The following is a 115,343-nucleotide window of genomic DNA, read 5'->3' on the forward strand; positions in this document are numbered from 1 at the left end:
AACGACCCAGCTGGTAATGGCTACCACAATGAAAGCTGGTATACCGTTGGTAAAACAACGCCAGTAAACCTATGCGCCTGGTCGGAAGCCTACATAGATCCAATCACTCAAATTCCCATGGTTACTTGTACCATTCCGATGAAGGAAAACAATAACTTCACTGGGGTTTCAACAGTTGACATGATGTTAGACGGTGTTACTGAGTCACTTGAGGGATATGGTGAAGACAATCAGGGGTACGTGTTTGCTATTGACCATATAGGTCAAATAATCAGCTTCCCTAAAGACAAAGTGAATCTCGTCAAATCCGATGGCAGCATGCTAACCAGCCAAGAACTTGGAGAAAAGCTTCCATGGCTTAAGCCTGTTTTGATTGAAGCAAAAGACGAAAATACCATCATATCTTTGGATCATGATGATTTTTTAGGTGGTCCGGCTTATGTAAACCTTATGCGTCATCCAGAAACAGGTTGGACCATTGGTTTGGTAGTACCTAAAGATCGTATGACCGAAATAGCACAAAGTATGGGCCTGTTTCTAATGCTCACTATTGGCGCATTATTAATCGTTGTTGGCCTTATTGCCGCAGGTTTCTTCCGCAGCTTACTTAATAAAATCACTCAAACTCGCGATCAAATTCAAGAGTTAACAGACGGCGGCAGTAGCCAGGCTCTTGCCGTTGGCAAACTGAATGAATTAGGAGAGTTGCGTCTTGCAGTCAATGCCTATGGTGACAAGCTCAAACAGTTGCTAAGCCAAATTCATAACGAGTCTGCTAAGTTAGTAGATGACGCTGGCAGCCTAAATGAATTCAGCAATAACTTCCTTGCAAAAGCCAACAGTCTCAGTGATGAAAACACCACCCTTGCCGCCGCAACCGAAGAGCTGGGGGCAACCTCTCACGATGTGGCCATGTACGCTAACGAAACAAAGGAAACAGTGGAACGAATTCATAAGGACATCCTCAGTAGCGGACAAGAAATGGATACCGTCATTTCCACTATGCGTAGCTTAATGTCTGCCATGACTAACGCGCAAACCAGCATTCTCAAATTAGATGAAGACAGTCGTCAAGCCAATGGCATGTTAAGTGTTATCAGGGACATTGCTGAACAAACTAATTTGCTGGCGTTAAACGCTGCCATAGAAGCCGCACGAGCAGGAGAGACAGGACGAGGCTTTGCCGTGGTTGCTGATGAAGTACGTAATCTTGCTGCGAAAAGTGAAAGCTCAGCAGTGGAAATTGAACAAGTGCTTAATCGTCTGCAAATAGCTTCAAAAGAATCGGTCGATTCCATGCAGCTTGGATACAGTGAAACAGAAAGAGCAGTCTCCACCGCCGAATCAACCGCAACACATTTGCAAGGCGTAGTAACGGCTTTCTCACAAATTACAGATCAAGCAACCCAAATCTCTGTAGCGGCCAGTGAACAGCAGAAAGTATCGCAAGAATTGAGTATGTTTGTGGCTCGCTTACAAGAGTTAACCGGTAGTAATGCCAGCGACTCCAACCAACTTAGCAACATGAGCCAGGAGATTGACGCCATAGCCCAACGCTTGAATGCCCTGAGGTAAAACCTACAAATATCTTAAACATTAGCGCCATTGGTTTCACAATCAGTGGCGCATTGTTTAAGGTATGTTCACCTTTAAAAATAGGGCCAAAATCGCTCTATTAATTGGTGAATTTTTCCCTTATAAGGTGGCGTAATTAACACCAATCCATTCCACCCTGATTTTCTTAATACCGCTTTTTGATGAGAAAAAGTACGAAAACCTTCCTCTGCATGATAAGCCCCTAAGCCCGAATCCCCTATGCCACCAAATGGCAAATCTGGTTGCGCCACATGAATTAAGGCATGATTAATAACCAAACCACCACTGACAACTTGCTGCTCACAAACAGTGTCATCGGCGGTATTTTGTGTAAACAAGTACATGGCTAACGGACGCGGTCTTTGCTTTATAAATTGGTATGCTTCAGACAATTTAAGGTAGGTTTTAATGGGTAAAATTGGACCGAAAATTTCGTCTTGCATCACCTCAAGGTCATCTTCCATCTGATGTAAAACATGCATGGCTAACTTGCCGTCAAGTGTTTCAGGTCCCTGCGGCATAACATTCTCACAGTCAGCACCTGCTTTTTTCGCTTGTTCTAAATAGCCTTGAAGACGTGCAAGCTGTCGCTCGTTGATGATGCTAGTGTAATCCGGGCTAGCAATGCCTTGAGGGTATAATCGTTTTACTGCCAATTTAATTTGTTCAATTAATTTTTCCTTTTGCGCTTCATGACACAACACATAGTCTGGAGCAACACAGGTTTGACCAGCGTTTAACAATTTAGCAAACACCAGCTTGTTAGCAGCATCTTCAATGTCAGCGGAAGGCGTCATTAACAACGGCGATTTCCCGCCCAGTTCTAGTGTCACTGGGGTTAAATTTTCGGCAGCATTTTTCATCACCATGCGCCCCACATTGGTTGAACCAGTGAAAAGCAAATGATCAAAGGCAAGCTGACTAAATTTATTGGCTACTTCAGCTTCCCCTTCTATCACTTGTACCCAGTCATTATCAAATGCGGATGTTAAGATTTTGGTGAGCACCTCATTCGTCGCTGGACAGAATTCCGATACCTTCAACATTACTCTGTTACCAGCGGCGATGGCGCCTACAATAGGCCCCAAAGACAAGAATACCGGATAATTCCAAGGAGAAATCACACCAACCAGACCTTTCGGTTGATACACCACCTTAGCCCGTGCAGGCAAACTCGTGATGTGAACGGAACGCCTACTTGGTCGCATCCATTTTGACAGATGCTTCAACGCATGCTTGATTTCGCCAAACAATGGCACCAACTCAATCAATCGCGATTCCGCTGGCGATCTAGAGCCAAAATCTTGCTGCAACGCCGCTAACAAAGGCAATTCAAAATCTCGAATACTGCGTTTTAAATTTTCCAATAATTGACGACGTAAGGTTTCAGACGGATAAGGCGACTGTCGACTTAACTCTTTTAAGCGCTCAAAACTAACTTGCATGTCTGGCTTGGAGGAATTTTGTTTGGCGGAAGATGCACTGCTCACTAAGTTTGCCTCTTTTAGTATTTATTATTATTTTATTCATTATCTGTCGACGAAAGATTTTTTCGTGATTTTTTTATTATTTGGCTTGGCTTGACTACACTTTAGAACATCAAGCATAGAAGCAAGGAGCACATTATGGCAACAATACTTTGTTATGGTGATTCTCTCACATGGGGAAGTGTACCCAGCGGTGGACGTTTCCCGCCTCATTTAAGATGGCCAAATATTTTAAATAAACTTCTTGGTTCTGAGCATCACGTCATTAATTTCGGTTTACCCGGCCGGACGACAATTTGGAACGATCCCTTTTTAGAAGGGCGTAATGGATTAACCTATTTACAAGCCGCATTGGAAACCTTTGGCCCGGTAGATTGGCTGATCATTATGCTAGGTACAAATGATTTGAAGCGACATTTTAATGTGGGCGCGTTCGAAGCGGCCAAAGGTGTTGAAAAGCTGATTGAAAAGTCCAAAATGCCCAATGGACAAGGGTTTGCCAATCCACAATTGCTCATCATTGCACCACCTAATATTTTATCCCCAACCGGAGCTATGGCAGAAAGCTTTAATGGTGCAACAGAAAAATCGCAATACTTTCATCAACATTATCAAGATATCACCACTCAAAACCACTGCCTCTTTTTAAATTCCGCAGGGATATTACAACCCAGTGAGGTTGATGGGGTTCATCTTGACACCAAAGCAAATGAGCAATTAGCAGACGCTGTTTATCAACTATTAGCAGTACATCTATAATACTAAATCAATGTTTTTATTATCTTTTTGTTTTTTCTCTACTGAGAAATGTCATCCCCTTGAGTCAGTTTAGATACTGACTCAACTTACTCACTGCTCATGGCTCACTTTCAAGATCTAAAATATCAACTTACTCCTTTCAATTACCTAAAGTAAATCTGTCTAAAACTCTGTCTGTAATTAAAAAGATCATTTCAATCAAAACTTTCCCGTCCCGCGCACCAATTTAGTTCACAAAGTTATCCACAGGTGGTTGTGAGTGGCAGGTGGGTAGTTTTTTATCTCTCACTAACATTCAATCATCACTGTATGACAGAATTTGTTGTCAAGTGTGTCTCACATTTTCTAACCTAAGCCTTAATATAATCATTCATTCAAATCACTTAGGAACGCCAAAATATGAAAGTAAGCTTTATCGGACTCGGCACCATGGGTTATCCAATGGCAGGTCATCTTAGCCAAGCAGGACATTCCGTGGTGGTTTATAACCGTTCTACAGAGAAAGCACGTAAGTGGTGCGAAACCTATGCGGGCCAGTATGAAAAAACACCAGCCAAAGCAGCGGCGGAATCAGACATAGTATTCACCTGTGTGGGCAATGATGATGATCTTAGGTCAGTTTATTTAGGCCCACATGGTGCTTTTGCAAAGGCACGTCAAGGAACGCTTTTTATCGATCACACGACAGCATCAGCAGAAGTTGCCAAGGAATTACATAAAGCCGCTCAAGATAAAGGCTTTGATTTTATGGATGCTCCCGTCTCTGGAGGACAAGCAGGTGCAGAAAAGGGCGTCTTAACCATCATGCTAGGTGGTAACGAAGACTTACTGGCCAAAGCTAAGCCAGTGTTAGATTGCTATGCGCAAGCCACCAGCTTAATGGGCGCAGTAGGGCAAGGACAGATCACCAAAATGGTCAATCAAATATTAATTGGCGGTGTTTTATCAGGCTTATCAGAAGGCATTCGCTTTGCTCAACAAGCCAACTTGGACATCACCAAATTGGTCGATACATTGAAATACGGTGCCGCAGGATCGTGGCAATTAGAAAATCGCGGTGAAACTATGGCCAAAGACCAATTTGATTTTGGTTTTGCCATTGAGTGGATGCATAAAGACTTAAGCTTATGCCTCGCACAAGCGGAAAAAATGGGCCTGAGCTTACCACTGACTCAGCAAGTCGATGAAAAATATCAGCAGCTAATAAAGGCTGGTCGTGGTCGCCAAGATACCTCCGTTTTGATTAAGGCAATGGAAAAATAATCCTCGAACGGCCAGCAAAGTCTTTCTAAGAGTGATTTGTTGGCCGTATCCAAAGCTTATTTCTTATGGTTTTTTTATCCACTTTCAACTTCTCAGCCAACATACTTGCACTTTTTTTGCCACTTCCCTGATCATAACCACCCCTATAAATTTTAACTAATTCAATAACTTATAATCATATAGAGAATTTGTATTCATTACGCGTATAGGTCATATCGTTATTTCGATTGGTCATTTAGTTAGTCTTAAGTACTCTTCAATGACGCTGTTATGGCTGTCTACTCATTGGATACGTCAGATGGCGCAAAGGGGGCTCATGGATGAGACAGAACAACCCCATTCAAACTTGGAGTTTGGATGGGGTTTGTTTTCTTATGAAAGGGTCTTCTCCCTCCGCAATCACAAAAGTAACGAATACCTTAATTCGACTTCCCACGTGCAGGTCACGAATATAATTATGTTAATGGAGAGTTCAAATGAAAAAAGGGCTAGCAAAACTAACGCTCGCGCTGATGACAGCAGGCGCAATTAGTGCAACTGCTCAAGCAGCAACCACTTTAGTTTACTGCTCAGAAGGCAGTCCTGAAGGTTTTAATCCAGCTTTTTACACTTCTGGTACCACGTTTGATGCCAGTTCTAAAAACATGTTTAACCGCTTGATGGAATTCAAACTGGGCACCACAGAAACGGAGCCAGGCTTAGCCACAAGTTACGATGTGTCTGCTGACGGTTTGGAGTACACTTTCTATTTGCGTAAAGGCGTTAAATTCCATTCGTCTAAATCTTTCAAGCCGACTCGCGACTTCAACGCGGACGATGTTGTCTTCACCTTTGACCGCCAATGGAACAAAAACAACCCATATCACACCGTTTCTAATGGTTCTTATGAGTACTTCAACGGCATGGGCATGGGCGACCTAATTAAAGACATAGTGAAGGTCGACGACTACACAGTGAAGTTTATACTAAACCAACCTGAAGCCCCTTTTATTGCCAACCTAGCCATGGACTTTGCCTCTATCTTTTCTAAAGAACAGGCAGATTATCTGATGGAAAAAGGGACGCCTGAACAACTGGATATTGATCCTGTCGGCACGGGTCCATTCCAAAAAGTACAATATCAAAAAGACTCTTTGATTCGTTACACAGCCTTTCAAGACTACTGGAAAGGCAAGGCCAAAATTGATCGTCTTGTTTTCGCTATCACGCCAGACGCTTCCGTACGTTACGCTAAGTTAAAAGCTGGCGAATGTGATGTGATGCCTTACCCAAATCCTGCAGATTTGGAGCAAATGAACCAAGATCCAAACATTAACCTGATGAGTCAGGAAGGCTTAAACGTAGGTTATTTGGCTTTCAACACGAAGAAAAAGCCATTTGATAATGTAAAAGTTCGTCAGGCATTGAACCTAGCAACCGACAAGAGCGCTATCATTGATGCAGTCTTCCAAGGTGCAGGTAAAGTGGCGAAGAACCCAATCCCACCCACTATGTGGTCTTACAATAACAACGTAGTGGATTACCCTTACGACCCAGTAAAAGCCAAACAGCTATTAGCAGAAGCAGGCTATCCAGATGGTTTCTCAACCAATATCTGGGCCATGCCAGTACAACGCCCATACAACCCAAATGCACGTCGTATGGCGGAGATTATTCAAGAAGACTGGTCAAAAGTAGGCGTGAAAGCGGAAATCGTTTCTTACGAATGGGGTGAATATTTAAACCGTTCTAAGAAAGGTGAGCACGAAACCCTATTACTAGGATGGACTGGGGATAATGGCGACCCAGACAACTTCCTTTACGTTTTATTAGGTTGTGACGGTGTAGGCGGCTCAAACCGTGCCCAATGGTGTAACAAAGAATTCAACGACTTGTTGTTGGCTGCGAAACGTACTTCAGACAAAGCTGAACGTACTAAGGACTATGAGCAAGCTCAAGTGGTATTCAAACGTGAAGCGCCTTGGATAACAGTAGCCCACTCAGTTGTGTATGAGCCCATCCGTAAAGAAGTAAAAGGCTACAAGATAGACCCTCTCGGTGGTCACTACTTCTACAATGTAAGTAAATAAGTTGTCCTAATTTGGACACAAACCCTACCTGCTTGCTGGGACGCAAGCAGGTATTTTATTGAGCCAGTGAGTCCTTGTTCAATAAAAAAACATGAGAGCCAGCCCTACTATGTTCCAGTTTATTTTTCGTCGTTTAAGTTTGGTAATACCTACCTTTATCGGTATTACTCTACTGACGTTTACTCTGATCCGTCTTATTCCGGGTGACCCTATCGAGGTCATGGCCGGTGAACGTGGCGTGAGTGCAGAACGCCATGCCGAATTAAGCGCCCAACTGGGTTTTGATAAACCTTTGTACATCCAATATTTTCGTTATGTGGGCGGCGTATTACAGGGCGACCTTGGTAACTCCTTAATTACCAAAGAACCTGTTATGAAAGAATTTTTAACCCTGTTTCCAGCCACTATTGAACTGGCTTTTTGTGCCGCTATCTTTGCCATATTTGTAGGCTTGCCTGCCGGCATCATTGCGGCCGTGAAACGTGGCACCTTATTTGACCACTCCGTGATGACGGTTTCCCTTACAGGCTACTCTATGCCAATTTTTTGGTGGGCTTTACTGCTCATGTTGGTATTCTCCGTGACCCTAGGTTGGACACCAGTATCAGGGCGGGTGGACGTTATTTATTGGATCGACGATGTGACCGGTTTTATGTTGATCGATTCCCTATTATCTGATGAAACAGGGGCTTTTGCCTCTGCAGTCTCTCATTTGATTTTACCAAGCATTGTATTAGGCACCATTCCTATGGCAGTAATTGCTCGTATGACACGTTCTTCCATGTTGGAAGTACTCAGTGAAGACTACATTCGTACCGCACGAGCCAAGGGCATTGCACCTTGGCGTGTGATCATTATTCACGCGTTACGCAACGCTTTAATTCCCGTTATTACTGTCATTGGTTTACAAGTGGGTATCTTGTTATCTGGTGCCATTCTCACTGAAACGATTTTCGCTTGGCCCGGTATCGGTAAATGGTTAATCGAGTCTATTGGGCGTCGAGATTATCCTGTTGTACAAGGTGGTATTTTGATCGTAGCTTGTATCATCATTGCCGTGAACCTGCTGGTCGACATTGCCTACGGCATTGTCAATCCACGTATTCGACACAGTAAATAAAAGGGCGCCGCTATGTCTTCTCAAACTCTAAGTGCGCCAGCACCAAAAACACCATTACAAGAATTTTGGTATTACTTCAGTAGTAACAAAGGAGCCGTTACTGGATTTGTCGTTATACTGATTATTTGCTTCATGGCCATTTTTGCTGACTGGATAGCGCCCCATTCACCGTCCCAACAATATCGTGACGCCTTGTTACTGCCTCCAGCTTGGTTAGAAGGCGGGAACTGGTCATATATTCTAGGCACCGATGATGTGGGTCGTGACATGCTATCACGTCTTATTTACGGTTCTCGTTTGTCCATTTCTGTTGGCATTGTGGCCGTGACCGCCTCATTAATCATGGGAATTCTATTAGGTTTAGTCGCTGGCTACTGCAGGGGCGTGGTGGATACCATGATAATGCGTATTGTTGACATCATGCTGGCCATGCCAAGCCTGTTATTGGCCATTGCCATCGTCGCCATTTTAGGCCCCAGCATAGTCAATGCCGCCTTGGCTATTTCCATAGTTTCTTTACCGCATTATGTACGTTTGACTCGCGCTGCGACCATGACGGAAATGTCAAAAGACTATGTCACTTCATCACGTGTCATTGGTGCTGGTCCATTGCGGCTAATGTTTATCTGCATTCTGCCAAATTGTTTGGCACCTTTGATTGTGCAAGCCACGCTCGGTTTTTCCACCGCGATTCTCGATATGGCAGCCTTGGGTTTCCTCGGTTTGGGCGCACAACCTCCAACCCCTGAATGGGGATCTATGTTGTCCGATGCCTTGCAGTTTGTGCAACGCGCATGGTGGGTAGTGACCTTCCCAGGGTTAATGATTCTGATCACTGTATTGGCGTTCAACTTAATGGGTGACGGCTTACGTGATGCTCTTGACCCTAAGTTAAAGCAGTAGGAGAAGCCAAATGTCATTACTAGAACTCAATAACTTAAGCGTTAAATTTGGCCAGTTCCAAGCCGTTGATAACATCAGTTACCAGGTCGAGGAAGGCGAAGTATTAGGGATTGTTGGCGAATCTGGCTCGGGGAAAAGTGTCAGTTCTCTGTCCATCATGGGACTAATTGATTACCCAGGAAAAGTGCAAGCTGAGCAACTCAGCTTTAATGGCGAAAATTTATTAGACATGCCAGAAAAGCAACGTCGTAAGCTAACCGGCTCGGATATTGCAATGATTTTCCAAGACCCAATGACCAGTTTAAATCCTTGTTTTACCGTTGGATATCAAATTATTGAAGCTCTTAAAACCCACCAAGGTGGCAGTAAAAAAGAGCTCAAGGCACGCGCCATTGAATTGTTAACGCAAGTGGGCATTCCAGCACCAGAGTCTCGCTTGAACAACTACCCTCATCAGTTGTCTGGCGGTATGAGTCAAAGGGTGATGATCGCCATCGCTATTGCATGTAATCCAAAGCTGTTGATCGCCGATGAGCCGACAACCGCACTGGATGTCACCATTCAAGCACAGATCATAGATTTATTGATTGAATTGCAGCGTAAACAACAAATGGGCTTAGTGCTGATCACACATGATCTTGCTTTAGTGGCAGAAGTGGCTGATCGTGTCATCGTCATGTACGCAGGTCAAATTGTCGAATCCGGCCCTGCAAGCGAAGTATTTGTCACACCAAAACACCCTTATACACAAGCCTTGCTGGCTTCCTTACCAGAATCCGCTGCTGGTAAAGCTCGTTTGGATGCATTATCTGGTGTTGTACCCGGTCAATACGATAGACCGCAAGGCTGTTTGTTAAGCCCTCGCTGTCCTTATGCCAACGAACACTGCCAGCAAGTGGAACCGGCCAGCCAAGGCGATTTATCTCGCCAAGTGAAATGCCACACGCCACTAGACACAGAAGGGAGACCTGCCGCATGAATCAACAAGAATACATTCTTGATGCGCAAGCACTCAAACAGCACTATCAAGTCAAACAAGGCATATTCAAACCCAATGCGGTAGTAAAAGCGGTTGATGGTATCAGCTTCCAATTAGCAAAAGGCAAAACTCTGGCCATTGTCGGTGAATCCGGTTGCGGAAAATCCACCCTAGGTCGTATGCTGACCATGATAGAAACGCCAACGTCCGGACGTTTGAAACATCTAGGTGAAGACCTATTAAGTTTAAGCAAAGCCGCGCAAGCCAAACTCAGACAAAAAATTCAGATCATCTTCCAAAACCCCTATGGATCTCTCAATCCGCGTAAAAAAATTGGTCGCATTCTGGAAGAGCCCTTGGTTATCAATACCAATATGTCTCAGACTGAGCGCAAGCAAAAGGCCTTAGACATCATGAGCAAGGTCGGCTTGAAAACGGAACATTATGATCGTTACCCGCATATGTTTTCTGGAGGTCAACGCCAGCGTATTGCCATTGCTCGAGGTCTTATGCTTGATCCGAGTATCATAGTCGCTGACGAACCCGTTTCAGCGTTGGACGTCTCAGTACAAGCGCAAGTGCTGAATTTGATGATGGATCTACAACAAGAACTGAACTTGAGTTATGTGTTTATTTCCCATGATTTGTCTGTGGTTGAACACATAGCGGATGAGGTCATGGTGATGTACTTGGGTAAAGTGGTTGAACAGGGCAGCAAAGCGGATTTATTTCAAAATCCTATGCACCCATACACTTTGGCACTCTTATCCAGTACACCACAGTTGTCACCAGACAAACGTCGTCAGAGAATTAAATTGCAAGGTGAATTGCCATCACCACTTAACCCCCCTTCAGGTTGTGCCTTTCACGGACGCTGCGAATACGCAAATGACCGCTGTCGAAAGGAGGTGCCTGAACTTAAAGAAGCAACATCCGGTCACCTTATCGCTTGTCACGGTATCGCAGAACAACGTATTGCCATTCCCAGTAGGTGAAGGAAGGGACAAATACGCCTTCTAAACATCCACCTTAATAGAGAAACGGAAACTCCCGTCGAATATTTTGCGCCCAAATGGGCGCTTTTTTTATATAAAGTTTGGTTTTTTAAACTTTTTCGAGGTATAAAAGAGAGGTGATCGAATCAGGACGATTCGACTTAATAAAGCCAAAGGAAAGGCACTATGCGAACCCAACCTGTTCGACCTAAGACACCTACTAGATTACTGCCCATTGTCATTGTAGTGGCACGTGCCTTATCAGATTTCATTAGTGCGTTTAATACCATAGTGCTGGCCGCTTTTATTTTTTTATCGCAGAAAAACGCTTATGAACTGAGTATTTTCTTTGCCACCGCCGTCATAGGAGGAAGTGTTGCCAGCTTAATAGGTGAACGACTAAGTAAGCGAATACCTATGACTTTTAGCATAATTGGCTTAAACGGCATTAGAAGCTTGCTATTACTCGGCTTAATTCTAACGCCTTCTCATTCAATGATTTTTATCCTGCCAATCATAGGCTTCCTCGGTGGTTTATCCAACGCCTTGTTTATCATTTTATTTAATAGTCGTTTGCCTTATTGGATTAGAGCCCAAAAGCGTACCAAGATGAATGCTGCAATCACCGCTTGTTCGGCTATAGGAGCCATTCTAGCCGGTATGAGCTCAGGTCTACTGGTACAATACCTAGATTATAAAGGAGTGCTAATATTAAATGCTTCGCTATATTGTTTGGTTGCAGGACTATTTTATCTTGTACATCAACTTTCAACACAAACTGTCTTTACTGACCCACAAGTTCAAGCAAAAAAAGCATCTTTTTCTGCTGATTTGGCAAAACCTACTTCGTCGAAACACTTTATGATTGGAATATTAATCATGGTATTTCTCATCAGTTTTGCCAATGCATTTCACCAACTTGGGTTTCCTGATTTAGCTAAGTTATTATCGCCTGAAAATCTCAGCCAAAGCTTAGGTTACTTAATGTCTGCATGGGGAATAGGTAAATTTTTAGGCGCGTTTTCCTTAACTCGAACTTTAAAAATCCAAAGTAACAACGCCCTTCTTGTGATGTTTTTTGTGTGTGTGCTAGTAATGTCAAACGGGTTTATTCTCACCTTTCAGCAAAGTACGCTAAATTGGGCACTGCTATGTATCTTTATCGCTGGAATGGGTGAAAGTGGTGTGGAAGTCAGTCAAATATCCTTTATTCAAAGACAAGTGCAACAGCGCCATACATTACTGTTTAGTTACTTATCTTTTGCAAAAATGATTGCAGGAGCCTTAGGGGCTATTCTTGCTGGTCAATGCTATCGCTTTTACTCTTTTCCCTTAGTCATCTTCATATTACAAATTTGGATCCTAATCACCTTAATCATTACTGTCGTCTCGCTAAACTTGCTTCCAAAGCAATCCTCTTTTTTTGCGACAAAATTTTTTCCAAAGAACTTAAAACAAAAGATGAATATCACTCGCTATTATAAACAGTGAAAATACTTTTCTAAACGTGACGCCAAGACAAGAAGGTGATTATTGACCCCGCTCTTATGCAAAGCTAACCTCCTATTTTTTTAAAGGGCGGTAAGTAGGTGAGACATACCATACTTACCTTAGCCCAAAAAAATCATTCAACCGAACTATAAAGCCAGTAAGCTTTCGAGATAACTTTCATTAATCTCGTAGAGCTTGCTCAATATTTCGCCAATCAACTATTTTGAAATTTTGCTTTTGCGCTCGATATTCCGCATCCAAGTTATACCAATCTTGCGCTAAGAATAAACCGTGAGGATAGTCCTCTCCTAGGTTGGCGGTCACCGCGTGAATACCATCTGTATCACTGCTGCCATCTACCCCTTTCTCGTCATCGCCTATGATGGCAAAACTCGCAAGATAGCGGTTATCATTATCCAAATCATAAATGGCGTAAGTATTGTTACCTTGGCTTGAAGCAATCAGGTAATTCTCTTTACCATTTTGATACAAGGTCAAACCTTCAATATCATCTACTAGGTGTTTACCATCTACTGCGGCAAATAAACTGGCTTTAGTACTGGCATTTTCATCAGCTTGAAATGTCCAAATTGCCACATCTTCTTCACCCACATACAAAATGCCAGTAGCATCGTCTGCCACACAACCTTCGGGTTGAGAATCAACTTGCAAACGGCGAACTACTTCTCCTTCGATACCCGCTTTGGTCGCAGTAAGACGCCATTGTTCAATAACACCGTTCTTGCCATTCATAAAGGCATACACTTGTCCGCTTTTCGCCTTGTACATGCATAAGCCATATACTTCATCAACACCTGAAACGAACTCGGCAGCTTCCTCATGACGCTGTTTACCAATCGCCTTCAGTGGCTGAATAGGTTCTTTACCAGCTTGAATCTTATACAGAGCCAAGGTGTTTAAATCTCGATTGGAAGCAGTTGCCAAAGCAAATTCCGACCCATCCCAATCGGTAATGGTGCGAATATCCACGTTATTTGGTTCACCTTCTTCCAAAAACTGTACTTCGCGACCTTGAAGGTCATAAGCCATTAAGCCGCCTTTTTTATTGGTCGCTATAATCAAACTTTGTGAGGCATCTACTGGGTTCAGCCAAAAAGCAGGATCATCCGCTGCATCACCGTCTTCACTCACTTCCTGTGTTTCACCTGTTGCGGCAACTAACTTAACCCCTTCGAGCGAAAGTTGACGATGACTTTGTACCTCATTCAAATCAAGGCCTTTAAGCTGGCGTTGCAGCTCAGACAGAGGTAAAAACTCGTACACTGGTTCATCCGCTTCAGTATTACCAATCCATAATCCACTTGGCGATGCGGTAATAATTTTGGCCTCTTCCACCCCTTCTACATCAAAAGAGGCTTGTAAAGCTTGCTCAGCATCACGGTCATACATGAGAAAGCCAGCGCCTTCATCGGCGATCAAGAGGTAGCCCTTACCGTCTGCTTGATAAAGCATATCCATGCTTTCAATTTCTTCTAAATGACCAAGAGGCTGCGCCACGTCCACCAAACGACGGTCTTTCACATTTTCAGCGTCCGCACCGTATGCCCAAATTCCGACATTCTGTTCTGCAACGTATAAAGTGCCCGTTTCATCATCGGCCACGCAGGCACTCAGCTCACCACCCACTTGCGTCTCTCGCACGGCAATAGGCTTGCCTTGTTTATCTACTACGGCACTGACAATCTGACCGGCGCGATTGCGGATTTTGTATTGCACGATTTGGCCATCGTCTGACAGACCCGTAACCGTGGTTTCTCCTGTGGTAACGTTTTTATAAAGACACACAGCTTCAGGAGCAATATGAGTGTCAATACGGCCAACCGCTTGCAAAATAGGCGTTGCTTGTGGATCAATGCGATAAAACGCAAAGGCTTCTTCTTCTGGTAATCCCACCGCCAATACATCAAGACTATTCTTATCATCTTTTAGCCCATAGCGAATATCAGCTCCTAACACTTCTTGCGAAGCATCAGTGAGCAGTATACGACCAGTGCGATCAAATACTGCTAAGCCATCACCTTCTAGTGTGCTAATCAGCAGATCTTCATTGGCATTATTGGGACTAACCCAAACCGCAGCATCGGCAATGTCTTCATAGCTAACCTGTGTTTTGGTTTGGCTGGCAGTAATGCTATTCGCGTTTGCCGATAAGCAAGTCGCACTCACCATGATGGCGAGTAGAGTGGGAGTGAACTTCATGTGAACCTTCCTCTATTAATCAATATGGCTAACAAATACAAAGTTTGCTCACCTTAGTAACAGCTCATGACACTTCCATGACAGCCTTTATGACGGATGGTCAAAATACTCTCAGAAATAAGAAAATTGCCTTGATTGATCTCCTTGCTGAGCCATTAGAATTATCCGAAAAAGACAAAAAAACCATTTAAATCATAGTGTTAATTTTACAGGCAAGGATCCAATTCTGTTTTTTTAGCTAATACAAACATCTCATATGAGCTAATCGGACTGACTGTCCTAAATTTGTAATATTGCGGTCACATAATAGAAGCATTCCATTTTAGTAGACAGGAGAGCGGTATGGGTGACTGGTTGCACCGCTGGCAATACATATTTATTAGCAATTCACAGAAAATACTACGCCATAAAGCATGGCTCGCCACCCTGTTTACGATTTTCATTGTTTTGTTATTACTAAACTTAATGCAAGGTCAGGTGAAACCTCATCAGCAGTGGGTTTGGATAGACATCATAGGAGAAGGCGCCGCCGCTTTCAGTATTGTCGTTTGGTTGTTATTAGTTTTATCCATGCGACAACCCGGCCCTGTCACTAACTGGTTTGCCATTGGTTTTATTGGTATTTTTGCGGCCAACTTTCAAGACTTGCTCGATGAATGGATACACCTGCCCTTAGGTTATGAATGGGACAGTTGGGTAGAGTCACTGCCGTTAGGTTTGTTCGCACTTACCGTTGCTTTTTGGCTAAAACGCAAAGAACAACACCAGATAGACCGTTATTTGGAGAAGCGTAAAGCCATTTACCAAGACACGGGGGCATTAGACGACACCACCAGTTTACCGAAATCCGGCTTTCTCAGTAGCCAGTTAGAACAAGCCTTTGCAAAAGGCCATGCCAGCTGGCAACAACACGCCTTATTGTTATTGGATGTGGTGCCGTTTGCTGACATCAATTACCGCTACGGTGGCAAAGAAGCCGATCGCTTTCTCATCATTGTCAGTGAACTCATTAGTCTGACACTTAAATCAGAGGACAGCCTTTGTCACTTGGCTGGAGGACGTTTTGCTCTGGTTTTACATGATGTGGATTTACCCAAAGCAAAACAAATTGCCTACGAATTAGAACAGCTTTTACATCAGTTTCATTATCGCGCCCAAGGCGTCGACCAGAGCATTCGTTTAGGCGTTTCTATGGTCATGGTGATGGCAAAAGACGAACAAGAAACACCTGAACATTTATTACAACGAGCCTACCATGCTCTTGCAGTGCAGAATCAATCTGCTTTGCAGAAAGCCTAAGAGTAATAAAATGCAGAAGTGCTGGCTGGAACGTCATGATGCTTACCTTTTTGCTCATCAGCAAGCCGTGATTCTCATGGATTTGCTGATTTCTCGTGGTGTTGAAGCGAACTATTTTTTGCGTAAAACAGGTTTGTTTTATGACGATGTCACACAAGGTAAGCGTATCTTAAGCCCACAGCAATTGGCGCAGCTTTTTGACAATGCCAGCCAACCGCCATTCTTAGAGGATATCTCCTTTATATTTGGACAACGCATGCTACCTGGCTATTTCGATAGTCTTTCCCACTGTCTACAAAACTCACCCACCACATTGGATGCATTAGAACGACTGTGTGAGTTCGCCTGTTTGTTTTTTCCCTTATTAACGCCAAGATTACGTCAGACACCTAGCCATGTGTTTATTGAATTTCAACAAGCATTCGGCGCGATTTCTCCAAGCTTATTATCTAGCGAGCAGAGCCGAGCCACACGTTTTGTCAAAGAGATGACAATTACGGCTTTAGTGTCATACAGTAATTGGTTAGCGAATACTCACCTACCTTGGTCCATTTCATTAGATTATGCTCAACCGGATCATCAAGCAGAATATGAGGTGTATCTGGGAAGAGATCGTCGCTTCAATGGCAAACGTTTGTCCATGAGCATTGCCAAACAAGATTTAATTAAAGCCAACCCTATGTCTTCACCAAGCATGTATAAAATGTCGCTCACTGAGTCACGTCGAGCTTTGCAACAATTGGACGCTCCTCATAGTTTGCTATCACTGATACATTCTATTCTACATAAAGAAGTACGTAACTTACCCAGTTTAGAAGACGTGGCTAGACGCCTAAACATGAGCCCTGCCACTTTCAAACGCAAATTAAAGCGGCACCATACTCATTATCAAAAACTCTGTGATCAAGTACGCAAAGAAGTTGCCATGCAACTAATGGATGAGCTTGGCTATGATGAAGGCCAAGTGGCAAACTATTTCAACTTCTATGATGTAAGCAACTTTCGACGCTCATGTCGTCGCTGGTTTGCTTACTAGATCAGTCTGTATCCATTTAACTATCTTAAAAAGATACAAATGAAATTACTTTTTCTTCATCTGACGCGCATGATAAACAGCAAAACCTTTATCCCTTAGCAAGCGAGTGTGTGAACCTAACGCTGCGTCCAGTAATGGCGGGTATCGTAAGAAGTCATTCGCGACCACAAAGAGTTCACCATTTAAGGTTAAATGACTTTTAACCCCTATAAAAAAGCTTTCTGCGATACTGTAGTCTGTGCTCACACCCGTGTGAAAAGGCGGATTGGTAACCACATAATTGAAGCGCCCTTTTACTTCATTTAGGCCATTTGAGGCTAATAGAGTTAAAGCTTCATCGGCTTGATTGGCTGTAAACGTCAGTTGGGTAGCCTTTAAAGCCAATGCACTGTCATCCAGAGCCGTGATCTGTGCCTGAGTATGGCGATGCAACCACAAAGCGATAATGCCGTCACCACAACCAAAGTCCAGTATACGGGCTTGTGCAACCTCGCTCATGAAACGATGGGATTGTAGTTGTTCTAACAGTAATACCGTGCCTTTATCGAGTTTGCCGTGGCCAAAGACCCCAGGCAAACTGCACAGGGTCATTTGCTGCCCTGCTACCTCCACTTGCCATGGAGTGACCCAATCTGCAAATACAAACGGCTTAGCTGAAGCCTGTTTATAGCCTGTAAACAACAAACAATGTTTGGCACTGTCAACTTTACCAATATCCTCTAAATGTGGCTCCAAGCGCTTCATAGAGGACTTAACACCACTTTTGTTATCACCAACCAACCAAATTTGTCCACCTTCTTTTAAATGAGGCAGTACATTGGCAAGCAAATAGTCCAATAATTCTTTCGCTTTGGGTTGATATATCACCACATGATCAAATTCTACTGGCAATGACCATTGCTCTGAAAATAACAATTTATCCTCAGCAAAACCCACTTTAAGTAAAGCATCATAACGCGTCTTAGATTGGCACCAAGCATACACATTGGCATGAGCAGCCAAGCTTTGAGGATAAGTGTCTTCTGGATTAGCAAATAGCAGGGTGCCTTGCAATTGCTCCTCATTACGGATCAATAACTGGCTGGTGGGATTAAAGTTCATAACTGACAGAAAGCTCTCGTTCAGACAAATTGGTAACAGTTGCTATTAATTGATTTAATGGTTGAGTGGATAAATCAGCTTGTACTCTAGGATATCTGGGTACTAAGCGATCATTTAAAGTAGGCTGATGCCAACCTTGTGTGAGTAGTAAAAAATCATTCGCAAAGGTTTTGCTGTGTTCCAAGCACCCCGCCAAAATCACATCTACATAACTCAATGCAATAGGGCAATGTGAATCTGGTGGTACCACTTGATGAGTATGATAAATCCAGTAGGTGCCTTGTGGTAAAGCTTCATCCTGATAAGGAGTGAGAGATTGTGGGGCAATTTGGCTACGCTGATAACCACGCTCTCGCTCGTCAAATAAAGTAAACTGGTCATACGCGACTTCCACCAAGACACCATTACAATAAGCATCTGTTTGAGCCACAACCGCTACCGAGCTCATACCAAATTCTGTCGACATTACAGACCAATGACGTGCATAGCCTTGAAGTTTGACTGGCCAAACGTTACCTGTTTCACCCGTTTTGGCTCGGCTGTCGGCATTTATCAGACTGCCATAACCCAAAATAAAGTGTCGTCCACTGGTACTCAAATTGACTCTCCACCATCGACTAGCATTAAAGCACGCATAATAACGCGTGCTCCGGCGAGTCGCCAGCCTAAAGCCATAAACAAAAGGATCAAGCTGACTGTTTAGGAGTGCCTTTTAGTAACAGAACAAGCGGTAATGCTGCCAAGGTCACCCACATCATGAAGCGAAAATCCTGCAAGTAGGCTAGTATTGTTGCTTGCTCATTTACCAAAGCATTCAAATTGGCTAAGCCTGTTACATGAGTAATGTCATAAACACCTGCTTGTTGCGCAACATCCAAACCAAGATTAAACGGATTAATATAATCTGCAAAAGCAGCGTGATTAATCTGTATACGCTGAGCCAAATAGGTGGTCACTATAGAAATGCCAATGCTGCTACCAATGTTACGCAATAAGCTAAACATGGACGTGCCTTCATCACGATATTTCGCATCCAATGTAGCAAAACTGATGGTCGATAGGGGTACGAAAACAAAACCTAAACCCACGCCTTGAACCATTCCCGAACGAATAATGTCCCAAGCGCTCACTTCAGCAGTAAATAAGGTCATTTCCCACATGGAAAACGTAATAAATAACAGTCCTAATGTAATAAATGCCCGTGGATCCACCTTGTTAGATAGTCGTCCCACTATGATCATGGCCACCATGGTACCAAAGCCACGTGGTGCTAGAATCGTTCCTATGTCTACCACTGGATAACCCATCAGAGAACTCATGAAAGGTGGTAATAGTGTCATTGAGGCTAACAAAATGACACCTACAATGAAGATAAACACCATGCCAACACTAAAGTTGCGGTCTTTAAACATGGCAGGGTCAATGAAGGGATTGCTGTGAGTAAAGATATGGACTAAAAACATATAACCACATAATAACACCAATAGGGCTTCCACCATGATTTCTGTGCTGTTAAACCAGTTTTGTAACTCGCCACGATCCAGCATCATTTGTAGACTGCCAATAGCCACTCCAAGCAAGACAAAGCCATACATATCAAAACGACGCGCCTTATCCAACTTGCTCTCCGATAAGAAACCAGCTAACCCTAACCAGGCCAAAATACCGAAAGGTACGTTAATGTAAAACACCCAACGCCAGCTGTAATACTCTGTTAGTAAGCCACCAAGATAAGGCCCTAGAATCGGTCCCACCATGACACCAACTCCCCACATTGCCATGGCCGGACCATGTTTTTCTTTTGGGTACGAGTCAAGTAATACCGATTGCGACAAAGGTACTAAGCTGGCGCCAAATATCCCTTGTAACAAACGAAACAAGACAATTTGATTTAATGATTGAGCGGCACCACATAAAATAGAAGAGACAGTAAAACCCACAATCGACCACATAAACAGACGCTTTCGCCCTATCTTGGCCGATAATACACCGGTTAATGGCATACAGATCGCGGCGGCCACGATATAAGAGGTCAGCACCCATGAGATTTGATCCTGCGTCGTGCCCATAGTGCCTTTCATATAAGGCAGGGCCACATTCGCAATGGTGGTGTCCAAAGCCTGCATTATGGTCGCCAGCATCACAGAAACGGTGATCATGATGCGACGCGTCTGATCACTTTTCAACGAACTGGTTGAGGTTAAAGCTGCCATGAGAATGCGTTACCACGAAAGTCCAAACAATTGACGATGATGCTCTGTATCTATTTTGACTACCGAGCTAAAACCTGTACGCAATTCTGGCAAATTTTGATTCTCGTCCAACACTACTTTCACCGCCAGACGTTGGGCAATTTTCACCCAATTACCTGTGGCATTTTCAGCTGGAATAACGGAAAACTCTGAGCCCGTGGCAGGACTAATGCTTTCCACATGACCAACAAAGGTTCGATCTGGATAAGCATCCACTTTTACTTCTACTGATTGTCCTTTTTTAACATAGGTTAGGTCTTTCTCTGTAAAGTTGGCTTCAATCCATTTGTTTTGATCAGCAACCACCACCATTGCCGTAGCACCTGCGGTCAGATATTCCCCTTGATGAGGCACTTTCGCTACTACACCGGATACTGGAGAGCGCACATCAATATGGCTTAAATCCGTTTTCGCTTGGTTCAATGCGGCTAATGCCGCTTGATAACTAGGGTGTTCTTGAAGCGGAGCAGTAGGGTTTCCTCCTAAGGCTTCTTTTAGTCGATCCAAATCTTTTTTCAAAGTCGCGACATTCAAACGACTGACTTCCGCGGCTTGTTTAGCTTGATCAAATTGAGTGTCAGAAATGAATTTTTGTTTTAATAAATTGGCCTGGCGCTGCTCTTCGCGTTGATTGAAATCATAAGTATTTTGCGCCTGCGTTATCTCTGCCACTTTCTCTTGATAGGCTGCTTTCTGTTCAAGGATATTCAAACGTACTTGCTGTAATTCTGCTGCTGCTTTGGCTTCGGCTAATTTAAAGGGTGTCGCATCTAACTCCAGCAACAGTTGCCCCGCCTTTACCGGTTGATTATCTTTCACTATAAGACGCTGAATAGACCCCGACACTTCAGCATTAATACTGGTGATATCGGATTTAACATAAGCGTTGTCCGTTTCCACATAACGCCCCCCTGTTAAATACACACCTGCTGCGACAACAATGGCCAATACAGGTACAGCGATCAATAACACGCGACGCAATGAGCGTTTCGCAACTTGCTTTGGCACTGAAGAATTTGTTTCATGTTCACTCATTAGCCTAAATCTCCGAAGCTTAGGTATCAGGTAGAGAATCATTGGCAAGGTTTTCATGCATTTTGTTCATCACTTCCATCGCAGCTTGTATTTGCTCTTCACTTAAGCCTTGTAATGCTTTGCTGCGCACACGCTGGATTTCTTTGTCTATTTCAATCAACCAAGTTGTCGCTTGTTTGGTTAAAAACAAAGCATTAGCACGCCTATCCTTAGGATCTGCCTTTCGTTCAACCAAGCCGTCAGAGACAAGTTGATCAATTAACCGAGCTAAGGTAATAGGCTGAATATCCAATAATTCCGCAAGTGCTACCTGTCTGATGCCTTCATTTCGTGACACATATACCAGAGCGCGAGCCTGCATAGGCGTCATCCCTAAGTCACTTTTGCGGTATTCGCGACGCATAAGACGCAATATATCCGTGATCAAAAAGTTGATGTTTTTAGATTGCATTAAAACCACCGATTTAATATTTATTAATTATTATATACATTACTTACTATTCTCAATCTACTGCCTCGAATGTATCAAATACTTCCTCAATAACAGACTTTCCTCCTCCTTGATTCCTTTTTTACATGGATTTCATCCAATAACTTCTGGCTTAATGTGACCATGAAATGGACAACACAAGGAACAACTCATGAGTAACCCAATCCTGCTTATCACTGGAGCCAGTCGAGGCATAGGTGCTGCCACGGCCAAGTTAGCCGCTCAACATGGCTATCATGTAATCGTTAATTATCGAACAGAAGCGCAACTGGCAGAAAAATTGGTAAACGAGATTCGCCAACATGGTGGTCAAGCAAACGCCATGCAGGCAGATATGAGAGATGAAGCGAGCATAGTGGCGCTATTTGATCAGATTCTTGAAAACTGGGGGCCAGTTTGTGGCTTAGTCAATAATGCTGGTATTTTAGAGACACAAAAGAGCTTCTCTGAACTGTCATTGGAACGTTGGCAACGAATTTTTTCAACAAATGTTTTTGGGCCTATGTTGTGTTGCCAGCAAGCCATCAAACACATGCGACAACATCAATTAAAAGGCAGCATAGTGAATGTATCCTCTTTAGCTTCAGTTGTGGGTGCACCACATGAATACGTGGATTACGCAGCCAGTAAAGGAGCGTTAGACACCATGAGCAAAGGCTTAGCGAAAGAATTAGCCGCAGAAGGAATTCGCGTTAATACGGTTCGTCCAGGCTTTATTTATACTGAAATGCATGCAGATGGCGGAGAAGCCAATAGAGTGGATCGCCTCGCGCCAATCATTCCTATGCAGCGAGGTGGACAAGCCACTGAAGTTGCCGAAGCTATCCTTTGGTTATTAAGTGATAAAGCCAGCTACAGCACAGGAAGTTTTATTGACGTAGCAGGGGGACGCTAGTCTTGTAATAAGCAATTTAACGTGGCACCACGCAACGAAAAGAAGACGCGGATTTCATATCTCCTTGCCAATATTCAGCATAACTAGGGTAAGGACATAAAGGACGGGTTAATCCTGCCATTCTTGAACTCAATTCGGGATTATCTATGCGTGTCGCAGCGATTACTTGCTGTGGCTGAGCCTGACGCTCTACCCATTGTACTAAGGGCTGCAACATATCGAACTGATCAGTAGACAAGCCACCTTGTTGATGTGGCATACCGGGGATACGATAAAAACGCACAAACTCACGCGCTTTTCCCACTAAAGTAAAATCCAAGAAGTCATACCAGCGTGTCGTGTCTTTCACAGAAAACACTGGGTCACTATTGCCCTGAAACACTATCATCTTTCCACCAGCTTGTTTGAATTCAGTAAGCTTAGGTTTTGCCGCATCGGGTGGTGTCATCATAGTCATGGGCGAGACATCAAATTCTTTTGATACAGCATAGATCTTTTTCGCATCACGATTAAAATCAAATGAGGCTAAATAATCACTTAACGCATAAATATCGCCTTCACTCTTAGTTGGCGGCACAGTATAAAGGTTGGCCAAAGCACTCGCCCCCAACACCAATCCCGCAGGCATATTGTCCCAAGCGTCGACTTTGCTGCTGATTTTCCAACCACGCCAATTATTGGATTGCATTCCTGTATCATAAAACCAACTGCTGTAAAGTGATTGGTTTTTATCATTATGCGGCCCTTTGTGCATCTTCACTAAAGCGCCTATTTTTTCAGTGGATAGACAATCACGGTCAAACTCACTCTTACACACCAGTGAAGTTGGTTTGAATACTGTTTGACAGGCGTCTGTAGCAAAAATCAAATCATCACTAATGCCATCTAAGGTATCGCACTGACGGATCAATTCGCGAGAAATAAACTCCAAGTCCCGAACGGTTAATGAAGTGCGAATATCGTCATTGATTTGACGTAATATTTGATAATCCCAAGCATGCTGTAATACGGCTTTAGGCGCATTAAAACCAGGTGAGGCGACTAGTAAACCATCAAACATATTAGGAAAACGAGTCGCAGCCACCATAGCAGTTCTTCCACCATTGGCTTGACCTATTCCGTATTTATACTGCACAGGCGCCGCATAATATTGTTCAGCAAGTTTAATGGCAACAGGCATCACCTGAGCCATAGCTTGATAAGCAAAATCTTTACGTGCTGTGGCATCGTGACCAAACAAAAAAGATTGTGAAAGGCGACCAGATAAGGCGGAAAAGGCACTGTTGTCGTGCCCCTCATTGGAAGACACAACAGCGAAGCCTTGGTTGATGGCATATTGGTTGTTGGTTAAACCGGTGATTTTACCCAATGCAGGCGCTATTTCACCACCGAAGGCCGTATTAAACTGATAAGCCAATCGACCTTGCCAACGCGAAGGCAAACGCAACTCAAAGCGGGTGTTGTAAAACACGCCTTCTTTACCAATACGACGGGAGACGACGCCCGTCACCTGACAATAAGGAGAACTTACTTGACCATTCGGTAATAACATAGTGGTCTGTAATTCAAGCTTATCTGAGGCTTGCGACATGAGCCCTTGGCACTGCACTGTATTAGCCCACATCTGACTCGACATTAAGATGATGAGCAGTACCGTTGAACTGGTGAACAACCTCTTCATTTCTCTTCCTTATATGGAATCTACGCCTTAATGGCTATTCAAAATAACCAATAATCAGAGAAATGGGAAGAAGTCTTAAAATAGAAGAGGGAAATAAAAACGGGCTCATCATGAGCCCGTTTTAAAAATCACTTCAGTGTGCCGATAAGACTAACAAATTTGGTGAGACTTCATTGAAATCAATCGCCATAGTAACACTGAGAGCTGTAACCGTAATGATGGAAAAGAAGAACACTTGACGTGCCCAACCATTCAAATCAATATCCGCACGATAACCTCGTAGTGCCATTGCTAACCACCATAGACTGGTCGATAGAGCCACCACCATAAAACCAATGCCAACATAGCCAGCTAAAGGTAAAAGGGCTGCGACGACTGCAAAGGCGGCAATATGCAGAATAATATGACGTTTTGCCTTAGCAATACCTTGCGAGACGGGCAATACTGGAATGCCTGCCGCTTTGTAATCATCAAATCGAAAAATCGCGATTGCATAAGAATGTGGCATTTGCCAAATGCTGAACATAGTCAACAAAATGGCAGCACCAGCATCAAATTGGCCGGCTGCAGCACAATAGCCTACAACAGGTGGCACAGCACCAGAAAGGCTTCCAATAAAAGTGCCGTAAACAGACTTGCGCTTAAAGTACAAGGTGTACAGACCAACGTAAACCACATAACCAAAAACAGCAAAAGCCACTGCTACCCAGTTAGTGAAATACCCCAGCAAGGCAAAACCAATCACGCCTAATACCACACCATGAAAAAAGGCAGCTTTTCCAGACATTTCACCATTTACCGTTACGCGATTACGCGTACGCTTCATTTTGGCATCAATGTCTCGGTCGATGTAGTTGTTAATGGCACAACCGGATGCTACCACCAAAGACAGCCCAATCACTGTCATCAGCATTAACATCCAATCGATATTGCCGCGAGCGGCTAGAAAATAACCACCCGCAACAGAGATGAGGTTGCCCATAATGATGCCAGGCTTAGTCACCTGTAAATAACGCTTAAACATCTTCAGGGTACCCAAATGCATTAATCATAAATTCACTCTGCATTTACATCATCATGGCGTTGGATGCGTAGATAATCCACACAGACAAACCAACCACCATGATTATAATAACAGCAGAAAAAATAAATGAATAAGTGTCCAGCTTGCCTTGTTCAGAAAAGTCCAAGTGAAGGAAGTACTTCAAATGAACAAAAATCTGAATAATGGCCAACACAACTATAGCGATATAGGTTGGACCTTTATCAAAGGCTTCTGTCATTACCATCCAGAAAGGAATGCCAGTCAAAATAACAGACCAGACGAAACCAATCACATAGGACTTCACGCTACCGTGTGAATGTGCTTCAGAAGAATGATCGCTCATTAGACCGCCCCCATCAGATAAACAACGGTGAAAACACAAATCCAAACAACGTCTAGGAAGTGCCAGAACAAGCTTAGACAACCAATGCGGGTAAGCGCACGATTAGTCAGCCCCGTCTTCGCTACTTCGATCATTAAGATCACCATCCAAATCATACCAGCACTAACGTGCAAGCCGTGTGTACCCACAAGGGTAAAGAAGGCAGACAAGAAAGCACTTGCTTGAGGACCGTGACCATTTGCAATCAAGTGATGGAACTCGTAGATCTCTAACGCGATAAAGCAGGCACCAAATAGGAAAGTTACCGCTAACCATCCCAAAGTACCGGCTTTATTTTTACGATGCGCGCTGATCATAGCAAAGCCATAGGTGATACTTGAAAAAAGTAACGCCGCTGTACCAGCCAGAATCAACTCAAGATCAAAAATATCTTTGCCAGAAACACCACCTGCTGTGTTCATAAAGAGCACAGCGTAGGTAGCAAAGATAGATGCGAACAACAAACAGTCCGTCATCAAGTATAACCAGAAACCAAATATGGTGTTGCCACCAGTATCATGGTGTTCGTCGTGGTGTGCACCCGCTTCGTGAGCATCGTGCGTATTCACTGCAGTACTCATGATTACCCCTTAGCCACGTTGTCTAGGTGCTCATTTTCAATACGAGCAATTTCATCAGGTTGAACGTAATAATCCACATCTTTCGTATAAGCACGTACGATGAAAGTCACAACCGTTCCCAATAAGCTAGCAATTGCCAACCACCAAATATGCCAGATCATTGCGAAACCAAACGCCGTCAATAGACCACCCATAATGATGCCTGCAGGTGTGTTCTTAGGCATGTGGATAGGCGCATAACTGTCTTTACGCTGGTAAGCCGTACCTTTTTCTTTCATATCGGTGAACGCATCGATATCAGAAACCACTGGTAGTTCAGCAAAGTTGTAGTACTGTGGTGGAGATGCTGTTGACCACTCAAGCGTATGACCGTCCCATGGATCACCTGTTGTATCTAGGTTCTGCTTACGATCACGGAAGCTGACGTACAACTGTAGGAACTGACAGATAATACCTGCAAAGATCACAAAGGCTCCACATAAAGCAATGTACAACCAGATGTTGAAATCTGGGTTATCTGTATAGTTCAGACGACGTGTCATACCTAGGAAGCCAAGAACGTACAATGGCATAAAGGCTAGGAAGAAGCCGACTAACCAGCACCAGAACGCCGCTTTGCCCAGTTTTGCATTCAAATGGAAGCCCATAGCTTTCGGGAACCAGAAAGTGAAGCCTGCTAGGTAACCGAATACCGCACCACCGATAATGGTGTTGTGGAAGTGGGCAATCAAGAACAAACTGTTATGCAGTACATAGTCCGCTCCAGGTACAGCAAGCAATACACCTGTCATACCACCAATTGTGAATGTCACCATGAAGCCCAATGTCCATAGGATAGGCACAGAAATGCGCAGACGACCACGGTACATAGTGAACAGCCAGTTAAACAATTTCACACCGGTAGGTACGGCGATGATCATGGTCATAACACCGAAGAAGGCGTTTACGTTGGCACTTGAGCCCATGGTAAAGAAGTGGTGCAACCATACAACGAAACCAAGAATGGAAATCGAAGCTGTCGCCCAAACCATAGATTTATAACCAAACAAACGCTTACCGGTAAAGGTAGAGACAATCTCAGAGAAGATACCGAACGCTGGTAGTACTAGGATGTACACCTCAGGGTGACCCCACGCCCAGAACAGGTTGATATACATCATTGAGTTACCACCACCATCATTGGTGAAGAAGTGGAAATCTAGGTAACGATCTAGCGTCAACAATGCCAACACAACAGTCAGTATTGGGAAAGAGGCAGCGATCAAGATGTTGGCCCAAGTGCAGGTCCAAGTAAAGATCGGCATTTGCATCAACTTCATTCCTGGCGTACGCATCTTAAAGACAGTTACCAAGAAGTTAACCGCGGTCAAGGTTGTCCCTATACCGGATATCTGCAGTGCCCATATGTAGTAGTCCACCCCGACGCCCGGACTGTATTCCAAGCCAGCCAAAGGAGGATAAGCAACCCAACCAGTTTTCGCGAACTCACCTAAACCTAGGGAAATGTTCACTAGAATAGCACCAGAAGCTGCCAGCCAGAAACTCAGGTTGTTCAGGAATGGGAAAGCAACATCACGGGCACCAATCTGTAGCGGTACAACAATGTTCATCAAACCAATCATAAATGGCATAGCCATAAAGATGATCATGATGACACCATGTGCCGTAAAGATTTGGTCGTAGTGGTGAGGCGGTAAGTAGCCAGGGTCACCATTGGTCGCTAGAGCCAACTGAAGACGCATCATGATGGCATCCGCAAAACCACGAATCAACATGATGAAAGCCAGTACAATGTACATGATACCTAGCTTTTTATGGTCAACTGAAGTCAACCAGTCACGCCATAGGACGCCCAGTAGATTATTTTTTAATACCAAGAATGCAATAACGGCGCCGGCCACGGCCACCACACATAGAGTAGTGATGACAATAGGGTCATACGGAAGTGCATCCCAGGTTAGTTTGCCTAAGAAACCAGACATTATTTATCAGCCTCCATATCGCCATGATTCATTTGACTATGGTCCATTTTGCTGTGGTCCATCTCGCTATGATCCATTTCAGCATGGTTCATATCACCGTGATGGTGATCACCTTGCTTCATTTGACGCATCATAGGAGTATCGAAGACTGTGCCTTCCAAAATATCAACCGTGCCGTAGTCTTTCATGAACTTCATTACATTATCGTGGAAGATACCTGGCTTAATAGAGCCAAAGTATTCTACAGGATGGTTTTCGGTAGGTTGCGCAAGTTCGTCGTAGCTCGCCTGATCAAGTACATTGCCTGACTCTTTCACTTGAGCGACCCATTCATCGAACTCCGCTTCTGTTGGTGTAGCAATGGCATTAAATTTCATACCAGAGAAACCTGCACCGCTGTAGTTAGAAGAGAAACCTTTAAAAGTTCCTGGTTCGTTTGCGATTAAGTGCAGTTTTGTCACCATTCCAGCCATAGAGTAAATTTGACTACCCAGTTGTGGAATGAAGAAAGAGTTCATGGTTCCTTCAGAGGAAATTCTGAATGCCACAGGAACATCAGCAGGGAAGACCAATTCGTTTACCGTAGCAATACCCTGTTCTGGATAAATGAAAACCCATTTCCAGTTCATGGATACTACTTGAACCGTAATATGATCTTTCTCATGTTCCAACGGTTTATAAGGATCTAGAGCGTGTGTAGATTTCCAGGTAATCACACCAAGAACGATGATGATAACAACTGGAATTGCCCATACAACAGTTTCAATTTTCGTGGAGTGTGACCACTTAGGCTCATAGATTTCATCACGACCTTCACGATATTTCCAAGCGAAATACAATGTCATGAAGATCACAGGAATCACGACAAGTAGCATTAATAGAGTGGCAACAATAATTAGTTGCTTCTCTTCAATACCAACCTGACCCTTTGGATCGAGCACACCACCCTGACAACCGGCGAGCAAGCCCACCATTAGCGCCAAAGCGACTTTACTTAGGATACGAGTTAACAAGAGAATCATCCTCTAACCCCGAGGTTCACAAAACTGCCACTTAACTATCAAATGACAGAACGAAAATCCGGCAATGCCGGGTATTTCAGTAAAGATCACCACACTGTAAACAGCATAAAAATCAATACTGTGTCATTCAGAAATAACGCAATAATGATTTTTTTGGATCACCTAAATCTGAAAAAAGTGCTCAGCATTTGCATTGTGAACCAAGTCGCAACTTGATTAACGGCTTCCCACAAGCAATCACAATGTTCTCAAATGGCCATCAAAGGCGAGCAAGGTTGATATGGGTCAATACGGCCCTATATCTAACCTTTAATAATACATCTAGACGACACTCTTAGTTGGCTCTTGTCGCTAACAGGAACGATGGCGTAATCTAATATTGAAAATACCATAAACAATTAATTTCATTATGGTTTTATTTTGATTGAACGCCGCCGACAAAACCCTTTCTTAGTGTTCGCCGACCCACTCGCAGATCCTGTACTGACCCTGTACTGACAAAGTCTCTGCGGGCGAGTTTAAATTCAGGTGTGCGGAATATATCAAAATCCAACCAATCACACAAAGTCTAGTTTAGCCTTTGTTGACCTTTGCTTCACCGCATTTTTACAAAATTCACATTCTGAGCTGACTCAATAGTCATCGAGCCAAATCTTGCCATCCATTACTTGCTCCATGCTTGTAACACAGCCTTCATTTTAGACAAGATATGTTGCATTTGCGCTTCTTGTAATCCACTGAAACCCAATACAAAACCTTGTCGAGACTTGTTACCATCAGAGTAATGCATAGATAATGGACTTAAAATGACATTATCTTGTCGTAACCTCTGACAAAATTGCCTATCAAATATGTCACTATTATTAACCAAAGCTAAACACTCTGGTTTGCACTCGATTAATACATGCAAACCACCGCGAGGCTTTTTCCAGTAGAACCAGGGCGATAAATAGTCATTCAAAAGTGACAGCAGCATATCTCGTTTCAATCTATAGTGGCGACGCATGCGATTTAAATGTCGCTCAAAATTGCCTTGGATCAAAAAATCCGCAACTACGGGTTGCATGGGCAGCGAAGCTGATATACCGATTTGCTTCTGACTCTGCTTAATAAGCGCCACCCGTTCCAATGGCGCAACAATAAACCCCAAGCGTAACCCGCGAAATAACACCTTCGAAAAACTGCCCACATAAAAGATATTACGACAGGCCTCTTTACAAGATCGAGCCGTTTGCATCAAAGGGACTTCTGCACGGCCTTGATAGATAAATTCATTGTCGTAGTCATCCTCAATGAGCCACATAGTGCTCGTGTTCGAATCCAATGCTTTAATCCATTGTTGACGACGTTGTGAGCTGATACTGGTGCCCAAAGGATATTGTCGATTAGGCGTCATAATAAAAGCATGTTGCTTGTCAGCGTTTGTATCACAAAGATTACTCATGTTTGGCAAGCGAGGGCCTTCAGAATCCAATTCAATGTGACCAAGGCTAACTTGTTTATTCAATGCTTCGCTGATGGGGGGATAGGTTATCTCTTCAAGCCACCACTTAAGTTGATTCTGAGTGGTCTTAGACAGAGCGTGATCCAATAGCTGTAATGAATCGCGATTGCCTGCGGTGATAATGATTTGTTCGGCGCAACACTCCAAACCTCGCAACCGATACAAATAATTGACCAAGGCTTTTTTCAATGGTGGAAATCCAGTCAAATACTCACCCCGCATGACTTTATCATCGGGTTGCAGCCAACTTCGGCGCATACTAGCAGCCCATTCCTTAGAAGGGAAAACCGACACATCAACGCCCGCATCAAAGGCATACAATGTCTGCTCCTCTTCCGGTGACTCATGACAGGATACAATTTCTTTTGAAACAAGCTGTTGCCCAGTTAATTGACCTTTTGCTTGATAAGCAGCAACAAATACCCCGCGCTTTTCTTCGCTCAACAACCAACCTTCTGCGATGAGCTGCTCATAAGCCCTAGTAGTGGTACTACGAGATACACCTAAGGCTGACGCCAGAGACCGTGAAGACGGCAATTTATCACTTACCTCAAGTTCTCCCTGACGAATACCCTGTTGAATCTGTTGCATCAACTGTAAATAAAGGGGTGCCCCCGTTTCATCTAAAGAAAATCGCAAACTGCCAATACTATGTTTCATATTTCTGGCCTGCTAAATATTGTCAAAACTGGCTATTTTTTTCCAATCCAGATGTTTCTAAACTTCTTTTATACCAATCACGCCATGACAAGCAAGGAGAAAGCAATGGGCACAACACTTGAAACTTCCCTAAGCAAAGTCAAAAGAGGACCAAACCGAGCCTCTTATGATAAACAACACGCCCTCGACATTATTGATGGCGCCCTGATGTGTCATCTGGGACAAACCAAGGATGGCCAAGTTTTCGTTACACCAACCTGTCATTGGCGCGATGGCGACTATCTTTATTGGCATGGTCACAGCAAAGCCCGCAACGTCAAAGGACCTGTCGATGATATGGAAAAAGTTTGTATAAACATCAGTCTGCTAGATGGTTTGGTTATGGCAAGGTCAGCGTTTCATCATTCGGTAAATTATCGCTCGGTAACCTTGTTTGGCGTTCCAGAGAGGATTGACGATGCACAAGAAAAGCAGCGTCAGTTTGAAATTTTTCTCGAAAAAGTCAGTCCTGGTCGTTGGTCTCAACTTAGACCTATTACCGACACTGAAATCAAAGCCACTGGATTGGTGCGCATTAAAATTGAAGAGGCATCGGTCAAATTGCGTGACGCGCCACCCATTGATGACCCCGAAGATCATGATTGGTCAGTTTGGGCGGGCGTCATTCCATTAGAAAGACAATGGGGAGAAGGGCAAACCGATCCTATTCAACAGATCGAATACCCTCCTGCCACAACACCAAAGGCGTTTTAAACAGCACTCTAAAACTTACAAAAAGCACGCTCGTAGCGTGCTTTTTAAGTTCACCCTTTTACATTCAATCAGCCTTTTAAATTCAATTAGACTTATATTTTTTTCGCTAACCAAGCGCTGAGTTTTTGAATTTCAGGTGCGAATAAGAAAGAAATCGCAGCGGCTGCAGGCCAAGCCATACCCCATGCTGTCATCCAATCGCCAACAAATCCAACATGCCAACCAAGATTGACATAGGTGATCCAACCCGACATAAGAAATGACAATACACATGACATTATTAACGCAAAATAAAGACGAAACTTCATACCCTCTCCTCGCAAAGTGCTTTTTCATGCTACGAATCCCACTTTGCTCTTATTTGACTTTGAACTTAGTCTATCAAACAACTATATTTGCAAATATAGTCATTTCTAAAAACCTAAATTGCATATTTGTAAAATGCTAGACGATCTTAAAATATTCATTGCTGCAGCAAATAAAAACAGTCTTACTCAGGCCGCAAAAAGCCTCAATATGACCATTGCCACAGTATCACGACGTATCAGTGCGCTAGAACAAGCTTTAGGATGTGAACTACTGCATCGCTCCACCAAAGGACTGAAACTGACTCCCATGGGCGAGGATTATTACCAAGAGTGCGCCGAATTCATCGACGCTCTGGATCAGCGTATTTCCAATCTTGATAAAACACTCCACAGCCTGAGTGGAGAAGTGAAAATTCTGGCACCAACCAATTTAGGAGGTGGTCCACTAGACCCTTTTTGGCAGCAATTCATTAGCCAATACCCGCAAATTAGTCTCAACATTGAGTTGAGCAATCGTTTTCAAGACATGCGAGAAACACGTGCCGACCTTGCCATTCGTTCTGGCAAAATGCCTAACTCATCCCTAATCCAGACCTCATTAGGCTATATCAAACCGATTTTGGTAGCCGCCAAACACACCTCTTTCGCCTTACCAAACCATATTAATGAACTGATGCATTGTCCTAGCATAGTGTCTGATCTATTTGTGGACTGGCAACTGGTTCACAAAAATGGTGAAATGCGCGCCATTAATAAGCAGCATCAACACCTTAGCAATGACATGAATGTGAGTATTAATCTGGTAAAAGCCGGCGCAGGTATCACCTTGGTGCCTGAAAGTATGGTGTATAAAGCCATTCAATTAGGTGAATTAGTACAAGTACTGCCTGAGTGGCATGGCCAAAAACGTGAAATACATTTGGTTTGGCCAGACCGACGCAGCTTATCAGCACGTGCCCAATTGTTAAGGGACGAACTGACACAGTTTCTACACCAGCAAGATTGGTTTGAAAAACCTCACTAACAATTTCGATTTAACGTACAAACATAAGGGAAACTCATGGCGGATTTACTCTGGTGGCAATACACACTGATTGCTGTCATTTTTGTGTGGAGTGGCTTTGTGCGCAGTGGCTTAGGGTTTGGTGGTGCCGTCCTGGCCTTGCCTTTTTTGCTGCTGGTAGAAAATGATCCTCTGCTGTTCTTGCCCATCATATCCATCCATTTGCTCATCTTTTCAAGTTGGATTGCTTTGCAAGGTGCTAAAACCAATAAAAAGCAGCACAATCTGGAGCAAGATCTCCAGAAGGGTAACAGTGGCAATATAGCTTGGGGGTATTTAAAGAAAGCCTTGGGCATCATGATAGTGCCCAAACTGATCGGCGTGTTTGGTTTGTTGACACTACCGGGTGATATCGTCACCGGAGTCATCTTCCTGATTGTTGCTGTCTTTGCCATTTCTTATATAGTGAATAAGCCTTTTTACACCAACAACAAAATACTCGATACCTTATTTCTCATGCTTGGCGGTTACGTCAGTGGCACGTCATTAATCGGAGCGCCGTTAATCGTTTCCGTGTTTGCCACCAAAGTTCCGCGCCATCAATTACGCGATACACTGTTTGTACTCTGGTTCATTCTCGTCACCATTAAAATGGCTTCTTTCATCCTAGCTGGTGTCGACCTGCAACTGATTCATCAATTATGGTTACTGCCTTGTGCTTTACTTGGCCATGTATTTGGTCAGAAGCTGCATAACCGCATCCAAAAAGCCGAAACACCCGTGTTTTTTCAATTCATTGGTTGGGCGCTGCTGATCGTCTGTGGCTTTGGGCTTTATTCAACCTTTATGTTGTAAGACATTAATTCGAAAACCAAACACCCTTGCGTAGGTTTTCTCGGTAACACCAGTAAAGGGTTAGGGCACGGGCAATGAAGAGGGCGGCTTGGCTCAGCCAAAGCCCATGATTGTCCAGCCCTTGGCTGAGGTACCAAACTGGGAAGAAGACCCCAAAAACGCAGAGAATCATGGTATTTTGCATCTGTTTCACACTGGTGGTGCCAATAAAGATCCCATCCAACATAAAAGACCAAATACCCAACAGAGGGAAGGTTATAAGCCAAGGTAGGTACAGTTGAGCTTGGTCTCGAACTGTCTCCACATTGGTTAATAGATAAATAATTTGCTGACCAAATAGCCAAAACACCAGCACCAGAAAACAAGCGGCCATTAAAGCCCAATAGGTCGACAAACGAATCACCTTTTTAAAATTTGCCTTATCCTTACGACCATAAAACTCACCACATAAGGCTTCCACTGAAAAGGCAAAGCCATCCAAGGCATTGGAAATAATCATCAAGAAGGTTAATAAAACAGCATTGGCGGCTAGGATTGCATCACCTTGTCTGGCCCCTTGTGAGGTAAAAAACAACATCACCATTAACAATAAAATGGTACGAACAAATAAATATCGATTTACTTGTACCAGTGCAATGTATTCACGCCATTTTAAGAGCGCTTGTAAAGGCACATGGCCAGAGAAGCCTTGCAACTTACGCCACGCCAAATACAAACCGAATATCACACCAAGATACTGTGCAATTACGGTTGCCCAAGCGACACCATCACTGGCCATACCTAAGCCATACACGGCGAGATAATCCAACACCATGTTAACCAGATTAATGACCAGCAACATCCATAATGGGCCTTTTGAATATTGCACACCAAAGAACCATCCCATTAAAGCATAACCTGCTAATACCGCAGGCGCACTGTAGATGCGTATTTCACTGTAGCTTTTGGCCCAAGGGGTCACTTCCTCACTGGCCGACATCAAGTACAAAGCGAACTCAAGAATGGGAGTGCGAAAAGCGATCAAGACAAGACCAATCGAGACCCCCATCAGCACAGATTGCCATAGTAGCTCGCGAACACGGCGATCATCTTCTTGTCCCAAGGCCTGTGCCGTTAAACCAGTGGAACCCATGCGCAAGAAGCCAAACGCCCAAAACAAAAAACTGAAAATGCTGGCGCCAATGGCCACGGCACCAAGATAAGTTGCGGTACCTAAATGTCCGACCACGGCCGTATCGACTAAACCTAACAAAGGGGTGGTAATATTCGACACCATGGGTGGCCACGCCATACGCCAAATGCGCCTATTAAGCACCATATTAAGGCGCCAAATGGACAGTAATGTGGCAATAGAAAATTGAGACAAAGGATTCTCGCATGTAAAAAAGGGATTCTGTGGATAAAAATCAACCAATCCAGATCAATTTGATTCCAAAAAACTGTGGAAAATCATAGCAGTTATTCACACAAGCTGTCATTAATTGGCTTTTTTACTCTTTTCTTGAACAAATTGGCCTATTTTTTGCCCATTGCCTCCACTTTTTATTGACTTGTCCACATATCCCCTACAAACCAAACCTCTTTATTAAACACTCTAAAAAATTGGATAACTGGTGCTTTTTTCCACAATTCAAGCTACAAGTGCGTGGAATTTTGCTAAACTGGCGCCAACTTTTTATCTCTATTTTATCTATCAGGAGAGCCAATATGATGGCGAAAAAACTTAGACCTTATATTGAAGGATTGGCAGTGGGCTGTGTCTTTGTCAGTATCACCATGTTGTTTCAAATCCCTTTCTATATGAGTTTAATCATTGGTGCATTAGCGGCCGTTGGTGGCTATCGCAACTCCATCAAAATGGATCAGGAAAAAGCAGCAAAACAGGCTCCTAAATCTACAGATGACGAATAAGCCATGAGCAATCAGACATTACCAAGCTATGGTGAGGGAGATGCCACCTTTCAAGCGGTTGGAGGGTTAAATGGTTTAAGAAAACTAGTTGAAAGCTTTTACCGCATTATGGAAAACACACCAGCATATCGCCCTTTGTTTGACATGCACCCTGCTGATACACAGCTGAGTATCGACAAACTGGTAGCATTTTTATCCGGTTGGATGGGCGGCGAACGCTTGTATTCAAAAACCTATGGCAAGATTCATCTGCCCCAAGCACATGCCCATTTAGTGGTCACAGACAAAGAGAAAGCCATGTGGTTAAACTGCATGGCAGAGGCACTAAACGAGCAAGATTACCCTGACGCGCTGAAGCGCTATTTGATAGAGAAGCTCGAATTCCCCGCAGAACGCATCCGACAAGTCAGCCAGATTCAACACCAAGAATAGGATTAATCTTCCTGCTTAAACGGCAACAGAGCATGAATGCCCATTGTATTCCTGCTCTGCCTAACTAAAACTTACGACGAATGCTCAAGCAGCAACGCTTGGTCATCTTGTTCGACTTTAACAAATGCGGGGCGGGACACAATACGTTCAATATAAGCGTCCACCTGCGGATTCGTCGTAATGAGTCCAAACATACGACACCACTTCAGACTGATCCCCCAAAGAACATCCACAGCTGAGAAATGTTCTCCTCATAAATAGGGACCTTTGGCAATTTGGCCATATATCGTATCCAGCATTTTATCGTAACGACCATAAGGCGACTGAGAAGGATCAATGACAGGACGATTAAAAGCTTTATCAATTACGGCCGGTTCAAAACTGCTCCCTTGATAAGCCATCCAGCGTAAATACGCACCACGATTAGGATCATCCAATGCGGGCGCTAATCCCTTTTCGGGATACAAATCAGCTAAATACAGATAACAGGCAACTTGCTCAGTAACAACGATGCCATTATGAACAAGTGTTGGAAATTTGCCTAAAGGGTTAATCGCCAAGAAATCTGGCTGCTGATTTTCTCCTGCTTTGAAATTAAGCACATTCATTTCGTAAGGAACGCCCAACTCTTCCAGCAGCACTCTAACGCCAGTGCCTCGTGTTTCTGGAGCATGATAAAACGTAATACTGCCTTTGTTATGGATACCATTCATCTTGATTACCTCAAACTATGTTAAGTGAAATAGTGGTGACTGAATGAACCATATTAGAGATGAAACCTGACATCCTTTGTCAGGTATTTAATTTATACTGATAAATAAACACCACGCTTCATTAGCATCTTACAGGAGCATCCCATGAGAGCCAGTCGTATACTAAAGCTGTTAATGACTTTGCAGACCCATGACAAAGTGACCGCTCGCACTTTAGCCGATATTTGTGAAACTTCTGTTCGCACCATATATCGAGATATAGAAGCATTAAGCGCGATTGGGGTGCCGGTTTACAGCGAACAAGGCATACAGGGCGGCTATCGACTTTTACACGGTTATCGAACGTATTTTAACGGACTATCAGAAAAAGAAGCAGAGACTCTCTTTTTAGCAGGGTTAACAGGCCCAGTTCAGAAAATGGGCTTGGAAGCGACGCTGGAAAATGCGCAATTAAAGCTCAAAGCAGCCTTACCTGATACCTTTAGAAGTCAGGCAGAACGTCTGCAAAGCCGATTTTTACTGGACACCCCAAGTTGGTTTTCGGATGACGAGAAAGCCGAGCTACTTCCTCAACTGATGACTGCTGTATTAGAACAACACCAGATTGCTATAAGTTATGAGAGTTGGAAAGGGAAGCGTGAACGCATAGCGAATCCTTTAGGCATCGTTCTGAAAGGAGGACAATGGTATTTGATCGCGCAAGTTGAACAGGATATTCGAACCTATCGAGTATCCCGCATTGATACATTAACACTATCCACCGACACATTTGAACGGCCAGAAGGCTTCAACTTAATGGCATTCTGGCAAACCAGTTTACGGCGTGTGGAAGCCCTTCAGTTTCCTATAATGGCTGAGGTTCGTATCACCCCCCTTGGCTTAAAAATGATGGACTTTATTTGTGTATCCTACGTGATCAATAACGCTAAGATAGAACCCGAAGATGAATCAGGCTGGCATCGTGCTTACCTTCCTGTTGGGGAAAACTCATATGGTTGTTATGAACTATTGCGCTTCGGCTCTGAATTGGAAGTCATTAATCCCCCAGAGCTGCGCGCAGAAATGGAGAAGATAGTGTCATCTTTGGCTGTGCTGTATCACCAAAATACAGCGCTGAGTTAAGCAGAAAAATTGAGGTATTATCGCTTTAGGCCTGCTCCCTTTAAGTTTCATCCCGCCAATACAAGATAAAATACAAAACCAATGACACCTTTTGGACTGAAAGTCCGATTAAGAGACCTTTTGGTTACTTTTGCGGCTCTGGGTAAAAGTTACCCGCTCAGCAGAGCGGAAAAAGCTAATAAATACAAATCGTTTGAAAAGAACTTGTAAGCTAATAAAGCGTCGAACTTTAACTCTCTTTAAACGGCAACAACCCATTGGTATCCCGATGATACTCCCGCACGGCTTGCGCTTCTTCTTCACAAAAACGAGCGATGGCGTCACGAAAGCCTTCATGAGCTATGTGGTGAATACTGTGGCTGTACACTGGTTCAAATCCGCGGGCAATTTTGTGTTCCCCTTGTGTGCCAGGGTCAAAATGTTGTAACCCTTTTTCCAAACAAAACTCGATGCCTTGGTAATAACAAGCCTCAAAATGCAGGCAATCGACTTCTTCCACACAGCCCCAATAACGGCCATACAAAGAGTGATCGTCGAAAAAGCACCAAGACGCCGCAATAGGTTCTTCATTACGAAAGGCCTGTACCAACAAGATTTTCTCGCCCATCTCTGCTGCTAATTGGCCGAAGAAATCCCGTGTGAGATAACCTTGTTGGCCTCGCTTAGCGTAAGTGGATTGATAACACAGGTAAAAGAAATCAATGTCAGCTGAGCTTAATTCAGAGCCTAATTTACGCTTTAAAGTAACACCTTGTGCCGCAACTTTTTCCCTTTCTTTGCGTGCAGATTTTCGCTTGCGACTGGCAAAATGGGAAAAATAATCCGTCATGTCATGGTAATTACGGTTAAACCAATGAAACTGACAAGAAATTCGTTCTAAATACGCTTCGTCTTGCTTTAACAAGGCCGCATGTTCAGGCTTAACAAAGAGCAGGTGCCAACTGGAAAATTCTCTCTGTTGATTCGCTTGGGTCAAGACATCCGCAACTGTTCGATACAGATGCATAAAAGCCACATCCTCTCCTTTTGGGTCCAGATGGGAGAAAAGCCGAATTCCAGTTACAGGTGAGAAAGGCACGGCCCAAACTCGTTTTGGGTAATAGCGGAAACCATAACGCTGAAACGCATCGGCCCACGCCCAATCAAACACAAATTCCCCTTGCGAATGGGTTTTTAAATAGGTGGGGGCAATAGCAAGCGGAGTATCATCCTCATCCATGATCAACAGATACTCTGGATACCAGCCTGTACCATCACCAATACTCTGGCTGTCTTCCAAGGCTTGATGAAACGCAAACTGTGCAAAAGGGTATTGAGTCTCTCCGATGGCTTTATCCCAAAGGTCTTTGCCTATCTCCTCTACAGAAGTAAACCACTGCGCTTTCATCGATTAGTCCGCCATTTGTTTTCGTAAACGTGCCACTAGAGAGGCGGTATCAGGGCGTATTTGTCGCCATAGATAAAAGGCTTCTGCCGCCTGACCAACCAACATGCCTAAACCATCTGCACCTGCCGCACCCAGTTCATGGGCCCATTGCAAAAAGACAGTACGCTGTTTGCCATACATCATGTCGTAACACCAAGTTTGCTCGTCCACCAGCTCGTCTTTCAGTGGCGGTAACTGTCCAGACAAACTCGCTGACGTGCCGTTAATAATGATGTCGAACGAGCCTTCAAGGGCCTCGAAAGAAGACGCGAAACAATCAAAATGATCCGCCAGTTGTTGCGCTTTCGTGACGGTTCTATTGGCAATGGTTATCGAGTCTGGCTGTTCATCCAATACCGGTTCCAAGACACCACGAACGGCACCACCGGCACCCAAAATCAGTATGCGTTTGTCCTTCAGACTCTGTTGATGATTGATTGTAATGTCACGAACCATACCAATTCCATCGGTATTATCGCCGAACAGGTCGCCATTTTTCGCCATCAATAAGGTGTTTACCGCACCCGCCTGTTTTGCCCTTTGGCTCAGAACGTCACACATGGCAAAAGCACGCTCTTTGAAAGGGACGGTCACATTTAAACCTTTTCCACCTTGCTGGAAAAAAGCACGCACTTGTTGCTCAAAATGCTCTTCTTCACCAAGCAAGGTGGTGTATTGCATGTTTTGCTTTGTTTGTAAGGCAAATTCAGTATGAATCGCAGGTGATTTACTGTGTGCAATTGGGTTGCCAACCACGGCGTATTGATCCACAACACTTCCTCTAGTCAATGAAGGAGGTTAACTGACTTTTCTCGTTCTTCTATAGATCTTCCAGCCAGTTTCTCGACGTTAAATAATATTCTGTTAATTTGGCTTCAGGGCTATTTGGCCGTACCTGATACTCATAAGTCCAACGCACTTCCGGTGGTAAAGACATCAATATGGACTCCGTACGCCCCAAACCACTTTGCAGACCAAAATGGGTGCCTCGGTCGAATACCAAATTGAATTCAACATAACGTCCACGACGATGCAGCTGAAAATCCCGTTGTTGTTCTGTGTAAGGCAAGTCTTTTCGGCGCGACAAAATGGGTAAATAGGCTTGGCTGTATACATCCCCAACAGAACGCATCATGGCAAAACAATCAGCAAAACTGCCTTCATTGAAGTCATCATAAAACAAACCGCCGATACCACGAGGCTCAGCACGATGCTTTAGATAAAAATAGTCGTCACACCAGCTTTTGAATCTTTGATAATAACCTTCACCAAAAGGTTCCACCGCTTGCTGAGCCATCTGATGCCAATGGATACAGTCTTCATCAAAACCATAATAAGGTGTCAGATCAAACCCTCCACCAAACCACCAAAAAGGTGCCATGCCTTCTTTATAAACGACAAATAAACGCACATTGGCGTGAGAAGTAGGCGCCATTGGATTCTTCGGGTGAATCACTAGAGAAACGCCCATGGCTTCAAATCGACCACCCGCTAATTCAGGACGCTCTTCCGTTGCAGAAGGAGGAAGTTTATCCCCCATCACATGGGAGAAATTCACACCGCCTTTCTCGATAACATCGCCATGAGCAATCACTCGAGTTCGACCACCTCCGCCGTTGGGTCTGTCCCAAGCATCTTGCTGAAAGCGCGTATTGGGTTCCAAAGCTTCCAGCTCACTACATATCCTATCTTGTAACGACATAAGATATTCTTTCACTGCCGCAATATCTTGCTCTGTAACGCTTGCCATGTGGTGCTCAGACATAATTACTCCCTAACATCATTTCCCCAAGCGCGACGACCAGTCTTGTTTACCAATGCCTCTTCTTGGTTAGTACAAACGCGCCCCGTCAGGACGCGTGCGCAATAAATTCAACACCCACATGTATTGCTCAGGATGCGCTGAAATAAGTTCTTCTAAGGTTTGGTTCATACGCTCTGCGTCAGCTCTTTCATCACCCGTAGGAAAGTTTTCTAACGCCGGTAATATATGCAAATGATACTTTTTACTTTGCGTATCATAAGCTGGCAGCATGGGTACTACCATGGCATTAGACAAGTTTGCCAGCTTGCCTAAGCCTTTCATAGTAGCTTTTTCTGTGGCAAAAAAAGGCGCGAAAACCGAGTTTTGCGGACCTAAGTCTTCATCCGGTAGGTAATAACCTAAATAACCTTGTTTAATGGATTTTAAATAAGGCTTAATGCCCGCATCGCGGTGATAGACTCGGGCCCCATATTGAATACGCTGTAAGTGAATCAACCAGTCGGTGATAGGGTTTTTCTGATCTCGAATCATGGCAACTGTTTTAAAACCATGAGCGGTTAACAATACACCTGCATAATCAATTGCCCAGCAATGTGGTACTAAGGCAATCACCTTTTGCTGAGCTTGTAAGTGAGGAAACAGATGCTCTTCACCATGAATCACACATCGCAGTTGATTATGACGCTTACTGCGGACCAAGAGCTCACCGTATGCCAGAAAAAACTGAGCAGCCACTTGAAAATTCTGTTTCAGTAAGGCTTCTCGCTCCGCTAAAGTTTTGTCTGGGAAACATTCTGCTAGGTTTATTCGCGCTCGTTTTAATGCACCGCTTTTGGTATTTAGCAAGCGTCCAGCAATCCAACTGGCCAACGCATCTCGCCAAACTACAGGAACAAATGCCAGTATTAAAACCAAACCAACACCCAGCCAAGTGGGCCAAAAACGGGGGAGAAGGAAACGCCACTGAAAGGTTGGATTATACAGCTTGTTGTCTACTTTCTGGTGTGAGGTCATCAAACTCTTCGCTTCTCATTGAATGCTCGTATGATACATGAAGAGAGACACTTAACGCCATGCAGACACCACTTGTTCAAAACAGTCTTCTTTGCCAGTGGCCTGCACCAAAACCGAAGCACCATGCAAACAAGCTAACAAACGTACAGCGGCTGTTTTCGGTTCATCCGCTGAGAGAGTCGGCAAACGTGACAACACCTGCTGCAACCACTGCAACTTCACCTCATAAAAAACTGCCAAGCTTTCTCTGACTTCCTCAGGTAAGGCTTCTTTGTCTGCCGTCAACATAGTACATAGACTCATGTGTTTTTGATCGATCACCTTGGCTTTAAAACCATCAATAAAGCCATTTATCATAGCGTGAGGTTCAAACTCCGAAGTCATAGGGTCGGGCAGTTGTGATGCAAACTCTTTGGTGTAACGTTTCATCACGGCACTTGCCAAGTCCCCCTTGGTACGGAAATGATAGTGAACACTTGCACTCTTGATACCTATTTGCTCAGCGATATCTCGAAAACTAAAAGCACCATAGCCACCGGCGATGATGTATTGTTCCGCCAAATCCATAATTTTGCTTTTGGTATCCACTTTTTCAGCTGTCATTTCATTCACTCAAACTTTATCTATCAACTGATAGGTATTTTATTGACCTAGCGTAAATCCTCAAGCTATATTCTATCTATCTACTGATAGGTATATTAGGATAAATTCCCATGAATACGGATACTATGACATTTGATTTACTAGTATTGGGCAGTGGCCCTGGCGGTTATGCGGCTGCATTTCGAGCTGCTGATTTGGGCTTAAAGGTTGCCATGATAGAACGTCATGCCACACTTGGCGGAGTCTGTTTAAACGTTGGATGCATTCCTTCCAAAGCCTTGCTACATGTGGCCGGTAAAATTCGTATGGCCGATGAAGACGCCCACGGTGTGACTTATGCCAAACCTCAAATCGACTTAGACGCCATTCGCCACCATAGGCAAAACACTGTTAATACCCTGACAGGCAATCTCGCTTTGATGGCAAAAGGTCGTAAGGTTGAGATTTTTCATGGTGAAGGACATTTTTTATCCACTAACCAAGTTCAAATAACAAAACAAGATGAAACACATAGCGGTTCCACGCAGGTTTTGAGCTTCAAACACGCCATTATTGCGGTAGGCTCAAGAGCCATTCGTTTACCTTTTGTACCTTATGACGATCCGCGTATTTTGGATGCCACCAGTGCCTTACAACTTGAGCGTATTCCCAAGCACATGTTGGTATTAGGCGGCGGCATTATTGGTTTAGAGATGGCCACTGTGTACCAAGCTTTAGGCGCTAAAATCACGGTAGCGGAACTAGGTGATCAGATCATGGCAGGGGCTGACAAAGACCTTGTGCGAGTATTCGAGCAAAGCAACAAAGACCGCATGACTTTCCTCACGAACTCCCAAGTGACTGATATACAAGCGACACCTGAATCCTTGCTGGTAAAACTGAAAGACCAAGCGGGTGAGCAACAACTGGAAGTGGATGCTGTGCTTGTCGCAGTGGGTCGTTCTCCCAATGGCAAAAACGCCGGAATTGCTGACATAGGCGTGGAGATCGACGATAGAGGATTTGTTATCACTAACAATCAATGCAGAACATCTGTACCCAATATCTTCGCCATTGGCGATGTGACTCATGGCCCTATGCTGGCCCATAAAGCTTCTCATCAAGGTCATATTGCAGCGGAAGTCATTGCCGGGCACAAGGTGGATTTTCAACCTTTGGCAATTCCATCCATTGCTTATACCTTCCCTGAAGTGGCTTGGGTAGGGTTAACCGAAACGTCAGCGAAAGCACAAAATATCCCAGTAAAAAGTGCCGTTTTCCCATGGAGTGCCAGTGGTCGCGCCATTGCTTCAGGCATCACTCAAGGCAAAACCAAACTCATTTACGATGAGGTAACAAAGCGAGTATTGGGCGCAGGCATAGTCGGCGCGCATGCTGGAGAATTACTCGGTGAACTGACTCTCGCGATTGAATTTGGTGCCACCTTAGAAGACATTGCATTGACCATTCACGCTCACCCAAGCCTGCATGAATCCGTTGGCTTAGCCGCTGAACTGGGCGCTGGCACCATTACCGATTTGCCAAATAGGAAACTTTAAACTCATGTTTAAGACATGGCTAGTTGCTCAATAAAGCAGCTATAATCCAAAATATGAATCACAAGGATGTGAGAATTATATGAGCCCCGCGATTTACAGAGAAAACGGTTTTAAGTTTTTCTTTTTCTCCAATGAAGAAGAAAGAATGCATGTTCATATTGTTGGGCATGATGGCGAAGCTAAGTTTTGGATAGCTCCTGAAATTGCCCTTGCAAAAAGCTACAATCTTTCCGTTAAAGAGCTTTCTAAATTAGAAAAGAGCGTTGAGGAGCACAAAGATGAAATCATCGCCGCTTGGCAAAAACACTTCGGTTGAAGTTATAGGGTTAACGCCTAACGGCCTTTGGCTATTAGCTCAAGGTGAAGAATATTTCTTAAGCTATGAAGAATTTCCTTGGTTTGAAAATGCGCCCGTTAAAGCTGTTTTTAATGTCGAAAAACAAGGGGAAAGCGGATTCTGCTGGCCTGACCTAGATGTGGACTTATCTCTCGATGGCATCAAGCACCCAGAGAAATATCCGCTGAAGGCAAAGTACTAATAAGAGAAGAGTAAACATGGAAGAACGTGATTTTGAGTACTATAAATAAAGAGCTAGCTGATTCCGTAATAACAAGGATATTTAGGACAATCATATTACAACTAAATTTTTCATTTTTGAGGAGCAACTACGAAACATTGATACAGGAAGAGGAACAAGATGCTCATAATAAAGCAAATATTTTCTGGCAATACCTCTTAGACATTTAGTTTGTTTACACTTCCCAATATCCTATTCAAAGCCATCCTTAGCGGAATTACTGAGAAATATTTCTCAAACTGGCTTCTAAGTTATCTCTCCAATTTTGACAGTTAAAACAGCAAATGAATTGACTATTTTTCGCTCTAAGTCTATTTTGGATACAAAATACATTTTACCTAAAATCGTCGATTCTCTCTGAAAGGGTAACGAATGATGGCCAGAACTCAACTTGATACCTCTGTTTTTCATGGCATCATGCCTGCATTGATGACTCCTTGTAAGTCAGATCGCAGTCCTGATTTCGATGCCTTAGTAAAAAAGGCTAAGGAAATGATGGTGGCAGGCATGTCTGCCGTAGTGTATTGCGGTTCTATGGGTGATTGGCCCTTATTGACTGACACAGAACGTATGGAAGGGGTTGAACGTCTGGTCGCCGCTGGTGTACCCGTAGTTGTTGGAACTGGTGCGATTAATACCAAGTCAGCGGTGGCGCTTGCGGCTCATGCACAAAAAGTCGGGGCGGCAGGTTTGATGGTAATTCCTCGCGTTTTATCCCGTGGTTCGGTCATTGCCGCTCAACGCCACCATTTCAAAGCCATTTTGGCCGCCGCACCGGATATACCCGCCATCATATACAACAGTCCTGTGTACGGTTTTGCGACCCGTGCCGATTTGTTTTTCTCTTTGCGTACTGAGCATCCTAACTTAATTGGCTTTAAGGAGTTTGGTGGCGCGGACGATTTACGCTATGCCGCTGAAAACATCACCTCTCAAGACGATGATGTGCTATTAATGGTAGGCGTTGATACGGCTGTTTTTCATGGTTTTGTGAACTGTGGTGCGGTTGGCGCTATTACCGGTATAGGCACCGCCTTACCAAAAGAAGTATTGCTGCTCGCAGATTTGTCTCGTAAAGCGGCACGAGGCCAAGCCAAAGCTCGCAAGCTTGCACAAGAACTTGAACAAGCACTTCAGATACTAGCCAGCTTTGATGAAGGCCCTGAACTGGTGCTGTTTTTCAAATATTTGCTGGTGCTGAACGGCGAACCAGAGTATCAATTACACTTTAATGAGACCGATGAACTCAGTGATGCCCAGCGTTTTTACTGTGAGCAACAGTATGCTCTGTTCAAAGCATGGTTTGCCGATTGGTCTTTGCAAAATGATGTACTTTCTATTATTCAGGCAACGAATACGCAGGTCTCGGAATGCTAACCGTCATAGATAGTCACACAGAAGGGGAACCCACTCGCGTGGTCTTATCCGGTGGGCCAGACCTTGGGGAAGGAAGCTTGGCCGAAAAAGCCCAGCGTTTGGCCACAGAACATCAAGATTTCTATCGTTCTTTAGTGGTTGAACCTTATGGACAAGAAGCCATGGTGGGCGCTTTATTGGTCGAATCCTCCGACCCAAGTTGCGTGACTGGCGTAATATATTTTGATGCGGCCGCGGTGATTGGTATGTGCGGTCACGGCACCATAGGTTTGGCTGCGACCTTAGCCCATTTAGGTCGTATTGATGTTGGCACACATAAAATAGAAACGCCGGTTGGTATTGTTGAAATCACCCTCCAAGACAAAAACACAGTCACGGTACAAAACATCGAAAGCCATCGTTATCAAAAAGACGTTGAATTAGATGTGCCTGGGGTAGGCAAAGTCGTGGGAGACATCGCCTATGGCGGTAACTGGTTTTTCATCGTTAATAACAGCCCCACCAAGGTGGAACCCAACAATATAAGACAGCTCAACGAGTACGCGATCAAGGTAAGAGAATGTCTTTATGAACAAGGTGTGGAAGGTGAAAAGGGTGGCGTTATCGATCACATTATTTTCTATGGCCCAGCCCTTACCACACAAGGTCATAGTCGCAACTTTGTCCTCTGTCCAGATGATGCCTACGATCGTTCGCCCTGCGGCACCGGCAGTTCCGCAAGACTGGCTTGTTTGGCCGCGGATCAGAGGTTAGCGCCCAATGAAAAAATTTACCAAGAAAGCATAATAGGAAGTGCTTACACTTTGAGTTACCAAACAGGTAAAAGCCAAGGAAAAGTCATTCCGTCCATCACAGGACAAGCTTTTGTCACACGTGAAGCCAAGATGATGATTAATACCAATGACCCTTTGCGTCACGGTGTCTCATGCTAACCCATCAAGAGCAAGACGCAGACGTTATCGTCATAGGCGCGGGCATCATAGGTATCAGTTGTGCCTTGCGCTTGCAACAAGCAGGCAAAAAGGTATTGGTGTTAGACACTAAAGGCGTTGCCGCCGAAACATCAGCAGGGAATGCCGGTGCGTTTGCCTTTGCCGATGTGATTCCGTTAGCCACGCCAGGCATATTGCGCAAAGCACCGAAATGGCTACTCGATCCGCTAGGGCCGTTATCCATTCGCCCCGCTTATGTTCTCAAATTGTTACCTTGGTTATGGCGTTTTTGGCGCGCCAGCTGGCAATACAAATACGCTACCGCGCTAGCCGCACAAGCCAATCTCATGAGTTTTTCCAAAGACGCACTGGAGCGCCAGATTCAATCCACCAAAGGGGAAGCTCTCATTCGTCGAGAAGGCCAGCTGCAACTTTACGAAGGGGAAAAAAAATTTCAAGCAGCGCTAGCGAGTTGGCAAACACGCCAAGAACATGGTGTCGTATTCGAATTGCTCGAATCCCCTGACGCTATTGCTCGCATCCAACCCGGTATTCATCCTCGCTTTACTCATGCCGCTTTTACTCCAGAATGGAAAAATGTGGTGGACCCCAAAGTCTGGACCGAGCATCTAGCGCAAGCTTTTGTTGCTTTAGGAGGTCAGGTAGAAACAGCCTGTGTGGATCAAATTCGCCTGCTAGAAGATGGCGTGTCAGTTCTGAAGCAAAAATCACAGCAGCATACTCAACAAGATCCGCAACAAGATTTACAACAAGGTAAAGCCAAGCAATTGGTCATTGCGGCAGGCGCTTGGTCAAAACCCTTAGCCGCGCAATTAGGTGATACATTGCCTCTTGATACAGAAAGAGGGTACAACACGACTTTACCAGCCGGTTCATTCAAGCTGAGAACCCACCTTACTTTCAGCAATCACGGTTTTGTCGTCACCAAGGTTCAAGATAAGATTCGTGTTGGTGGCGCGGTGGAATTAGCTGGGTTAACGCTGGCACCGAATTATCAAAGAGCCCAGCATTTGTTAGATAAAGCCAAACGCTTCTTACCTGAGCTTGACCCTATTCAACGAGACAGCTCTCTATCGCAACACAGATCAGCTCAACACACACCACCACAACAATGGATGGGCTTTCGTCCGTCTATGCCAGATAGTTTGCCTGTGATCGATTATGCCAGCCGAACTCAGCAGGTAGTTTACGCCTTTGGCCATGGGCACTTAGGGCTCACCCAATCCGCAGGCACAGCGGAATTGGTTTGTGAATTGCTCCACAACCAAACCACCAGCATTGATTTGTCGCCATATTCAGCAAAACGTTTTACGTGAAACATTTCTTGAATAAAAAGCCATGTACAGAAAACAATGAACCTAGCGTCATAACACAACACAGCATTGGAGACATTATGAGCGAGCAAGTTACTCTAAGCTTAACTGAGGTCAAATCCCTAAGTAAGTCCATACTCACTCTGCATGGCTTTAATGACCATCATTCTGATGCCATTACAGAGATCATTTACACCAACCAACTTGGTGATTGCCACTCTCATGGCTTGTTTCGCTTATTCATGTGCATTGAGAGCATTCGCTCTGGTCGAGTCAGTGGTACCGCTCAGCCTATCATTGAAGACGCTAGCCCAACGATTGTAAGAGCCAATGCTCAAGAGGGCATTTCTCTTTTAGCCATGCAAGCGGCCATGCCAAGATTAATCAACAAAGCCAAACACAATGGCATCGCCGCCTTAGCGATCAATCGGTGTTTTCATTTCTCAGCCCTGTGGCCGGAAGTCGAGATGCTCTCTGCTGCCGGACTAGCAGGTATGGCTATGTTACCCAGTCACGCCTGGGTCGCACCCACTGGAGGAACGCGAGGATTACTTGGTACCAACCCTTTTGCCTTTAGCTGGCCACGAGACGGTCAAGCCCCTTTCACTTTTGACTTTGCCACCAGCCAATTCGCTCGAGGTGAAATCGAACTCTATCGACGAGCAGGTAAAGCCTTACCAGAAGGGGTTGCCATCGATAAAGACGGGCACCCCACCACGGATGCAGAAGCCGCAATGGAAGGCGCTATGTTGACCTTTGGAGGACACAAAGGATCCGCTCTTTCAATTATGATTGAACTAATGGCAGGGCCTTTAATTGATGATTTGACCAGTAAAGAGAGCATGGACTTCGCCGAAGGCAAACCAGAAGCACCGTATCATGGAGAAATCATCGTCGCCTTTGATCCTGATTTATTCAGTGGCGGCCAACGCGCTCGTAATCAACAAAGAGCAGAACGCTTGTTTGCTGATGTAATAGATCAAGGAGCACGCTTGCCGTCGCAACGCCGTCAAGCGGCACAACAAAGGAACCTTGCCAGAAATGCCGTCGATATTCCCAAAAATTTGTACGATGACCTTATGGCACTTAAGTCTTCATAAACAGTTGCCAATACTCATCTTGCTAGTTATATACTAAAAGCAATCAGATTAATTTACAGATAGCGTATTCAAGAAACAGAAGCCTGTTCTTTCCGCTGTCGATGCTCAGCAATCCAGGCAATAACTTGTTGTTTTGTATTTACTAAATGAGCACGCAAAAGACGGGTTCCGGCCTCAACGTCACCACGCTTTGCACACTCTAATAGAGCATGGTGATCCTGACTTGCATGATCTCGATTGTTGAGTTTACTAATGTGCATGCTGACATAGCGATTGGCTTGCAAGGTCACTCGTTGTAAAACTTGTTCCGTTAGGTGACGTCCCGCAGCTTCATAAAGTTTATTATGGTAGTCTGCATTTAATGGCCCCCAGTCGGCCACTTTGCCCGTTAGGTAAGACGCGTCCATTTGCTTTAGTATATCTTCACATGCGGCAAATTGTGCTGCTGTCATATTTGGAATGGCACGGGCAAATAAATCTATTTCGAGCAAAATGCGAATATCAAAAATCTCTGCAATTTCGTCTAAAGAGTGTTTGGTTACCGTTGCGCCACGATTGTTTTTGAACACCAATAGGCCTTCCGCATCGAGTCGCTTCAATGCCTCTCGGATTGGCATGCGTGAGACATCGTATTGTTCGGCCAGCAACTCTTGACGAATCAAAGTTCCTTCTTCTAATTCACCCGAGAGAATTCGCTGACGTAAATCTGCCACTATGACATCCGGTAGACTTTGACGTACCACAGCTCTTTTTTGAACCAAATTCGTTACCTCATCATTTCCATTCTAGTCATTCGATCCAATCCAACAAAACAAACGCTCAGGGCATTATAGCAAACCAGCACTATTAGGCGCAGTATGATCATCTTACTTAAATGTTCACCTAACTTATCGATAGTGATTACAGAGCAATACCTCCTGATGAGTATTATGTTTGAATATCATCAAACAAAGCATTGATAGCTTCTCATTTTTCAATGCTTAGCCTTTGCCTACTATCGATGGCGATAAGTTATCGATTGCGACGAGCAGTCCCGTTATTGTTATGGTTAGTTGGGTATTGAATTTTTCTCCGCAGCCAAGTCTGGAGCCTATTATGAATGTCACACTTTCTCAGCCAACATTGTTGAAAAGCCACTCCTATGTTGGTGGTAAATGGATTGCAGCCAATTCTGGTAACACCTTTGCTATTTCCAACCCTGCCAACGGTGAACACATCATTGATGTGGCCGATCTTGGCGCAGAAGAAACCACTCTAGCCGTTGAAACGGCAGAGAATGCACAAAAAGCATGGCAAGCATTAACAGCAAAAGAGCGTGCTACTTTACTGCGTCGTTGGAATCAATTAATTCTGGACAATCAAGATGATTTGGCCAAGTTAATGACCTTAGAACAAGGCAAACCTTTTGCAGAAGCCAAAGGGGAAGTTGCTTATGGTGCTTCATTTATTGACTGGTTTGCCGATGAAGCTCGACGTTTATACGGTGATGTCATTCCCACTTTCGCTAACGATCGTCGCGTATTGACAATCAAACAAGGTATCGGCGTGGTAGCGGCCATTACACCTTGGAACTTTCCGATTGCCATGATCACTCGTAAAGCCGGCCCAGCGTTGGCTGCGGGTTGTACCATTGTCATCAAACCTTCTGACGAAACGCCTTTGTGTGCCCTTGCCTTGGCCGAGTTGGCTCATCAAGCGGGTATTCCAGCAGGCGTATTGAACGTAGTCGTCGGCAAAAATGCCAAAGACATTGGCGGTGTACTAACTGGTAACCCCATTGTTCGTAAATTAAGTTTTACTGGCTCAACGCCAGTAGGCAAGTTACTGCTGTCACAGTGTGCACAGACAGTAAAACGTACTTCTATGGAATTAGGCGGTAACGCACCTTTCATCGTATTTGACGATGCTGATCTAGATGCTGCCGTAGAAGGGGCAATCAACTCTAAATACCGTAATGCAGGTCAAACCTGTGTGTGCGCAAACCGTATTCTAGTGCAAGAAGGTATCTACGATGCTTTTGCTGAAAAACTAGCACAGCGTGTTGCCAGCTTTAAAACAGGTGACGGTTTTGCAGAAGGTGTCAACATTGGCCCTCTGATTAATGACGCGGCAATCAGTAAAGTAGAACAATTGGTTGAAGATGCTGTCACTAAAGGTGCCAAAGCACTTATTGGTGGCACCGTGGCACAAGCTGCTGGTGCGCAATTCTTTGCGCCTACGGTGCTTACTGGTGTAACCGAAGAAATGGATATTTTCTCTAACGAGATATTTGGTCCAGTTGCACCGCTGTTTAAATTTAAGACAGAAGAAGAAGCGGTTGCTATGGCAAACAATACCCCATTTGGTTTGGCATCTTACTTCTATTCCCAAAATTTGGGGCGTATCTGGCGAGTTTCTGAAGCATTGGAATACGGTATGGTCGGCATCAACGAAGGTTTGATCTCCAGTGAAGTCGCCCCTTTCGGTGGCGTAAAAGAATCTGGTAGCGGTCGTGAAGGCTCCAAATACGGTATCGATGAATACGTTGAAACTAAGTACCTATGCATGGGGGGCTTAGCCTAAACAATATTTGAGCCATCCAGCTCATTCAATAGATTTAATGAAACAAGTCAGCCTAATTGGCTGGCTGCGTAACTCTTTCATAGCAAGGTAACCTAAATGAAAAACGCTGACTTACAAAAACGCAAAGAAGTGGCTATTGCTCGTGGTCAAGGCAACATGGCTCCGCTGTACGTTGACCGTGCCGTGAATGCGGAAATTTGGGATGTTGAGGGCAACCGTCACATTGATTTTGGTGCCGGTATTGCGGTAGTCAATACAGGTCATAACCACCCTAAAGTAAAAGCCGCGGTACAAAAACAGCTAGAACGCTTCACCCACACTTGCGTTATGGTTAGCCCTTATGAATCTGCTGTTGAGTTGGCCGAAAAGCTAAACGCAGCTGCGCCTGGCAACACGCCGAAGAAATCTATCTTTGTTACAACGGGTGCGGAAGCGGTAGAAAACTGCGTTAAGATTGCCCGAGCTCATACAGGCCGTCCGGGTATTATCGCTTTCAATGGTGGTTTTCACGGTCGTACCAATATGACCATGGGTCTTACGGGCAAAGTAAATCCTTATAAAATTGGTTTTGGTCCTTTCCCAAGCGATATATTCCACGTGCCTTACCCAAATGAATTCTTGGGTATCAGCGAAGAGCAAGCACTTGCTGACCTGAAAATGCGCTTTACATGTGACATTGAGCCATCTCGTGTTGCGGCCATTATCATTGAACCAGTGCAAGGTGAGGGTGGGTTCTATATTGCATCAGCAAGCTTCCTACAGAAGCTACGCGCGCTGTGTGATGAGCACGGTATTTTGCTGATTCTGGATGAAATCCAAGCCGGTTTTGCACGTACAGGCACTATGTTCTGTCACCAACAAGCTGGTATTGAAGCAGACCTAATGACTGCCGCAAAAGGCATTGCGGGCGGTTTCCCAATCGCCGCGGTTGTTGGTAAAGCCGACATCATGGACGCGCCAATTCCTGGCGGTTTGGGTGGCACTTATGGTGGCTCCCCTGTCGGTTGTGCAGCCGGTCTTGCGGTATTTGACGTAATTGAAGAAGAAAAATTGTGCGAACGTGCTGTAGAAGTAGGTAATCATTTTGTGAAGCACTTAACAGAAATGCAACAAGCCTACCCGAACCTCATTGGTGATGTGCGTAATGCCGGCGCTATGATTGCAGTAGAATTCATTCACGATGGCGATGTGAACAAACCTTATCCTGAGTTGGCAAAACAATTGTCTGCGAAGGCCGCTGAAAATGGTTTGGTTCTTCTGTCTTGCGGTATTCGCGGTAACGTTATTCGTTTCCTACCGGCCCTGACCATCGAGATGGACATCATTGATGAAGGTATGGAAATCTTCAAGCGTTGCTTTAAAGAGCTTGTTTAACCCGCTTCTTATCAACCATAGGTTCAGCTTATTCTCTGAAAGCAATATACCTCTAAGCCACTTATCCTGTAAGTGGCTTTTTCATCTTTAATGGTGCTTAAAACGATCTCGCTTATGGCAATTATCATAAGGCGGCAAACCTAAATCCTTACGAAGATAATCAGGTAATTCTCGTGTTTGCATTTCTATTTCTTTCAACTCAGCTGCTCTTTTACGTTTCTCATTTTTCGCTTTTATCTGGTTGATTAATAATAAAATCTTTTGATTAATCCAGTGTAGTAAAACCTGCATAAGCTCACCTCCTGTCTATTTAAACTTTATTCTGGCGTTAAAACAGGTTAAAAACGAACGTTATATTCTTACAGTAACAATTAGATAATCTTATGGAGGCCTAGCAATGAGTCACAGAGTTACGCACCTCAAAGCCAGCCATTACTTCTCAGTTGCAAGCCAGACCTTAAGCTACACCAAAGCTGCGGAGCAACTGAGTGTCTCTCAAGCAGCGGTCAGTCAACAAATTCGTTTGCTGGAAGAATATCTAGGCGTCTCTTTATTTTATCGAGTAGGACGAGAAATGCGCTTGACCGTGCATGGACAAGAGTTGGCTCGCCATCTAACGCAAGCCTTTGAACATGTAAGTAATGGCTTAGAAAGCGTTAAACTCGAACCTCTGGAAGGTACCTTAAGGGTTTCAGGTTTACAAAGCTTTGTGTCCTTATGTCTGATGCCTAAACTTTGGAGATTTTCTGATCTGTACCCAGGTGTGAATGTCAAACTCTTTTCTTCTGATGAAAGAGAGGACATCCATTCTGGAAAAGTGGATGTCATTATCGATAATCACATCAATACAGATGACAATGCTGATCAAGACTTGCTTGTATCATCTGAAGTAATTCCGGTTTTTTCTCCTGAGCTGGCCGCGAGAATCAAGGTAAAACAACCAACCGATCTGCTACGCTGTTGGCTCATTCAAGTAGGCTTACCTCAATATCGCTGGCGCACCTGGTTCAGTGAACAACAGATTTCAGCCCTGAATAGTGACAACTTACTCTGGGCGGAAGTAACCTCTTGGTACATGGGAATCAGTGCAGTAAAAGCTGGACATGGTGTCTTTTTATGTCCCAAGTTCATGGTACAAAGCGAATTAGACGAAGGCAGTTTAATACAAGCCTATCCTAAAGCCCTGAAAACGCCGATTGAGTTTTATCTTAGCTACGCCAAAAACTCACCACGTCATAAACGCATTCAAGCTTTCGTTAGCTGGCTTTTGGCGAAAGAAAACCAGTGTATTTGCTAATTTTTCTACTTAGGTAAAAGTTAAAAATTAGAAAGGTGCCGCCATCAAATCTTCTACCGTTTGATGTAATACTTGAAGAAACAATTCACGAGGTTTGTTAGGCTGACTGGTTTTCTTGCTGATCACAGCAACGCCCAGTGTGTAAGTCTTACTCTTGGGCGCTACTGCTAAAATATCGCCTCTATCCACATAAGTTTGGGCATATTGCTCAGGTAAAAATCCTATGTATTGACCAGACAGTATTAAGGCTAAGCGACTGTCATAAAAGTATGAAATAGCCGTCAGATTCATATGTGCTATTTGTTCACTAACGGCTTCATGCGGTTTTAAACCTGCATGAGTGGCTGGGTAAATATCTGCTTGTTCTGCTTGTTCTGTTTCAGATAAGGCCGCTAACGGATGATGCTTACCACAATACAAGTAGCAATCATCACTATACAAATGCACGTAATTCAAGCCATCTAATTTACGATGATATGGAATAAAGCCGATATCGGCTTCGTCGTTTAAAATCATTCTTTCAATGTTCGACATGGAAGCAACATTCGTTGCGATAGACACTTCTGAGGCTTGGTTACCAAAACGTTGAATAAGTTCGGGGAAATGACTACGCGGATCTAGACTCACTTTATCAGACAAAGCCAAGCGCAATTTGCCTGTCAAACTGGCGTTGAGGTTATTTACTGTGGTACGAAAGGCATCCAAAGATTCCAGTAGCTTTTCCGTCATTTCATAAATAATGACGCCTTCTTCCGTTAGAGAAAAACCGCCGCGCCCACGCTTACATAAAACAAGATTCAGTCGTGCTTCTAAATTCGAAATATGCAGGCTAATAGTCGAACGACCTATGTTCAATGAGGTTTCTGCTGCTGAAAAGCCACCACAGTCCACTACCGTCTTAAAGACTTTAAGCTGTTTGATCTCATAATCACCAACTTGCCCTAGTGAATAGTTTTTTGCACTCATTGCTTACCTCATATACCGGAATATATAACCATTGCGTCCAATGTCTGTATTATGACAAAGATCAAACTCGATATTTTACCAAGTAAGTTCGTTAAACCTCTAACTTTACATTGAATTATCCACCTTTCATCACATTCTAGCCTTGATACAGTAGAGGCAGTCAAATACAGGTATGGTTTTGTTGTTAGAAACAAGATATCGACTTAAGTATTTGCTTGGTTAACCTTAGAAATGATTTTTTGCCCTACGCAACTATTCATTTCATCCTTCCAGCACATTTTGAGCCTGACTATCTAATTTAGGTAGGCGGGCTTTTTTTATGTGAGTTGTATTTAAGCGCGGTTCAAGGGAGCTAGCCATGTCAATCGCATTATCAGTACGCCAAAAACTTATCGCTATCGTAGTCTTAGTTTCTGTCGGTTACGGCAGCTTTGGCGCCTACTCCATCTATAATCTCAGTAATATGTCAGTCGCCGCCAATAACGCCAGTGATTTAAGCACCTTAACAACGCAAGTCAAAAACATTGAAGTTGCTTTGTTAAAATTGGAACGTGATATCTCCACCCTTTCGACACAAAGCTTTGGACAAGTCAGACAAGATTTATTGCAAATCAAACAAACTACTGCGAATGGTTTTCAAATCAAACCAGGATTGATTGACCAACAGGGCAATGAGCTATTAGAACAAAGCCAAACCTTGCTACCAAACTACTTACATCTATTGGATAGCAATCTTAATGACTTGTCACAATTGGGATTGGACGATCAGTCAGGCGCATTAGGTCACTTAAATCAAACCGCAAACACATTAGAAGAAAAGTTCGGCTCTTTAGCCAGCTTTGCATCCAGTTTTAAAGAAGTGCGTAACAAAGAAAAAGACTTTTTGGCCTATCCAAGCCCTAACTATCGAACCAAGCTAATGAATAGCTTAAGTAACTTACAAGACACTGTTAATAATATAGGGTTTGGCGATGTTTTTAATACCGAAATAACGGCTTATGAAGAAGCTCTTAAGCCAGTAATTTCAATAGCCATCAGAATTAAGGCTCAACAAACACAACTTGCCAAATTAAGTCATGATTTCATCTCAATCATGGACAAGAGTGCAGATTATCTGCAAAACACCTTATTAGTAGCCGCACAGACCTATGCTACAAATACAGCACAAAAAGCTCGTAGCTCGATCATTATTACCAGCTTAGCATTAGCAGGCGTCATAGGTTTTATCCTAATCACAGTTATGCGCTCCCTAAATAAAAACTTAGCAGCGGTTTTGGCCATTCTTAAACAAGTTGCGCAAGGCAAGCTTAGTTCTAAAAGTCTGTCATTGTCGACCAGCAAACCCGACGAGTTTCAGCAGTTATCCATAGCATCTCAAACCATGTCTAATGAACTTCATCAATTAGTCGGGCATTTATTGACCAGCAATGAAAAGCTCATGTTAACGGCTGATGATTTGGAAGCAGGTGTACATTCCATTGTCAGTGGTAGCGATCGCATTCGTGATCGAAGTAATACCATGGCAGCTGCAACAGAAGAAATTTCTGCGACAGCAGATACTGTCAGAAACATGACTCAAGCTGTCGCACACGGCGCACAATTGGCTTATGAATCAGCCAGTAGCGGTGCCACCACAATGAAACAAGCCATGTCCAACATTAGTGAAGTCGCCGATGCTATTCAGCAAACCAACAGCAGAGTTGAACGCCTTGGTGCCTTATCCAAAGAAATCGATATGGTGATTGAGCTGATTGTTGGCGTCGCTGAGCAAACCAGTCTATTAGCTTTAAATGCTGCGATTGAAGCGGCTCGAGCGGGTGAAGCAGGAAGAGGTTTTGCGGTAGTGGCAGATGAAGTCAAAACCCTGTCCGAACAAACAGTGAGAGCATCAGGAGACATTACTGCAAAAGTGGAAAATATTCAGCGTGAGACACAAGCCGTTATCCATGCAATGAGTCTTAGCTTATCGCGTGTCGAACAAAGCAAACAGCAAGGAGATACTGCAGTAACCACCATTCAACAAATTGAACAAAATACCTTAGATGCTATGCAAAGCACCCAAGAAATTACTCAAGCAATTCATGAAGTGGCGTTAACCACCACCCAAATGGCACAAGATATGGATATTATTGCAAAAGAGATAGAGGACAATCATAACGTAACGGCATCCATTCAAGCTGGTAATAAAAATATCCACTTACAAACCCAAGCATTAGCCAAACAGATTCAAGGATTTAAACTCTCTTGATCTTGATCAAATACGAACGAAGCTGCTCATTTTGGCAGATTTGTTCGTATATTTTCACTTTTAATTAGCCTACATGTTGCGACTTGTTTTTTTAACGCACCGAAATAATGCATATAATCACTCAAACTATTCAGCCTTATTGAGATGTTAAATTTGAAAAAAATATGCATTTATATCAAACCACTAGAGCAACAATTTAAGCTTCATCAAAGCAAGATAGCATGCCTTGTTATGCGCCATTTTGATGCATTACTGCACAGTATTGGTGCTTTATTCTTGTTAGCTTACTGATTTTTAATAGTTTTTTATTTTTGCGATTGTTTGGTGATAACAAAACTTTAGATGAGTTTTGCGCGCTTTAACCCCCTAACGCTTTTTGAAAATATCGATCACAAATCGTCACAACGTTAGGTTAGTGACCTTTTTCTGCAAACTTTGTTATGAGGTAGTTCATGTTAAAAACAATTCAAAAAGCAAAAAAACGTATAGTCGCTAGCTCACTAGCTGTGGCTCTTGGTTTAGGTGCATTGGCATCAACAGCCGCTCAAGCCGCTGAATATAACTGGCGTTTTGCAAATCTATACAGCCGTGGCAGTGCGTTCGGTGAAGTTTATGAAAGTTTGGCTAAGAACATTGAAACCATGTCTAATGGTCGTATTAAGGTACAAGTTTTGTACTCTGGTGAAGGGGTTGGGTCAACCGGTATTCTTGGTGCGGTAAAATCTGGTCTAATCACTATGGGGGCTCCTTTCCAATCTTTGCACGCTGGTGAGCTACCTGCAGGTATTGTTGAAATCGGACTACCAGGCGGTACAGACGATGCAGCGGAATTGACTACCTTATTCCAAGAAAAAGGTTGGGCGCCTATTCTAAAAGAAGCTTACGGTTCTCAAGGCCTTGTTTGGCTTGACCCATACATCCAACCTGCAGTTTATGTTCTAACCAAAGAACCAATCAACTCAATTGAAGATTTCCAAGGTTTGAAAATCCGTGCGCCGGGGGCATACGGTAAATTCCTACGTAACCTAGGTGCGTCTCCTGTATCTCTTGCTTGGGGCGAAATTTATACCTCTCTTTCTACTGGTGTAATCGACGGTTCTATCGGTTCTAACATGATCGACCATCGTGATGGTAACCATGTTGAAGTTGCTAAATACATGTATCCTCTACCACTAGCTGGTGCACAAGTATTGCCAATCATTGTTAACCGTAGTGCGTGGAACAAATTGACTCCAGATCTACAAGCCATTGTTTCCGCTGCTACAACGGTTCACGCTCGTGAGCAATTGACTAAGTCTAAGTTGTGGGAATCACAAGCGGTTGCTGAAATGGAAGAAAAAGGTCTTCAGTGGAGTCCAGAGCCTAGCGCAGCAGACCAAGCAGCATGGCAAGCAGCAGGTGCTGGCCTTTGGGACGAATACGCGAAAGGCGATAAGTACAGTGCAGAGTTGATCGAAGTCCTTCGTAAAGAAGCAAACTAAGCTTTTCATCAAAGGATTGATACAATAAGCAAAGGAGACAAGCTGATTGTCTCCTTTGTTTTATTATTTTCGTCACAACGCACAACCAACCCTTCCCATCCTTTTAAGGTATTACACAATGATAGAGACAGCGATTAGGCGCTATTGCCTAGCCATTCATGCGCTGGTGTCCTTTGTCGGCAAATCCATATCTTATTTGATGCCGGTATTGGCATTTGTGGTAGCCTTCGAAGTGTTCTCCCGCTATTTTCTAAACAAGCCAACCATTTGGGCATACGACCTATCCCTCTTTATTTTTGGCTATATTGCCGCATTGGGTGGCGCTTACGCACAGCAGCAGCGAGCCCACATAAACGTCGACATTCTTTACAACAAGGTGTCGCCACGCATGCGCAATTTGTTCAACATTCTTTCTTTCTGCTTAGCCATCTTCTTTGTCGCCATCATTTGCAAAATGAGCATTGGCAAGTTCGAAGAGGCGTTACAGTTTAATTACCGCCGTCAAAGTGAATGGGCTCCGCACATGCATCACTACTGGGTGATGATGGCCGTTGCCAGCTTTATGCTCGGTCTGCAATTGAGTAGTGATTTATTAGAGGAAGGTTTTCACTTGTTTACCGGACAGAAATTACTTCCAGATTCCATTCGAAATCTAGAGGAAACGCCAAATGATTAGTATCGAGTTGCTTACCGGCGTTTTATTACTTTGTATTCTTGTCACTTTCGCTCTAGGCGCCCCTGTAGGTTTAGGCCTAGGTGGTATTGCTATGGCGGTAGGTTACATCACATGGGGCGATGGGCTTTTTAATGTGATTCCTACCACTTTGGAAGCCACTCACTTTAGTTTTATCTTGTTGGCCATTCCTTTGTACATTTACATGGGGCAACTGCTCACGCGCTCTGGCATTGGCGATGCTATGTTTAATGCCAGTCAAATGTTGATTGGTAAAGTACGTGGTTCATTAGCCATCAGCGTTATCATAGTTTGTTCTATGATAGGAGCCATGGTTGGTATCATAGGGGCAGGTATTATGACATCAGGCAGTATTGCCTTACGTCCTATGCTGGAACGTGGCTACAATAAGCGTTTGGCTCTGGGTGTCATCATGGCAGGGGGCGGTCTAGGTATTTTGATTCCACCTAGTATTCCTATGATCATGTTTGCTTCGGCGACACAAAACTCAGTAGGGCGCATGTTCATTGCCGCTTTAGTGCCAGCTGCTATTACCATTGTGCTACTAATTACCTATGTGGTGATTGCCTGCAAATTAGACCACAGTAAAGCCCCATTGGATAAAGCGCCAGATTTACCACCGACACTTAAAGAAAAGTGGTTCACTGCACGTGACGGTCTTTTGTCCTTGCTGCTTATTGTTGCTGTATTAGGCAGCATCATAACGGGCATAGCAACACCAACAGAATCTGGTGCTATTGGTGTAGTGGGTGCAGTGTGTTTGGCTATATTATTCAAACGATTTAAGCCTCGCATGGTACGTAATGCAGGCTTGCAAGCAGCTCTTCTTGTTAGTGTAGCAATGTGGATTATTTTTGGTGCTACTGTGTTCAGTAACTTCCACTTGCTGATGGGCGTACAAAACATGGTCGCCAGCTTTACTCAGGATCTTGGCTTGTCACCCATTATGGTCATCATAATGTTTCAGGTCATTATGTTGTTGCTAGGCTTCATTATCGATGAATTCATAATCGTCTTGATGTGTGCACCTATCTTTACTCCTATTGCTGTCTCACTCGGCTTTGACCCTATCTGGTTTGGTATCTTGATGATTCTTAACATAGAGATTGCAGTTCAAACGCCTCCTTATGGTTTTGCCTTGTTCTATTTGAAGGGCATAGCACCACCGGGTATCACCATGTTGGATATCTACAAATCGGTGACACCCTTTGTTCTTATCAAACTCTTGGTGCTCATCATTTGTATGTGTTTCCCAGAATTGGTGATGTGGTTGCCAAATAAACTCATGGGATAAAAAGACTCTTTTTGTTAGCTTATTAGATACATTAGCTTATTAGATACAAATGAAAAGCGGCTCTGTGTTTCCACAGGCCGCTTTTTTTATATATTTTCTGAATGCCGTTTTGATGAGCCGTTACACGTGAAACATCAGGCTTGATAACGCTTGAGAATCAGGGCCGCATTAACTCCGCCAAAACCAAAGCTATCCGACAAAACATACTCGACGGCTTTTGTTCGTGCCTTATGGGGAATTAGGTCTAAATCGGCCATGGATTCATCCACATTGTCCAGGTTTAAGGTTGCTGGAAGTGTGTCTGATAACATTGCTTGAGCACTGAAAATTGCCTCTACGCCGCCTGCAGCACCGAGTAAATGACCAATGGAAGACTTGGTTGAAGATATCGGAAGCTGAGTCACGCCATCACCAAAAATAGAACGTAATGCGTTAATTTCACCACGATCACCAACCGGAGTAGAAGTGGCATGTGCATTTACATAACCAATTTGTTCCGCTTCAATCTTGGCCATTTTAAGAGCTGCACTTATCGCTCGAGCTGCACCTTCACCGTTTTCTGGTCCTGAGGTTAAATGGTAAGCATCTGCACTGGTACCGTAGCCTGTGATTTCGACTAGGGGAGTCGCGCCACGAGCCAAGGCATGCTCTAAGGTTTCCATCACAATCAGGCCAGCACCTTCACCCATAACAAAACCATCACGATGTGCATCAAACGGACGAGAGGCTTGAGCAGGCTGATCATTATTCATGGACAAAGCTTTTAACGCACCAAAACCCGCTAAAGACAATGGGTCAATACATGCTTCCGTACCGCCGGCTAACGCCACTTCTGCTTCCCCTGTAAGCAATAATCTCATTGCGTCACCAATGGCTTGAGCGCCTGCGGCACAGGCGGTTACTGGCGTGCCAATTGGACCTTTAAAACCATATTTGAGCGAGACATTTCCCGCAGCCAAATTAGCCAGAAACGCTGGCACTGTAAAAGCGGACACACGCTTTGGCCCTGAGTCCAACAAACTAGTATGTGCTTTGGTGATAGTAGGGAAGCCTCCTATGCCTGTACCAATCACTGTGGCCGTAGCTTGTTTGTCCACCTCGTTATCAGGCAACCAATTTGCCTGCTTTAAAGCCTCATCTGCAGCAGCCAAAGCAAATAATGTAAACAGATCTACACGCTTCCTTTCTTTTGGTGACAGATAATCGGATTCGTCCAATCCGTTGTCTTGTTCCATAATACTTGGCACTTGTCCTGCGATCTTAGTAGAAACCTTATCCGATAGTGCCTCTGGCAAAATTCGAATCCCAGATTCACCTGCTATCAATTTTTTCCACACGGCATTCACCCCAATACCAAGTGGCGATACGATTCCCATACCGGTAATGACTATTCGATCTTTTGACGACATGATAGTCTTTCCTCTCTATTCTGTATAAATTAACTCTCATTCATTACTTTTGTGTTTTGATCTCATTCTATTGATCAAGCCGTTCTATTAAGTTCAAAAAAGACCAACTTTGTTTTGTAATCCTAATGCTAGAGTCAGAGTTAATATGATCAAGATAATATTTTGTTTTAGCTTTTTCAGATCTGATGGATGATGGATAGTAAGGAAGTCCAGAAAAGGATAAGTAAGGTACTTGCTGTTTGATGTTATGAATTGTCAGCTCATCAGTACAATGCATGATATGAAGAAAGTAAAAAGTTTATAAAGTCGCTTTTTTCACTTTACCGAGTAAGATTAAACTATAGCTAAGCACTTTCATCAGTAAGATAAAGTCATTAAATAGAGTCATTGCGAGAACCTTCATAAGGAGATCTTTTCATGCCTTATACCACTAAACACAAAGAGCAAACACGTCAGCGCATATTGCTAGCCGCAGCCAAACTTTTTTGTTCGCGAGGTTTTGATCGAGTCACGCTGACGCAAATCATGCAAAAGGCCAATATGACACATGGTGCCTTCTATTCACATTTTTCAGGAAAGAGTAGCCTCTATGAAGCTGCCATGCAGTTTGCTGCTTCGCATGCTTTTTGGGCTCGTGACGACAAGCGAACAGAGGGCAAAGAGACCCACCTCAAAGCTTTAGTCACTCGCTATTTAAGCTGGAGTAAAACGGACCAAGATCATCCTTCACCGTTGGAGTTCTTAGTTACAGATGCTGCACATAAAGAAGAAAAGGTACGCCAAGCTTATCAAGCTTGCTTCGACAGTCTAGTTGAGAGGCTGGCTAATATTCTTAAGAAGAATGGCAAACCTCGGAAAAATGCCGAAGAATTGGCAGAAGAGACGGTTGTTTCCTTAGTAGGCACTGTATCGATAGCTCGCTCCATAAGCCAACCTTTACAAAGCGATTTTTTGAAACGAGCGCACAATCGTATCGTGTCTAGATTAAAGGCAAGTTAGTTTTTTAAAAACACTAATAAAAAGCCGGTGTTTCACGTGAAACACCGGCTTTTTAATCTATATTTGTTATCTAGAACTCAGAATTAAATACATCTATATCTACTTTACAAAACAAATAGTAAACAAGTTTATTCTCTTAACTCCGCTATCAGCTCTTCTTATGTTCATCTGTGGTTTCATACCAACGCATAATATGTGGTGCGATTTCATCACCTGCAACAAAAAAATGACCATTAAGCAAGGTTTCTCTCTGATTGTACAGAAATGGTTTACCTTCAGGGGTTACCAGCATTCCTCCAGCTGCTTCAATAATAGCTTGCTGGGCAGCTGTATCCCATTCGCTGGTAGGGCCACGACGTAGATGCAAATCAGCAATGCCTTCCGCAATTCGGCAACCTTTAATTGAACTGCCCTTAGGCAGTTCTCGTACTTGCTGATAAAAATCCTTCAAAGTTTGTTTCAACTCCATAGGTAAAGCAGGGCCATGGCTTCGACTGGTCATAACAATAATGGGCTCACGAGGTGCTCTAACATTAATGCTTTCATAGCTTACAGCTCGTTCAGGTCCGTCATGCCACTTTATTGCGCCTAATGGAAGATCTTGCCAAGCCTGAGTAACACCAAAATATCCCTCAGCAGTAGTAGGCAAGTACACCATGCCCAATATAGGTTTACCTTGATCTACCAACGCAATATTAATACTAAATTCACCATTGCGTTTAATGAACTCTTTGGTCCCATCAAGAGGGTCTACAATCCAAAGTGTTGACCAAGATAGCCGCTCTTCCAAACTCACAGAACCTTCTTCTGACAAGACAGGAATATTAGGTGTGAGTGCTTGCAAACCGGTAATAATCACTTTATGAGCAGCCAAGTCGGCTGCGGTGACTGGACTGTCATCGGATTTTTGTTCAATTCCCAAGTCAGCACTTTGATATATTTCCATGATAGCCGCCGCAGCTTGGTGTATGATTTTTTGCAGTGCTTGAAAAACTGGGTGTGTATTTACATCCTGCATAACTGCCTCATGACAACAAATAAAGGTCAATGTATTAACTTATGAGTAAAACAGAAAAACCGTCCGAACTACAAGCTGTTCGTTTAGATAAGTGGCTATGGGCTGCACGCTTTTTCAAAACCCGTTCCTTGTGTAAAGACGCCATAGATGGCGGCAAGATCACCTATAACGGTAGTAAAGGCAAAGCCAGCCGCAATGTTGAAGTCGGTGCCATGATAGGCATACGTATTGGCTGGGATGAAAAGACAGTAGAAGTAAAAGCCATTAGCGAACAACGTCGCGGGGCACCAGAAGCTAGATTGCTTTATGAAGAAACAGCCGAATCTATTGATAGACGTGAACGCAGGGCATTAGAACATAAATCTTTCGGTGGACGAATCATGGCCGATCATAAACCCAATAAGAAAGAGCGACGAGATATTAAACAGCTTAAGAAAGACATCTTTGGCAGCATAGACTAATTAACAGTGATATTAACATGCCTATTTTTCTCTTCTTTATAGAAGATCATAGACAACAAAAATCAGGCTGTATTTGAATACAGCCTTATCTTTTGTCATTCATTTTTTATCAGCCAATACAATCCCTGCTGATTTTTAATACACGCATTGAGCTCAAGCTCCATCAAAGATTGCATTAGGTCTCCAGCATCACGCTTTGTTAATCGTATCAAAGCATCAAAATCCAGTGCTGACATGTCACCTTTTTGGGAAAGATCTTTTAAAAGATTTAACACAGCCCTAGCTTCCCTGCTTAATGATAAGGTTGATTCAAGTGTGCTTATCGTCTTTGTCGCTTTTTTCTCATTAGAGATTTGTTTGTTAGGTACTGCAGATGGACTGAATACCTGTTCTGTTTGCTGATCCTCTTCATTCGTTATGATTTTGTTTGATAACATTTTATTTGATAACAATGACTCAGCATCTAATTGCTTATTGCGCTTTTCTGTTATGGCATTTTTTTCTAATAACAGGGGACACTCATTTAGAATGTCCTCAACCTTTGTCACTAAGCTGGCTCCTTGACGAATCAATTGATGGCAGCCAGCCGATTGCCTATCTGTTAATCTGCCAGGAAAAGCAAAGACATCACGATTCTGTTGTAAAGCATAACTGGCACTGATTAAAGAACCACTTTTAATGGATGCCTCAGCCACCAATAGTGCCATACTCAAGCCACTGATGATGCGATTGCGTGGCGGAAATAAATTAGGCCTTGGTTGAGTGGTAAGTGGGTATTCACTTAAAAGCAAACCGCCTTGGTTCAGTAAGGCTTCATATAGAGGCTTATTTTGCTCTGGATACCAATTCAAGAGGCCAGTACCCATCACAGCGATACTTGGTGCAACATTGCTTTTGAGGGCGCCACAATGGGCTGCTGTATCAATACCAATGGCACCACCACTTACAATACACACTCCTAAATCAGTCAAAGCCTCTGCGAAATAATGGGTCATGTCTCTACCATGCTTACTGCAACGCCGAGCACCCACCATAGCAAACTTGGGATAGGCCATTGCATCCAATGAGCCATTTATATACAGAAGGGCAGGTGGAACACTGATCTCTTTTAAAAGCCTAGGATACTCATCATCATAAAACATCAGCAGGTGATGATCCGCATTCTCAAGCCATTCATGAGTCTGATCTAACTTAACTTTCTGCTCATCTATGAGCTTGCCAGAAGACAAATAGGTCATAGCTTGCTTGGCTGTTGTATCAGGCCATTTTAGTTTTCTGAGAAATGCATACGATAAAATATCGATATCTTCATCTATATGTTCTTCTAAATTCTCTGTGTGCTCGCCATAATCAGTTTGCTCACCATAAAAAGTATCTTGCGCATGAAGATATTGCATCAAACGCGATAAGCGTGCAGGGCCTATGCCTTTAAGAAAACTTAGACAAAGCCAATCTTTGCGATTTAATTGTGTTGGTTTCGTTTTAAACATTGTTGTGCTTCCTGCTTACAATGAAAAAATTAGGGTAGGTTCTCATGCGAAAACAGCTATTATTTTCATCCTGAAAGAAATAGACAATTTCTATTAACTCGATTGAATCATACTGAGTAAAAAACCGCCATGAGATCACTGCTGAAAGCCTCAACTTGAGGTACAATAACAAGATTAAGTTAAATCACTGTGCTTCTAGTCATCTTGCTAATCATCTCAAAGCTACTCATCGAATAATTCTGGAAGCCAGTCAATTGAATTGAAAGAGACGAACACCATGGCTGTTTTAACTGTACTAGAATACCCTGATCCACGTCTGCGCAAAGTCGCTGAGCCGGTGACGGAAATTACTGACGAGCTGCAAACCAAAATCGACGACATGTTAGATACCATGTACGATGAAAATGGTATTGGTTTAGCGGCAACACAGGTGGACTATCATTATCGTGTAGTGGTAATGGACCATTCTGAAGAACGCAATCAACCTATTGTATTCATAAATCCTGAATTTGAAGTATTAGATGATGCGCCAAACGAGTTCCAAGAAGGTTGCTTATCTGTACCAGGCTTTTATGAACACCTTTACCGAGCCGCTAAAGTGCGCGTGAAAGCATTAGATCGTGACGGTAAAGAGTTCAAAATGGAAGTAGACGAGCTGATGGCCGTATGTGTTCAACATGAAATTGACCACCTAGATGGCAAGTTATTTGTTGATTACTTATCACCATTAAAGCGTAATCGCATCAAAGGCAAGTTAGAAAAAGCGCATAAATTGGCTCAAAAGCAAGCAAGATAAATCTATTAAATAGCCTAATTAACTTGTACAAAATACTAAGGTTCAGCCAAGCAATACGCTAATATTTAAACCTAGATTATTAAAAATCAGGCCACTGGCCTGATTTTTTCGTTAAGGAATTCGCATGACAAAATCACCACTTCGTATTGTTTTTGCCGGTACACCGGACTTTGCTGCTGCAAGTCTACAAGCACTTATTGATCAACAAGTTCAAAACCAATACCAGTTAGTGGGTGTTTACACTCAACCGGATCGTCCAGCAGGGCGTGGTCAAAAGCTTGTGCAAAGCCCTGTTAAGCAACTTGCTCTAGCAAATGATATTCCTGTCTTACAACCATTAAACTTTAAACAAGATGAAGACAAACGCATGCTTGCCGAACTTGATGCTGACATCATGATAGTGGCTGCCTACGGAATCATTTTGCCTAAAGTTGTTTTAGACACGCCGAAAATGGGCTGCATAAATGTCCATGCCTCTTTATTACCTCGTTGGCGAGGAGCAGCCCCCATTCACAGGGCGTTAATGGCAGGAGATACGCAAACCGGTATTACTATCATGCAAATGGATGTTGGCTTAGACACTGGAGACATGCTGCTGAAAGCTAGCTGTGAAATTCACTCGGATGATACTTCCGGTAGCTTGCATGACAGATTGGCCGTTCTGGGTGGTGAGACACTGGTTACCGCGCTTGAAAAATTGCGCGCTGGTGAAATAAAAGCGGAACCACAAGACAGTAACTTTTCTAATTACGCAGATAAGCTTACCAAACAGGAAGGAGAGCTAAACTGGCATCAAAGTGCTGAGCAATTAGATCGACAAGTAAGAGGCCTAACACCTTGGCCAAGCGCTTTTACACATTGTTCAGCAGGGGTAATGAAAATCCATGCAGCTAAGGTTGTTGATCTTAAAACTGACAAAGCCCCTGGCAAAATTCTTTCAGTTAGCAAAGAGGGTATTCTGGTTGTAACAGGGCAAGGCGCTTTGCAAATTACAGAACTACAGTTTCCAGGTGGTAAACGTATGAAGGCACAAGATGCATTAAATGGTAAACACAAAGATCTACTTCAAGCAGGTCAGTCTTTTTTTACCAATGACCAAAAGGAAGCCTAAACAATGGAAACGAATCATACACCTCGTGCCATTGCTGTTCAGATATTAACTCAAATATTGCTTCAACAAGGATCATTGAGTACCCAACTCAATCGCTATCAAGATCAAGTAGCTTCAGAGCATCAAGCATTATTAAAAGAGTATTGCTTTGGCGTATGTCGTCAATTTCCTAAACTAAACAGTTTGGCGTTAAGTCTGCTGTCACACCCTTTTGAAGAAAAAGATACAGATTTATACGCTGTGCTTTTATTAGGTTTATATCAACTTATCTTTATGAAAACGCCCGACCATGCTGCGATCAATGAGTCCGTTGAAGCTTGTCGAGCACTAAATAAAGCTTGGGCTACCAAACTCGTTAACGCAATTTTAAGGCGATATCAGCGGGAAGGTAATCAACTATTAGATAATCTGACTAGTATGCCATCTGTGGAGTTTAATCATCCTAAATGGCTGGTTAAGCGTTATAAGAAACATTGGCCAGATCAATTTCAACAGATTGTTGCAGCAAACAATCAGCACCCACCAATGTGTTTGCGGGTTAACTTAAATCGCGTTTCACGTGAAACATATTTATCTGAGTTAGGAAAACTGGGTATAAAAGCAGTTATTGGGATACATTCAAGAAGTGCCTTGTATCTAGAAAGTGCAGTTTCTGTTAATCAGTTACCAGGTTTTGACGATGGCTTATGTAGCATCCAAGACGAATCCGCACAGCTAGCCGCTGAAATATTAAACCCAAACGTAACAGAGAATTTATTAGACGCTTGCGCGGCACCGGGAGGTAAGACTGGGCACTTGCTGGAAACTTTAGCCCAAAGCTCCGCAAAGAACAGCAAAGATGAATCAATTGCAGAAGGAAAACTCACCGCCATCGAGCTAGAAAGGTGGAGATTAGACAAAATAGAATCCAATTTAGCAAGACTTGGATATTCAGCTGAGCTCATCTGTGCAGATGCATCGGATATAAACACTTGGTGGAACGGAGAATATTTCAATAAAGTTTTACTAGACGCTCCTTGCTCAGCTACGGGGGTTATTCGTCGAAACCCAGATATCAAAATAAATCGCAAGCCTGCCGATCTAGAAGCACTTGTTGGCATTCAGCAAACTATTCTTCACAAGGTTTGGCAGACATTAAAGCCGGGAGGGTATTTGCTATACGCCACTTGCTCACTGATGCCAGAAGAAAATGAACAACAAATAGCCGCTTTTTTGGCTTCACAATCAGATGCTTTAGAAGTCGATTTAGCTACTTTAAATCCGCATCTTCTAAAGCTATTTTCTGATGACCAAGTTGATCCACTAGGTAAGAAAGTATCTCATGGATATCAGATTTTCCCTCGTACAGAATATCAAGACGGATTTTACTATTGTTTGTTAATGAAAGACGCTTGATGAACTCTTGGCGAATTAAGGGAATAACTACTCTTAAGAAAAATAACAAAGCGAACAGGACAAACAGGTAAGACTTAGTTCTTCACCTGTCTTTTTTCTTTTTTCTTTTTTCTTTCTTCAACCTTTAACCTTTCTACAACTTATTTTTATTTAAAATTGTTTCATGTGAAACAGATGAAAAAATAGTCCAATTTTAGTGACAGTAATCCTAAGACGTTATTCTAAAGACTTATACTCACAAGATCACAAACAATAGACATGCAAGCAATACACTAAAGGTCGTTGATTTGCTTATCATCTATTGTCACTCTATTGCAGTTTTCTATGACAAGCCTAAACGCGCACTTCCCGTAAAATTTCTAATAGAAAATAATACTTCTATCTAATCTAATAGTAACGAATAGACGAAATGAGCAAACTGGCAATGTCACTGAAGTTCAATCAAAATTATTATCAGTTTTTTAAAACTTCAAGTTAAATAATTGTTCTTATGTAGGTAAACTTTACCCATTAAGGATCTTTTGCAGCAAAGATCATACGACTCATTAAAAGACCAAACACCTAACCGTATTAGGTGAATACATCAGAGTAGAGCAACCGTCAGGCTCTGCTAAGGCAAAATATGAAAATCATCATCATCGGAGCCGGCCAAGTAGGTGCAACGCTCGCAGAGAATCTAGCAAGTGAAGATAACGATATTACTGTGATCGACACAGACCTAAATCGCCTTAGAGAACTACAAGATAGGTTAGATATTCAAACTGTGGAAGGCAGTGGCGCGCACCCTGATGTGCTTCATCAAGCCGGTTGCAATGATGCTGACATGTTGATTGCCGTCAGTAACCAAGATGAGACGAATATGGTGGCTTGTCAAGTCGCTCATACTTTATTCAAGACCCCCACAAAAATTGGTCGTGTTCGATCCAGCGCTTATTCAAGCCATCCTGAGCTATTTAGCGATCAAGCGTTACCAATGGACGTGCGTATTAGTCCAGAAAAAGAAGTCACTAAACATTTAAGCCGCTTAATTCGTTATCCCGGTGCATTACAGGTTATGGAATTTGCTGAGGGTAGGGTACAACTGGTGGTAGTCAAGGCGGAAAAAGGCGGGCCTCTTATTGACCAGCCGATAAGCTTTTTAAAAGAACATATGCCTTCAATTCAAACCCGAATTGCTGCGATTTATCGTGACGGTAAATCCATTTCACCAGATGGTAATACTTATATTCGAGCTAATGATGAAGTCTTTTTCCTGACCGCCCAGCGAGATGTACTGGATGTAATGAGTGAATTACGCCCATTAGATACACCGTATCGACGTATCATAATTGCTGGTGGCGGTAATATAGGTGAGCGTCTGGCACAAAGTTTGGAAAAAGAATATCGCGTCAAAATTATTGAGCGTGATGCTGAACGTTGTCGCTACCTGTCTGAAACTCTAGACAATACCATAGTGCTCAATGGCGACGCCTCCAAACAAGAATTGCTGCTAGAAGAAAACATAGAATCCACCGACGTATTTTGCGCACTCACTAACAACGATGAAGCCAACATCATGTCTTCCATGTTAGCTAAGGTACTCGGGGTTCGCACTGTTATGACCATTATTAATAACCCAGCGTACGTGGACATTGTTCAGGAAGGCATGATTGATATTGCCATTTCACCACAACACACTACCATCAGTTCTTTGTTAAGTTATATCCGTCGTGGTGATGTAGTGAACGTTCACTCCATGCGTAAAGGTGCGGCAGAAGCATTGGAAGCAGTAGCCCACGGCGATCATCGTTCTTCGAAAGTAGTTGGCCGTAGTATTGCCAATATTAATCTTCCGGAAGGGGCAACCATTGGAGCAATTGTTCGCGGAGATGATGTAATTGTCGCCACCAGTGAATTGGTTATCCAAGCAGAAGACCATGTCATTATATTTGTGACGAACAAGAAGCAAATTCCTGCAGTAGAACAACTCTTCCAAGTAGGCTTGACCTTCTTTTGATAATCTTCACTGTTTCGTTAAAAAGAGTTATTGATATTAATACCAGATTACAGTCATTGTTCGGCGCTATAACAGATCCAGTAGCCGAATGTTTAGGACATTAGATATGCATTTTAAGGTTATCTTGCGAGTCATTGGAATATTGGTCATGGTTTTCAGCGTGTCGCTGATCCCTCCGATTATTGTTTCTCTTATTTATAACGACGGTGTCTTATCTGCCTTTTTGTATGCCTTGACCATTAACCTAATCGGCGGCTTTATTTTGTGGTTTCCCGTACATAAGGAAAAAGGGGAATTGAAAATTCGAGATGGCTTCCTAGTGACCGTTTTATTTTGGTCAGTACTGGGCTTGTTTGGATCTGTGCCTTTCTTTTTGGCCGAAACACCGGACTTAACCTTTACAGATGCCTTGTTTGAATCCATTTCTGGGTTAACCACAACCGGAGCCACCATTCTGACGGGCATAGACACTTTGCCCAAATCCATTCTGTTTTATCGTCAGCTTCTCAACTGGTTAGGTGGCATGGGTATCATTGTATTGGCGGTTGCCATAATGCCAATGCTAGGCATAGGTGGTATGCAGTTATACCGTGCTGAAACACCAGGCCCTGTTAAAGATACCAAGTTAACCCCACGTATCGCTGAAACAGCGAAAGCCTTGTGGTATATCTACGCCACACTAACCTCTGTCTGCGCTTTAGGCTATTGGATTGCTGGCATGAATTTGTTTGATGCCATTTGCCATAGCTTTTCAACCGTGGCTATCGGTGGTTTCTCGACTCATGATGCCAGCATAGGTTATTTCAATAGTGTGGCAATCGAGCTGATTTGTACCTTCTTTATGATAGTCTCTGCCTTTAACTTTGCTTTGCATTTTTATGCTTGGCGTCATAAAAGTGTATGGCATTATTTTAAAGACCCAGAAGCACGTTTCTTCCTTCTCATACTGTGCAGTACAATAATACTCTCTACTTTGGTTTTAGCCATGACGGCAACCTTTGATTGGGCCACATCGTTACGCTATGCCCTGTTTGAAAGTGTTTCCATTGCAACAACATCGGGTTTTGGCACATCAGACTTTTCAACCTGGCCACACTTCCTTCCTTTTCTTTTAATCGTAACCTCTTTTGTTGGTGGCTGTGCTAGTTCAACTGGTGGCGGAATGAAGGTCATTCGAATTCTATTGATCCTAAAACAAGGCATACGTGAAATCCAACGCTTAATCCATCCCAATGCGGTGATTCCTGTTAAGGTCGGTGGGAAAGCGGTACAGGAGCGAGTGGTATCTGCCGTATGGGGATTCTTTTCTGCTTACCTATTGGTTTACGTAATCTTAATGATAGGTCTAATGGCAACTGGTCTAGATCAGGTAACCGCTTGGTCAGCCGTTGCCGCCACTTTAAATAATTTGGGACCAGGCTTAGGTGACGTGGCCAGTAGCTTTACCAACATTGGTGACCCTGCGAAGTGGATGTTGTGTTTTTCTATGTTACTTGGCCGTCTGGAAGTGTTTACTTTATTGGTATTATTCACGCCAATGTTCTGGCAGAAATAGTAACTTAATGAAATAGACTAGGATGATTAAGAAATGACACCGGCAATTGATCAGCTAAAAAAACACAAAATAGCTTTTACATTGCACGAATACCAACACGATGCGCATTGTCATAGCTTTGGTGAAGAGGCAGCCAATAAACTTAATTTAGCACCAGAAACCGTCTTTAAGACCTTGTTAGTGACTGATGAAAAACAGTTTTTTGTGGCCATAGTACCGGTAACAGGCCAATTAAATTTGAAGCGTGCTGCTAGCGCCTTCGCCGTTAAAAAGCTGCGTATGGCGGAAGCCAAAGAGGCTGAACGCATCACGGGGTATTTAATTGGTGGCATCAGCCCGATCGGTCAAAAGAAATCCCTGGTTACCTGCATTGACGAATCAGCTCAAATCTATTCAAAAGTGTATGTAAGTGGCGGACAAAGAGGACTGGACATAGGGATTGCACCACAAGACCTTAGTCAATTATGTCGACAAACTCGCTTTGCAAACATAGCGCAAAGCAAATAATACACTTTCAAGAGAAAACTCATGTCACAAATCAAACCCATCATATTGCTTGATAGAGACGGGGTCATCAACCAAGACTCAGACGCCTATGTAAAATCTGTTGCGGAATGGCAGCCGATTCCTGGTAGCATCAAATCCATAGCGGCCCTATCAAAAGCAGGGTTTCAGATCTACGTAGTGACCAATCAATCTGGCATTGCTCGTGGTTATTATGACGAAGCCACATTGCACGCCATGCACGATAAAATGACAGCATTGGTTGCAGCAGAAGGTGGCAAGATTGAAGGCATTGAATATTGCCCTCATGGACCAGACGATGACTGTCGATGTCGTAAACCCAAAAGCGGTATGATTGAAAAGATAGAAACTCAATTAGGAGTTAACTTCAATCAAACTCCAGCCATCATGGTAGGGGATTCCCTGCGTGATTTAGAAGCAGGTCACGCCAGAGGCTGTCAACCGGTGTTAGTTTTAACTGGCAAAGGGCGTCAAACCCAATACAAAGACATTCCTTTCACATTTGAAATTTACACAGATTTAGCTGCTTTCAGCATTGCCTTACTGCACAAGTACAGTTAATTAAGTGTCACAAGAGATAGCAAGTGTGTAAACACTTACACACTTGCTATCTATCTTGTCATGGTGGATAAACGATACCAACTCAAAGCAATCATACTAATCAAAAACGCCAATAAATAGGGAAAGGCGTTAACACTGAACACTTCAATGATAGGTCCAGTCAAAGTTGGTGCAACCAAAGCCCCTAAACCACAACATACAAAAACGAAGGCAGTACGTTTGCCATTGAGAGACATGATGCTATTTGCGTATGAAAACACCATAGGAAAGAAAGCGGAGCAACCAAGACCTAACCATAATGCCACCAACACTAATGAAACGTCGGTAAGCATCATGACTAAGACCCCAGAAATCGCAATCAATAAATGCAAATTAACACCTTGTTGAGGCGTAATAAAACGCAATAAAGGCACTGAAATCAAACGGCCAATGGAGATACTAACGAAGAACCAAGTAACCAGAATAGCGGCTGTATTTTGCTCCACTCCAGACAAAACCGCATAGGTACTCATCCAACCAGCGATAGTAATTTCAAAGCCCACATAAAGAAATATCACGGTTACAAAGGCTAAAAATGTAGCCTTTTGTTTTGTTTCTGGTACGACTTCTTGTGCTCTGGCTTCAAATCTTGGGCTAGGTTGACGCCACAATAACACTGGCAGTAGCACAGCATATAAAGCCACTAACCAATAACCGGCACCATAATCTTGGCCTAACCATCCTGAGAAAACCAAAATCAAAGGCGCCAACATGGAACCCGCACTGTGACAAAGGTGCAACACAGTGACATACGAACCGACTTTTTCCTTATGCAACCAAATCATCATCATGTTGCCGCCCGCATTGGCCGATACTTCTGTCGCTCCTAGTAAAAAAAATAAGACGACCAACATACTTAAGCTGGTAGAGAAGGGCACCAGCACCAAAGCACCAATCATAATGACTAACATCAAAATGATGTAATGATGTCCTTGCCAACGTTCATACATACGACCCGCTAACATAGCACCAAGAATGTTGCCTATAGCACGAGCAGTAAAAACAACGGAAATTTCCGCCACCGTAGCATCAATCAAGTCGGCTAAATAGATCAAGCTCGGTCCTAATAAACCGGCCACGGCGCCAATGGCGATGAACATAGCGCAATACAAACTGGTACGAGTCAATTCCTGCATGGCAACACTTCCTATCTGTCGGGTGGTCGGAGCAACAACCCTGATGTGATTTTAACGCTTGGTAAGCTGGTGGATTTAATCATGCAAACTGATTAAATCCTAGTGAAGAAATAAAAGACGTTCTGTTTAATCACGAGAGATTGGCAATGAGGGTGTTTTAGATGATAATAGTTATTATTTATCTCCCACTTTACCAATATGACCAACCAAGATAAGTTAAATCGCATAGAAAAAGTCCTCGACTATATTCACAGTCATCTTGATGAAACCATTCATGTGGCCGATTTAGCTGAAAAAAGCTGCTGGTCACGCTGGCAATTTCAGCGCGTCTTTGGTGAAGCCACAGGTTTAACCGTTGCGCAATATACTCGCGAGCTTAGGCTTAGTCATGCCGCTGAGCTTTTAATATCTAGTCAACAGAGGCACTTAGACATTGCCATGCAATCTGGCTTTGATTCTGAAATCAGTTTTTCGCGTGCTTTTAAACAGATGTTTCATACCACACCAAGAAACTATCGACAGCGCGGTATACGTCAAGGTTTACGGACACCTTTGCAGTACCGACAAGCCAATCACAGACTTGAAGCGCCGAAAGCCTTCACTCAAATTCGCATCGAAAACCGTGAGGCTTTTCAGCTTAAAGCACAATCTGATTGGATCTATGGACCTTTTTCTAATCAACCCGACTATCAACAGAAAGTTCGAGACCTGTGGCGCAAAGTTGACCATGATTTCTGTGGCAGTCATACCGAAGCACAAGCCATAGGTGTCATAAACACTCAGTTCTGTAATGAGCATCCTGAACAAATGCATTATTGGGCAAGTTATACAGAACAAACCATGCTTCCAGAAACATACCCAATACTCACAATACCCGCGCAGGAGTATGCCGTTATACCGGTTCATGGCAAAGTACAGGCGATAGAAGAGGCCGTTCGTTGGTTTTTGTTTTATTGGTTACCAGATTCGGATTACAACGGCGTATCCGGTTTTGATTTGGAAATGTATCAGCCTAATTATGATCCTGCAGATCTAAATAGTTATATGGAATATTGGTTGCCTATTCGCCCCAGACAATAAGACGAAGATAAAAAGATCAAGATTGAGCAATCAAGTTGCACCAAATCGTTAAGTTTTCCTGAGACGGGATTAATAGAATGAGATTCATTCTCATAACCAACATTATTCTCGGAGCAACAATGAAATCGACTCAGTCATTTCGACCTACTTTAATTGCCTTGGCAATCGCTATTGCCACAAGTCACACCATTGCTGAAGAATCCATTGATACTAATGATCTAGATACCCTTGAAGTAAAAGGCCAAACCTATCGTAATACTGCTACCAAAACCCAATTGGATGCAGAAGAAACACCACAAGCCATTAGCATTATTGATGGTGAAACACTTGAAGAACGGGGCGTAGAAAGCCTAGCAGAAGCAGTGCGATACAGCTCTGGTGTCAATACTGAGCTGCGCGGCGGTTCCGTTACTCGTTTAGACTTATTTAACATTCGTGGTTTTGATAACGACACTGTTTTATTAGACGGTTTACCACTGCTGTACAATGAGTGGAATTTACAGCCACAAATCGATTCAGCAAACATTGCTCAAATTGAAATATTCAAAGGACCAACCTCAACCCTATATGGTGAAATGCCGCCTGGCGGAATGGTCAATATCATCAGTAAATCGCCTCAAGAAGAAGCAACAGATAGTCTAGAAATCACTTTGGGCAGTGATAATAAAAAACAGGTACAGTTTGATTCAACCGGAGCCATTAGTAACAAAGTAGACTATCATGTCATTGGTCTAGCACGTCAAAAAGACGGGCAATCTGCAACAGCGGAAGAGGAACGTATCCTTATTGCACCATCCTTGGATATTCAACTGAGCGATTCAACCTTCTTGAATCTGAATATGTATTATCAGAATGACCCTGAGATGGGGGTATATTCATCTCTTCCATCCAAAGGCACAGTGAAGAGTAATATAAACGGCAAACTCGACTCAGATGCTTATGCTGGAGATGAAGGCTGGGAAACATACGAAAGAGAAGTTTTATTATTAGGGTACAAGCTAGAACATGAGATAAATGATACTTGGAGCTTTCTACAGAATACTCGTTTTACCTTTGCCGATGCATATCAGCAAAATACTTATTCAAGCAGTTTAGACTCTGACGAAAGAACTTTAAACAGAAGAGCCTATTTAACAGACGAGAAATCTCAAGGCGTTAACCTTGATAACCAATTCTCCGCCATTTTTGATATAGGATCTTTAGAACATAATATTCTAATCGGCTTAGATTATTTAAAATTAGAGTCAGACATCAAATACGAAGATGCTGTTGCACCAAGTATCGATTTATACAATCCCGACTACAATCAAATTGTTGCATCTAACTTAGATTTTGCTGCATCTGGTTATTCCAGTGATTTTACTATCAATAAAGAACAAACAGGACTTTACCTTCAAGACCAAATAAGAATGGATCAATGGGTCTTCATTGTGGGTGGTAGATATGACAATTATAAATATTCAGAGACGGGCAAAAAATACAGTGCAGAAGCAACAACTGATGTTGATCAAAACCAGTTTAGTGGTCGAGTTGGCGCATTATATGAGTTAGACAATGGTTTCTCACCTTTTATTAACTTCGCGCAAAGTTTCGAACCCGTTTCTGGCTCCGATAGATTAGGTAATGCCTTTAAAACCTCCACCGCAGATCAAATCGAAACAGGATTAAAATTTCAAAATGCAGATACAATCGCTTCGATTACAGCTTTCAATATTGTCAAAAGCAATGTGCTTACTAGAGACCCAAACGGTGGTACCTACGACAAAATCCAAGTAGGTGAAGTTACCTCAAATGGCTTAGAAATTGAATTAACCAAAGCCATTACGGAAGAAGTTAGTACGAGAATTGCTTATACCTATCAAGATGTCGAAGTATCAAAGAGTAACGACGGTATTCAGGGCAACACACCCATCTGGACACCTGAGCAACAAATCAGTGCTTGGTTAGGGTACCAGCCAAAACAAGGTACTTTACTTGGGGCTTCTTTCGGCGCAGGCTTAAGATATGTGGGCCAAATGCAAATGGATGCAGCCAACTCTGATACAGTGCCTTCTTACACACTTGTCGATCTATCTATTGGCTATGATTTGGCACAATTATCAGCAGATTGGAAAGGGGCAAGTATGCAATTTAGCATATCGAATGCCTTTGATGAGACCTATTACACCTGTTATGACAGCAGTAACTGCTGGTTCGGAGCAGACCGTTCTTTTGAACTGACAGGACGTTATGAATTTTAATGAGGATACAAACTAGATGGAGTCTTATCTAGATGAGTTATTTCATACTGCTCGACATTTGATTCCCGTATTGGATGGTCAACGACCCAGCCAAACGCATCATTTAGAAACAGCCAAGACGGGATCAGATTCCCCCCAGTCTTGGCCTAACGTGACAGAACTCATCACTTCTCTCCATCACACTCTCAGTAAGGCGCATCCGGAAACGGGTGCGCCTTACTGGCGTATTCGCTGCTGGACTCTACTTTGCTGGCAACCTATATATTTAGCCTTAATCTGTGTCTATTACTTACGCGCCGTGCCTAGTAACATGGCCAATATCAAGCAGAAACAAGTGGGAGAGATGATTTGCGGATATCTACTGGCAGACGATCAATGGCTCGACAAAATTTCACATGAAGCTTTGATAGAACACCTAGGTCAAAATCTACATCTTTTATTCCAATCCTATCAGTCAGAATTGATAGTTCAGCAGGGCGGTCGCCCAATGCTCTATCAAGCCTTATTGGCTGACCAGCTAATTGAAACCATGTTGTATCTGCAAAGTTATAGGCAACAAGAAAATCAACAAGCTCACGGTGAATTTGATTTAAAAGCTGAATACCGACTCTGGGCAGATTTCTTAGCACTTCCCGTTAAATCTATACAGAGATTAAAAGACAATCAAACAAGCCAAACACCTGTGTTTATTCGTCAAACCTGTTGTTTACACTTTCGTAGAGCAGACGGTAATTTCTGTGCCTCTTGCCCTAAAACCAACAAGCCAAACAAGAAAAATAAGGTTTTATAGTCTATAAAACCAAGTGAATACTTACTTTTTAACAAATATTCCAACGATAGAAAGTCTATTATCAAAAAAAGAGTCATTAATTTTATACTTACTTTTATGTATGTACTTACCAAAAGTTTGTTAGTGATGTATGCTGCTTTTCATCAAGTTAAAACAAAGACTCAATAGGAGAAACATTATGATTTTAGTCACAGGTGCAACAGGCCAACTCGGTAACCTAATCGTTAACAACCTAATCAAACGTGGTACACCAGCCAACCAAATCGTAGCAGCGGTACGTTCACCAGAAAAAGCGCAAGCGCTTGCTGATCAAGGCGTGGTAGTTCGCAAAGCCGATTACTCTGATTCAGCGTCATTAAACGCAGCATTTGAAGGCGTTAAGCGAGTAGTTTTAGTCTCTTCCAGTGAAGTAGGCCAACGCCTACCTCAACACAAAAACGTGATTGATGCAGCCAAACAAGCTGGAGTTGAGTTACTTGCATATACCAGCGTGTTGGATGCTCAAAACTCACCTATAGCATTAGCTGCAGAACATGTACAAACCGAAAATGCTTTGGCAGATTCTGGTATACCTTATGCCTTGTTGCGCAATGCTTGGTACTCAGAAAACTACACAGCAGCCATTGGCATGGCATTGGAACACGGCGCGGTATTGGGCAGTGCAGGTGAAGGTAAATTCTCTACGGCTACTCGACTAGACTATGCTGAAGCGGCCGCAGTGGTTATCACATCAGAAAACCAAGCAGGCAAAGTCTATGAATTAGCAGGTGATCAAGCCTTCACGTTAGCAGAATACGCAGCTGCAATTTCTGAAGTAACTGGTAAAACAGTAGTTTACCAGGACCTTCCAGCAGCAGAATACGCTAAGGTTTTGATCGGTGCTGGTCTACCAGAAGCCTTTGCAGACATTCTTGCAGATTCTGACGTAGGCGCTTCGAAAGGTGCTCTATACAGCGAAAGTAAAGATCTAAGCACTTTGATTGGTCGTCCAACAACACCTATCGTAGACAGCATCAAAGCCGCTCTATAATGCTAGATAACCCTTTTAGCTCGTTTTAATAGAGTGAAACAACAAAAAGCCCAATCCGTATACTATGAATTGGGCTTTTTTTAGCTTCAGAAGAAACTAGATCAGGTCTTTAACTATTGACAGCATTTAGCTTCAATCTTGTTTATACATCAAGATTAGCAACGGTTAACGCATTATCTTGAATGAAGTTACGACGGGGCTCAACCTCATCCCCCATTAGGGTAGTGAACATTTGATCCGCAGCCACAGCATCATCAATGGTAACTCGCAACATACGACGGGCATCTGGGTCCATGGTAGTTTCCCATAGCTGGTCTGGGTTCATTTCACCTAGTCCTTTGTAGCGCTGAATTGTCATACCGCGAGATGCTTCTTTCATCAACCAAGCTTTCATGTCTTCAATCTTAGTCACAGGTTGGCGACGCTCGCCACGCTGAATGAAGGACTCTTCACTAAAGAGCTCTGCAATGGTTTGAGACATTTCCACCATGCGCTTGTATTCAGGAGAATTGAAGAAAGCCGCTTCAAAACGATAACGGTTAGACACACCATGTGACATGATATCTACCACAGGTAAGTACAAATTACGTTCTTCGTCTTTTTCCACGGCAAAGTCAAAGCGGAAACCAGTACGAGCATCAACGGGCATTTGTTGACGAATTTCTTCTACCCAAGCAGATACAGCAGACTCGTCTTTCAGATGATCTTGAGTCAAGTCTTTACAGTACAGAAGCTTGCTCATTACGTCTTTAGGATACACTCTTGCCAAGCGATCAATATCTTCTTCAATGAGAATATAATCACGCACCAATTTCGCCAGTGGCTCACCTTGAATGCCTGGCGCATCTTCGTTCACAAACATACGTGCACCATCCAAAGCCACTTCAATCAAATGCTGCTCTAAAGCATGCTCATCTTTGATGTATTGCTCTTGCTTACCGCGTTTGATCTTAAACAGTGGAGGTTGTGCGATGAACACATGACCACGTTCGATGATTTCTGGCATTTGACGGAAGAAAAAGGTCAACAGTAGGGTACGAATGTGAGAACCATCCACATCAGCATCCGTCATAATAACAATGCTGTGGTAACGCAATTTATCGGCATTAAATTCATCACGGCCTATACCACAACCCAAGGCAGTAATCAGAGTGCCCACTTCAGCAGAAGACAACATTTTATCAAAGCGTGCCTTTTCGACGTTCAAAATCTTACCTTTAAGTGGCAAGATAGCTTGTGTACGTCTATCACGGCCTTGTTTTGCCGAACCACCTGCAGAGTCACCCTCCACCAGGTAAATTTCAGAAAGAGCAGGGTCTTTCTCTTGGCAGTCAGCCAGTTTACCTGGCAAACCTGCGATATCAAGCGCACCTTTACGACGTGTCATATCTCGTGCGCGACGCGCTGCTTCACGGGCTCGAGCCGCATCAATCATTTTATTAACAATAATTTTGGCTTCATTTGGCTTCTCAAGCAGGTATTCAGCAAAACGTTTCGCCATTTCTTGTTCTACTGCAGTTTTCACCTCAGAGGAAACCAGCTTATCTTTGGTCTGCGAAGAGAACTTAGGATCAGGTACTTTCACCGACACAATGGCCGTCAAACCTTCACGAGAATCATCACCTGTGGTGGCTACTTTTTGTTTCTTTGCTAAGCCTTCCGACTCAATAAAGTTATTCAAAGTTCGGGTAAGAGCACCACGGAAGCCTGCTAAGTGAGTTCCGCCATCACGCTGCGGAATGTTGTTGGTGTAGCAATAAATGTTTTCCTGGAAACCTTCGTTCCATTGCAATGCCACTTCTACCGCAATACCGTCTTCCAAGTCATCCCGCTGACAAATGAAGTGAAAAATATCATTGATCGGTGTTTTATTGGTATTCAAGTGTTCCACGAAAGAACGTAAGCCGCCTTCGTAGTTAAAAAACTCTTCCTTACCAGTACGCTCATCTTTCAGATGAATTGCCACTCCGGAGTTCAAGAAAGACAATTCACGAAGACGTTTCGCTAAAATATCGTAAACAAAAACAATATTGCTGAAGGTTTCAGCAGAAGGTTTGAAGTGCACTGTGGTGCCGGCACCATCAGTATCGCCTATGATAGCAAGTGGCGCTTGCGGTACACCATGAACATAGTTTTGTTCATAGATTTTGCCTTCTTTTCGAATTGTTAAGGTTAAGTTTTCAGACAAAGCATTAACTACAGAAACCCCTACACCGTGAAGGCCACCAGAGACTTTATAAGAATTGTCGTCAAATTTACCACCAGCGTGCAGTACCGTCATGATAACTTCAGCCGCCGAGACACCTTCTTCTTCGTGCATGTCGACAGGAATACCACGACCATTATCCGAGACAGAGATAGATTCGTCTGGGTGGATCAACACAGTAATGGTGTCACAATGGCCGGCTAAGGCTTCATCAATGGAATTATCCACCACTTCGAACACCATATGGTGCAAACCTGTGCCATCATCCGTGTCACCAATATACATACCGGGACGTTTACGAACGGCATCAAGCCCTTTGAGCACCTTGATACTGGACGAATCATAATTATTTTCACTCATTTAACTCTCCTGCAAACCTTTGCTCAATGACGATAATTCGCCTTGTTGCATTACAAATTGGCGAACATCTGTGCTGTCGGCCCAAGTAAAATCCGTTGTGTCAGGCTCAACACTGGTAATAAAAATTTGGCTGTTCAAGGACTCCAGCAACTGACACAACTTTTGTCTATGCTGAGCATCCAATTCCGCTGGTAAGTCGTCCACTAAAAATACCAATGGACGTCCCATATCTATCAGCAATTGCCCTTGGGCAATTTTCAAGGCGGATACCACCAACTTTTGTTGACCACGGGACAGGGTGTCCAATGCATCTCCTGTGGTAGTTTTCACTCGTAAATCGGCGCGCTGCGGACCGCTGTGGGTATAACCCAGCTCTATATCTCGTTCGCGACCGGCCTCTATGGCCATTTGCAATGATTTCTGTGCATCCCAACCTTGATAAAATGACAGCTCCACCTTCAATGCTTGCGTTAGCAAGGACAACACTTGATGAAAAAGTGGCGTAAGCTTATCCACGTACGCTTTTCTCGACAAATTGACCTGCTCACCCAATCGAATCAATTCCTGATCAAAAGCGGATAACAAACTGGCGGTAATTTTACCACGTCTGAGCAAGGTATTCCGCTGTTTTAATGCTTTTTGCCAACCTCTCCATGCAGAAATAAACTCCAAATCAAAATGAAACACGCCCCAATCAATAAATTGCCGACGAATACTTGGAGAACCCTCTAATAATCGGAAGGCATCTGGATTAATCAATTGCACAGGTAAACGTTCCGCCAGTTCCAACACAGACTGCGCACGCTGTCCTTGAATACGTACATCAATTTGACCATCACGATGACGTTGCAGCCCCACACGAGCAGTACGACCGTCTGCCTGCGCTAACTGAGCAAAGATCAAACAAGCTTCATTATCATATTGAATATAAGTTTTGTGTTTATGACTGCGAAACGAGCGACCAAACGACAATAAATAAATGGCTTCCAGCACAGAAGTCTTACCACTGCCATTAGCACCGACAATCAGATTAACTTGAGGCGAAGGTTCAAAGCGCACACTGGACAAGTTGCGAACATGAGAAATGTCCAAACGCTCAAGTGGCATAGTCTTTGAACCTAAATCTGGGTAGGAAAAGCCCACTTATCATATTAAGCGGGCAAGCAATTCTTCTTAAAGACGCATCGGCATCACAACATATTGCGCTGCGTGACTTTGTGCTTCTTCAATTAAGGCACTGGAATTAGAATCGTTCAAAGACAAACGTACTTCTTGAGAATCCACAACACCTAATACATCCAACAAGTAACCTACATTGAAGCCCACTTCCATGTTGTCACCCTGATATTGCACCAACACAGACTCTTCCGCTTCCTCTTGTTCTGGATTGTTAGCGAACACTTGCAACATACCATTGGATAAAATTAAACGTACACCGCGATATTTTTCATTGGACAATATCGAAGCGCGCAGAAATACTTGTCGCAATTCCAAACGATCGGCAACAACAATTTTTTCGTTATTACGTGGAATCACACGATGATAATCGGGGAATTTACCGTCTACTAACTTAGAAGTGAACACGTAATCCGCCACTTTGGCACGAATATGATTGGCTCCAATAATGAGTTCAACTGCTTCATCAGTGTCACTCAGTAAACGATTTAGCTCTAACACACCTTTACGTGGCACAATGACTTGCGTTAGATCACCACTCACTTGAGCGTCTTCCACAGCCGTTGCCAAACGGTGGCCGTCCGTCGCTACAACACGTAATTGACCATCAGCCACTTCCAACAACATGCCATTCAAGTAATAGCGAACATCTTGGTTAGCCATTGCAAAACCTGTACGATCAATCAAACGACGTACGTTATTTTGGGCTATGGATACCGTCAGGTCACCTTGCATATCTTGAATATTCGGGAATTCATCCGCTGGCAAGGTTGAAAGACTAAAGCGCGAACGACCAGAACGAATCACAGCTTTTTGCTCGTCTAATGTAAACTCAATAACAGCACTGTCAGGCAGACTTTTACAAATGTCCATCAACTTACGAGCAGGCACAGTAATGCGGCCTTCTTCGCATTCATCCAGTGGCACATGACCCACCAGCTCTACTTCCAAGTCAGACCCAGTTAAGGTCAACACTTGGTCTTTCACTTCCACTAACACATTGGCCAGTACTGGCATGGTTTGTTTGCGTTCGACAACGCCTGCCACTAGTTGAAGTGGTTTAAGAAGGGTCTCGCGGACGACTGAAAATTTCATTATTTTCCTCGTAAACTCATAGTCTTAGACCATCAGGTGGTCAAAATTCGCATCAATTGTTTGTAATCTTCACGGATTTCCGAATCCGTGTCTTGTAGTTCTTTTATTTTGCGGATCGCATGCAACGCCGTGGTATGATCGCGACCGCCAAAGGCATCGCCAATCTCCGGCAAGCTATGATTGGTCAATTCTTTCGCTAAAGACATGGCGACTTGACGTGGACGAGCCACAGATCGACTGCGGCGTTTCGATAATAAATCACTGATTTTGATTTTATAATATTCCGCCACGATGCGCTGAATATTATCAATGTTTACCAGCTTGTCTTGCAAGGCCAAAAGGTCTTTTAATGACTCACGAACAAAATCAGGCGTGATAGCACGACCAGTAAAATGCGAGTTGGCAATCACGCGCTTTAAAGCCCCTTCTAATTCACGTACATTGGAGCGTATCTTTTGCGCAATGAAAAAAGCCGAATCATAAGACAACTTAATACCGCTTTCATCCGCTTTGCGCATTAAAATGGCCACTCGAGTTTCTAATTCAGGTGGTTCAATGGCAACCGTTAAACCCCAACCAAAACGAGATTTTAATCTGTCTTCCAGACCTTGAATTTCTTTAGGATAGCGATCACAAGTCAATATCATTTGCTGACCGCCTTCTAGTAAGGCATTAAAGGTATGGAAAAATTCTTCTTGAGTGCGGTCTTTTCCGGCGAAAAACTGAATATCATCAATCAATAGGGCATCTACGGAACGATAATAACGTTTAAAATCATTGATGGCATTGAGCTGAAGTGCTTTAACCATGTCTGCCACAAAGCGCTCAGAATGCAAATACACCACTTTGGCATTCGGATTATGACGCATCAACTCAGTCCCCACCGCTTGCATTAAGTGGGTTTTACCCAAGCCCACACCACCATAAATAAAGAGTGGGTTATAGGCACCACCAGGGTTCTCAGCGACCTGAAGAGCAGCGGCATGGGCCAACTGATTAGATTTACCTTCAACAAAGTTGTCAAAGGTAAAGGAATTATTCAAATTTGCGCCGTGGTTGATACCGCCTTCTACCTGCACTTTGCGTTTCGGTGCTGTTAATGGCAATTGGCCTTGTTCGTATGGTTCCGGATCGCCTTTCAGTCCTTCAGAAGAAAGGGTTAACGGGGCTTCAAATTCCAAATCAGCATGGGATGTTTCTTCTTCATCCATCAAACCAAAACCAGGACGATAACCCGATTCAGATACCGTTTCGGTATTCAAAGGACTGACAGGTGGCGCATGATTAATAGGCGGAGGTGGCGGCGCCGAAGTCGTTGCAGTAAACCCCTGAGACTTAACCACCAAAGTTAATGCGGGAACAGGATCACTGCCAGCAAATTCCGACAATAACTCTTTAATGCGAGTTTGATATTTGTTACTCACCCAATCCAACACAAAACGATTTGGTGCACTTAGGCACAATTCACCGCTTGCCAGCATTTCGGCTTCAAGTGGACGAATCCATGTATTGAACTGAGATGTGGAAAACTCACTCTGCAAACGTTGCAAACACAGATTCCAATGTTCCAAAGACACTGTAAACGTTCTCCCTGGTCGAGTGACAGATAAGAAGCGGATTTTACCTTGGATAAATTGAGTTATCCACACATTATGTAAAAAAAAACTAAGGCAAACCCTTCGTCAAATTTGTTAATAACAAAGATAGTTATACACAACGGTAGATAAAAAAACTATTCTGTGCATAAAACCCCAACTTACTAACAGGGTTTCGTTAACTCTTATGTGCTTTTCCACGGAAAAATGCAATTTTAAATAATTGTTTTTAAAGAAATAATTCTCTATCAAAAGAAAAATGTGAATAACTACTTAATTTTTAGAAAATGTTATCCACTAAGCTTGTATTTTCCTGTGAATAACAAATGGAGAGCTCATGTGGTTAATTTTTTATCAATAAAAACCGATCAAGGCATTGAAATTGCTAAGGAAAGGCTCTAAAATTCGCGCCCTGATTTGACAATCAAATGTCGAGGCTTGGCGAACGCTAACCCTCAAAACTGAAACACTGCTTCAGTGAGAGAAATTAAAATGAAAAGAACGTTTCAACCTAGCGTACTAAAACGTAAACGTAACCACGGTTTCCGTGCTCGCATGGCAACTAAAGGCGGACGTCAAGTAATCGCTCGTCGTCGTGCTCGTGGTCGTAAGGCTCTAAGCGCCTAATACCGCTGATGACCGATTATTGTTTTCCCCGGCAAGTCAGACTTCTGAGTGCCGGGGATTATCAATCCGTATTTAACGACACATCTGCTAAAGCCTTTGCAGGCGAATTTCTTTTATTAGCTCACAAACGAAACGACAACCAAGCTAGGTTAGGTTTAATTGTGTCTAAAAAAACCGATAAAACCGCAGTGGGTCGAAATCGAATTAAACGCTTGGTAAGGGAATCCTTTCGTCACCACAAACCCCCTCTAGCCGGTTTAGACATTGTCTTTCTTGCTCGCAATGGCATTAAAGAGTTAGACAACCAAATCTTAACCGAGCGTCTGGAAAAAGCTTGGCAACAACTGGCTAAAAAGGCAAAAAATCCGGGCAAAATAAAAAAACGCACCCATTCTCAACAGAAATAGGCTGAAAAAAATGCCAAAGGCTGGTTTAATAGCGCGTGATTTTTCTAAAGGTTCACCGAACCTATTTGTCTAACCAAACAAATTAGTTGAATACCATGGATTTCAGACGTTACTTTTTATGGGGCGCGCTTTTTATCAGTAGTTACATGCTGTTCTTAAAGTGGAACCAAGATTACGGTCAACAACCGACACAAAGTGTGGCTCAAAATTCCCAGTCTCAAACCGAGACAACTACTCAAATTAATGACTATTTGCCGTTGGCGACACAAGAAAGTGCCAATGCCAACAGTGAAATTCCTCAAAATGTCAGCCAAATCGCCCCAGGAAAGTTAATTGAAGTCACCACGGATACACTGCGTGTTGCCATCAATCCTGTTGGCGGCGATCTAGTTGAAGCTGCTTTATTGCAATACAACAAAGAATTGGGACAACCCGATCCTTATGTGATTCTTCAAGACGACGCAGAACGCACTTACATCACACAAAGTGGTTTGATCGGCACTAACGGCCCTGATGCTTCAGATGAAGGTCGTCCCGTCTATCAAACAGAGCAAACCTCTTATCAATTAAAAAAAGGGGATAATAGTCTAGACGTAAACCTGTATTACACAGACGCAGACGGTGTGAAATACACCAAAACCTTCCGTTTTACCAAAGGTACTTACCGTATTCGCCAGTTGATTACCGTGGATAACACATCAGCGAACACATGGCGTGGTAATTTGTTTGCTCAGATCATGCGTGATAACTCACCTGATCCAAGTAAAAGCAGCAGTATGGGCCTTCAACCTTATCTAGGTGGCGCCATTTCTGATGAAGAAACCAAATATAGCAAAATTTCTTTTGATGAGTTCCCAACTAAAAAAGAAATTGATGAAAATGAAAAAAATCCAATAAAAATTTCAACCAATAAAGGTTGGGTGGCTGTACTACAGCACTATTTTGTTTCTGCTTGGGTACCTGAACAAGGTCAAGAGGTAACATTACAGGCTCGTAAAAACGAGAGATACAACTTCATAGGTTTCGCTGCTGACCCAGTAGAAATTGCGGCAGGTAAACAAGGTACCATGAGTGCCACTTTCTATGTGGGACCCAAACTACAGGATCAGCTAGAAGCAACTGCAGAAAACCTAGATCTAACCGTAGATTACGGCATGTTATGGTGGCTTGCTAAGCCATTGTTCTGGTTGCTGACCATGATTCAATCTTTCGTAGTGAATTGGGGGGTCGCTATCATCTTGGTTGTAGTGGTGGTAAAAGCCATCTTCTTCAAGTTATCAGCAGCAAGCTATCGTTCCATGGCGAAAATGCGTAAGTTCGGCCCAGAAATCGCTAAGTTAAAAGACAAGTATGGCGACGATCGCCAGAAAATGTCACAAGCCATGATGGAGCTGTATAAGAAAGAGAAAATCAACCCATTGGGTGGTTGTTTGCCTATTCTGGTACAGATGCCGGTTTTCTTAGCCTTGTACTGGGTGTTAATGGAATCCGTTGAATTACGTCAAGCGCCTTTCATCTTGTGGATTAACGACTTGTCAGTAATGGACCCTTATTTCATCCTGCCAATCTTGATGGGTATCAGTATGTTTGTACAACAAGCTTTGAACCCAACACCTCCAGATCCAATGCAAGCGCGTATTATGAAGATAATGCCAGTAGCATTCTCTATCTTCTTCCTATGGTTCCCTGCAGGTCTGGTGCTTTACTGGGTAACCAACAATACCTTGTCGATTCTTCAACAGTATGTGATTACTAAACGTATTGAGAAAGAAAGCTAGGATAAAAAAACAGCTTGATCCATATAAAAGGCTTCCTTCTCGGAAGCCTTTTTACGTTTACCTTGCTATATTTCGTTTGCAAACACATTCAGCCCATTTAAATAAACTCAGAGCTTAACTATGACGGATTTTCAATACGCCACCGACCAAGACACGATTGCCGCTCAAGCTACCGCGCCTGGACGAGGAGGCGTAGGCATTATTCGTTTATCAGGTCCATACAGTCTCGCTATCGCCAAACGTATTATTGGCTTTGAACCTAAACCACGCTATGCCCATTATGGGCCTTTTAAGCAAGCAGATGGTGAACAGTTGGACATGGGGTTGGCGATATATTTTCCTGGCCCCAACTCTTTTACTGGTGAAGACGTATTTGAATTACAAGGCCATGGTGGTCCTGTCATCATGGATATGTTGCTCAGTTACTGTTTGAGCCTAGGGGCACGTTTGGCACGGCCAGGTGAATTCTCTGAACGCGCCTTCATGAATGATAAAATGGACTTAACTCAAGCAGAAGCCATTGCCGATCTGATCGACAGTACCTCAGAACAAGCCGCAAAATGCGCTCTACGTTCGTTACAAGGGGCGTTCTCTAAGCGCGTTGATGAGTTAGTTGAAGCCCTCATCCATTTACGAATTTACGTAGAAGCCGCCATCGACTTTCCAGAAGAAGAAATCGACTTTATTGGCGATGGCAAGGTCGCCAGTCAATTGGCAGACATCCAACACAAATTGCAATCGGTACTCAAAGAAGCCAATCAAGGTGCCTTACTCCGAGAGGGCATGAATGTGGTCATAGCTGGGCGTCCCAATGCCGGTAAATCCAGTTTATTAAATGCGCTATCTGGTAAAGAATCTGCCATTGTCACCAACATTGAAGGCACCACAAGGGACGTTTTGCGAGAGCAGATACATCTAGATGGTATGCCATTACATATAATAGATACTGCAGGTTTACGTGATAGCCCTGACGAAGTGGAGCGTATAGGTATTCAACGAGCGTGGGATGAAATTCACAAAGCGGACCGCATTCTTATGATGGTCGACAGCCAATCGGTTGATTCAAAAGATCCACATCAAATTTGGCCAGAATTCATGGCGCAATTAGGGCACAGCAAACACCTAACCTTAATACGTAATAAAGTGGATTTAACTCAAGGCCACATTGGTATTGAAGAACATCAGGGCATTCCCGTCATCTCACTATCGGCTAAAACGGGTGAAGGGGTAACGACCTTAACCGAACATTTAAAGAAAGTGATGGGCTTTGATAGCACCACAGAAGGGGGCTTCATTGCACGTCGTCGTCATATTGAAGCCCTCAATAAAGCCAATCGCTTTTTAGCAGCAGGTCATGAACAATTGCATGGCTATGGGGCAGGTGAGCTGTTAGCAGAAGATTTGAAAGAAGCCCAACAAGCTTTAAGTGAGATCACTGGCGCCTTTACCAGTGATGACTTACTCGGGCGCATCTTTGGTTCTTTCTGTATTGGTAAGTAAATGGCCTTCATTGCGCGTTCAATTGTTGGGCTAACGCCATACTTGCCGCAATGTTTCTTGCGGTAAAAGTCAGGTTTTGCTCTGCTTCGGACAACACCTGATCCAATTCAGCCAATCCCGGAATAATAGGGAAAATAGCTTTCATGCCTTGTTCCAAAATGGCTTGCGCGCCATCACCAAAACAACCCGCAATCGCAATACAAGGTACTTTAGCCAGGTTGGCTTGTGTGAGCACCCCCATCGGCGTTTTACCAAACACAGTTTGTCCATCTATTCTGCCTTCTCCTGTGATTACCAAATCCGCCCCTTGAAGCTGTTGAGCAAAATTTACCGCTTGCATAACAATGGCAATGCCAGGCTTTAATTCGGCATTTAACAGACTTTTCATGGCAAAGCCCATGCCTCCCGCTGCACCGACACCGGGAACATCTCGCTGATCCAAAAAGCCCGATTTAGTCATCACATCTGCAAAATGACCAAGTGCTGCATCCAATTTATTAATCATGTCCTGGGTAGCACCTTTTTGTGGACCAAAAATCGCCGATGCACCATTTTCACCACACAAGGGATTGGTTACATCACATGCGACTTCTATCTGACAATGTGCCAATTTAGGGTGACATTGACTAAGATCCACCGTTTCAAGATCCATTAATGCCAAACCACCAGCACCAAGAGGGTGACCAGAAACATCTAAAAGCCGAATTCCTAAAGCTTGCGCCATACCTAATCCGGCATCATTTGTCGCACTTCCTCCTAAGCCCAGGATAATATGCTCAATGCCACGATCTAAAACGTCTTTAATTAATTCGCCGGTTCCATAACTGGTTGTAACATAGGGATCACGTTGCGCACGGGGCACCAAATGCAAACCTGACGCAGAGGCCATTTCAATGACAGCTACAGCCTTTTCAGCCCTATCCGAACCGCCTAAAATACCATAATGAGCAAGCACTTTATCACCCAAAGGCCCAGTGACTTCCACTTCAACAATTTCTCCTTGGGTGGCATCCACCATAGATTGCACGGTTCCTTCACCACCATCGGCCATAGGCAATTTCAGGTATTCCGCCGAAGAGAATACCTGTTGAAAGCCTTTTTCTATGGCCTGAGCCACTTGCATGGCGGTTAAACTTTCTTTGAAAGAATCCGGTGCAATGATGATTTTCATGAGACTCCCATTTTATTAATAACTAATTGGACGAATCTTTCGCGAGTTTCACCAACACGCGACCACGTACCTTGCCTTCAAGCAATTTATAGGCCGTTTCTTCTGCCTCTGAAAGGGAAATTTCAACCGCAATACTTTGATAATCTTCAGCTTGCAAAATATCATACAAGGCTTGCCAAGCTTCTATTCTATCGGCTAAAGGGCGCATTACACTGTCGATACCGATCAAACTAACACCGCGTAAAATAAAAGGCGCCACGGAAGCAGGAAAATCCATACCTTGTGCCAAACCACAAGCGGTCACCACACCACCGTATTGAGTAGTAGCACAAGCATTTGCCAAAGTATGGCTACCAACACAATCAATCACACCTGCCCAACGCTCTTTTTGTAAAGGTTTACCTGCTTGTGACAGACTCTCACGATCAATAATATCAGTGGCTCCTAATGATATAAGATAATCCTTCTCACTCATTCTGCCTGTTGAAGCAACCACTTGATATCCCAAACGGCTAAGAATACGAATGGCATAACTACCGACACCACCATTAGCACCAGTTACAAGGATTTCACCCGCTTCTGGTGTAACACCTTGTTTTTGTAAGGCCATAACCGACAACATAGCGGTATAACCCGCGGTGCCTATCATCATGGCTTGTTGAGCTGTCATGCCCTGAGGCAAAGGAATCAACCAATCACTCTTTAAACGTGCTCTTTCAGCAAGACCGCCCCAATGTTTTTCACCGACACCAAAACCATTTAATAACACTTGATCGCCAGTACTAAAACGTTCAGAAGCACTGTCGATGACTTGCCCAACTAAATCTATTCCAGGGATCATAGGATATGAACGCACTATGCGTCCTTTACCTGTTATAGCTAAGGCATCTTTGTAATTAAGAGTGCTGTAATCAACAGCAATTAATACATCCCCTTCAGGTAATTGATCTTCGCTAATGTTACCCAATTCACATACTTGTTGATTGGCGTCATCTTGATGAATAATTAGTGCTTGAAACATATCTCCTCCCATTAGACCGACCGTCTAGTAAATTATTCAAAAAAACCAGATAGATTATCTGGTTGTCTTAATAAGAATTTAATCCCGTAAGCTGTTAATGAAAAAATCCATAAAACTCTCTAAAGGCTGACTTGAAACCAATAACCTTGCGCGATGCACAGCACCTTCCCAACCTAGCCAAAAAATTTGCGCAAGAGATTGAGCCTCTTGCTGTAGCTGCCATTCACCACGAGACTGTCCAGTTAATAAGCAATTGGCCAATCTATCTTGCCAACTTTGATAGCAGGCTTGAATCTTTAGATTAAACGCCGCTGACAGTTGCGTGGATTCCTGTTCTAAATTGCCTACCAAACAACCCCGTTGATAATTGTATTTTGCCATTCCTTGACTGGCATCTTGGGCAAAGGCTCTAAGACGATCAACACAAGATAAAGACTCATTCAGTAAAAAATGATCAAGTTTATTTTCAAAATACTCTTGATAACTGTCTAACACATGCAAGCCAAAAGCTTCTTTGCTGGCAAAGTAGTGATAAAAAGAACCTTTAGGTACACCTACTATTTTCAGAATGGGCTCAATACCACTATTGATAAAGCCTTTTTCAGTTAATAAAGCAACCCCAGCGTGGAGTAATGCCTGTCTGGTTTGTTCTCCTTGCGAGGAGGTTTTCTTTGGTCGACCTCGTGATGAGGTTTTGCTTAACTCAGGCATAGTGGCACCTAACAGTAAATCTGCTGCTTAAATTAGACCACTCGTCTAGAAAAATCAAATATCACGAACAGGATGAAAAATAAAAATCTAATACTGTATTTATCAACAGTAAAATGGATAAATTGAAAAAAATTATCTTTTTTTCAATAGGTTAACTGTGGATTAAAAATCTATACAGAATCCATATATTCTTTCAAAACAATAAAAAAATCCTTTAAAAACAATAAACTAATAATATAAAAAACTTAAAACCGTATTGTTGATAACTTTGGTGATAGCTTGAAAAGAAGTTTTGCACAGTTTTTAATAAAAAAGGAAGTGAATTCAGTCTCTGTATAACTCACTAAGTTATACACAAGAAGAGATTATCCACATAACAAGAAATAAGGGCTATTTTCAACAAGATTTTATAAGCGTAACATTATGATATTTATGTAAATTTATGATTTTTCCCCAGAAAATATGGTGACATATAGACATAACATACATAAAAAACACTATATATTTATCTTTTTATTTATATATTGATGACCGGTTAAAATGCTTTCGTCTCTCTTTCTTTTTCAAAATTTGCCTTTATACTAGGCGCCCTTATCAGAAATTGATCGTTTTTTATTCACTTAGTTTTTTTGAGGTTGCTGTGGATTTCCCAAGTCGCTTTGATGTGATTGTCGTGGGTGGTGGACATGCTGGAACGGAAGCTGCTTTGGCAGCAGCACGTATGGGCGTGAAAACACTTCTGCTTTCACACAATATTGAAACATTAGGACAAATGTCCTGTAACCCGGCCATTGGTGGTATTGGGAAATCTCATCTGGTGAAAGAAATTGACGCTTTAGATGGTGCCATGGCATTGGCAACTGATCAGGCAGGTATTCAATTTCGTACCTTGAATTCACGTAAAGGTCCTGCGGTACGAGCAACCCGTGCTCAAGCTGATCGTATTTTGTATAAAGCGGCAATTCGTCATCAGCTAGAGAACCAAGAAAATCTTTGGTTATTCCAACAATCGGTTGAAGATCTGATTGTTGAAGACGGAGCAGCACGTGGGGTCATCACCCAAACTGGTATACGCTTTAACAGCAAAACAGTGGTGTTAACTGCCGGGACTTTTTTAGGAGGGGTAATACACGTTGGTTTACAACATCATGCGGGTGGTCGCGCAGGTGATCCTCCGTCCATTGGTTTGGCAGAAAAATTGCGTGCTTTGCCTTTTAGAGTGGATCGTTTAAAAACCGGTACACCACCTAGAATCGATGCTCGTTCAGTGGATTTTTCACAAATGCAGGTGCAACCTGGTGATGACATTACTCCTGTGATGTCTTACATGGGGAACCGTCAGATGCACCCTCGTCAAATTGAGTGTTTTATTACTCATACCAATGAAAATACTCACGATATTATCCGCAGAGGTATGGACAGATCACCAATGTACACTGGGGTAATTGAGGGCGTTGGGCCAAGATATTGTCCTTCGATTGAAGACAAAATTGTGCGCTTTGCGGATAAAAATTCCCATCAAATCTTTATTGAACCGGAAGGTTTGACGACGCACGAATTATATCCAAATGGCATCTCGACCTCATTGCCATTTGATGTACAGATTGATTTAGTTCGTTCTATGAAAGGAATGGAAAATGCCCACATTACCCGTCCAGGTTATGCCATTGAATACGATTACTTTAATCCACAAGACCTGAAGTATTCGTTAGAAACCAAACACATGTCAGGTTTGTTCTTTGCTGGGCAAATCAATGGGACCACAGGCTATGAAGAAGCGGGCGCACAGGGTTTATTGGCGGGCGCTAATGCTGCATTGATGTCGCAAGACAAAGACGCTTGGACACCTCGTCGTGATGAAGGGTATTTGGGGGTATTGGTTGACGATCTTATTACCATGGGTACCAAAGAACCTTATCGTATGTTTACCAGTCGCGCGGAATACCGTTTGATCTTACGTGAAGACAACGCCGATATGCGTTTAACAGAAAAAGGACGTGAAATTGGTTTGGTCTCTGATGCCCGCTGGGCGGCTTTTTGTCAAAAACGTGAAGCCATTGAAGAAGAAACTCAACGTCTGAAATCTAATTGGATTGTACCAAATTCACCTGCGGCAGAGCTGATTAATCCAAAATTGGAAGCGCCAATTACTCATGAATACAGTTTGTTGGATTTATTGAAACGTCCGGGTGTTGTCTACGATGACATTGCCAATTTAAAAAGTGCGCCAGAGCAAGCTGTGGATGAGCAAGTCGCTGAACAGGTACAGATTTCAGTGAAATACGCTGGCTACATTGCCCGTCAGGCGGACGATATCGAGCGTTTGCGTCGTCAGGAAAATACGCCATTGCCAGTGGATTTGGATTATCAGCAAATGGAAGGCTTATCCAACGAAATAAAACAAAAATTGCAAGCAGCACGTCCAGCCACTTTAGCCGCTGCTTCACGTATTCAAGGGGTGACGCCCGCAGCTGTGTCGTTATTGTTAATTCATCTGAAAAAGCGTGCCATTGCTAAAAAAAGTGCCTAAAATCAGCAATCGAATTTAGCCAATGTATACGGATCGATTGTGACGCACTTTGATACCATCCAACAAGGCGCCCTACAAATGGGCGCTACTCTATCCAATGACACTATTGAACGTCTAGTTCGTTATATAGCCATGTTGGAAAAATGGAATAAAGCTTATAATTTGACGGCCATACGAGATGTGGAGCAAATGATTTCATTGCATTTGCTCGACAGTTTGGCGACCTTACCTTACATTACTGGTGAAAAAATCATCGATGTGGGTACTGGGCCAGGTTTACCTGGTATGGTGCTTGCTATATGTTATCCTGACAAAGAGTTTACTTTGTTGGACAGTAATGGCAAAAAAACCCGTTTTTTGACTCAAGTGAAAATGGAATTGGGCATGGCAAATGTTATGGTAGCTAATGAGCGAGTTGAAAAACATCCGCAACAAGGCGAATACCATCATGTTATTTCCAGAGCTTTTGCTTCTTTGCAAGATATGATCAATTGGACTTTGCCACTTCCTAAACAATCGGGTAACTTTTTAGCTATGAAGGGTGTATACCCTCATGAGGAAATAGCGGCACTGCCGAAAGAGGTTGAAGTACTTTCGATAGATCCTCTTTCCGTGCCAAGTGTTCAGGCGGAACGTCATATGGTAGTAATGACGCGTAAAGGATAAAGCATGGCTAGAATTATCGCAGTGACAAATCAAAAAGGTGGCGTAGGTAAAACCACGACTTGCGTTAACTTAGCAGCGTCTTTGACGGCTATGAAGCGTCGAGTGTTATTAATTGATTTGGATCCACAAGGAAACGCGACCACTGGCAGTGGCCTTAGTAAAGAAGAATTGGAAACCAGTGTCTACGATGTGCTAGTGGGGTCTCATGGCGTTAAAGAAGTCATGAAAAAAAGTTCTCCAGGTGATTATTGGGTATTGCCAGCTAATGGCGATTTAACTGGTGCAGAAGTGGCGTTGCTGGATCTTCCGAGCAAAGAAACGCGTTTAAGAGCTGGCTTATATGAGGTAGATAATGATTTTGATTTCATTCTACTCGATTGTCCACCTGCGTTGAACATGCTAACGGTCAATGCTCTTGCCGCGTCGCAAGGAGTGTTGATTCCTGTGCAATGTGAATATTACGCACTAGAGGGTCTTAGTGCGCTCCTTCAAACCATTGAACGTATCACACAAGCATTAAACCCATCTTTGGAGGTCGAAGGCATAGTGCGAACCATGTATGATCCTCGTCCGAGTTTGACTCATGATGTGTCTGTGCAACTGCACAAATATTTTGGCAACAAGGTTTATGACACTGTAATTCCAAGAAATATTCGTTTGGCGGAATCTCCTAGCTATGGTTTGCCGGTGTTGCATTATGAGAAACAATCTCGTGGTGCTATCGCCTATCTAGCATTGGCGGGCGAATTTATTCGTAAACGTGCAGCATAACAGCAGTTTAATGGCATTAAGGTTAATAGAATGACGACGAAAAAAAGAGGCCTAGGTCGAGGTTTAGATGCATTATTGGCACCACAGACAAGCGTGACCAAGGATGTTGATGGCGATACGGCGGAAGATCAGGTAAAAGGGCTCACCTATTTACCCGTAGAATGGTTATCTAAAGGTAAATTTCAACCTCGTCGTGATATGAATACTTCACAATTGGAAGATCTTGCTGCTTCGATTCGTACCCAAGGCATTATGCAGCCGATTGTGGTACGTCCTATCAGTGGACCTAATCAGTATGAAATCATTGCTGGTGAACGTCGTTGGCGCGCTGCTAAGTTAGCTGGCTTAGAGCAGGTACCTGTTATTGTCCGTCATGTGGAAGATGCGGATGCTGTGGTATTGGCTTTGATTGAAAACATTCAACGTGAAGATCTTAATCCAGTAGAAGAAGCTTTGGCATTGCAGCGCTTAGTAGAAGATTTTAATTTAACTCAACAAGAAGTAGCGGACACGGTAGGAAAATCCCGTTCTGCAGTTGCCAATTTGTTGCGTTTATTGGGATTGACGCCAGAAGTACGCCGCTTACTTGAGCACGGTGATATAGAAATGGGACACGCGCGTGCCTTATTGCCTTTGGAATATGATAAACAAATTCAAGCTGCGTCTCAGGTGGTGACTAAGTCTTTGTCTGTACGAGAAACAGAAAAATTGGTGAAAAATTACCAAGTGAACGCCGATAAAGCAGACGAGAGTAAACCAGAATTGCCTGATTTGAGTGCAGAAGCAGAGAAAATCAGTCAAAAAATCAATGCCGCCGTTAAAATTCAACCCAGTGCCAAAGGCAAAGGTAAGTTGGTGATTGAATATCGTAATCCAGAACACCTAGAGTTATTGATCAGTGAGTTAATGGCTGAAAAATGATGATTTACTAAAAGTATGTACTTTTTTATCCAAAATCAGAACCTTTTAAAGTGATTTTGCGCGTCAGATTGAGTTGAACCCCATCGCTATTACCCCTATAATGCCTCGAATTTTAGAAAATGCCACATTGGTTGCACTTTTGTAGTGCAGCCTTTGCGTGCCCAGAGAGTGACTACATGAGCTTGAATAAACCGCTTAGTACCACTGAGATTCTTAATGCGAAGAAGAAAGCAGTGATGGGTTTCTTGCGGTGGCAATTGTTTCTCTCTTTGATGATCACTATGGGAATTTTTTTGGCATTGGGTGGTCTCTATGGCTATTCTTTTTTTGCCGGAGCGCTGTGCAGTTTGATTCCCAGTTATTTGATGGCATGGCGGGTCTTTGGTGGTAAAGGAACACGTCCTGCTAAAGAAATGGTAAGAACATTTTATCGTGGAGAAGCCAGTAAGTTGGTATTGACAGCGGTGTTATTGTCGCTGGTTTTTCTACTGATAAAGCCACTGTCGGCGAGTGCATTTTTCGCCGGTTTTGGTTTGGCTATTTTGAGTCACTGGCTCAGCCCTTTGATGCTTCGTAATGTTTAGAGCAGCATCAAGGTGTAATAAGAATTTTAATCATTGAGAGAGTGTGGGTATAAGTATGGGAGTTGAAAGTCCAAGTGCTGCGTCATATATAAAGCACCACCTTCAGAACTTGACCTTTGGTCAACACCCTGATGGTACATGGGGATTTGCTCATAGTGCTAAAGAAGCCGCTGAAATGGGTTTTTGGGCCATCCACGTAGATACCTTGGCAGTTTCGATTGCTTTGGGTCTATTGTTTTTGTGGTTGTTCCGTAAGGCCGCCAAAAAAGCCTCTGCAGAAACACCGTCAGGTCTACAAAACTTTGTAGAAATGATAGTGGAGTTTGTAGACACCAATATCAAAGAAAGTTTTCATGGCAAAAGCAAGATGGTTGCGCCTTTGTCCTTGACTATTTTTGTTTGGATCTTCTTGTTGAACTTGATGGATTTGGTACCTGTTGACTTTTTACCAGCGACAGCCCAATTCATAGGCGTTCATTTATTCGGTGCAGATCCGCATCATGTATATTTCAAATTCGTACCAACGACAGACTTGAATGCTACCTTGGGTTTATCTTTGTCTGTGTTTGTATTGATCATTTTTTACAGCATCAAGATCAAAGGCGTGAGTGGGTTTGTCGGAGAACTTACTTTGCAGCCTTTTGGTAAGTGGATGATTCCTTTTAACTTGCTGTTAGAAGGGGTAGGACTGCTTGCCAAGCCTGTTTCATTAGCCTTGCGTTTGTTCGGTAACCTATATGCTGGCGAATTGATTTTTATCTTGATTGCTTTATTGCCATTCGGTTTGCAGTGGTTGCTGTCGGTGCCGTGGGCGATTTTCCATATTTTGGTCATCGTGCTTCAAGCTTTCATCTTTATGATGTTGACTATCGTCTACCTGAGTATGGCGCACGAAGATCACTAAAAGTGTGTTCTTTAAAAGTAATAATTTTTAAAACCTTAAAATCTAAAAACTGTAAAATTAGGAGTTAAAATGGAAACTGTAGTTGGTTTAACTGTTATCTCTGTAGCAATCCTTATTGGTTTGGCTGCTCTAGGTACAGCGATTGGCTTTGCGATCTTGGGTGGTAAATTCCTTGAAGCAAGTGCTCGTCAACCTGAACTTGCTCCAATGCTTCAAACTAAGATGTTCATCGTTGCTGGTCTTTTGGACGCAGTATCTATGATCGGTGTTGGTATTGCATTGTTCTTCACGTTCGCAAACCCATTTGTTGCTTTGGTCGCTGGTTAATTCTGCATTTTTTGCAGAGATCAATTTTAAACGACTAAGAGCGAGGGTATTAGCGTGAATTTAAATCTCACACTTGTAGGCCAAGCTATCTCGTTTGCCATTTTTGTCTGGTTCTGCATGAAATTCGTGTGGCCACCAGTAATTGCTGCGCTGGAAGAGCGCAGCAAGAAAATTGCAGACGGTTTGGAAGCAGCGAATCGTGCCTCACGTGATCTTGAATTAGCTCAAGAACAAGCTGATAAAATTTTACGTGACAGCAAAGAAAGCGCGGCCGAGATTATTGAACAAGCCAATAAACGTGCGAACCAAATGATCGACGAGGCAAAAGAGCAAGTGATCGCAGACGGTAAACGTCTTCGTGAAGCGGCTCAAACGGAAATAGAGCAAGATGTATTGCGTGCTAAAGAAGCATTGCGTGCACAAGTTTCTGCTCTTGCCTATGCCGGCGCCGAGAAAATTTTGGGAGCCACCATTGACGAAAAAGCACACAGCGAGATCGTTGAACAACTCGCCAAAGAGCTTTAAGCGAGGGTCATTATGGCTGAATTAAAAACAGTCGCGCGACCGTACGCAAAGGCGAGTTTCGAAGTAGCCAAAGAACAAGGTCAAATTGCACAGTGGGCCGATATGCTAGATGTACTAGCCTCTGTGACATTGGAACCTAAGCTTCGTAAGGCACTCGAAAATCCGGCTTTTAGTGCGCAAGAGAAGGCAAACGCTCTAGCCGATGTTTGTGGTGAAGTAGTATCAGATTCTGGGAAAGCATTTTTGTTGACCCTTGCAGAGAATAATCGCTTAGCGCTTCTTCCTGTAATTTCTGAGCTGTTCACCTTGTTCAAGTTGAATTATGAAAAAGCCGTGAACGTTAAGTTCACAACCGCTTTTGAATTGTCAGCAGAACAAGTTAAAGCATTGGTTGATTCATTGAGTAAGAAGTTGGACCGTACTGTCAACTTAACCAATGAAACAGACGCGAGCCTAATTGGTGGCGTGGTTATCCGTACCGGTGACTTAATCATCGACGGTTCAGTTCGCGGTAAATTAGCGAAACTGTCCGAGGCGATAAACTCCTAGTGTTCCGTTAAGTCGAAACCAGGGTTGAGGAATTTAGCATGCAGCAACTGAATCCATCTGAGATCAGCGAGATTATCAAGAAGCGCATCGAGAACCTCGATGTTTCTTCTGATGCCCAAAATGAGGGCACAATTGTCAGCGTGGCAGACGGTATCGTTCTGATCCACGGTTTGGCAGATGTTATGTACGGGGAAATGGTTGAATTCCCTGGTGGTGTTTACGGTATTGCTTTGAACCTAGAGCGTGACTCTGTCGGTGCAGTAGTACTGGGTAATTACCAAGACCTAGTTGAAGGTCAAAAAGTAAAATGTACAGGTCGCATATTGGAAGTTCCAATTGGTCCTGAATTGCTTGGTCGTGTTGTTGACGCATTAGGTAATCCTATTGATGGCAAGGGCGCAGTTGACGCAAAACTAACTGATAAAGTTGAAAAAGTTGCGCCAGGTGTAATTGATCGTCAATCAGTTGATCAACCTATTCAAACAGGCTACAAAGCAATCGATTCCATGGTGCCAATCGGCCGTGGTCAGCGTGAGTTGATTATCGGTGATCGTCAGATTGGTAAGACAGCTTTGGCTATTGACACCATCATTGCCCAGAAAAACAGTGGCATTAAGTGTGTGTATGTTGCCATTGGTCAGAAACAATCAACTATTGCCAACGTAGTGCGTAAGCTTGAAGAAGCCGGTGCTATGGAGTACACAACAGTAGTAAACGCGGGCGCATCTGATCCTGCGGCGATGCTTTACCTAGCACCTTATACTGGTTGTACTATGGGTGAATACTTCCGTGACCGTGGTGAAGATGCATTGATCATTTATGATGATTTGACCAAGCAAGCTTGGGCTTACCGTCAGATTTCTTTGCTATTGCGTCGTCCACCAGGTCGTGAAGCTTATCCGGGTGATGTTTTCTATCTACACTCTCGTCTTCTTGAGCGTGCTTCTCGTGTTAGTGCAGACTATGTTGAGAAGTTCACTAATGGTGAAGTGAAAGGCCAGACCGGTTCTTTGACTGCTTTGCCTATCATCGAGACACAAGGTGGCGATGTATCTGCATTCGTACCGACTAACGTTATTTCCATCACAGATGGTCAGATATTCCTAGAAGCGAGTTCATTTAATGCGGGTATTCGCCCAGCAATGAATGCCGGTATTTCGGTATCTCGTGTCGGTGGTGCAGCGCAAACTAAGATCGTCAAGAAGCTAGGTGGTGGTATCCGTCTTGCATTGGCTCAGTATCGTGAATTGGCGGCATTCGCTCAGTTCGCATCTGACCTAGATGAAGCCACTCGTAAACAGCTAGAACATGGTAAGCAAGTGACTGAACTGATGAAACAGAAACAGTTCTCTCCACTACCTGTTGCTGATATGGGCGTGGTTCTTTACGCTGCCAATGAAGGCTTCCTTGAAGATGTTGAAACAAGCAAAATTGCCAGCTTTGAAAGTGCATTGTTGAGCTACATGAACAGCGAACACGCTGATTTGATGGCTGACATCAACAAAACGGGCAATTATAACGGCGAGATTGAAGCAACATTTAAAGCATCAATCGAGAAGTTTAAAGCGACGCAAACCTGGTAATGAATCTGGTGGCAAGTTGATCTTGTCACCTTTTTCGTGCAGTTTGTGAAATAACATTCTCACAAGGGCAGTTCTATTATGGCAGTCGGAAAAGAGATACGTACTCAGATTTCGAGCATTAACAATACGCGAAAAATCACTCGTGCTATGGAAAAAGTAGCGGCGAGTAAGACGCGTAAAGCTCAGGATCGTATGGCCGCTTCTCGTCCGTATGCGGAACGAATTCGCCAAGTAGTTGGCCATTTGGCTAACGCGAATCCTGAGTATAAACACCGTTACCTTACTGAGCGTGAGGCGAAGCGTGTTGGTTATATCGTAGTCTCTTCTGACCGTGGATTGTGTGGTGGTTTGAACGTTAACGCGTTTAAAACCGCTATTAAAGATATGAAGCAGTTTGCTGAAGCTGATATCGAAATTGATATCTGTGCTATTGGTGCCAAAGCGGTTTCTTTCTTTCGCAATTACGGCGGAAATGTCACAGCAGCCCACACTGGTTTAGGTGATACACCTAAAGCTGACGATCTTGTTGGTAGTGTGAAGGTGATGCTGGATGCTTTTGATGATGGTCGCATTGATCAATTGTTTGTGGTTTCCAATGAGTTTGTTAACACCATGACTCAGAAACCACGCATTGAACAGCTACTGCCGTTGAAAGCAGAAGAGAATACAGAGTTACAGCACCACTGGGATTACATCTATGAGCCTGAGCCCGTTGAAATTCTCGACGAGTTATTGGTTCGCTATATTGAATCTCAGGTATATCAAGCAGTGGTTGAGAACATTGCATGTGAACAAGCAGCGCGTATGCTTGCCATGAAAAATGCAACGGACAACGCTGGCGATATCATTGATGAATTGCAGTTGGTGTACAACAAGGCTCGTCAAGCAGCGATTACTCAGGAAATTTCTGAGATAGTCGGCGGCGCGGCAGCGGTTTAAGGTATTTAGGTATTAAGAGGATCCGAACATGAGTAGCGGACAAATCGTACAGATTATCGGTGCTGTTATCGACGTGGAATTCCCACGTGATAGCGTGCCAAAAGTATACGACGCCCTCACAATCGAGGGTAAAGAGTTGGTGTTGGAAGTTCAACAACAGCTAGGCGACGGTGTTGTTCGTACCATCGCCATGGGTTCAACTGATGGTATGAAACGTGGTCTACCAGTAACAAACACTGGCAACCCAGTTTCTGTGCCTGTTGGTACACAAACTCTAGGACGTATTATGGACGTTCTGGGTAACCCAATTGATGAAAAAGGCCCAATCGGTGAAGAAGCGCGTTGGTCTATCCACCGTTCTGCTCCTTCTTACGATGAGCAAGCTTCTGGAAATGAACTACTGGAAACGGGTATTAAGGTAATCGACCTTGTATGTCCTTTCGCGAAAGGTGGTAAAGTTGGTCTGTTTGGTGGTGCCGGTGTTGGTAAAACCGTAAACATGATGGAACTTATCCGTAACATCGCGATTGAGCACAGCGGTTACTCTGTATTTGCCGGTGTTGGTGAGCGTACTCGTGAGGGTAACGACTTCTACCATGAGATGACGGATTCGAACGTAATCGACAAAGTATCTCTAGTATACGGTCAGATGAACGAGCCACCAGGTAACCGTCTTCGTGTTGCTTTGACGGGTTTGACCATGGCGGAGAAATTCCGTGATGAAGGCCGTGACGTACTTTTCTTTGTAGATAACATCTACCGTTACACGCTTGCCGGTACTGAGGTATCTGCATTGCTAGGTCGTATGCCATCTGCGGTAGGTTACCAGCCAACGCTTGCGGAAGAGATGGGTGTACTACAAGAACGTATTACCTCAACTAAGACAGGTTCGATCACTTCGGTACAAGCGGTATACGTACCTGCCGATGACTTGACTGACCCGTCTCCAGCAACTACTTTCTCGCACTTGGACGCAACGGTTGTATTGTCTCGTGATATCGCTGCTTTGGGTATCTACCCAGCGATCGATCCTCTAGACAGTACCTCTCGTCAGCTTGACCCTCTTGTTATCGGTCAAGAGCACTATGAAGTGGCTCGTGGCGTACAGATGGTATTGCAACGTTACAAAGAATTGAAAGACATTATCGCGATCTTGGGTATGGACGAGCTTTCTGAAGAAGATAAGCAGACCGTTAACCGTTCTCGTAAGATCCAGCGTTTCTTGTCTCAGCCATTCTTCGTAGCTGAAGTCTTCACTGGCGCTCCTGGTAAGTATGTTTCTTTGAAAGATACCATTCGTGGTTTCAAAGGCATCCTTGACGGTGAGTATGATGATCTGCCAGAGCAAGCCTTCTACATGATTGGTAGCATCGACGAAGCGGTCGAAAAAGCTAAGAAACTTTAATCACAAGCGTAACGGGTAACTGTGGTTACCCGTTTAGCCTGACTAAGAGAGGCATCTTATGGCTAGAACGGTACATTGCGATATCGTAAGCGCCGAACAAGAGATTTTCTCAGGCTCTGTTGAGACTCTTGTGGCTCCGGGTAGCTACGGCGATCTTGGTATCATGCCAGGACACGCTGCGTTATTGACGACTTTGGAGCCAGGTCCAGTACGTGTGGTTAAAGAAGGCGGTGAAGAAGAATTTATCTTCGTGTCGGGTGGCTTCTTAGAAGTACAACCGCACCGTGTCACTGTTTTGGCTAACACGGCTACACGTGCAAAAGATTTGGATGAAGAGGCGGCGGTAAAAGCTCAAGAACATGCGAAAGAGCTATTAGCGCACCAAAATCCTGATATCGACTATACTCGTGCGACAGCGGAGTTGGCGGAAGCCATGGCTCGCCTGCGCACCCTACAGCAGTTCCGCGATAAAAAATAAGCGCGCAACCTTTTGTAGCAATGTCAAAAAAGCAGCCTGATGGCTGCTTTTTTATGCCTGATTTTTATTCAACGAATGAAAAGTCAGCAAGAGACTTAGAGCATTTTCCACAAGGTGTCAAAAATGATCTGCTGAGCTTTGGCAATGTCTTGTGATTCCAGTACCACAGCGGAAGGAAAGTTATTACTGGCTAACGAAATAATGGCACATTTGGGGGGGTAAATGGCAATATAACTAGCATCAACACTTCCCTCTGTTTTAATCCACTTACGTTCTGATAATTCTGCGTCTTCACCACCATCACCTAAAGCGATTACTTTTACGTTGATGCCAAGCTTGATACGTTGCTTGGTATAATTAGGGAAAGGGCGATACAAATAAGGCCGGATGGGCTTAGAGGAAAACACGCAATATTCCTTGTGATCTTGATCGGAAACCACGTTTAATATGTCGCGCAATACCCACTCTATACCATCATCCCCTTCGTAATAACGAACGTTGGTTTGGTGATAGTCAGGTTGTTGCTGATGCAAATTGGGTATAATTGTGTTCTTTAAAGATTCAATGGTTTTGTCCAAACGTTGACGTTTTTCTTCTGCCAAATCGAGTAAAATATCCGGGCTTTCTGCGGAGAAAAAGCGGCGTTTGCCTTTGGGAAAATAGCTTACCACCCCTTTGCTTTGTAACTGTTTTAACGATTCATACGCACTACCACGATTGATGCCGCTGTGTTCGGCGATATCGCGAATCGAGGATGGGCCTAATTTCAGCAGGGTTTGATAAAGCAGGGTTTCTCTTGCTGTCAGTCCGAGTTGTTCGAAAGCATCTTGGCTCATGATGAATGGGGATACCTGAATGAATACACACAAGTGAATAGAATACACGGAATACGAATAAGGCGCAGGTATATCGTGTTGGCGATGGGCTTGCGTTACACAGCAATGCTGGGAGAAAAAAGTGACAGATGATCAAAGGTTTGGTGGCATTCGCCGCCTTTATGGCAATTTGGCTTACGAGGCGTTTCAGCGTTCTCACATATGTGTCATCGGCATAGGTGGGGTGGGTTCGTGGGCGGCGGAAGCCTTAGCTCGTTCCGGTATTGGTCATATTACCCTGATTGATATGGATGACGTTTGTGTCACCAATACCAATCGTCAAATCCACGCGCTAGATGGCAATGTTGGTAAAGCCAAAGTAGACGCCATGCAAGAACGCATCGCCTTGATTAATCCCGACTGTCAGGTGACTTGTATAGAGGACTTTATTACTCCAGATAATCTGCCTGAGCTCCTCTCAGAGCCGTTTGACTACATTGTTGATGCGATTGACAGCCTCAAGCCAAAAGCCGCTCTGATCGCTTGGTGTAAGCGTAATAAACGTAAAGTCATTACGATAGGTGGTGCAGGTGGTCAAATCGACCCGACGCAAATTCAAATAGCCGATCTTTCTCGTACTGAACAAGATCCGCTCGCCGCCAAGCTCAGAAATTATCTGCGCCGCCATTACAACTTTCCGCGCAATACCAAGCGCCGTTTTGAGATTGAATGTGTGTATTCCCTTGAACAGCTTAAATATCCGCAACTAGACGGAACAGTTTGTGAACAAAGACAAAAAGGGGATACAGAAACCAAGATGAACTGTGATACTGGTTTTGGCGCCAGCACGGTCGTCACCGCGACCTTTGGTTTTGTGGCGGTGAGTCGTGTGTTACAAAAACTGGCTAAGAAAGTAAACTAAGTTAGTTATTTGGTGTTTACTTTATGATTAAAGAAGTTCATCCATTTGTCTTGAGTCTATTCTGTTTGATGTATGAGCGGATTATTATGTTGATCAATAAAACATGACGTAAGTAAAGGGAATAGATATTCGATAACTTAACAATGATATTTGATCTCATCACAACTGGTGTAATGCATGACAAAGAAACAGATTTTGCTTATTTATGATAAAGAATGCCCTGCTTGTCATTTTTATTGTCAAATCGTTCGCATACGTCAAAGTGTCGGAGAGCTAGTACTTATTGATGCCAGAGTGAACCCTGAAGTCTTGAAGGAAGTTACCGAAGAGGGCTTGGATATCGATCAAGGAATGGTATTAAAAATGGATGGACATCTGTATTACGGAGCGGATGCTATACATCTGCTATCCCTACTAAGTAGTCGATCAGGAGTGTTTAATCGCTTGAATTATAGGCTATTTAGCTCCAAAAAAGTGGCTACCATTTTGTATCCAATATTACGATCTTTACGTAACTTGTTATTGAAAATCTTAGGTAAAACTAAGATAAATAACCTAAAACGAGCTGATAACGATAGATTTTAGTTAGCTATAATCCTATCTAAAATCGCCAACACGCCATTGCTTCTCGAACTGGTGAGATAGCTGCCTAGATTAAGCTCTGTCAGTGCGTTTGCTAAATCCATTGCTTGTATGTCTTCCTTGCTTTTGCCATTCACTAGACTGAGCAAAGCCACTAAAACGCCGCGCATGAGTTTGGCATCGCTGTCGGCTCGAAAATGGCATACACCATCTTGTTTGTTTTCAATTAGCCACACGGCGCTTTCGCAGCCTTTGATCTTGTTCTCTTCGGTTTTGTCCTCTGGTGATAGTCTAATCAAGCTTTTGCTTAAGTCGACGAGGGTTTTGAAGGTATCTTCTCTGCTGCGACAAGCTTGCAGCTTAGCTTTGATGCTTGTTTGGTTATTTGAATCAGTCATCTTTTGTTACTCATCATTTAATAAGTCAATGGCTTCAATGAGTACATCACAAAAGCGGTCAGCTTCTTCTAAAGTATTGTAGCAAGCGAAGGAGGCTCGCAATGTCCCTGAAACGCCAAGTTGTGCCATGAGTGGTTGGGCACAGTGGCTGCCAGCTCGAACCGCTATGCCTTGGCTGTCTAGAAAAGCATTGAGATCGAGGGTATGAATATTGGGTACAGATAAAGATACTAAGGTGGCATTTTGTTCAGGAGAATAGATTTCTATGTTGGCGGCTTTTTGTAAGGTTACCCACACATGGTTAGCAAGCTGTTGTTCCCAAGCCAACATAGCCTCTCTGTCTTGTTGAGCAATAAAGTCACAAGCCGTGGCAAGGCCAATAGCCCCTTCCATATGAGGTGTACCTGCTTCAAGTCGATAAGGTAAGACATTAAACTCTGTTGCTTGGTAAGACACCTTTGACACCATTTCTCCACCAGTCTGATAAGGTATTAAGACTTCCAGGGCATGCTGTTTACCATAGAGTACGCCAATGCCTGTTGGACCATACATTTTATGTCCAGAAAACACGTAAAAATCACAATCTAAAGCCACAACATCAACTGGATAATGGGCCACGGCTTGTGCTCCATCGACTAAGGTGAAGGCTCCTTGTTGTTTGGCTTTTTTGATAAGGGTTGTGATGGGCGTATGAACACCAATGGCGTTGGATACTTGAGTGACGGCAAAAATCTTAGTTCGCTCAGTAAAGTAGTGCGCCAGTTCTTCTTGCCATTCGGCATCTGAGGTCAAAGGTAATATACGCAGTCGCGCTCCGGTTCGAAACGCCAGTTGTTGCCAAGGTACTAGATTGGCGTGATGTTCTAAGCTGGTAATGAGTATCTCGTCGCCCGCTTGTATTAAATGCTCTAAGCCATAAGCCACGAGATTAATGGATTCTGTGGTACCTTTGGTCCAAATAATCTGATTCTCTTGCGGGGCATTGATAAATTGCGCCACACGCTGTCGTGCATTTTCAAACTGGTTGGTGGCCTTGTCACTTAAAAAATGTACACCGCGATGGACATTGGCATTGTTGGTTAAGTAATAGTCTTGCATGGTTTGCAGCACGCTCATTGGCTTTTGTGTGGTGGCGGCGTTATCCAAATAGATAAGCGGTTTGTCGTGTACCTGTTGAGCCAAAATAGGAAAGTGTGAACGAAGTGAATGTGGGTCGAAAGCCATAACTGCCTAACATAGGAGATTCATTAAACATACCCGTAAAATTGTACCTTAATTCCTATAAAATTCAGGAAATAATAGACTTTTACTTGCGTTTTTTGCGATCAAAGACAATGATTGATAACAGATAGAAAGCAATATCACTAAAAAGGTACAAAATCGTGGCAGATTTCTTATACAAAGGCGTTGTCGATTGGTTTCTTGAGCAGATGTCACAGGAGGCGTTACGTCCCGGAGACAAGATGCCATCGCTAAGAAGTTTGTCCAAGCAATTGGGCTTTAGTTTGAATACTGTGATTCATGGCTATGAATTGCTGTGTCAAGATGGCTGGATTGAATCACGACCAAAGTCTGGCTATTTTGTTTGTCATCGTAGTGACACCAAACCTGCTTTATTGCTTGCAGGAGAATCTTTACATGCAACGCAACAACAGAGCGCCAAAATTGCTTGGAGCAGCTTGGCTCACCATTGTGCTTTGGTGGATCAAACCAATCTGTTGCAGCAGGCCAATGGTCGACACCTTGATACCAGTCTACCCGTTTTGGGAAAAGGGCACTTGGCAGTACGTGAAGTGGTCAGTGATTATCTTAAAGAAATGGGGATTAAAACCCGTGCCGCGCAACTTTGGTTAGGGCGATCGCCGTTGACCATGCTGACTCAGAGTATTCAGAACTTAACTCAACAAGATGATACTGTCTTATTGCTTACCCCATGTGACCCAAGGTTAGCAGGAACCTTACAGAGTTTAGGGCGTCGTGTGGTAAGCATAACAGCGGGTGATCGCGGTGTGGATTTGGATCTGGCCATTCGCTGTTTAAGAGACGAGCCCATTAAATTGATCATTTTACCCGGTCAGTTTGCTTTTCCTACCGGGCAGTTAATCAGTAATCTTAGTTTACGCCGTTGGTTAGCCATCATAGAAGAAACTCAGTTGCCCGTCATTGAATGGGATTTATGTTCTCACTTAGCACACCGTTCAGCGCCTTTAATGACCTATAAATCCTTGGATCAACACGATCATATTGTCTATATAGGTGGGGTGGAGAGTCATTTTACGGAGCAATCTCTTGCTTGGTGTATTCCGGGACGACATCAAGATAGATTAGATGGCGCTTTTCTAGCGGCTGATATGGCGTTAAATGAAACCCAACAGGCGGCCTTGAGTGACTTACTACAAACCACCAGTAAACGTTGTATATTACGTCGAGGGCGCGAAGTATGGGCGAATGCTGAGCGCATTAAAGCCAAAATCGATCAATTGATGGCTGAGCAAGTAAGTGTGGTAACTAATAAAGGCGGTTTGGCTTTGTGGATGCGTTTAACCAAGCCAGTTACTGCTGAAACAACACCGGCTTTAATGGCCAATTTCCGTCATGCTATGGTGCCGGGGGCTTTACTCAGTCCAGAAACAGATGCCGATTATTGGTTGGCATTGAATGTTACCAGTGAATACGCGGAGCCACTGATAGATGGTTTGGTGGAGTATTTACAAGCAGATCAACAAGCAAAGACCAGTGAAGTCGAAGAGGCTGAGCAAGCGGTTGAAGAGTTGGAAGTTAAAACAGAAACAGAAGAATCTGATAACACAAAATCAGATACAGAAAAAAAAGAGTCCACTAATAACACCTCAGAACCTTTATACAATCCCATGTTGGATTTAATCAATCACGATTTTGGTTAGTATAAAAAAGGTGCTTAAAGTGCCTTTTTTATACTCTCAAGCATGCTGAGAGGATCTTGATAATCAATGGCGATAGGAACCAGCCGATCGCCTTTAATAAGGGCTAAGGAAGGAAAAGAGTTAAGCTGTAAATGACGGGCTTGTGCAATTTCCTCTTCTAACAAAGCTTGCTGAGCAACATGCGCCATGGCCTTTCTAAACCCTTCTGCTTTGAGGCCGATGTGTTCTGCACAGGCTACTAACGTATCCAAATCAGAAGGATTTTTAGCGTTAAGATAATAGGCTTGTTGAATAGCATGGTACATTTCGTCTTCTAAACCAAAATCCCGCGCCACATAGCAGGCTCGACAAGCTGGATAGGTTGAACGTCTTGGTACATTATGTTGCCAAAAGTCAAAATTGAATTCAGTACCTAATTGACGCTGAATAGTGTGCCAAGTGGCTTGTAACTTGATACGCATGTCATCAGGCATAGGCGTATCTGAATCCACAGCTAAGCCACCTAACATTGGTTGTATTAATAATTTATCTTCGTCAATGAGTCCCTGAAGTGCTTTTTGTAGCTTGATCCATGTGGGACGAAATCCCCAACACCAACTACACATAGGGTCATAACAATAAATTAGGGTGGCGGCCATTTTGCTCTCCTCTATAGGCGAACTAGGGTTACGCCAATAAAAAATACAGCAAGATAAATTAGCAAATATGAAGCATAAGCGAAACAAAAAGCGATCATAGATATTTAATCGATGACCGCTTTTTTATCAGACTTATTGTCTTAGACTGAATTAGCCTTTGAGCACTTGAGCAATCGCTTCACATAGCGGAGTCATATTATCGTGGGTCATACCAGCCACGTTAATGCGTCCAGATCCTACAATGTAAATACCAAATTCATTGCGTAATTGTTTGACTTGGTCTGGCGTTAAGCCTGAGAAAGAGAACATACCCTGTTGTTGAGATATAAAGGAAAAGTCCTGTTCAACCCCTTTTGCTCTTAAGGTGTTTACAAACAAACTGCGCATTTCATGAATGCGACTGCGCATTGCGTCCAGTTCACTTTCCCATAAAACATAAAGCTCAGCATCATTTAGAATCTCTGCAACGACTGCAGAACCGTGAGACGGTGGGTTTGAGTAGTTTGTGCGGATACAACGCTTAATTTGTGTGAAACTTGCGTCTGCTTGTTCGCTGGTCTCACAAACAATGGTTAGAGCACCAACACGTTCATTGTATAAACCAAAGTTCTTGGAGAAAGAACTGGCAATTAACATTTCTGGAACATGGTCTAAGAAGGTCCTCAAACCTTGCGCATCGTCGGTTAAGCTTTGACCAAAACCTTGATAAGCAAAGTCGAATAAGGCTAAGAAGCCTTGTTTGCTGCATAGTTTTGCCAATTGGTACCATTGTTCTGGTGTTGGATCTATGCCAGTTGGGTTGTGGCAGCAGCCGTGGAATAACACCACATCGCCCTCAGGTACTTGAGATAGGCTGGCTAACATGGCTTCAAAATCTAATGTCTTGTTGTCAGCGTTGTAATACGCATAGCTGCCTACTTCTAAGCCAACCGATTGAAAAACAGATTGATGATTAGCCCAAGTCGGGTTACTTACCCAGATGGTGGCTTCGGGTAAATGCTTTTTAATGAATTCAGCAGCAACACGTAATGCGCCAGTACCACCAGGAGTATGGGCCGTGTGGGCAAGTTGCTTGCTAATAATAGGATGGTCTTCACC

General features: G+C 43.4%; 106 protein-coding genes (2 of these 106 only partly in view). 65 read left to right on the forward strand and 41 right to left on the reverse strand.

Annotated elements, in window-relative coordinates:
* Positions 1–1,575 carry the 3' portion of a methyl-accepting chemotaxis protein gene (locus ABXS85_RS11385; protein ID WP_353666653.1) on the forward strand. It extends 411 nt beyond the left edge of the window, so the window shows 1,575 of its 1,986 coding nt (coding positions 412–1,986); its start codon lies beyond the left edge, outside the window; its stop codon occupies positions 1,573–1,575.
* 74 nt (positions 1,576–1,649) lie between these two features.
* Here the strand turns inward: ABXS85_RS11385 and ABXS85_RS11390 are convergent, their stop codons facing one another.
* Positions 1,650–3,086 (reverse strand): coniferyl aldehyde dehydrogenase, encoded by a 1,437-nt coding sequence (locus ABXS85_RS11390; RefSeq protein WP_353666654.1) that lies wholly within the window; start codon positions 3,084–3,086, stop codon positions 1,650–1,652.
* A 135-nt stretch (positions 3,087–3,221) separates the two neighbouring features.
* Between ABXS85_RS11390 and ABXS85_RS11395 the strand changes: the two genes are divergently transcribed.
* The 8 genes from ABXS85_RS11395 to ABXS85_RS11430 all read left to right on the forward strand — a co-directional run bounded on the left by ABXS85_RS11395 (position 3,222) and on the right by ABXS85_RS11430 (position 12,662).
* Positions 3,222–3,842, forward strand: coding sequence for an SGNH/GDSL hydrolase family protein (locus tag ABXS85_RS11395; protein WP_353666655.1), 621 nt, complete (start codon positions 3,222–3,224; stop codon positions 3,840–3,842).
* A gap of 399 nt (positions 3,843–4,241) precedes the next feature.
* Complete coding sequence (locus ABXS85_RS11400; RefSeq protein WP_353666656.1) at positions 4,242–5,105, forward strand: NAD(P)-dependent oxidoreductase; 864 nt, start codon at positions 4,242–4,244, stop codon at positions 5,103–5,105.
* Positions 5,106–5,581: 476 nt separating this feature from the next.
* Positions 5,582–7,174, forward strand: coding sequence for an ABC transporter substrate-binding protein (locus ABXS85_RS11405; RefSeq protein ID WP_353666657.1), 1,593 nt, complete (start codon positions 5,582–5,584; stop codon positions 7,172–7,174).
* Between the two features lie 109 nt (positions 7,175–7,283).
* Positions 7,284–8,294: an ABC transporter permease subunit gene (locus tag ABXS85_RS11410; RefSeq protein ID WP_353666658.1), complete on the forward strand. Its 1,011-nt coding sequence runs from the start codon at positions 7,284–7,286 to the stop codon at positions 8,292–8,294.
* Between the two features lie 12 nt (positions 8,295–8,306).
* Positions 8,307–9,197, forward strand: coding sequence for a dipeptide ABC transporter permease DppC (dppC, locus tag ABXS85_RS11415; RefSeq protein WP_353666659.1), 891 nt, complete (start codon positions 8,307–8,309; stop codon positions 9,195–9,197).
* Positions 9,198–9,207: 10 nt separating this feature from the next.
* Positions 9,208–10,176: a dipeptide ABC transporter ATP-binding protein gene (dppD, locus tag ABXS85_RS11420; RefSeq protein WP_353666660.1), complete on the forward strand. Its 969-nt coding sequence runs from the start codon at positions 9,208–9,210 to the stop codon at positions 10,174–10,176.
* Positions 10,173–11,171 carry a peptide ABC transporter ATP-binding protein gene (locus ABXS85_RS11425; RefSeq protein ID WP_353666661.1) on the forward strand — a complete coding sequence of 333 codons (999 nt, stop codon included), beginning with the start codon at positions 10,173–10,175 and terminating at the stop codon, positions 11,169–11,171. The genes dppD and ABXS85_RS11425 overlap by 4 nt, the downstream gene beginning before the upstream one ends.
* Before the next feature lie 246 nt (positions 11,172–11,417).
* The gene (locus tag ABXS85_RS11430; protein WP_353666662.1) at positions 11,418–12,662 is read left to right on the forward strand and encodes an MFS transporter; all 1,245 of its coding nucleotides are present in this window, start codon (positions 11,418–11,420) and stop codon (positions 12,660–12,662) included.
* 180 nt (positions 12,663–12,842) lie between these two features.
* On the opposite strand, the gene ABXS85_RS11435 is transcribed toward ABXS85_RS11430, so the two are convergent.
* A complete protein-coding gene (locus ABXS85_RS11435) occupies positions 12,843–14,882 on the reverse strand; it encodes a phytase (RefSeq protein WP_353666663.1) in 2,040 nt (679 codons plus the stop codon).
* 342 nt (positions 14,883–15,224) lie between these two features.
* On the opposite strand from ABXS85_RS11435, the gene ABXS85_RS11440 reads away from it, so the two are divergent.
* Together ABXS85_RS11440 and ABXS85_RS11445 are read left to right on the forward strand one after the other, a co-directional pair.
* Positions 15,225–16,181: a GGDEF domain-containing protein gene (locus ABXS85_RS11440; protein ID WP_353666664.1), complete on the forward strand. Its 957-nt coding sequence runs from the start codon at positions 15,225–15,227 to the stop codon at positions 16,179–16,181.
* A 10-nt stretch (positions 16,182–16,191) separates the two neighbouring features.
* On the forward strand, positions 16,192–17,217 hold the full coding sequence (locus ABXS85_RS11445; RefSeq protein ID WP_353666665.1) for an AraC family transcriptional regulator ligand-binding domain-containing protein: 1,026 nt from the start codon (positions 16,192–16,194) through the stop codon (positions 17,215–17,217).
* A 45-nt stretch (positions 17,218–17,262) separates the two neighbouring features.
* On the opposite strand, the gene ABXS85_RS11450 is transcribed toward ABXS85_RS11445, so the two are convergent.
* From ABXS85_RS11450 to ABXS85_RS11470, 5 genes are all read right to left on the reverse strand, one after another.
* Positions 17,263–18,318, reverse strand: coding sequence for a class I SAM-dependent methyltransferase (locus tag ABXS85_RS11450; protein ID WP_353666666.1), 1,056 nt, complete (start codon positions 18,316–18,318; stop codon positions 17,263–17,265).
* A complete protein-coding gene (locus ABXS85_RS11455; RefSeq protein WP_353666667.1) occupies positions 18,308–18,916 on the reverse strand; it encodes a gamma-glutamylcyclotransferase family protein in 609 nt (202 codons plus the stop codon). Before ABXS85_RS11455 ends, ABXS85_RS11450 begins: the two co-directional genes overlap by 11 nt.
* A gap of 88 nt (positions 18,917–19,004) precedes the next feature.
* Positions 19,005–20,531: a DHA2 family efflux MFS transporter permease subunit gene (locus tag ABXS85_RS11460; protein ID WP_353666668.1), complete on the reverse strand. Its 1,527-nt coding sequence runs from the start codon at positions 20,529–20,531 to the stop codon at positions 19,005–19,007.
* Between the two features lie 9 nt (positions 20,532–20,540).
* A complete protein-coding gene (locus ABXS85_RS11465) occupies positions 20,541–21,605 on the reverse strand; it encodes an HlyD family secretion protein (RefSeq protein ID WP_353666669.1) in 1,065 nt (354 codons plus the stop codon).
* A gap of 19 nt (positions 21,606–21,624) precedes the next feature.
* Entirely contained in the window at positions 21,625–22,056 is a 432-nt protein-coding gene (locus ABXS85_RS11470) for a MarR family transcriptional regulator (RefSeq protein WP_353666670.1), read from the reverse strand.
* A 190-nt stretch (positions 22,057–22,246) separates the two neighbouring features.
* On the opposite strand from ABXS85_RS11470, the gene ABXS85_RS11475 reads away from it, so the two are divergent.
* Complete coding sequence (locus ABXS85_RS11475) at positions 22,247–22,990, forward strand: glucose 1-dehydrogenase (RefSeq protein WP_353666671.1); 744 nt, start codon at positions 22,247–22,249, stop codon at positions 22,988–22,990.
* Positions 22,991–23,006: 16 nt separating this feature from the next.
* Here ABXS85_RS11475 and ABXS85_RS11480 read toward each other — a convergent pair whose 3' ends face one another.
* From ABXS85_RS11480 to ABXS85_RS11510, 7 genes are all read right to left on the reverse strand, one after another.
* Positions 23,007–24,671, reverse strand: coding sequence for a tannase/feruloyl esterase family alpha/beta hydrolase (locus ABXS85_RS11480; protein ID WP_353666672.1), 1,665 nt, complete (start codon positions 24,669–24,671; stop codon positions 23,007–23,009).
* 133 nt (positions 24,672–24,804) lie between these two features.
* Positions 24,805–25,695: a heme o synthase gene (gene cyoE / locus ABXS85_RS11485; RefSeq protein ID WP_353666673.1), complete on the reverse strand. Its 891-nt coding sequence runs from the start codon at positions 25,693–25,695 to the stop codon at positions 24,805–24,807.
* 43 nt (positions 25,696–25,738) lie between these two features.
* Positions 25,739–26,059 carry a cytochrome o ubiquinol oxidase subunit IV gene (cyoD, locus tag ABXS85_RS11490; RefSeq protein WP_353666674.1) on the reverse strand — a complete coding sequence of 107 codons (321 nt, stop codon included), beginning with the start codon at positions 26,057–26,059 and terminating at the stop codon, positions 25,739–25,741.
* Positions 26,059–26,679: a cytochrome o ubiquinol oxidase subunit III gene (gene cyoC / locus ABXS85_RS11495; RefSeq protein ID WP_353666675.1), complete on the reverse strand. Its 621-nt coding sequence runs from the start codon at positions 26,677–26,679 to the stop codon at positions 26,059–26,061. Before cyoC ends, cyoD begins: the two co-directional genes overlap by 1 nt.
* Before the next feature lie 2 nt (positions 26,680–26,681).
* Positions 26,682–28,661, reverse strand: coding sequence for a cytochrome o ubiquinol oxidase subunit I (cyoB, locus tag ABXS85_RS11500; protein ID WP_353666676.1), 1,980 nt, complete (start codon positions 28,659–28,661; stop codon positions 26,682–26,684).
* Positions 28,661–29,683: a ubiquinol oxidase subunit II gene (gene cyoA, locus ABXS85_RS11505; RefSeq protein ID WP_353666677.1), complete on the reverse strand. Its 1,023-nt coding sequence runs from the start codon at positions 29,681–29,683 to the stop codon at positions 28,661–28,663. The genes cyoB and cyoA overlap by 1 nt, the downstream gene beginning before the upstream one ends.
* A gap of 664 nt (positions 29,684–30,347) precedes the next feature.
* Positions 30,348–31,847, reverse strand: coding sequence for a PLP-dependent aminotransferase family protein (locus tag ABXS85_RS11510; protein WP_353666678.1), 1,500 nt, complete (start codon positions 31,845–31,847; stop codon positions 30,348–30,350).
* A gap of 105 nt (positions 31,848–31,952) precedes the next feature.
* Here ABXS85_RS11510 and ABXS85_RS11515 point away from each other — a divergent pair, with 105 nt between their 5' ends.
* Positions 31,953–32,600, forward strand: coding sequence for a pyridoxamine 5'-phosphate oxidase family protein (locus ABXS85_RS11515; protein ID WP_353666679.1), 648 nt, complete (start codon positions 31,953–31,955; stop codon positions 32,598–32,600).
* A gap of 92 nt (positions 32,601–32,692) precedes the next feature.
* On the opposite strand, the gene ABXS85_RS11520 is transcribed toward ABXS85_RS11515, so the two are convergent.
* Entirely contained in the window at positions 32,693–32,908 is a 216-nt protein-coding gene (locus ABXS85_RS11520) for a DUF2798 domain-containing protein (RefSeq protein WP_353666680.1), read from the reverse strand.
* Positions 32,909–33,041: 133 nt separating this feature from the next.
* Here ABXS85_RS11520 and ABXS85_RS11525 point away from each other — a divergent pair, with 133 nt between their 5' ends.
* Together ABXS85_RS11525 and ABXS85_RS11530 are read left to right on the forward strand one after the other, a co-directional pair.
* The gene (locus ABXS85_RS11525) at positions 33,042–33,932 is read left to right on the forward strand and encodes a LysR family transcriptional regulator (protein ID WP_353666681.1); all 891 of its coding nucleotides are present in this window, start codon (positions 33,042–33,044) and stop codon (positions 33,930–33,932) included.
* A 36-nt stretch (positions 33,933–33,968) separates the two neighbouring features.
* Entirely contained in the window at positions 33,969–34,766 is a 798-nt protein-coding gene (locus tag ABXS85_RS11530) for a sulfite exporter TauE/SafE family protein (protein ID WP_353666682.1), read from the forward strand.
* A gap of 4 nt (positions 34,767–34,770) precedes the next feature.
* Here ABXS85_RS11530 and ABXS85_RS11535 read toward each other — a convergent pair whose 3' ends face one another.
* Positions 34,771–36,057 carry an MATE family efflux transporter gene (locus tag ABXS85_RS11535; RefSeq protein WP_353669773.1) on the reverse strand — a complete coding sequence of 429 codons (1,287 nt, stop codon included), beginning with the start codon at positions 36,055–36,057 and terminating at the stop codon, positions 34,771–34,773.
* A gap of 416 nt (positions 36,058–36,473) precedes the next feature.
* On the opposite strand from ABXS85_RS11535, the gene ABXS85_RS11540 reads away from it, so the two are divergent.
* Both ABXS85_RS11540 and ABXS85_RS11545 read left to right on the forward strand, forming a co-directional pair.
* Positions 36,474–36,677, forward strand: a complete 204-nt coding sequence (locus ABXS85_RS11540) for a hypothetical protein (protein WP_353666683.1) — start codon at positions 36,474–36,476, stop codon at positions 36,675–36,677.
* A gap of 3 nt (positions 36,678–36,680) precedes the next feature.
* Positions 36,681–37,109, forward strand: a complete 429-nt coding sequence (locus ABXS85_RS11545) for a group II truncated hemoglobin (RefSeq protein ID WP_353666684.1) — start codon at positions 36,681–36,683, stop codon at positions 37,107–37,109.
* A gap of 251 nt (positions 37,110–37,360) precedes the next feature.
* Here ABXS85_RS11545 and ABXS85_RS11550 read toward each other — a convergent pair whose 3' ends face one another.
* On the reverse strand, positions 37,361–37,822 hold the full coding sequence (locus ABXS85_RS11550; protein WP_353666685.1) for a glutathione S-transferase: 462 nt from the start codon (positions 37,820–37,822) through the stop codon (positions 37,361–37,363).
* Positions 37,823–37,966: 144 nt separating this feature from the next.
* Here ABXS85_RS11550 and ABXS85_RS11555 point away from each other — a divergent pair, with 144 nt between their 5' ends.
* The gene (locus tag ABXS85_RS11555) at positions 37,967–38,944 is read left to right on the forward strand and encodes a YafY family protein (protein WP_353666686.1); all 978 of its coding nucleotides are present in this window, start codon (positions 37,967–37,969) and stop codon (positions 38,942–38,944) included.
* A gap of 229 nt (positions 38,945–39,173) precedes the next feature.
* Here the strand turns inward: ABXS85_RS11555 and ABXS85_RS11560 are convergent, their stop codons facing one another.
* From ABXS85_RS11560 to ABXS85_RS11580, 5 genes are all read right to left on the reverse strand, one after another.
* Positions 39,174–40,331: a GNAT family N-acetyltransferase gene (locus ABXS85_RS11560; RefSeq protein ID WP_353666687.1), complete on the reverse strand. Its 1,158-nt coding sequence runs from the start codon at positions 40,329–40,331 to the stop codon at positions 39,174–39,176.
* 3 nt (positions 40,332–40,334) lie between these two features.
* Positions 40,335–41,141, reverse strand: coding sequence for a shikimate dehydrogenase (aroE, locus tag ABXS85_RS11565; protein ID WP_353666688.1), 807 nt, complete (start codon positions 41,139–41,141; stop codon positions 40,335–40,337).
* A 49-nt stretch (positions 41,142–41,190) separates the two neighbouring features.
* The gene (gene hemF, locus ABXS85_RS11570) at positions 41,191–42,120 is read right to left on the reverse strand and encodes an oxygen-dependent coproporphyrinogen oxidase (RefSeq protein ID WP_353669774.1); all 930 of its coding nucleotides are present in this window, start codon (positions 42,118–42,120) and stop codon (positions 41,191–41,193) included.
* Between the two features lie 81 nt (positions 42,121–42,201).
* Entirely contained in the window at positions 42,202–43,149 is a 948-nt protein-coding gene (gene lpxM, locus ABXS85_RS11575; RefSeq protein WP_353666689.1) for a lauroyl-Kdo(2)-lipid IV(A) myristoyltransferase, read from the reverse strand.
* A gap of 51 nt (positions 43,150–43,200) precedes the next feature.
* Positions 43,201–43,752, reverse strand: a complete 552-nt coding sequence (locus ABXS85_RS11580; protein WP_353666690.1) for a TetR/AcrR family transcriptional regulator — start codon at positions 43,750–43,752, stop codon at positions 43,201–43,203.
* A 110-nt stretch (positions 43,753–43,862) separates the two neighbouring features.
* Here ABXS85_RS11580 and lpdA point away from each other — a divergent pair, with 110 nt between their 5' ends.
* From lpdA to ABXS85_RS11615, 7 genes are all read left to right on the forward strand, one after another.
* On the forward strand, positions 43,863–45,290 hold the full coding sequence (lpdA, locus tag ABXS85_RS11585; RefSeq protein ID WP_353666691.1) for a dihydrolipoyl dehydrogenase: 1,428 nt from the start codon (positions 43,863–43,865) through the stop codon (positions 45,288–45,290).
* A gap of 79 nt (positions 45,291–45,369) precedes the next feature.
* On the forward strand, positions 45,370–45,606 hold the full coding sequence (locus ABXS85_RS11590; protein ID WP_353666692.1) for a DUF4160 domain-containing protein: 237 nt from the start codon (positions 45,370–45,372) through the stop codon (positions 45,604–45,606).
* Positions 45,569–45,829, forward strand: a complete 261-nt coding sequence (locus tag ABXS85_RS11595; protein ID WP_353666693.1) for a DUF2442 domain-containing protein — start codon at positions 45,569–45,571, stop codon at positions 45,827–45,829. Before ABXS85_RS11590 ends, ABXS85_RS11595 begins: the two co-directional genes overlap by 38 nt.
* Positions 45,830–46,240: 411 nt before the next feature.
* The gene (locus tag ABXS85_RS11600) at positions 46,241–47,245 is read left to right on the forward strand and encodes a dihydrodipicolinate synthase family protein (protein WP_353666694.1); all 1,005 of its coding nucleotides are present in this window, start codon (positions 46,241–46,243) and stop codon (positions 47,243–47,245) included.
* On the forward strand, positions 47,239–48,177 hold the full coding sequence (locus tag ABXS85_RS11605) for a proline racemase family protein (RefSeq protein ID WP_353666695.1): 939 nt from the start codon (positions 47,239–47,241) through the stop codon (positions 48,175–48,177). Before ABXS85_RS11600 ends, ABXS85_RS11605 begins: the two co-directional genes overlap by 7 nt.
* Positions 48,171–49,514 (forward strand): FAD-dependent oxidoreductase, encoded by a 1,344-nt coding sequence (locus tag ABXS85_RS11610; RefSeq protein WP_353666696.1) that lies wholly within the window; start codon positions 48,171–48,173, stop codon positions 49,512–49,514. Before ABXS85_RS11605 ends, ABXS85_RS11610 begins: the two co-directional genes overlap by 7 nt.
* Positions 49,515–49,591: 77 nt before the next feature.
* The gene (locus tag ABXS85_RS11615) at positions 49,592–50,611 is read left to right on the forward strand and encodes an Ldh family oxidoreductase (RefSeq protein ID WP_353666697.1); all 1,020 of its coding nucleotides are present in this window, start codon (positions 49,592–49,594) and stop codon (positions 50,609–50,611) included.
* A gap of 68 nt (positions 50,612–50,679) precedes the next feature.
* Here ABXS85_RS11615 and ABXS85_RS11620 read toward each other — a convergent pair whose 3' ends face one another.
* On the reverse strand, positions 50,680–51,372 hold the full coding sequence (locus ABXS85_RS11620) for a GntR family transcriptional regulator (protein ID WP_353666698.1): 693 nt from the start codon (positions 51,370–51,372) through the stop codon (positions 50,680–50,682).
* A 334-nt stretch (positions 51,373–51,706) separates the two neighbouring features.
* On the opposite strand from ABXS85_RS11620, the gene ABXS85_RS11625 reads away from it, so the two are divergent.
* Complete coding sequence (locus tag ABXS85_RS11625; RefSeq protein ID WP_353666699.1) at positions 51,707–53,173, forward strand: NAD-dependent succinate-semialdehyde dehydrogenase; 1,467 nt, start codon at positions 51,707–51,709, stop codon at positions 53,171–53,173.
* A 96-nt stretch (positions 53,174–53,269) separates the two neighbouring features.
* Complete coding sequence (gabT, locus tag ABXS85_RS11630) at positions 53,270–54,547, forward strand: 4-aminobutyrate--2-oxoglutarate transaminase (RefSeq protein WP_353666700.1); 1,278 nt, start codon at positions 53,270–53,272, stop codon at positions 54,545–54,547.
* A gap of 87 nt (positions 54,548–54,634) precedes the next feature.
* On the opposite strand, the gene ABXS85_RS11635 is transcribed toward gabT, so the two are convergent.
* A complete protein-coding gene (locus tag ABXS85_RS11635) occupies positions 54,635–54,838 on the reverse strand; it encodes a hypothetical protein (protein ID WP_353666701.1) in 204 nt (67 codons plus the stop codon).
* A 106-nt stretch (positions 54,839–54,944) separates the two neighbouring features.
* Between ABXS85_RS11635 and ABXS85_RS11640 the strand changes: the two genes are divergently transcribed.
* The gene (locus ABXS85_RS11640) at positions 54,945–55,844 is read left to right on the forward strand and encodes a LysR substrate-binding domain-containing protein (protein WP_353666702.1); all 900 of its coding nucleotides are present in this window, start codon (positions 54,945–54,947) and stop codon (positions 55,842–55,844) included.
* Between the two features lie 27 nt (positions 55,845–55,871).
* Here the strand turns inward: ABXS85_RS11640 and ABXS85_RS11645 are convergent, their stop codons facing one another.
* Positions 55,872–56,810 (reverse strand): LysR family transcriptional regulator, encoded by a 939-nt coding sequence (locus ABXS85_RS11645; RefSeq protein ID WP_353666703.1) that lies wholly within the window; start codon positions 56,808–56,810, stop codon positions 55,872–55,874.
* 358 nt (positions 56,811–57,168) lie between these two features.
* Between ABXS85_RS11645 and ABXS85_RS11650 the strand changes: the two genes are divergently transcribed.
* The 4 genes from ABXS85_RS11650 (at position 57,169) to ABXS85_RS11665 (ending at position 62,527) form a co-directional block, all read left to right on the forward strand.
* Positions 57,169–59,058 carry a methyl-accepting chemotaxis protein gene (locus tag ABXS85_RS11650; RefSeq protein WP_353666704.1) on the forward strand — a complete coding sequence of 630 codons (1,890 nt, stop codon included), beginning with the start codon at positions 57,169–57,171 and terminating at the stop codon, positions 59,056–59,058.
* Between the two features lie 452 nt (positions 59,059–59,510).
* Complete coding sequence (locus ABXS85_RS11655; protein ID WP_353666705.1) at positions 59,511–60,539, forward strand: TRAP transporter substrate-binding protein; 1,029 nt, start codon at positions 59,511–59,513, stop codon at positions 60,537–60,539.
* Positions 60,540–60,657: 118 nt separating this feature from the next.
* Entirely contained in the window at positions 60,658–61,215 is a 558-nt protein-coding gene (locus ABXS85_RS11660; RefSeq protein WP_353666706.1) for a TRAP transporter small permease, read from the forward strand.
* Entirely contained in the window at positions 61,208–62,527 is a 1,320-nt protein-coding gene (locus ABXS85_RS11665) for a TRAP transporter large permease subunit (RefSeq protein WP_353666707.1), read from the forward strand. Before ABXS85_RS11660 ends, ABXS85_RS11665 begins: the two co-directional genes overlap by 8 nt.
* Positions 62,528–62,661: 134 nt before the next feature.
* Here the strand turns inward: ABXS85_RS11665 and fabF are convergent, their stop codons facing one another.
* Positions 62,662–63,936: a beta-ketoacyl-ACP synthase II gene (gene fabF / locus ABXS85_RS11670; RefSeq protein ID WP_353666708.1), complete on the reverse strand. Its 1,275-nt coding sequence runs from the start codon at positions 63,934–63,936 to the stop codon at positions 62,662–62,664.
* 417 nt (positions 63,937–64,353) lie between these two features.
* Here fabF and ABXS85_RS11675 point away from each other — a divergent pair, with 417 nt between their 5' ends.
* Positions 64,354–64,935 (forward strand): TetR/AcrR family transcriptional regulator, encoded by a 582-nt coding sequence (locus ABXS85_RS11675; protein ID WP_353666709.1) that lies wholly within the window; start codon positions 64,354–64,356, stop codon positions 64,933–64,935.
* Positions 64,936–65,083: 148 nt separating this feature from the next.
* On the opposite strand, the gene cysQ is transcribed toward ABXS85_RS11675, so the two are convergent.
* Entirely contained in the window at positions 65,084–65,953 is an 870-nt protein-coding gene (gene cysQ / locus ABXS85_RS11680) for a 3'(2'),5'-bisphosphate nucleotidase CysQ (protein WP_353666710.1), read from the reverse strand.
* Between the two features lie 41 nt (positions 65,954–65,994).
* Here cysQ and ABXS85_RS11685 point away from each other — a divergent pair, with 41 nt between their 5' ends.
* Positions 65,995–66,414: a S4 domain-containing protein gene (locus ABXS85_RS11685; protein WP_353666711.1), complete on the forward strand. Its 420-nt coding sequence runs from the start codon at positions 65,995–65,997 to the stop codon at positions 66,412–66,414.
* Between the two features lie 95 nt (positions 66,415–66,509).
* Here the strand turns inward: ABXS85_RS11685 and dprA are convergent, their stop codons facing one another.
* Positions 66,510–67,904 (reverse strand): DNA-processing protein DprA, encoded by a 1,395-nt coding sequence (dprA, locus tag ABXS85_RS11690; protein ID WP_353666712.1) that lies wholly within the window; start codon positions 67,902–67,904, stop codon positions 66,510–66,512.
* A 277-nt stretch (positions 67,905–68,181) separates the two neighbouring features.
* On the opposite strand from dprA, the gene def reads away from it, so the two are divergent.
* From def to gmhB, 7 genes are all read left to right on the forward strand, one after another.
* Complete coding sequence (gene def, locus ABXS85_RS11695; protein WP_353666713.1) at positions 68,182–68,700, forward strand: peptide deformylase; 519 nt, start codon at positions 68,182–68,184, stop codon at positions 68,698–68,700.
* Positions 68,701–68,824: 124 nt separating this feature from the next.
* The gene (gene fmt, locus ABXS85_RS11700; RefSeq protein WP_353666714.1) at positions 68,825–69,811 is read left to right on the forward strand and encodes a methionyl-tRNA formyltransferase; all 987 of its coding nucleotides are present in this window, start codon (positions 68,825–68,827) and stop codon (positions 69,809–69,811) included.
* A gap of 3 nt (positions 69,812–69,814) precedes the next feature.
* Complete coding sequence (rsmB, locus tag ABXS85_RS11705) at positions 69,815–71,206, forward strand: 16S rRNA (cytosine(967)-C(5))-methyltransferase RsmB (protein WP_353666715.1); 1,392 nt, start codon at positions 69,815–69,817, stop codon at positions 71,204–71,206.
* Positions 71,207–71,828: 622 nt separating this feature from the next.
* Positions 71,829–73,202 carry a Trk system potassium transporter TrkA gene (trkA, locus tag ABXS85_RS11710; RefSeq protein WP_353666716.1) on the forward strand — a complete coding sequence of 458 codons (1,374 nt, stop codon included), beginning with the start codon at positions 71,829–71,831 and terminating at the stop codon, positions 73,200–73,202.
* A 106-nt stretch (positions 73,203–73,308) separates the two neighbouring features.
* Positions 73,309–74,757 (forward strand): TrkH family potassium uptake protein, encoded by a 1,449-nt coding sequence (locus ABXS85_RS11715; RefSeq protein ID WP_353666717.1) that lies wholly within the window; start codon positions 73,309–73,311, stop codon positions 74,755–74,757.
* Positions 74,758–74,790: 33 nt separating this feature from the next.
* A complete protein-coding gene (gene ybaK, locus ABXS85_RS11720) occupies positions 74,791–75,264 on the forward strand; it encodes a Cys-tRNA(Pro) deacylase (protein ID WP_353666718.1) in 474 nt (157 codons plus the stop codon).
* A 21-nt stretch (positions 75,265–75,285) separates the two neighbouring features.
* A complete protein-coding gene (gene gmhB / locus ABXS85_RS11725) occupies positions 75,286–75,843 on the forward strand; it encodes a D-glycero-beta-D-manno-heptose 1,7-bisphosphate 7-phosphatase (protein WP_353666719.1) in 558 nt (185 codons plus the stop codon).
* A gap of 50 nt (positions 75,844–75,893) precedes the next feature.
* On the opposite strand, the gene ABXS85_RS11730 is transcribed toward gmhB, so the two are convergent.
* The gene (locus ABXS85_RS11730; protein ID WP_353666720.1) at positions 75,894–77,018 is read right to left on the reverse strand and encodes an MFS transporter; all 1,125 of its coding nucleotides are present in this window, start codon (positions 77,016–77,018) and stop codon (positions 75,894–75,896) included.
* 198 nt (positions 77,019–77,216) lie between these two features.
* Here ABXS85_RS11730 and ABXS85_RS11735 point away from each other — a divergent pair, with 198 nt between their 5' ends.
* The 4 genes from ABXS85_RS11735 (at position 77,217) to ABXS85_RS11750 (ending at position 82,158) form a co-directional block, all read left to right on the forward strand.
* Entirely contained in the window at positions 77,217–78,098 is an 882-nt protein-coding gene (locus tag ABXS85_RS11735; protein ID WP_353666721.1) for a helix-turn-helix domain-containing protein, read from the forward strand.
* A 119-nt stretch (positions 78,099–78,217) separates the two neighbouring features.
* On the forward strand, positions 78,218–80,338 hold the full coding sequence (locus ABXS85_RS11740) for a TonB-dependent siderophore receptor (RefSeq protein ID WP_353666722.1): 2,121 nt from the start codon (positions 78,218–78,220) through the stop codon (positions 80,336–80,338).
* Positions 80,339–80,354: 16 nt separating this feature from the next.
* Entirely contained in the window at positions 80,355–81,128 is a 774-nt protein-coding gene (locus ABXS85_RS11745; protein WP_353666723.1) for a siderophore ferric iron reductase, read from the forward strand.
* Between the two features lie 178 nt (positions 81,129–81,306).
* The gene (locus tag ABXS85_RS11750; protein ID WP_353666724.1) at positions 81,307–82,158 is read left to right on the forward strand and encodes an SDR family oxidoreductase; all 852 of its coding nucleotides are present in this window, start codon (positions 81,307–81,309) and stop codon (positions 82,156–82,158) included.
* A gap of 142 nt (positions 82,159–82,300) precedes the next feature.
* Here the strand turns inward: ABXS85_RS11750 and gyrB are convergent, their stop codons facing one another.
* From gyrB to dnaA, 4 genes are all read right to left on the reverse strand, one after another.
* Positions 82,301–84,724, reverse strand: coding sequence for a DNA topoisomerase (ATP-hydrolyzing) subunit B (gene gyrB, locus ABXS85_RS11755; protein ID WP_353666725.1), 2,424 nt, complete (start codon positions 84,722–84,724; stop codon positions 82,301–82,303).
* A complete protein-coding gene (gene recF, locus ABXS85_RS11760) occupies positions 84,725–85,831 on the reverse strand; it encodes a DNA replication/repair protein RecF (RefSeq protein ID WP_353666726.1) in 1,107 nt (368 codons plus the stop codon).
* Positions 85,832–85,897: 66 nt separating this feature from the next.
* Positions 85,898–86,995 (reverse strand): DNA polymerase III subunit beta, encoded by a 1,098-nt coding sequence (dnaN, locus tag ABXS85_RS11765; protein WP_353666727.1) that lies wholly within the window; start codon positions 86,993–86,995, stop codon positions 85,898–85,900.
* Between the two features lie 32 nt (positions 86,996–87,027).
* Positions 87,028–88,572, reverse strand: coding sequence for a chromosomal replication initiator protein DnaA (gene dnaA, locus ABXS85_RS11770; protein WP_353666728.1), 1,545 nt, complete (start codon positions 88,570–88,572; stop codon positions 87,028–87,030).
* Between the two features lie 510 nt (positions 88,573–89,082).
* Here dnaA and rpmH point away from each other — a divergent pair.
* From rpmH to mnmE, 4 genes are all read left to right on the forward strand, one after another.
* The gene (gene rpmH, locus ABXS85_RS11775; RefSeq protein ID WP_013663328.1) at positions 89,083–89,217 is read left to right on the forward strand and encodes a 50S ribosomal protein L34; all 135 of its coding nucleotides are present in this window, start codon (positions 89,083–89,085) and stop codon (positions 89,215–89,217) included.
* 8 nt (positions 89,218–89,225) lie between these two features.
* Positions 89,226–89,624 carry a ribonuclease P protein component gene (gene rnpA, locus ABXS85_RS11780; RefSeq protein ID WP_353666729.1) on the forward strand — a complete coding sequence of 133 codons (399 nt, stop codon included), beginning with the start codon at positions 89,226–89,228 and terminating at the stop codon, positions 89,622–89,624.
* 95 nt (positions 89,625–89,719) lie between these two features.
* The gene (gene yidC, locus ABXS85_RS11785; RefSeq protein ID WP_353666730.1) at positions 89,720–91,402 is read left to right on the forward strand and encodes a membrane protein insertase YidC; all 1,683 of its coding nucleotides are present in this window, start codon (positions 89,720–89,722) and stop codon (positions 91,400–91,402) included.
* A gap of 120 nt (positions 91,403–91,522) precedes the next feature.
* A complete protein-coding gene (gene mnmE, locus ABXS85_RS11790; RefSeq protein WP_353666731.1) occupies positions 91,523–92,902 on the forward strand; it encodes a tRNA uridine-5-carboxymethylaminomethyl(34) synthesis GTPase MnmE in 1,380 nt (459 codons plus the stop codon).
* Positions 92,903–92,909: 7 nt separating this feature from the next.
* Here mnmE and ABXS85_RS11795 read toward each other — a convergent pair whose 3' ends face one another.
* From ABXS85_RS11795 to ABXS85_RS11805, 3 genes are all read right to left on the reverse strand, one after another.
* Complete coding sequence (locus ABXS85_RS11795) at positions 92,910–94,073, reverse strand: glycerate kinase (RefSeq protein WP_353666732.1); 1,164 nt, start codon at positions 94,071–94,073, stop codon at positions 92,910–92,912.
* A 22-nt stretch (positions 94,074–94,095) separates the two neighbouring features.
* Positions 94,096–95,094, reverse strand: a complete 999-nt coding sequence (locus ABXS85_RS11800) for an MDR family oxidoreductase (RefSeq protein ID WP_353666733.1) — start codon at positions 95,092–95,094, stop codon at positions 94,096–94,098.
* Between the two features lie 78 nt (positions 95,095–95,172).
* Positions 95,173–95,805 (reverse strand): TetR family transcriptional regulator C-terminal domain-containing protein, encoded by a 633-nt coding sequence (locus ABXS85_RS11805; protein WP_353666734.1) that lies wholly within the window; start codon positions 95,803–95,805, stop codon positions 95,173–95,175.
* Positions 95,806–96,445: 640 nt separating this feature from the next.
* On the opposite strand from ABXS85_RS11805, the gene mnmG reads away from it, so the two are divergent.
* The 13 genes from mnmG to ABXS85_RS11870 all read left to right on the forward strand — a co-directional run bounded on the left by mnmG (position 96,446) and on the right by ABXS85_RS11870 (position 107,987).
* A complete protein-coding gene (gene mnmG, locus ABXS85_RS11810; protein ID WP_353666735.1) occupies positions 96,446–98,335 on the forward strand; it encodes a tRNA uridine-5-carboxymethylaminomethyl(34) synthesis enzyme MnmG in 1,890 nt (629 codons plus the stop codon).
* 39 nt (positions 98,336–98,374) lie between these two features.
* A complete protein-coding gene (gene rsmG / locus ABXS85_RS11815) occupies positions 98,375–99,001 on the forward strand; it encodes a 16S rRNA (guanine(527)-N(7))-methyltransferase RsmG (RefSeq protein WP_353666736.1) in 627 nt (208 codons plus the stop codon).
* Between the two features lie 3 nt (positions 99,002–99,004).
* Complete coding sequence (locus tag ABXS85_RS11820) at positions 99,005–99,772, forward strand: AAA family ATPase (RefSeq protein ID WP_353666737.1); 768 nt, start codon at positions 99,005–99,007, stop codon at positions 99,770–99,772.
* 30 nt (positions 99,773–99,802) lie between these two features.
* Complete coding sequence (locus ABXS85_RS11825; protein ID WP_353666738.1) at positions 99,803–100,693, forward strand: ParB/RepB/Spo0J family partition protein; 891 nt, start codon at positions 99,803–99,805, stop codon at positions 100,691–100,693.
* A 176-nt stretch (positions 100,694–100,869) separates the two neighbouring features.
* Positions 100,870–101,277 (forward strand): ATP synthase subunit I, encoded by a 408-nt coding sequence (locus ABXS85_RS11830; RefSeq protein WP_353666739.1) that lies wholly within the window; start codon positions 100,870–100,872, stop codon positions 101,275–101,277.
* A gap of 55 nt (positions 101,278–101,332) precedes the next feature.
* Positions 101,333–102,181 (forward strand): F0F1 ATP synthase subunit A, encoded by an 849-nt coding sequence (atpB, locus tag ABXS85_RS11835; RefSeq protein WP_353666740.1) that lies wholly within the window; start codon positions 101,333–101,335, stop codon positions 102,179–102,181.
* Positions 102,182–102,250: 69 nt separating this feature from the next.
* Positions 102,251–102,508, forward strand: coding sequence for a F0F1 ATP synthase subunit C (gene atpE, locus ABXS85_RS11840; protein WP_111605816.1), 258 nt, complete (start codon positions 102,251–102,253; stop codon positions 102,506–102,508).
* A 54-nt stretch (positions 102,509–102,562) separates the two neighbouring features.
* Entirely contained in the window at positions 102,563–103,033 is a 471-nt protein-coding gene (locus ABXS85_RS11845) for a F0F1 ATP synthase subunit B (protein WP_353666741.1), read from the forward strand.
* A 12-nt stretch (positions 103,034–103,045) separates the two neighbouring features.
* Positions 103,046–103,582 (forward strand): F0F1 ATP synthase subunit delta, encoded by a 537-nt coding sequence (locus ABXS85_RS11850; protein ID WP_353666742.1) that lies wholly within the window; start codon positions 103,046–103,048, stop codon positions 103,580–103,582.
* 38 nt (positions 103,583–103,620) lie between these two features.
* A complete protein-coding gene (atpA, locus tag ABXS85_RS11855) occupies positions 103,621–105,165 on the forward strand; it encodes a F0F1 ATP synthase subunit alpha (protein ID WP_353666743.1) in 1,545 nt (514 codons plus the stop codon).
* A 78-nt stretch (positions 105,166–105,243) separates the two neighbouring features.
* A complete protein-coding gene (gene atpG / locus ABXS85_RS11860; RefSeq protein WP_353666744.1) occupies positions 105,244–106,104 on the forward strand; it encodes a F0F1 ATP synthase subunit gamma in 861 nt (286 codons plus the stop codon).
* Positions 106,105–106,132: 28 nt separating this feature from the next.
* Positions 106,133–107,509 (forward strand): F0F1 ATP synthase subunit beta, encoded by a 1,377-nt coding sequence (gene atpD / locus ABXS85_RS11865; protein WP_353666745.1) that lies wholly within the window; start codon positions 106,133–106,135, stop codon positions 107,507–107,509.
* A 58-nt stretch (positions 107,510–107,567) separates the two neighbouring features.
* A complete protein-coding gene (locus ABXS85_RS11870; RefSeq protein WP_353666746.1) occupies positions 107,568–107,987 on the forward strand; it encodes a F0F1 ATP synthase subunit epsilon in 420 nt (139 codons plus the stop codon).
* Between the two features lie 95 nt (positions 107,988–108,082).
* Here the strand turns inward: ABXS85_RS11870 and ABXS85_RS11875 are convergent, their stop codons facing one another.
* Positions 108,083–108,823, reverse strand: coding sequence for a helix-turn-helix domain-containing protein (locus ABXS85_RS11875; RefSeq protein ID WP_353666747.1), 741 nt, complete (start codon positions 108,821–108,823; stop codon positions 108,083–108,085).
* A gap of 121 nt (positions 108,824–108,944) precedes the next feature.
* On the opposite strand from ABXS85_RS11875, the gene tcdA reads away from it, so the two are divergent.
* On the forward strand, positions 108,945–109,724 hold the full coding sequence (gene tcdA, locus ABXS85_RS11880) for a tRNA cyclic N6-threonylcarbamoyladenosine(37) synthase TcdA (RefSeq protein ID WP_353666748.1): 780 nt from the start codon (positions 108,945–108,947) through the stop codon (positions 109,722–109,724).
* Positions 109,725–109,901: 177 nt separating this feature from the next.
* On the forward strand, positions 109,902–110,309 hold the full coding sequence (locus ABXS85_RS11885) for a DCC1-like thiol-disulfide oxidoreductase family protein (protein ID WP_353666749.1): 408 nt from the start codon (positions 109,902–109,904) through the stop codon (positions 110,307–110,309).
* On the opposite strand, the gene ABXS85_RS11890 is transcribed toward ABXS85_RS11885, so the two are convergent.
* Both ABXS85_RS11890 and ABXS85_RS11895 read right to left on the reverse strand, forming a co-directional pair.
* Positions 110,306–110,704, reverse strand: a complete 399-nt coding sequence (locus ABXS85_RS11890) for a SufE family protein (RefSeq protein ID WP_353666750.1) — start codon at positions 110,702–110,704, stop codon at positions 110,306–110,308. The two genes, ABXS85_RS11885 and ABXS85_RS11890, sit on opposite strands and share 4 nt — an antisense overlap.
* Before the next feature lie 6 nt (positions 110,705–110,710).
* Positions 110,711–111,928 carry a cysteine desulfurase gene (locus ABXS85_RS11895; RefSeq protein ID WP_353666751.1) on the reverse strand — a complete coding sequence of 406 codons (1,218 nt, stop codon included), beginning with the start codon at positions 111,926–111,928 and terminating at the stop codon, positions 110,711–110,713.
* A gap of 158 nt (positions 111,929–112,086) precedes the next feature.
* Between ABXS85_RS11895 and ABXS85_RS11900 the strand changes: the two genes are divergently transcribed.
* On the forward strand, positions 112,087–113,607 hold the full coding sequence (locus tag ABXS85_RS11900) for a GntR family transcriptional regulator (RefSeq protein WP_353666752.1): 1,521 nt from the start codon (positions 112,087–112,089) through the stop codon (positions 113,605–113,607).
* A gap of 14 nt (positions 113,608–113,621) precedes the next feature.
* Here ABXS85_RS11900 and ABXS85_RS11905 read toward each other — a convergent pair whose 3' ends face one another.
* Both ABXS85_RS11905 and ABXS85_RS11910 read right to left on the reverse strand, forming a co-directional pair.
* Complete coding sequence (locus ABXS85_RS11905; RefSeq protein ID WP_353666753.1) at positions 113,622–114,245, reverse strand: DsbA family protein; 624 nt, start codon at positions 114,243–114,245, stop codon at positions 113,622–113,624.
* 150 nt (positions 114,246–114,395) lie between these two features.
* On the reverse strand, positions 114,396–115,343 hold the 3' portion of the coding sequence (locus ABXS85_RS11910) for an amino acid aminotransferase (protein WP_353666754.1). 249 nt of this gene lie beyond the right edge of the window; the window shows 948 of its 1,197 coding nt (coding positions 250–1,197); its start codon lies beyond the right edge, outside the window; the stop codon is at positions 114,396–114,398.

Source organism: Marinomonas sp. THO17, from assembly GCF_040436405.1.
Taxonomy (GTDB): Bacteria; Pseudomonadota; Gammaproteobacteria; order Pseudomonadales; family Marinomonadaceae; genus Marinomonas.

Coding starts and splice junctions, on each gene's coding strand:
- ABXS85_RS11395 (WP_353666655.1), top strand. CDS start 3,222: ATGGCAACAATACTTTGTTATGGTGATTCTCTCACATGGGGAAGTGTA.
- ABXS85_RS11400 (WP_353666656.1), top strand. CDS start 4,242: ATGAAAGTAAGCTTTATCGGACTCGGCACCATGGGTTATCCAATGGCA.
- ABXS85_RS11405 (WP_353666657.1), top strand. CDS start 5,582: ATGAAAAAAGGGCTAGCAAAACTAACGCTCGCGCTGATGACAGCAGGC.
- ABXS85_RS11410 (WP_353666658.1), top strand. CDS start 7,284: ATGTTCCAGTTTATTTTTCGTCGTTTAAGTTTGGTAATACCTACCTTT.
- dppC (WP_353666659.1), top strand. CDS start 8,307: ATGTCTTCTCAAACTCTAAGTGCGCCAGCACCAAAAACACCATTACAA.
- dppD (WP_353666660.1), top strand. CDS start 9,208: ATGTCATTACTAGAACTCAATAACTTAAGCGTTAAATTTGGCCAGTTC.
- ABXS85_RS11425 (WP_353666661.1), top strand. CDS start 10,173: ATGAATCAACAAGAATACATTCTTGATGCGCAAGCACTCAAACAGCAC.
- ABXS85_RS11435 (WP_353666663.1), bottom strand. CDS start 14,882: ATGAAGTTCACTCCCACTCTACTCGCCATCATGGTGAGTGCGACTTGC.
- ABXS85_RS11440 (WP_353666664.1), top strand. CDS start 15,225: ATGGGTGACTGGTTGCACCGCTGGCAATACATATTTATTAGCAATTCA.
- ABXS85_RS11445 (WP_353666665.1), top strand. CDS start 16,192: ATGCAGAAGTGCTGGCTGGAACGTCATGATGCTTACCTTTTTGCTCAT.
- ABXS85_RS11450 (WP_353666666.1), bottom strand. CDS start 18,318: ATGAACTTTAATCCCACCAGCCAGTTATTGATCCGTAATGAGGAGCAA.
- ABXS85_RS11460 (WP_353666668.1), bottom strand. CDS start 20,531: ATGGCAGCTTTAACCTCAACCAGTTCGTTGAAAAGTGATCAGACGCGT.
- ABXS85_RS11465 (WP_353666669.1), bottom strand. CDS start 21,605: ATGAGTGAACATGAAACAAATTCTTCAGTGCCAAAGCAAGTTGCGAAA.
- ABXS85_RS11470 (WP_353666670.1), bottom strand. CDS start 22,056: ATGCAATCTAAAAACATCAACTTTTTGATCACGGATATATTGCGTCTT.
- ABXS85_RS11475 (WP_353666671.1), top strand. CDS start 22,247: ATGAGTAACCCAATCCTGCTTATCACTGGAGCCAGTCGAGGCATAGGT.
- ABXS85_RS11480 (WP_353666672.1), bottom strand. CDS start 24,671: ATGAAGAGGTTGTTCACCAGTTCAACGGTACTGCTCATCATCTTAATG.
- cyoE (WP_353666673.1), bottom strand. CDS start 25,695: ATGTTTAAGCGTTATTTACAGGTGACTAAGCCTGGCATCATTATGGGC.
- cyoD (WP_353666674.1), bottom strand. CDS start 26,059: ATGAGCGATCATTCTTCTGAAGCACATTCACACGGTAGCGTGAAGTCC.
- cyoC (WP_353666675.1), bottom strand. CDS start 26,679: ATGAGTACTGCAGTGAATACGCACGATGCTCACGAAGCGGGTGCACAC.
- cyoB (WP_353666676.1), bottom strand. CDS start 28,661: ATGTCTGGTTTCTTAGGCAAACTAACCTGGGATGCACTTCCGTATGAC.
- cyoA (WP_353666677.1), bottom strand. CDS start 29,683: ATGATTCTCTTGTTAACTCGTATCCTAAGTAAAGTCGCTTTGGCGCTA.
- ABXS85_RS11510 (WP_353666678.1), bottom strand. CDS start 31,847: ATGAAACATAGTATTGGCAGTTTGCGATTTTCTTTAGATGAAACGGGG.
- ABXS85_RS11515 (WP_353666679.1), top strand. CDS start 31,953: ATGGGCACAACACTTGAAACTTCCCTAAGCAAAGTCAAAAGAGGACCA.
- ABXS85_RS11520 (WP_353666680.1), bottom strand. CDS start 32,908: ATGAAGTTTCGTCTTTATTTTGCGTTAATAATGTCATGTGTATTGTCA.
- ABXS85_RS11525 (WP_353666681.1), top strand. CDS start 33,042: ATGCTAGACGATCTTAAAATATTCATTGCTGCAGCAAATAAAAACAGT.
- ABXS85_RS11530 (WP_353666682.1), top strand. CDS start 33,969: ATGGCGGATTTACTCTGGTGGCAATACACACTGATTGCTGTCATTTTT.
- ABXS85_RS11535 (WP_353669773.1), bottom strand. CDS start 36,057: ATGGCGTGGCCACCCATGGTGTCGAATATTACCACCCCTTTGTTAGGT.
- ABXS85_RS11540 (WP_353666683.1), top strand. CDS start 36,474: ATGATGGCGAAAAAACTTAGACCTTATATTGAAGGATTGGCAGTGGGC.
- ABXS85_RS11545 (WP_353666684.1), top strand. CDS start 36,681: ATGAGCAATCAGACATTACCAAGCTATGGTGAGGGAGATGCCACCTTT.
- ABXS85_RS11550 (WP_353666685.1), bottom strand. CDS start 37,822: ATGAATGGTATCCATAACAAAGGCAGTATTACGTTTTATCATGCTCCA.
- ABXS85_RS11555 (WP_353666686.1), top strand. CDS start 37,967: ATGAGAGCCAGTCGTATACTAAAGCTGTTAATGACTTTGCAGACCCAT.
- ABXS85_RS11560 (WP_353666687.1), bottom strand. CDS start 40,331: ATGAAAGCGCAGTGGTTTACTTCTGTAGAGGAGATAGGCAAAGACCTT.
- hemF (WP_353669774.1), bottom strand. CDS start 42,120: ATGGCAAGCGTTACAGAGCAAGATATTGCGGCAGTGAAAGAATATCTT.
- lpxM (WP_353666689.1), bottom strand. CDS start 43,149: ATGACCTCACACCAGAAAGTAGACAACAAGCTGTATAATCCAACCTTT.
- ABXS85_RS11580 (WP_353666690.1), bottom strand. CDS start 43,752: ATGACAGCTGAAAAAGTGGATACCAAAAGCAAAATTATGGATTTGGCG.
- lpdA (WP_353666691.1), top strand. CDS start 43,863: ATGAATACGGATACTATGACATTTGATTTACTAGTATTGGGCAGTGGC.
- ABXS85_RS11590 (WP_353666692.1), top strand. CDS start 45,370: ATGAGCCCCGCGATTTACAGAGAAAACGGTTTTAAGTTTTTCTTTTTC.
- ABXS85_RS11595 (WP_353666693.1), top strand. CDS start 45,569: ATGAAATCATCGCCGCTTGGCAAAAACACTTCGGTTGAAGTTATAGGG.
- ABXS85_RS11600 (WP_353666694.1), top strand. CDS start 46,241: ATGATGGCCAGAACTCAACTTGATACCTCTGTTTTTCATGGCATCATG.
- ABXS85_RS11605 (WP_353666695.1), top strand. CDS start 47,239: ATGCTAACCGTCATAGATAGTCACACAGAAGGGGAACCCACTCGCGTG.
- ABXS85_RS11610 (WP_353666696.1), top strand. CDS start 48,171: ATGCTAACCCATCAAGAGCAAGACGCAGACGTTATCGTCATAGGCGCG.
- ABXS85_RS11615 (WP_353666697.1), top strand. CDS start 49,592: ATGAGCGAGCAAGTTACTCTAAGCTTAACTGAGGTCAAATCCCTAAGT.
- ABXS85_RS11625 (WP_353666699.1), top strand. CDS start 51,707: ATGAATGTCACACTTTCTCAGCCAACATTGTTGAAAAGCCACTCCTAT.
- gabT (WP_353666700.1), top strand. CDS start 53,270: ATGAAAAACGCTGACTTACAAAAACGCAAAGAAGTGGCTATTGCTCGT.
- ABXS85_RS11635 (WP_353666701.1), bottom strand. CDS start 54,838: ATGCAGGTTTTACTACACTGGATTAATCAAAAGATTTTATTATTAATC.
- ABXS85_RS11640 (WP_353666702.1), top strand. CDS start 54,945: ATGAGTCACAGAGTTACGCACCTCAAAGCCAGCCATTACTTCTCAGTT.
- ABXS85_RS11645 (WP_353666703.1), bottom strand. CDS start 56,810: ATGAGTGCAAAAAACTATTCACTAGGGCAAGTTGGTGATTATGAGATC.
- ABXS85_RS11650 (WP_353666704.1), top strand. CDS start 57,169: ATGTCAATCGCATTATCAGTACGCCAAAAACTTATCGCTATCGTAGTC.
- ABXS85_RS11655 (WP_353666705.1), top strand. CDS start 59,511: ATGTTAAAAACAATTCAAAAAGCAAAAAAACGTATAGTCGCTAGCTCA.
- ABXS85_RS11660 (WP_353666706.1), top strand. CDS start 60,658: ATGATAGAGACAGCGATTAGGCGCTATTGCCTAGCCATTCATGCGCTG.
- ABXS85_RS11665 (WP_353666707.1), top strand. CDS start 61,208: ATGATTAGTATCGAGTTGCTTACCGGCGTTTTATTACTTTGTATTCTT.
- fabF (WP_353666708.1), bottom strand. CDS start 63,936: ATGTCGTCAAAAGATCGAATAGTCATTACCGGTATGGGAATCGTATCG.
- ABXS85_RS11675 (WP_353666709.1), top strand. CDS start 64,354: ATGCCTTATACCACTAAACACAAAGAGCAAACACGTCAGCGCATATTG.
- cysQ (WP_353666710.1), bottom strand. CDS start 65,953: ATGCAGGATGTAAATACACACCCAGTTTTTCAAGCACTGCAAAAAATC.
- ABXS85_RS11685 (WP_353666711.1), top strand. CDS start 65,995: ATGAGTAAAACAGAAAAACCGTCCGAACTACAAGCTGTTCGTTTAGAT.
- dprA (WP_353666712.1), bottom strand. CDS start 67,904: ATGTTTAAAACGAAACCAACACAATTAAATCGCAAAGATTGGCTTTGT.
- def (WP_353666713.1), top strand. CDS start 68,182: ATGGCTGTTTTAACTGTACTAGAATACCCTGATCCACGTCTGCGCAAA.
- fmt (WP_353666714.1), top strand. CDS start 68,825: ATGACAAAATCACCACTTCGTATTGTTTTTGCCGGTACACCGGACTTT.
- rsmB (WP_353666715.1), top strand. CDS start 69,815: ATGGAAACGAATCATACACCTCGTGCCATTGCTGTTCAGATATTAACT.
- trkA (WP_353666716.1), top strand. CDS start 71,829: ATGAAAATCATCATCATCGGAGCCGGCCAAGTAGGTGCAACGCTCGCA.
- ABXS85_RS11715 (WP_353666717.1), top strand. CDS start 73,309: ATGCATTTTAAGGTTATCTTGCGAGTCATTGGAATATTGGTCATGGTT.
- ybaK (WP_353666718.1), top strand. CDS start 74,791: ATGACACCGGCAATTGATCAGCTAAAAAAACACAAAATAGCTTTTACA.
- gmhB (WP_353666719.1), top strand. CDS start 75,286: ATGTCACAAATCAAACCCATCATATTGCTTGATAGAGACGGGGTCATC.
- ABXS85_RS11730 (WP_353666720.1), bottom strand. CDS start 77,018: ATGCAGGAATTGACTCGTACCAGTTTGTATTGCGCTATGTTCATCGCC.
- ABXS85_RS11735 (WP_353666721.1), top strand. CDS start 77,217: ATGACCAACCAAGATAAGTTAAATCGCATAGAAAAAGTCCTCGACTAT.
- ABXS85_RS11740 (WP_353666722.1), top strand. CDS start 78,218: ATGAAATCGACTCAGTCATTTCGACCTACTTTAATTGCCTTGGCAATC.
- ABXS85_RS11745 (WP_353666723.1), top strand. CDS start 80,355: ATGGAGTCTTATCTAGATGAGTTATTTCATACTGCTCGACATTTGATT.
- ABXS85_RS11750 (WP_353666724.1), top strand. CDS start 81,307: ATGATTTTAGTCACAGGTGCAACAGGCCAACTCGGTAACCTAATCGTT.
- gyrB (WP_353666725.1), bottom strand. CDS start 84,724: ATGAGTGAAAATAATTATGATTCGTCCAGTATCAAGGTGCTCAAAGGG.
- recF (WP_353666726.1), bottom strand. CDS start 85,831: ATGCCACTTGAGCGTTTGGACATTTCTCATGTTCGCAACTTGTCCAGT.
- dnaN (WP_353666727.1), bottom strand. CDS start 86,995: ATGAAATTTTCAGTCGTCCGCGAGACCCTTCTTAAACCACTTCAACTA.
- rpmH (WP_013663328.1), top strand. CDS start 89,083: ATGAAAAGAACGTTTCAACCTAGCGTACTAAAACGTAAACGTAACCAC.
- rnpA (WP_353666729.1), top strand. CDS start 89,226: ATGACCGATTATTGTTTTCCCCGGCAAGTCAGACTTCTGAGTGCCGGG.
- yidC (WP_353666730.1), top strand. CDS start 89,720: ATGGATTTCAGACGTTACTTTTTATGGGGCGCGCTTTTTATCAGTAGT.
- mnmE (WP_353666731.1), top strand. CDS start 91,523: ATGACGGATTTTCAATACGCCACCGACCAAGACACGATTGCCGCTCAA.
- ABXS85_RS11795 (WP_353666732.1), bottom strand. CDS start 94,073: ATGAAAATCATCATTGCACCGGATTCTTTCAAAGAAAGTTTAACCGCC.
- ABXS85_RS11800 (WP_353666733.1), bottom strand. CDS start 95,094: ATGTTTCAAGCACTAATTATTCATCAAGATGACGCCAATCAACAAGTA.
- ABXS85_RS11805 (WP_353666734.1), bottom strand. CDS start 95,805: ATGCCTGAGTTAAGCAAAACCTCATCACGAGGTCGACCAAAGAAAACC.
- ABXS85_RS11820 (WP_353666737.1), top strand. CDS start 99,005: ATGGCTAGAATTATCGCAGTGACAAATCAAAAAGGTGGCGTAGGTAAA.
- ABXS85_RS11825 (WP_353666738.1), top strand. CDS start 99,803: ATGACGACGAAAAAAAGAGGCCTAGGTCGAGGTTTAGATGCATTATTG.
- ABXS85_RS11830 (WP_353666739.1), top strand. CDS start 100,870: ATGAGCTTGAATAAACCGCTTAGTACCACTGAGATTCTTAATGCGAAG.
- atpB (WP_353666740.1), top strand. CDS start 101,333: ATGGGAGTTGAAAGTCCAAGTGCTGCGTCATATATAAAGCACCACCTT.
- atpE (WP_111605816.1), top strand. CDS start 102,251: ATGGAAACTGTAGTTGGTTTAACTGTTATCTCTGTAGCAATCCTTATT.
- ABXS85_RS11850 (WP_353666742.1), top strand. CDS start 103,046: ATGGCTGAATTAAAAACAGTCGCGCGACCGTACGCAAAGGCGAGTTTC.
- atpA (WP_353666743.1), top strand. CDS start 103,621: ATGCAGCAACTGAATCCATCTGAGATCAGCGAGATTATCAAGAAGCGC.
- atpG (WP_353666744.1), top strand. CDS start 105,244: ATGGCAGTCGGAAAAGAGATACGTACTCAGATTTCGAGCATTAACAAT.
- atpD (WP_353666745.1), top strand. CDS start 106,133: ATGAGTAGCGGACAAATCGTACAGATTATCGGTGCTGTTATCGACGTG.
- ABXS85_RS11870 (WP_353666746.1), top strand. CDS start 107,568: ATGGCTAGAACGGTACATTGCGATATCGTAAGCGCCGAACAAGAGATT.
- ABXS85_RS11875 (WP_353666747.1), bottom strand. CDS start 108,823: ATGAGCCAAGATGCTTTCGAACAACTCGGACTGACAGCAAGAGAAACC.
- ABXS85_RS11885 (WP_353666749.1), top strand. CDS start 109,902: ATGACAAAGAAACAGATTTTGCTTATTTATGATAAAGAATGCCCTGCT.
- ABXS85_RS11890 (WP_353666750.1), bottom strand. CDS start 110,704: ATGACTGATTCAAATAACCAAACAAGCATCAAAGCTAAGCTGCAAGCT.
- ABXS85_RS11895 (WP_353666751.1), bottom strand. CDS start 111,928: ATGGCTTTCGACCCACATTCACTTCGTTCACACTTTCCTATTTTGGCT.
- ABXS85_RS11905 (WP_353666753.1), bottom strand. CDS start 114,245: ATGGCCGCCACCCTAATTTATTGTTATGACCCTATGTGTAGTTGGTGT.